This window comes from [Flexibacter] sp. ATCC 35103 (genome assembly GCF_001975985.1).
GTDB lineage: Bacteria > Bacteroidota > Bacteroidia > Flavobacteriales > Flavobacteriaceae > Flavobacterium.
Genome location: NZ_MTQF01000010.1, coordinates 1 through 115,343 on the forward strand (window position 1 = coordinate 1; position 115,343 = coordinate 115,343).

General features: G+C 33.3%; 116 protein-coding genes, 1 tRNA gene and 1 pseudogene (1 of these 118 running past the window's edge). 79 read left to right on the forward strand and 39 right to left on the reverse strand.

Features of this window, described 5'->3' with window-relative positions; all coding sequences use genetic code 11:
- The first annotated feature begins 313 nt into the window (after positions 1-313).
- From BXU01_RS18380 to BXU01_RS18395, 4 genes are all read left to right on the forward strand, one after another.
- Entirely contained in the window at positions 314-1,366 is a 1,053-nt protein-coding gene (locus tag BXU01_RS18380) for a DUF1852 domain-containing protein (protein WP_083694577.1), read from the forward strand.
- 30 nt (positions 1,367-1,396) lie between these two features.
- Entirely contained in the window at positions 1,397-2,428 is a 1,032-nt protein-coding gene (locus BXU01_RS18385) for a methionine synthase (protein WP_083694580.1), read from the forward strand.
- A gap of 58 nt (positions 2,429-2,486) precedes the next feature.
- Positions 2,487-3,479 (forward strand): bile acid:sodium symporter family protein, encoded by a 993-nt coding sequence (locus BXU01_RS18390; protein WP_083694583.1) that lies wholly within the window; start codon positions 2,487-2,489, stop codon positions 3,477-3,479.
- 77 nt (positions 3,480-3,556) lie between these two features.
- Positions 3,557-4,009 carry an Lrp/AsnC family transcriptional regulator gene (locus BXU01_RS18395; protein ID WP_083694586.1) on the forward strand — a complete coding sequence of 151 codons (453 nt, stop codon included), beginning with the start codon at positions 3,557-3,559 and terminating at the stop codon, positions 4,007-4,009.
- 259 nt (positions 4,010-4,268) lie between these two features.
- Here BXU01_RS18395 and BXU01_RS18400 read toward each other — a convergent pair whose 3' ends face one another.
- On the reverse strand, positions 4,269-5,222 hold the full coding sequence (locus tag BXU01_RS18400; RefSeq protein WP_083694589.1) for an alpha/beta fold hydrolase: 954 nt from the start codon (positions 5,220-5,222) through the stop codon (positions 4,269-4,271).
- 89 nt (positions 5,223-5,311) lie between these two features.
- On the opposite strand from BXU01_RS18400, the gene BXU01_RS18405 reads away from it, so the two are divergent.
- Positions 5,312-6,172: a LysR family transcriptional regulator gene (locus BXU01_RS18405; RefSeq protein ID WP_083694592.1), complete on the forward strand. Its 861-nt coding sequence runs from the start codon at positions 5,312-5,314 to the stop codon at positions 6,170-6,172.
- Between the two features lie 112 nt (positions 6,173-6,284).
- On the opposite strand, the gene BXU01_RS18410 is transcribed toward BXU01_RS18405, so the two are convergent.
- Together BXU01_RS18410 and BXU01_RS18415 are read right to left on the reverse strand one after the other, a co-directional pair.
- Positions 6,285-7,076, reverse strand: coding sequence for a glucose 1-dehydrogenase (locus BXU01_RS18410; RefSeq protein ID WP_055092449.1), 792 nt, complete (start codon positions 7,074-7,076; stop codon positions 6,285-6,287).
- A gap of 55 nt (positions 7,077-7,131) precedes the next feature.
- Entirely contained in the window at positions 7,132-7,710 is a 579-nt protein-coding gene (locus tag BXU01_RS18415) for a TetR/AcrR family transcriptional regulator (RefSeq protein WP_083694594.1), read from the reverse strand.
- Positions 7,711-8,025: 315 nt separating this feature from the next.
- Between BXU01_RS18415 and BXU01_RS18420 the strand changes: the two genes are divergently transcribed.
- The 4 genes from BXU01_RS18420 to BXU01_RS18435 all read left to right on the forward strand — a co-directional run bounded on the left by BXU01_RS18420 (position 8,026) and on the right by BXU01_RS18435 (position 10,412).
- Positions 8,026-8,658 (forward strand): NAD(P)H-dependent oxidoreductase, encoded by a 633-nt coding sequence (locus BXU01_RS18420; protein ID WP_083694597.1) that lies wholly within the window; start codon positions 8,026-8,028, stop codon positions 8,656-8,658.
- A gap of 29 nt (positions 8,659-8,687) precedes the next feature.
- Positions 8,688-9,122: a MarR family winged helix-turn-helix transcriptional regulator gene (locus BXU01_RS18425; RefSeq protein ID WP_083694599.1), complete on the forward strand. Its 435-nt coding sequence runs from the start codon at positions 8,688-8,690 to the stop codon at positions 9,120-9,122.
- A gap of 1 nt (position 9,123) precedes the next feature.
- A complete protein-coding gene (locus BXU01_RS18430) occupies positions 9,124-9,546 on the forward strand; it encodes an organic hydroperoxide resistance protein (protein WP_083694602.1) in 423 nt (140 codons plus the stop codon).
- A gap of 173 nt (positions 9,547-9,719) precedes the next feature.
- Positions 9,720-10,412, forward strand: a complete 693-nt coding sequence (locus BXU01_RS18435) for a hypothetical protein (RefSeq protein WP_083694605.1) — start codon at positions 9,720-9,722, stop codon at positions 10,410-10,412.
- 370 nt (positions 10,413-10,782) lie between these two features.
- Here the strand turns inward: BXU01_RS18435 and BXU01_RS18440 are convergent, their stop codons facing one another.
- Both BXU01_RS18440 and BXU01_RS18445 read right to left on the reverse strand, forming a co-directional pair.
- Positions 10,783-11,190, reverse strand: a complete 408-nt coding sequence (locus tag BXU01_RS18440) for a helix-turn-helix transcriptional regulator (RefSeq protein WP_083694607.1) — start codon at positions 11,188-11,190, stop codon at positions 10,783-10,785.
- Between the two features lie 156 nt (positions 11,191-11,346).
- The gene (locus tag BXU01_RS18445; RefSeq protein ID WP_083694610.1) at positions 11,347-12,243 is read right to left on the reverse strand and encodes an AraC family transcriptional regulator; all 897 of its coding nucleotides are present in this window, start codon (positions 12,241-12,243) and stop codon (positions 11,347-11,349) included.
- A gap of 161 nt (positions 12,244-12,404) precedes the next feature.
- On the opposite strand from BXU01_RS18445, the gene BXU01_RS18450 reads away from it, so the two are divergent.
- The 4 genes from BXU01_RS18450 (at position 12,405) to BXU01_RS18465 (ending at position 15,763) form a co-directional block, all read left to right on the forward strand.
- On the forward strand, positions 12,405-13,256 hold the full coding sequence (locus BXU01_RS18450; protein ID WP_083694612.1) for an aldo/keto reductase: 852 nt from the start codon (positions 12,405-12,407) through the stop codon (positions 13,254-13,256).
- Between the two features lie 21 nt (positions 13,257-13,277).
- Entirely contained in the window at positions 13,278-14,420 is a 1,143-nt protein-coding gene (locus tag BXU01_RS18455; protein ID WP_083694615.1) for an aldo/keto reductase, read from the forward strand.
- Between the two features lie 32 nt (positions 14,421-14,452).
- On the forward strand, positions 14,453-14,896 hold the full coding sequence (locus BXU01_RS18460; protein ID WP_083694617.1) for a nuclear transport factor 2 family protein: 444 nt from the start codon (positions 14,453-14,455) through the stop codon (positions 14,894-14,896).
- A gap of 111 nt (positions 14,897-15,007) precedes the next feature.
- The gene (locus tag BXU01_RS18465; RefSeq protein WP_083694620.1) at positions 15,008-15,763 is read left to right on the forward strand and encodes an NUDIX domain-containing protein; all 756 of its coding nucleotides are present in this window, start codon (positions 15,008-15,010) and stop codon (positions 15,761-15,763) included.
- A 408-nt stretch (positions 15,764-16,171) separates the two neighbouring features.
- On the opposite strand, the gene BXU01_RS18470 is transcribed toward BXU01_RS18465, so the two are convergent.
- Positions 16,172-16,963 carry an SDR family NAD(P)-dependent oxidoreductase gene (locus tag BXU01_RS18470; RefSeq protein WP_083694623.1) on the reverse strand — a complete coding sequence of 264 codons (792 nt, stop codon included), beginning with the start codon at positions 16,961-16,963 and terminating at the stop codon, positions 16,172-16,174.
- A 50-nt stretch (positions 16,964-17,013) separates the two neighbouring features.
- Positions 17,014-17,595 carry a TetR/AcrR family transcriptional regulator gene (locus BXU01_RS18475; RefSeq protein WP_083694626.1) on the reverse strand — a complete coding sequence of 194 codons (582 nt, stop codon included), beginning with the start codon at positions 17,593-17,595 and terminating at the stop codon, positions 17,014-17,016.
- A 193-nt stretch (positions 17,596-17,788) separates the two neighbouring features.
- Here BXU01_RS18475 and BXU01_RS23995 point away from each other — a divergent pair, with 193 nt between their 5' ends.
- The 5 genes from BXU01_RS23995 (at position 17,789) to BXU01_RS18500 (ending at position 21,668) form a co-directional block, all read left to right on the forward strand.
- Positions 17,789-18,019 (forward strand): YgjV family protein, encoded by a 231-nt coding sequence (locus tag BXU01_RS23995; RefSeq protein WP_123774113.1) that lies wholly within the window; start codon positions 17,789-17,791, stop codon positions 18,017-18,019.
- A 21-nt stretch (positions 18,020-18,040) separates the two neighbouring features.
- Positions 18,041-18,514 (forward strand): GNAT family N-acetyltransferase, encoded by a 474-nt coding sequence (locus tag BXU01_RS18485; RefSeq protein ID WP_083694631.1) that lies wholly within the window; start codon positions 18,041-18,043, stop codon positions 18,512-18,514.
- A gap of 83 nt (positions 18,515-18,597) precedes the next feature.
- Positions 18,598-20,028: a PLP-dependent aminotransferase family protein gene (locus BXU01_RS18490; protein WP_083694633.1), complete on the forward strand. Its 1,431-nt coding sequence runs from the start codon at positions 18,598-18,600 to the stop codon at positions 20,026-20,028.
- A gap of 65 nt (positions 20,029-20,093) precedes the next feature.
- Positions 20,094-21,020: a ketopantoate reductase family protein gene (locus tag BXU01_RS18495; protein ID WP_083694635.1), complete on the forward strand. Its 927-nt coding sequence runs from the start codon at positions 20,094-20,096 to the stop codon at positions 21,018-21,020.
- Positions 21,021-21,035: 15 nt separating this feature from the next.
- Positions 21,036-21,668, forward strand: a complete 633-nt coding sequence (locus BXU01_RS18500; RefSeq protein ID WP_083694637.1) for a class I SAM-dependent methyltransferase — start codon at positions 21,036-21,038, stop codon at positions 21,666-21,668.
- 654 nt (positions 21,669-22,322) lie between these two features.
- Here the strand turns inward: BXU01_RS18500 and BXU01_RS18505 are convergent.
- A complete protein-coding gene (locus BXU01_RS18505) occupies positions 22,323-22,691 on the reverse strand; it encodes a lipocalin family protein (RefSeq protein WP_083694640.1) in 369 nt (122 codons plus the stop codon).
- Between the two features lie 65 nt (positions 22,692-22,756).
- Positions 22,757-23,761 carry a hypothetical protein gene (locus BXU01_RS18510; RefSeq protein ID WP_083694642.1) on the reverse strand — a complete coding sequence of 335 codons (1,005 nt, stop codon included), beginning with the start codon at positions 23,759-23,761 and terminating at the stop codon, positions 22,757-22,759.
- Between the two features lie 556 nt (positions 23,762-24,317).
- Between BXU01_RS18510 and BXU01_RS18515 the strand changes: the two genes are divergently transcribed.
- The 4 genes from BXU01_RS18515 to BXU01_RS18530 all read left to right on the forward strand — a co-directional run bounded on the left by BXU01_RS18515 (position 24,318) and on the right by BXU01_RS18530 (position 28,495).
- A complete protein-coding gene (locus tag BXU01_RS18515) occupies positions 24,318-25,283 on the forward strand; it encodes a transporter (protein ID WP_165689809.1) in 966 nt (321 codons plus the stop codon).
- Between the two features lie 37 nt (positions 25,284-25,320).
- Entirely contained in the window at positions 25,321-27,246 is a 1,926-nt protein-coding gene (locus tag BXU01_RS18520; RefSeq protein WP_083694647.1) for an alkyl/aryl-sulfatase, read from the forward strand.
- A 193-nt stretch (positions 27,247-27,439) separates the two neighbouring features.
- Complete coding sequence (locus BXU01_RS18525; protein ID WP_083694650.1) at positions 27,440-27,817, forward strand: hypothetical protein; 378 nt, start codon at positions 27,440-27,442, stop codon at positions 27,815-27,817.
- A gap of 84 nt (positions 27,818-27,901) precedes the next feature.
- Positions 27,902-28,495 carry a DUF4136 domain-containing protein gene (locus tag BXU01_RS18530; RefSeq protein WP_083694652.1) on the forward strand — a complete coding sequence of 198 codons (594 nt, stop codon included), beginning with the start codon at positions 27,902-27,904 and terminating at the stop codon, positions 28,493-28,495.
- A gap of 805 nt (positions 28,496-29,300) precedes the next feature.
- Here BXU01_RS18530 and BXU01_RS18535 read toward each other — a convergent pair.
- The gene (locus BXU01_RS18535) at positions 29,301-29,492 is read right to left on the reverse strand and encodes a cold-shock protein (RefSeq protein WP_083694655.1); all 192 of its coding nucleotides are present in this window, start codon (positions 29,490-29,492) and stop codon (positions 29,301-29,303) included.
- Between the two features lie 247 nt (positions 29,493-29,739).
- Here BXU01_RS18535 and BXU01_RS18540 point away from each other — a divergent pair, with 247 nt between their 5' ends.
- The 3 genes and pseudogenes from BXU01_RS18540 (at position 29,740) to BXU01_RS18550 (ending at position 31,376) form a co-directional block, all read left to right on the forward strand.
- On the forward strand, positions 29,740-30,303 hold the full coding sequence (locus BXU01_RS18540) for a Crp/Fnr family transcriptional regulator (protein WP_083694657.1): 564 nt from the start codon (positions 29,740-29,742) through the stop codon (positions 30,301-30,303).
- 128 nt (positions 30,304-30,431) lie between these two features.
- A pseudogene (locus BXU01_RS18545) lies at positions 30,432-30,773 on the forward strand (N-acetyltransferase family protein); the annotation flags it as partial.
- 81 nt (positions 30,774-30,854) lie between these two features.
- Positions 30,855-31,376 carry a GNAT family N-acetyltransferase gene (locus BXU01_RS18550; RefSeq protein WP_083694897.1) on the forward strand — a complete coding sequence of 174 codons (522 nt, stop codon included), beginning with the start codon at positions 30,855-30,857 and terminating at the stop codon, positions 31,374-31,376.
- Positions 31,377-31,757: 381 nt separating this feature from the next.
- Here BXU01_RS18550 and BXU01_RS18555 read toward each other — a convergent pair.
- A tRNA-Arg gene (locus BXU01_RS18555) sits at positions 31,758-31,831 on the reverse strand.
- A 114-nt stretch (positions 31,832-31,945) separates the two neighbouring features.
- Between BXU01_RS18555 and BXU01_RS18560 the strand changes: the two genes are divergently transcribed.
- Entirely contained in the window at positions 31,946-32,458 is a 513-nt protein-coding gene (locus BXU01_RS18560) for an adenine phosphoribosyltransferase (protein WP_083694660.1), read from the forward strand.
- Between the two features lie 50 nt (positions 32,459-32,508).
- Here the strand turns inward: BXU01_RS18560 and BXU01_RS18565 are convergent, their stop codons facing one another.
- From BXU01_RS18565 to BXU01_RS18580, 4 genes are read right to left on the reverse strand one after another with little or no spacing between them, the layout of a single operon-like run.
- The gene (locus tag BXU01_RS18565) at positions 32,509-33,153 is read right to left on the reverse strand and encodes a response regulator transcription factor (protein WP_083694662.1); all 645 of its coding nucleotides are present in this window, start codon (positions 33,151-33,153) and stop codon (positions 32,509-32,511) included.
- The gene (locus BXU01_RS18570; protein ID WP_083694665.1) at positions 33,143-33,928 is read right to left on the reverse strand and encodes a sensor histidine kinase; all 786 of its coding nucleotides are present in this window, start codon (positions 33,926-33,928) and stop codon (positions 33,143-33,145) included. Before BXU01_RS18570 ends, BXU01_RS18565 begins: the two co-directional genes overlap by 11 nt.
- Complete coding sequence (locus tag BXU01_RS18575) at positions 33,901-34,548, reverse strand: hypothetical protein (protein WP_083694667.1); 648 nt, start codon at positions 34,546-34,548, stop codon at positions 33,901-33,903. Before BXU01_RS18575 ends, BXU01_RS18570 begins: the two co-directional genes overlap by 28 nt.
- A 6-nt stretch (positions 34,549-34,554) precedes the next feature.
- Positions 34,555-34,995: a hypothetical protein gene (locus tag BXU01_RS18580; RefSeq protein WP_083694670.1), complete on the reverse strand. Its 441-nt coding sequence runs from the start codon at positions 34,993-34,995 to the stop codon at positions 34,555-34,557.
- Between the two features lie 284 nt (positions 34,996-35,279).
- On the opposite strand from BXU01_RS18580, the gene BXU01_RS18585 reads away from it, so the two are divergent.
- The 6 genes from BXU01_RS18585 (at position 35,280) to BXU01_RS18610 (ending at position 40,792) form a co-directional block, all read left to right on the forward strand.
- The gene (locus tag BXU01_RS18585) at positions 35,280-36,131 is read left to right on the forward strand and encodes a hypothetical protein (RefSeq protein WP_055092405.1); all 852 of its coding nucleotides are present in this window, start codon (positions 35,280-35,282) and stop codon (positions 36,129-36,131) included.
- Positions 36,132-36,151: 20 nt separating this feature from the next.
- Positions 36,152-36,556: a hypothetical protein gene (locus tag BXU01_RS18590; protein WP_083694673.1), complete on the forward strand. Its 405-nt coding sequence runs from the start codon at positions 36,152-36,154 to the stop codon at positions 36,554-36,556.
- 18 nt (positions 36,557-36,574) lie between these two features.
- Entirely contained in the window at positions 36,575-37,297 is a 723-nt protein-coding gene (locus BXU01_RS18595) for a hypothetical protein (RefSeq protein WP_083694675.1), read from the forward strand.
- Positions 37,298-37,362: 65 nt separating this feature from the next.
- Positions 37,363-37,887, forward strand: a complete 525-nt coding sequence (locus BXU01_RS18600; RefSeq protein ID WP_083694678.1) for a hypothetical protein — start codon at positions 37,363-37,365, stop codon at positions 37,885-37,887.
- On the forward strand, positions 37,871-39,541 hold the full coding sequence (locus BXU01_RS18605) for a S8 family serine peptidase (RefSeq protein ID WP_083694680.1): 1,671 nt from the start codon (positions 37,871-37,873) through the stop codon (positions 39,539-39,541). The genes BXU01_RS18600 and BXU01_RS18605 overlap by 17 nt, the downstream gene beginning before the upstream one ends.
- 12 nt (positions 39,542-39,553) lie before the next feature.
- Positions 39,554-40,792: a peptidoglycan-binding domain-containing protein gene (locus BXU01_RS18610; RefSeq protein ID WP_083694682.1), complete on the forward strand. Its 1,239-nt coding sequence runs from the start codon at positions 39,554-39,556 to the stop codon at positions 40,790-40,792.
- 54 nt (positions 40,793-40,846) lie between these two features.
- On the opposite strand, the gene pheT is transcribed toward BXU01_RS18610, so the two are convergent.
- The gene (gene pheT, locus BXU01_RS18615) at positions 40,847-43,267 is read right to left on the reverse strand and encodes a phenylalanine--tRNA ligase subunit beta (RefSeq protein ID WP_083694684.1); all 2,421 of its coding nucleotides are present in this window, start codon (positions 43,265-43,267) and stop codon (positions 40,847-40,849) included.
- A gap of 274 nt (positions 43,268-43,541) precedes the next feature.
- Between pheT and BXU01_RS18620 the strand changes: the two genes are divergently transcribed.
- Both BXU01_RS18620 and BXU01_RS18625 read left to right on the forward strand, forming a co-directional pair.
- A complete protein-coding gene (locus tag BXU01_RS18620) occupies positions 43,542-45,047 on the forward strand; it encodes an aldehyde dehydrogenase family protein (RefSeq protein WP_083694898.1) in 1,506 nt (501 codons plus the stop codon).
- A 76-nt stretch (positions 45,048-45,123) separates the two neighbouring features.
- A complete protein-coding gene (locus BXU01_RS18625; RefSeq protein ID WP_083694686.1) occupies positions 45,124-45,498 on the forward strand; it encodes a DUF779 domain-containing protein in 375 nt (124 codons plus the stop codon).
- Positions 45,499-45,782: 284 nt separating this feature from the next.
- Here BXU01_RS18625 and BXU01_RS18630 read toward each other — a convergent pair whose 3' ends face one another.
- The 5 genes from BXU01_RS18630 to BXU01_RS18650 all read right to left on the reverse strand — a co-directional run bounded on the left by BXU01_RS18630 (position 45,783) and on the right by BXU01_RS18650 (position 53,311).
- On the reverse strand, positions 45,783-46,706 hold the full coding sequence (locus tag BXU01_RS18630; RefSeq protein WP_083694689.1) for an AraC family transcriptional regulator N-terminal domain-containing protein: 924 nt from the start codon (positions 46,704-46,706) through the stop codon (positions 45,783-45,785).
- Positions 46,707-46,778: 72 nt separating this feature from the next.
- Positions 46,779-47,642: a bestrophin family protein gene (locus BXU01_RS18635; RefSeq protein ID WP_083694691.1), complete on the reverse strand. Its 864-nt coding sequence runs from the start codon at positions 47,640-47,642 to the stop codon at positions 46,779-46,781.
- Positions 47,643-47,668: 26 nt separating this feature from the next.
- Positions 47,669-48,979 carry a TolC family protein gene (locus BXU01_RS18640; RefSeq protein ID WP_055092386.1) on the reverse strand — a complete coding sequence of 437 codons (1,311 nt, stop codon included), beginning with the start codon at positions 48,977-48,979 and terminating at the stop codon, positions 47,669-47,671.
- Between the two features lie 74 nt (positions 48,980-49,053).
- Complete coding sequence (locus BXU01_RS18645; protein WP_083694693.1) at positions 49,054-52,152, reverse strand: efflux RND transporter permease subunit; 3,099 nt, start codon at positions 52,150-52,152, stop codon at positions 49,054-49,056.
- A 100-nt stretch (positions 52,153-52,252) separates the two neighbouring features.
- Positions 52,253-53,311, reverse strand: coding sequence for an efflux RND transporter periplasmic adaptor subunit (locus BXU01_RS18650; RefSeq protein ID WP_083694695.1), 1,059 nt, complete (start codon positions 53,309-53,311; stop codon positions 52,253-52,255).
- 550 nt (positions 53,312-53,861) lie between these two features.
- On the opposite strand from BXU01_RS18650, the gene BXU01_RS18655 reads away from it, so the two are divergent.
- The 3 genes from BXU01_RS18655 (at position 53,862) to BXU01_RS18665 (ending at position 56,044) form a co-directional block, all read left to right on the forward strand.
- Positions 53,862-54,458, forward strand: coding sequence for a peroxiredoxin (locus BXU01_RS18655; protein ID WP_083694698.1), 597 nt, complete (start codon positions 53,862-53,864; stop codon positions 54,456-54,458).
- Positions 54,459-54,488: 30 nt separating this feature from the next.
- Positions 54,489-55,349 (forward strand): hypothetical protein, encoded by an 861-nt coding sequence (locus BXU01_RS18660; protein WP_083694700.1) that lies wholly within the window; start codon positions 54,489-54,491, stop codon positions 55,347-55,349.
- 92 nt (positions 55,350-55,441) lie between these two features.
- Positions 55,442-56,044, forward strand: coding sequence for a PAS domain-containing protein (locus tag BXU01_RS18665; protein ID WP_083694702.1), 603 nt, complete (start codon positions 55,442-55,444; stop codon positions 56,042-56,044).
- 213 nt (positions 56,045-56,257) lie between these two features.
- Here BXU01_RS18665 and recG read toward each other — a convergent pair whose 3' ends face one another.
- A complete protein-coding gene (gene recG / locus BXU01_RS18670; protein ID WP_083694703.1) occupies positions 56,258-58,366 on the reverse strand; it encodes an ATP-dependent DNA helicase RecG in 2,109 nt (702 codons plus the stop codon).
- A 282-nt stretch (positions 58,367-58,648) separates the two neighbouring features.
- Here recG and BXU01_RS18675 point away from each other — a divergent pair, with 282 nt between their 5' ends.
- Complete coding sequence (locus BXU01_RS18675; protein ID WP_083694704.1) at positions 58,649-59,062, forward strand: hypothetical protein; 414 nt, start codon at positions 58,649-58,651, stop codon at positions 59,060-59,062.
- A gap of 32 nt (positions 59,063-59,094) precedes the next feature.
- Entirely contained in the window at positions 59,095-59,637 is a 543-nt protein-coding gene (locus BXU01_RS18680; RefSeq protein WP_083694705.1) for a DUF1697 domain-containing protein, read from the forward strand.
- Positions 59,638-59,658: 21 nt separating this feature from the next.
- On the opposite strand, the gene BXU01_RS18685 is transcribed toward BXU01_RS18680, so the two are convergent.
- The 3 genes from BXU01_RS18685 to BXU01_RS18695 are packed head-to-tail and all read right to left on the reverse strand — an operon-like array spanning position 59,659 to position 61,357.
- A complete protein-coding gene (locus BXU01_RS18685; protein WP_083694899.1) occupies positions 59,659-60,162 on the reverse strand; it encodes an MBL fold metallo-hydrolase in 504 nt (167 codons plus the stop codon).
- Between the two features lie 49 nt (positions 60,163-60,211).
- Entirely contained in the window at positions 60,212-60,613 is a 402-nt protein-coding gene (locus BXU01_RS18690; RefSeq protein ID WP_083694706.1) for a hypothetical protein, read from the reverse strand.
- A gap of 6 nt (positions 60,614-60,619) precedes the next feature.
- Positions 60,620-61,357 (reverse strand): diphthine--ammonia ligase, encoded by a 738-nt coding sequence (locus tag BXU01_RS18695; RefSeq protein WP_083694707.1) that lies wholly within the window; start codon positions 61,355-61,357, stop codon positions 60,620-60,622.
- 89 nt (positions 61,358-61,446) lie between these two features.
- Between BXU01_RS18695 and BXU01_RS18700 the strand changes: the two genes are divergently transcribed.
- The 4 genes from BXU01_RS18700 to BXU01_RS18715 all read left to right on the forward strand — a co-directional run bounded on the left by BXU01_RS18700 (position 61,447) and on the right by BXU01_RS18715 (position 66,049).
- The gene (locus BXU01_RS18700; protein WP_083694708.1) at positions 61,447-62,166 is read left to right on the forward strand and encodes a transposase; all 720 of its coding nucleotides are present in this window, start codon (positions 61,447-61,449) and stop codon (positions 62,164-62,166) included.
- Positions 62,167-62,172: 6 nt separating this feature from the next.
- Positions 62,173-64,233, forward strand: coding sequence for a M1 family metallopeptidase (locus tag BXU01_RS18705; RefSeq protein ID WP_083694709.1), 2,061 nt, complete (start codon positions 62,173-62,175; stop codon positions 64,231-64,233).
- A gap of 154 nt (positions 64,234-64,387) precedes the next feature.
- Positions 64,388-65,290 carry a patatin family protein gene (locus BXU01_RS18710; protein ID WP_055092362.1) on the forward strand — a complete coding sequence of 301 codons (903 nt, stop codon included), beginning with the start codon at positions 64,388-64,390 and terminating at the stop codon, positions 65,288-65,290.
- A gap of 24 nt (positions 65,291-65,314) precedes the next feature.
- Entirely contained in the window at positions 65,315-66,049 is a 735-nt protein-coding gene (locus BXU01_RS18715; RefSeq protein ID WP_083694710.1) for a hypothetical protein, read from the forward strand.
- A 64-nt stretch (positions 66,050-66,113) separates the two neighbouring features.
- On the opposite strand, the gene BXU01_RS18720 is transcribed toward BXU01_RS18715, so the two are convergent.
- Positions 66,114-66,635 carry a hypothetical protein gene (locus tag BXU01_RS18720; protein ID WP_055092359.1) on the reverse strand — a complete coding sequence of 174 codons (522 nt, stop codon included), beginning with the start codon at positions 66,633-66,635 and terminating at the stop codon, positions 66,114-66,116.
- A gap of 125 nt (positions 66,636-66,760) precedes the next feature.
- On the opposite strand from BXU01_RS18720, the gene BXU01_RS18725 reads away from it, so the two are divergent.
- The 7 genes from BXU01_RS18725 to BXU01_RS18760 all read left to right on the forward strand — a co-directional run bounded on the left by BXU01_RS18725 (position 66,761) and on the right by BXU01_RS18760 (position 72,651).
- Entirely contained in the window at positions 66,761-67,528 is a 768-nt protein-coding gene (locus BXU01_RS18725; protein ID WP_083694711.1) for a TSUP family transporter, read from the forward strand.
- A 117-nt stretch (positions 67,529-67,645) separates the two neighbouring features.
- Complete coding sequence (locus BXU01_RS18730) at positions 67,646-67,945, forward strand: hypothetical protein (RefSeq protein WP_083694712.1); 300 nt, start codon at positions 67,646-67,648, stop codon at positions 67,943-67,945.
- 582 nt (positions 67,946-68,527) lie between these two features.
- The gene (locus tag BXU01_RS18740) at positions 68,528-70,864 is read left to right on the forward strand and encodes an ATP-dependent helicase (protein ID WP_083694714.1); all 2,337 of its coding nucleotides are present in this window, start codon (positions 68,528-68,530) and stop codon (positions 70,862-70,864) included.
- An 89-nt stretch (positions 70,865-70,953) separates the two neighbouring features.
- Entirely contained in the window at positions 70,954-71,574 is a 621-nt protein-coding gene (locus BXU01_RS18745; RefSeq protein ID WP_083694715.1) for an L-threonylcarbamoyladenylate synthase, read from the forward strand.
- A gap of 147 nt (positions 71,575-71,721) precedes the next feature.
- Positions 71,722-72,138, forward strand: coding sequence for a carboxypeptidase-like regulatory domain-containing protein (locus BXU01_RS18750; protein ID WP_255373805.1), 417 nt, complete (start codon positions 71,722-71,724; stop codon positions 72,136-72,138).
- Positions 72,126-72,362 carry a hypothetical protein gene (locus BXU01_RS18755; RefSeq protein WP_083694717.1) on the forward strand — a complete coding sequence of 79 codons (237 nt, stop codon included), beginning with the start codon at positions 72,126-72,128 and terminating at the stop codon, positions 72,360-72,362. The genes BXU01_RS18750 and BXU01_RS18755 overlap by 13 nt, the downstream gene beginning before the upstream one ends.
- Positions 72,340-72,651 carry a hypothetical protein gene (locus tag BXU01_RS18760; protein WP_083694718.1) on the forward strand — a complete coding sequence of 104 codons (312 nt, stop codon included), beginning with the start codon at positions 72,340-72,342 and terminating at the stop codon, positions 72,649-72,651. The genes BXU01_RS18755 and BXU01_RS18760 overlap by 23 nt, the downstream gene beginning before the upstream one ends.
- Before the next feature lie 282 nt (positions 72,652-72,933).
- On the opposite strand, the gene BXU01_RS18765 is transcribed toward BXU01_RS18760, so the two are convergent.
- The 3 genes from BXU01_RS18765 to BXU01_RS18775 are packed head-to-tail and all read right to left on the reverse strand — an operon-like array spanning position 72,934 to position 75,292.
- A complete protein-coding gene (locus BXU01_RS18765) occupies positions 72,934-73,767 on the reverse strand; it encodes an OmpA family protein (RefSeq protein WP_083694719.1) in 834 nt (277 codons plus the stop codon).
- Between the two features lie 34 nt (positions 73,768-73,801).
- Positions 73,802-74,821: a glycosyltransferase family 2 protein gene (locus tag BXU01_RS18770; protein WP_083694720.1), complete on the reverse strand. Its 1,020-nt coding sequence runs from the start codon at positions 74,819-74,821 to the stop codon at positions 73,802-73,804.
- Between the two features lie 24 nt (positions 74,822-74,845).
- Positions 74,846-75,292, reverse strand: a complete 447-nt coding sequence (locus BXU01_RS18775; RefSeq protein ID WP_083694721.1) for a type I restriction enzyme HsdR N-terminal domain-containing protein — start codon at positions 75,290-75,292, stop codon at positions 74,846-74,848.
- Positions 75,293-75,388: 96 nt separating this feature from the next.
- Between BXU01_RS18775 and holA the strand changes: the two genes are divergently transcribed.
- The 3 genes from holA (at position 75,389) to ettA (ending at position 78,412) form a co-directional block, all read left to right on the forward strand.
- Positions 75,389-76,393: a DNA polymerase III subunit delta gene (holA, locus tag BXU01_RS18780; protein ID WP_083694722.1), complete on the forward strand. Its 1,005-nt coding sequence runs from the start codon at positions 75,389-75,391 to the stop codon at positions 76,391-76,393.
- A 67-nt stretch (positions 76,394-76,460) separates the two neighbouring features.
- On the forward strand, positions 76,461-76,643 hold the full coding sequence (locus BXU01_RS18785; protein ID WP_035680915.1) for a CAL67264 family membrane protein: 183 nt from the start codon (positions 76,461-76,463) through the stop codon (positions 76,641-76,643).
- Between the two features lie 77 nt (positions 76,644-76,720).
- Entirely contained in the window at positions 76,721-78,412 is a 1,692-nt protein-coding gene (gene ettA / locus BXU01_RS18790) for an energy-dependent translational throttle protein EttA (RefSeq protein ID WP_083694723.1), read from the forward strand.
- Between the two features lie 283 nt (positions 78,413-78,695).
- Here ettA and BXU01_RS18795 read toward each other — a convergent pair whose 3' ends face one another.
- The 3 genes from BXU01_RS18795 to BXU01_RS18805 form a co-directional block, all read right to left on the reverse strand.
- Positions 78,696-79,139, reverse strand: a complete 444-nt coding sequence (locus BXU01_RS18795; protein WP_083694724.1) for a thiol-disulfide oxidoreductase DCC family protein — start codon at positions 79,137-79,139, stop codon at positions 78,696-78,698.
- 110 nt (positions 79,140-79,249) lie between these two features.
- Entirely contained in the window at positions 79,250-79,555 is a 306-nt protein-coding gene (locus BXU01_RS18800; protein ID WP_083694725.1) for a GIY-YIG nuclease family protein, read from the reverse strand.
- Positions 79,556-79,910: 355 nt separating this feature from the next.
- Positions 79,911-82,076: a DNA mismatch repair protein MutS gene (locus BXU01_RS18805; RefSeq protein WP_083694726.1), complete on the reverse strand. Its 2,166-nt coding sequence runs from the start codon at positions 82,074-82,076 to the stop codon at positions 79,911-79,913.
- A 133-nt stretch (positions 82,077-82,209) separates the two neighbouring features.
- On the opposite strand from BXU01_RS18805, the gene BXU01_RS18810 reads away from it, so the two are divergent.
- Positions 82,210-82,875, forward strand: a complete 666-nt coding sequence (locus BXU01_RS18810; RefSeq protein WP_083694727.1) for a uracil-DNA glycosylase — start codon at positions 82,210-82,212, stop codon at positions 82,873-82,875.
- Between the two features lie 61 nt (positions 82,876-82,936).
- Here BXU01_RS18810 and BXU01_RS18815 read toward each other — a convergent pair whose 3' ends face one another.
- The 5 genes from BXU01_RS18815 to BXU01_RS18835 form a co-directional block, all read right to left on the reverse strand.
- Positions 82,937-83,311: a DUF4258 domain-containing protein gene (locus tag BXU01_RS18815; RefSeq protein ID WP_083694728.1), complete on the reverse strand. Its 375-nt coding sequence runs from the start codon at positions 83,309-83,311 to the stop codon at positions 82,937-82,939.
- 36 nt (positions 83,312-83,347) lie between these two features.
- The gene (locus tag BXU01_RS18820; protein WP_055092331.1) at positions 83,348-84,547 is read right to left on the reverse strand and encodes an alanine dehydrogenase; all 1,200 of its coding nucleotides are present in this window, start codon (positions 84,545-84,547) and stop codon (positions 83,348-83,350) included.
- 83 nt (positions 84,548-84,630) lie between these two features.
- Positions 84,631-85,104, reverse strand: coding sequence for a GNAT family N-acetyltransferase (locus BXU01_RS18825; RefSeq protein WP_083694729.1), 474 nt, complete (start codon positions 85,102-85,104; stop codon positions 84,631-84,633).
- A 10-nt stretch (positions 85,105-85,114) separates the two neighbouring features.
- Positions 85,115-85,522 carry a tRNA (adenosine(37)-N6)-threonylcarbamoyltransferase complex ATPase subunit type 1 TsaE gene (gene tsaE, locus BXU01_RS18830; RefSeq protein WP_083694730.1) on the reverse strand — a complete coding sequence of 136 codons (408 nt, stop codon included), beginning with the start codon at positions 85,520-85,522 and terminating at the stop codon, positions 85,115-85,117.
- An 87-nt stretch (positions 85,523-85,609) separates the two neighbouring features.
- Positions 85,610-87,163, reverse strand: a complete 1,554-nt coding sequence (locus BXU01_RS18835; RefSeq protein ID WP_055092325.1) for a bifunctional response regulator/alkaline phosphatase family protein — start codon at positions 87,161-87,163, stop codon at positions 85,610-85,612.
- A 222-nt stretch (positions 87,164-87,385) separates the two neighbouring features.
- On the opposite strand from BXU01_RS18835, the gene BXU01_RS18840 reads away from it, so the two are divergent.
- From BXU01_RS18840 to BXU01_RS18905, 14 genes are all read left to right on the forward strand, one after another.
- Positions 87,386-88,615: an HD domain-containing protein gene (locus BXU01_RS18840; protein WP_083694731.1), complete on the forward strand. Its 1,230-nt coding sequence runs from the start codon at positions 87,386-87,388 to the stop codon at positions 88,613-88,615.
- A gap of 39 nt (positions 88,616-88,654) precedes the next feature.
- Positions 88,655-89,698: a UDP-3-O-(3-hydroxymyristoyl)glucosamine N-acyltransferase gene (gene lpxD / locus BXU01_RS18845; protein WP_083694732.1), complete on the forward strand. Its 1,044-nt coding sequence runs from the start codon at positions 88,655-88,657 to the stop codon at positions 89,696-89,698.
- Complete coding sequence (locus tag BXU01_RS18850) at positions 89,691-91,079, forward strand: bifunctional UDP-3-O-[3-hydroxymyristoyl] N-acetylglucosamine deacetylase/3-hydroxyacyl-ACP dehydratase (protein WP_055092924.1); 1,389 nt, start codon at positions 89,691-89,693, stop codon at positions 91,077-91,079. The genes lpxD and BXU01_RS18850 overlap by 8 nt, the downstream gene beginning before the upstream one ends.
- A 74-nt stretch (positions 91,080-91,153) precedes the next feature.
- Positions 91,154-91,939 (forward strand): acyl-ACP--UDP-N-acetylglucosamine O-acyltransferase, encoded by a 786-nt coding sequence (gene lpxA, locus BXU01_RS18855; protein WP_055092319.1) that lies wholly within the window; start codon positions 91,154-91,156, stop codon positions 91,937-91,939.
- 94 nt (positions 91,940-92,033) lie between these two features.
- The gene (efp, locus tag BXU01_RS18860) at positions 92,034-92,600 is read left to right on the forward strand and encodes an elongation factor P (protein ID WP_047775112.1); all 567 of its coding nucleotides are present in this window, start codon (positions 92,034-92,036) and stop codon (positions 92,598-92,600) included.
- Between the two features lie 136 nt (positions 92,601-92,736).
- A complete protein-coding gene (locus BXU01_RS18865; protein ID WP_083694733.1) occupies positions 92,737-93,666 on the forward strand; it encodes a UDP-3-O-(3-hydroxymyristoyl)glucosamine N-acyltransferase in 930 nt (309 codons plus the stop codon).
- A 1-nt stretch (position 93,667) separates the two neighbouring features.
- Complete coding sequence (locus tag BXU01_RS18870) at positions 93,668-94,030, forward strand: hypothetical protein (RefSeq protein WP_055092317.1); 363 nt, start codon at positions 93,668-93,670, stop codon at positions 94,028-94,030.
- Positions 94,031-94,114: 84 nt separating this feature from the next.
- The gene (gene sucD, locus BXU01_RS18875; protein ID WP_055092315.1) at positions 94,115-94,987 is read left to right on the forward strand and encodes a succinate--CoA ligase subunit alpha; all 873 of its coding nucleotides are present in this window, start codon (positions 94,115-94,117) and stop codon (positions 94,985-94,987) included.
- A 142-nt stretch (positions 94,988-95,129) separates the two neighbouring features.
- Entirely contained in the window at positions 95,130-95,555 is a 426-nt protein-coding gene (locus BXU01_RS18880) for a hypothetical protein (protein WP_083694734.1), read from the forward strand.
- A gap of 188 nt (positions 95,556-95,743) precedes the next feature.
- On the forward strand, positions 95,744-96,490 hold the full coding sequence (fabG, locus tag BXU01_RS18885; RefSeq protein ID WP_055092310.1) for a 3-oxoacyl-[acyl-carrier-protein] reductase: 747 nt from the start codon (positions 95,744-95,746) through the stop codon (positions 96,488-96,490).
- A 147-nt stretch (positions 96,491-96,637) separates the two neighbouring features.
- Positions 96,638-98,665: a hypothetical protein gene (locus BXU01_RS18890; protein ID WP_083694735.1), complete on the forward strand. Its 2,028-nt coding sequence runs from the start codon at positions 96,638-96,640 to the stop codon at positions 98,663-98,665.
- Positions 98,666-98,697: 32 nt separating this feature from the next.
- Positions 98,698-99,441, forward strand: a complete 744-nt coding sequence (locus BXU01_RS18895; RefSeq protein WP_083694736.1) for an SH3 domain-containing protein — start codon at positions 98,698-98,700, stop codon at positions 99,439-99,441.
- Between the two features lie 8 nt (positions 99,442-99,449).
- Positions 99,450-100,346: a LysR family transcriptional regulator gene (locus BXU01_RS18900; RefSeq protein ID WP_083694737.1), complete on the forward strand. Its 897-nt coding sequence runs from the start codon at positions 99,450-99,452 to the stop codon at positions 100,344-100,346.
- A gap of 73 nt (positions 100,347-100,419) precedes the next feature.
- The gene (locus BXU01_RS18905; protein ID WP_083694738.1) at positions 100,420-101,397 is read left to right on the forward strand and encodes a YeiH family protein; all 978 of its coding nucleotides are present in this window, start codon (positions 100,420-100,422) and stop codon (positions 101,395-101,397) included.
- 13 nt (positions 101,398-101,410) lie between these two features.
- Here the strand turns inward: BXU01_RS18905 and BXU01_RS18910 are convergent, their stop codons facing one another.
- The gene (locus BXU01_RS18910; RefSeq protein WP_083694739.1) at positions 101,411-102,367 is read right to left on the reverse strand and encodes a hypothetical protein; all 957 of its coding nucleotides are present in this window, start codon (positions 102,365-102,367) and stop codon (positions 101,411-101,413) included.
- 174 nt (positions 102,368-102,541) lie between these two features.
- Between BXU01_RS18910 and BXU01_RS18915 the strand changes: the two genes are divergently transcribed.
- A complete protein-coding gene (locus BXU01_RS18915; protein ID WP_083694740.1) occupies positions 102,542-103,540 on the forward strand; it encodes a zinc dependent phospholipase C family protein in 999 nt (332 codons plus the stop codon).
- Between the two features lie 92 nt (positions 103,541-103,632).
- On the opposite strand, the gene BXU01_RS18920 is transcribed toward BXU01_RS18915, so the two are convergent.
- A complete protein-coding gene (locus BXU01_RS18920; protein WP_083694741.1) occupies positions 103,633-105,723 on the reverse strand; it encodes an alkaline phosphatase family protein in 2,091 nt (696 codons plus the stop codon).
- Between the two features lie 199 nt (positions 105,724-105,922).
- Here BXU01_RS18920 and BXU01_RS18925 point away from each other — a divergent pair, with 199 nt between their 5' ends.
- The 10 genes from BXU01_RS18925 to hisF form a co-directional block, all read left to right on the forward strand.
- A complete protein-coding gene (locus BXU01_RS18925; RefSeq protein ID WP_083694742.1) occupies positions 105,923-106,588 on the forward strand; it encodes a response regulator transcription factor in 666 nt (221 codons plus the stop codon).
- Positions 106,589-107,989 carry a HAMP domain-containing sensor histidine kinase gene (locus tag BXU01_RS18930; RefSeq protein WP_083694743.1) on the forward strand — a complete coding sequence of 467 codons (1,401 nt, stop codon included), beginning with the start codon at positions 106,589-106,591 and terminating at the stop codon, positions 107,987-107,989.
- Between the two features lie 309 nt (positions 107,990-108,298).
- Positions 108,299-109,156 carry an ATP phosphoribosyltransferase gene (hisG, locus tag BXU01_RS18935; protein WP_065450122.1) on the forward strand — a complete coding sequence of 286 codons (858 nt, stop codon included), beginning with the start codon at positions 108,299-108,301 and terminating at the stop codon, positions 109,154-109,156.
- Between the two features lie 103 nt (positions 109,157-109,259).
- Positions 109,260-110,543: a histidinol dehydrogenase gene (gene hisD, locus BXU01_RS18940; RefSeq protein ID WP_083694744.1), complete on the forward strand. Its 1,284-nt coding sequence runs from the start codon at positions 109,260-109,262 to the stop codon at positions 110,541-110,543.
- 172 nt (positions 110,544-110,715) lie between these two features.
- Positions 110,716-111,762, forward strand: coding sequence for a histidinol-phosphate transaminase (hisC, locus tag BXU01_RS18945; protein ID WP_083694745.1), 1,047 nt, complete (start codon positions 110,716-110,718; stop codon positions 111,760-111,762).
- Positions 111,763-111,870: 108 nt separating this feature from the next.
- Positions 111,871-113,007 (forward strand): bifunctional histidinol-phosphatase/imidazoleglycerol-phosphate dehydratase HisB, encoded by a 1,137-nt coding sequence (hisB, locus tag BXU01_RS18950; protein ID WP_083694746.1) that lies wholly within the window; start codon positions 111,871-111,873, stop codon positions 113,005-113,007.
- An 88-nt stretch (positions 113,008-113,095) separates the two neighbouring features.
- The gene (hisH, locus tag BXU01_RS18955; RefSeq protein ID WP_083694900.1) at positions 113,096-113,677 is read left to right on the forward strand and encodes an imidazole glycerol phosphate synthase subunit HisH; all 582 of its coding nucleotides are present in this window, start codon (positions 113,096-113,098) and stop codon (positions 113,675-113,677) included.
- Between the two features lie 53 nt (positions 113,678-113,730).
- Positions 113,731-114,456: a 1-(5-phosphoribosyl)-5-[(5-phosphoribosylamino)methylideneamino]imidazole-4-carboxamide isomerase gene (gene hisA, locus BXU01_RS18960; RefSeq protein WP_083694747.1), complete on the forward strand. Its 726-nt coding sequence runs from the start codon at positions 113,731-113,733 to the stop codon at positions 114,454-114,456.
- Positions 114,457-114,569: 113 nt separating this feature from the next.
- Positions 114,570-114,881 (forward strand): NIPSNAP family protein, encoded by a 312-nt coding sequence (locus tag BXU01_RS18965; protein ID WP_083694748.1) that lies wholly within the window; start codon positions 114,570-114,572, stop codon positions 114,879-114,881.
- 104 nt (positions 114,882-114,985) lie between these two features.
- Positions 114,986-115,343, forward strand: the 5' portion of a protein-coding gene (gene hisF / locus BXU01_RS18970) for an imidazole glycerol phosphate synthase subunit HisF (protein ID WP_083694749.1). 398 nt of this gene lie beyond the right edge of the window; only the first 358 of its 756 coding nucleotides appear in the window; it begins with the start codon at positions 114,986-114,988; its stop codon lies beyond the right edge, outside the window.

Genomic DNA, 115,343 nt, shown 5'->3' on the forward strand with positions numbered 1-115,343 from the left:
AAGCTTTTGTGGCGTAGCGCCATTTTAAATTTTCTATCAAATTCATTGCTATGTCTGTCTTAATTTTTGGCAAATATAAATGATATTGTTTTCTTTTTCGAGTTTTTAAAGCGCTCTGGGAAACTCCAAGTCAATCATCTTCGGTCACAAAAGAATATTTATCTGTTTTCCTGCATTATTATATTTGTTTAAAGATTAATAATCTTTAATAATATAATTTAAAAGAATAATTAACTGAATTTATCTATAAATAAAAATATTTAATCTTTTATATTCAAATTTGCAGGGTAAAAAAACTAAATAGTATCATCAGATGAAAGCGAACATACAAGAAGATAGGGGAATAAACGAAAAGCAGAATATTGAAAATACCCGGAATACAATCCAGAATGATTTTGCATTTACACTAAAGAGCACTTGTTTAGATGAAAACTATCACCCTTCAAGCGAAACGCGTTTGACAACTAATTTTGCAAACCTGGCCAGAGGAGGTAATCGCCAACAAAACTTACGTAATGCATTAAATATGATTAACAATCGATTCAATGCATTGGCTCATGTAGATAATCCAAAAGCTGATCGTTACCTTGTAAAACTTGAAATCATCACAGTAACGATGAGTATTGATGATCAGAATGGTACTAACAATCTGCCGTTGATTGAAGTTTTAAAAACGAATATTTTTGACCGCAAGACTAACCAGCATATCGAAGGTATTGCCGGAAATAATTTTTCGTCTTATGTTCGTGATTATGATTTCAGTATTTTATTGATCGAGCACAATAAAAATAAACCTAATTTTTGTATTCCTGAAGATTTTGGAGATTTGCACGGAAAACTTTATAAGTGTTTTGTGAGTTCAGCCACTTATAAAGAGCACTTTAAGATGTCACCGATCATTTGTCTAAGTGTATCGAGCAACAAAATTTATACTCGTACTGAGTATCAGCATCCGGTTCTGGGTTTTGAGTATCTGCAGGATCAGTATTCTATCACTGATGAATATTTCTCTAAAATGGGCTTAAAAGTTCGTTTTTTCATGCCTCAGAATAGTGTGGCACCGATGGCTTTTTATCATTCCGGAGACCTGCTTGCCGATTATACTGATCTTGGATTAATCAGCTCAATCAGCACGATGGAGACTTTCCAGAAGATTTATCGCCCTGAAATTTACAATGCAAATTCAGTGGCTGGGAAAATCTATCAACCTAGTCTTAAACACGAAGATTATTCACTTACCCGTGTGGATTATGATCGCGAAGAGCGCAGCCGATTGGCTGTTGAACAGGGTAAATATGCAGAAGAGCATTTCATTAAGCCTTACAAAAGTCTCCTGGAACAATGGTCTGCTAATTTTACCCTTTAATTGATTACAACGCATTTAAACTATACTATTATGAAGAAATTATTATTACCTACCTCTATTGTTGGAAGTTTACCGAAACCTGCCTGGCTTGCACCACCCGAAAAACTTTGGTCACCATGGAAATTAGAAGGCGATCAGCTGCTTGAAGGAAAACAAGATGCTTTACGCATTTCGCTGCAGGAACAACAATTGGCAGATCTGGATATTATTTGTGACGGCGAGCAGACACGTCAGCATTTTGTAACGACTTTTATCGAGCATTTAAGCGGTGTAGATTTTGAAAATCGTAAAACAGTAAAAATCCGTAACCGTTACGACGCAAGTGTTCCAGTAGTTGTAGGTGAGGTTGCACGTCAAAAATCAGTTTTTGTTGAAGATGCTAAATTTTTACGTAAACAAACTAATAAGCCTATAAAATGGGCATTACCAGGCCCGCTGACAATGGTAGATACCTTGTACGACGACCATTATAAAAGCCGGGAAAAATTGGCGTGGGAATTTGCGATAGCACTCAACGAAGAAGCAAGAGAACTTCAGGACGCAGGGGTAGATATTATTCAGTTTGATGAACCTGCATTTAATGTGTTCTTTGATGAAGTAAACGATTGGGGAATGGCAGCATTAGAAAGAGCCATTGAGGGTTTACACTGTCAAACTGCGGTTCATATTTGCTATGGTTATGGAATACATGCAAATACTGATTGGAAAAAGACATTAGGTTCAGAGTGGCGACAATACGAAGAAATTTTTCCGAAAATTCAAAAATCTAAAATTGATATAGTGTCTCTAGAATGTCACAACTCCAATGTGCCTTTAAATTTAATGGAACTTGTTCGCGGTAAAAAAGTAATGGTCGGTGCCATTGATGTGGCAGTTAACACTATCGAAACACCAGAAGAAGTAGCTGCTACCCTGCGTAAAGCCCTTGAGTTTGTAGATGCCGAAAATCTTTACCCTTCTACAAACTGCGGTATGGCCCCGCTATCCCGAAACATAGCCAGAGGTAAATTAAGTGCTTTAAGCGCAGGAGCAGAAATTATACGCAAAGAACTAGGGATTTAGTCTCAATATATTAATAATAGAGTCCGTGCCTCTACGGAGAAATAATATTTAAAACACATTGAATAAATTATTACAAGTATTAAAAAAAGCAGGTTTCGACGGTTTCCTGTTAATGATCGCGACCATGATTTTGATGGCTTATTTTTTGCCAAAGCCAGGCATGGTCAAGGAACCTGTTTCGCTGGAGGAGATTGCCAATGCCGGTGTTTCCTTTATTTTCTTGTTTTATGGCATGCGACTGAGTGTTGAGAAACTAAAAGCAGGACTTTCCAACTGGAAAATGCACATTGTCGTTCAGTTGACCACCTTTTTATTTTTTCCGCTCATTGTTTTGGCATTTCGCCCGTTGTTTGTTAATAACGGCTTTGAGCTGCTTTGGCTGGGTGTATTTTTTCTGGCAGCATTACCGTCTACAGTTTCCTCTTCGGTGGTCATGGTTTCCATCGCAAAGGGAAACATTCCCGCAGCCATTTTCAATGCAAGCATTTCCAGTTTGATCGGAGTAGTGGTTACGCCACTCTGGGTTGGGCTGTTTATAGCTTCTGCGACAGGCGATTTTGATGTTACTCAAATCGTCATAAAGCTGATTCTTCAAGTCTTGTTACCTGTCATCATTGGCATAAGCCTCAATTCCCGTTTAGGTGGCATTGCCGAAAAATACAAGAAGCAGCTCAAATATTTCGATCAGGCAGTTATTCTAACGATTATTTACACGTCGTTTTGCAAGTCATTTTCCGAACATCTTTTTGAGAGTTTCACCGCCCTTGAACTTGCCGGACTCGCTGCAGGGATGATGGCGTTGTTTTTTGCCGTATTCTTTTGTGTCGGACTACTAAGCCGCCTGCTTGGTTTTTCTGATGAAGACCGTATTACTGTCTTATTCTGCGGGTCTAAAAAGTCATTGGTACACGGCACCGTTATGTCAAAAGTACTTTTTCAGCACAGTACGATCACCGGCATCGTATTGCTGCCACTCATGCTTTACCATGCCTTGCAATTGATTGCTGCCAGTATCATCGCTCAGGGTATGGCTCGACGAAAAGAAGTATAATAAGATTTTTGTATTGTTTTTGGTTATATTTGAAGAATTTTATTCTGTCTTATAAATAAATTAAATAAAAATATTCTATGGAACAAATAGACGATATTGATCTTCAGTTATTAAATATACTACACGATAATTCTAAATACACTGTAAAAGAGCTTGCTAAAATGGTAAATCTTTCAGCGTCGCCTGTTTTTGAGCGGATTAAAAGATTAGAAAACAGTGGTTATATTAAGAAATATATAGCCTTGTTGGATGCAGAAAAATTAAACAGAGGGTTTATTGTTTTCTGTAATATCAAACTTAAACAGCACGATCGGAATATTGGGAATCAGTTTGTTAGTGATATTATGAAAATAGAAGAAGTTGTAGAATGTTACAATATCTCCGGTGATTACGATTTTTTAATGAAAGTTTCTGCCAAAGACATGAAGCATTATCAGGATTTTGTGTTTAATAAATTGGGATCAGTTGAAAGCATAGGAAGTACCCAAAGTACCTTTGTTATGTCAGAGATAAAAAATATGTATGGATAGTTTCGCGATGGTTTATTTATTTGAAATTGGCAAATTTTGTCAAGGTCCTGCTTTTTCAAATTAAGTAATGTATTGAGGTAGAGTAGAAATAAGTTAAAATTATTTTGCAAATTACTATAATTAGTATCAAAAAATTGCGATAAACCGATAGAGAAAAAAACTATATCCTTAACGGGACTTCAAATCATCGTTCAGCTTCTATTATTTATAAAAAATAGCGGTCTATTAGAACCGCTATTTTAAAAATACTACATACTAATTATTTGGGAAGTTTGGAAAGAAATAATAATATATCAGCGCCAATTTCTTTGTAATGAGTTTCAAGTGCAAAATGACCTGTTTTATAAAATTTTACAGAAGCATTTGGATTATCAAGTTTGTATGCTTCTGCTCCTGCTGGAAGAAAATAAGGATCCTGACTGCCCCAAACAGCTAATGTCATAGGTTTTTGATCTCTAAAATAAGCTTGAAACTTAGGATACAACGCTACATTAGTTCGGTAATCTTTTAGTAAATCAAGCTGTATTTCAATGTTTCCGGGACGATCCAGAAAGTACTGATCTAGTGTATACGTTTCAGGTGCAATAAGCGAAGCATCTGATGCGCCTTCATGGTATTGAAACCAAGTCGATTCTTTAGATACAAAATCTTTAAGAGCATCTCTGTTGGTCTGAGATGGATCTTTCCAGTATTTCTGGATAGGATTCCAGCCCATACTTAATCCTTCTTCGTAGGCATTACCATTTTGCGATATAATTCCGGTAATTTTTTCAGGATTTGCAAGAGCAAGCCTATATCCCGTTGGTGCTCCATAATCGAATACATATATAGCAAAACGTTTTAAACCAAGTATATCAATAAATCCTTGCATGATGTTGGCAAGATTATCAAAAGTGTATTCAAACTTAAGATGATCCGGTGCATCTGAAAAGCCAAAACCAGGAAGATCAGGCGCAATTACATGATAGTTTTTGCTTAGAATAGGAATAAGATTTCTAAACATATGAGAAGAGGTAGGATAGCCATGCAATAATAATAGAGTAGGAGCATTTTTGTCTCCGGCTTCACGGTAGAATATGTTTAGTCCGCTGACTTTTATAGTGTTGTAATGAGTTGCCTGTGTTGCAATGTTTTTTACTTGCGCGTTTACAGCTGTTTGTGGTAGCATAGTCATAGCTAGAATTAGAGTTACTGATTTAATTATAGTTTTCATTTTTTCAATTGTTTAAGACAAAATTACATTCTATATTTGATACCTGAAAACGATTTATAATGATATAATAAATCACTAATTGTGATACTATGAATAGCAATGACCTCAAAATATTTGAAGCTGCCGCAACTCTGGGAAGTTTTACAAAAGCAGCAGAAGCAACTTTTACAGTACAATCTAATGTAACAGCGCGCATCAAAAACCTTGAAGATGAATTTGGTACCGAATTATTCCGGCGGGTTTCCAGAAAAGTGGTCCTTACTGAGGCTGGAGAAACACTTTTGCAATACGCTAAAAAAATAGGACGTTTGCTCGATGATGCCAAAAGCGATATTCAGAGCGCAGACAAAATTGGTGGCACAATACGTATAGGCTGTATTGAGACAACAATGGCTCTTAAAGTACCTGAAATCATCAAAGGTTTTGCAGAACTTTACCCAGATGTAGAACTTGAATTTTATTCTTCGATGTTGCCGGCACTGATACAAGATGTGCTTAGTTATAAACTGGATGCCGCTTTTGTTGCTGCACCTATAAATATTCCGGGTTTGCAGCAGCTTGTTGTGCGTGACGAGCAACTTGTTATAATAGCCGGTGGCGATGTAGACAAGCTTTCAGTATTGTTAAAACAAGATCCTTTAAAAATTGTAGTTTTTGGACAAGGTTGCTTTTTCAGGGCAAGACTCGAAACCTGGCTCGGTTCAAAAGGAATACTTCGCTATAAAAGTACCGTACTCAATTCGATAGAAGGCATTATTAATTTTGTGGAGGCAGGACTTGGTATTAGTATACTTCCTGCAGAAGTGGTAAGTCACTATTACAGCAACAGAAATATAAAAACCTTTCCTGTGACTAAAGAACTTGCCACGATGACCACAGTTTTAATTTATAGAAATGATGAAGCGCCTTCAAAGGCTCTAAATGTGTTTTTAGATCAGTATCGGAATTAAAGTGATGGCATGAATAATTTAAGTTACTGTTTATTTAGCTGGTATTCTACGATATAAAAAAAACGGATCACATCGTATACCATGATCCGTTTTTAAATATAGTATGTTGATTTTATGAATTACCATACAGGTTTGATTCCCCTCCGTCAATTGCAATGGTCTGCCCATTTACATATTGGCATTCATCGCTAAGCAGGAAGGCTACAAGATTACCTACATCTTCAGGTTTACCTAACTTTCGGGTAGGGTTTCTTTGCGCATATGTTGTTTCTGCTGCTTTTGGGTCGGCTGGATTTACCTGTTTAAAAGCTTCTGCCACCATTGGGGTAAGAATTGCCCCAGGCGCGATTGCATTGGTATATATTCCGTCTTTTCCATATTCAATAGCTGCATTTTTTGTCATACCCGAAACAGCATGTTTACTTGCTACATACGGCATCTGATTAATAACACCTCTGATTCCACCTACAGAAGCTACGTTTACAATTTTTCCTCCACCTTGTTTCTGCATTACTGGAATCACATATTTAAGGCCGTAATACACACCCATAAGATTGATGTCAATTACTTTTTTAAATACATTGATGTCATAATCCACTAATGGAGCCTGTTTTCCTTCGATACCTGCGTTATTGTAGAATCCATCGATACCGCCAAACTTTTCAACTGTTTGGTCTACATAATTTTTTACTGCCTGTTCATCTGAAACGTCAGCGACGATCGTTATAATTTTTGCAGTTGGTACAACAGACTGGATTTCTGTTTTTGCTTTTTCGAGTGCTTCGGCATTGTAATCTACAATAGAAAGGTTGGCTCCTTTTAGTGCTACGGCTTTACTTGCTGCGAGTCCTAAACCCATAGCGGCTCCGGTAATGATAATTGTTTTGTCTTTGAATATGCTCATAATATATAGTATTAAAAAGTATTAGTGAAAAATTATTCATTTAAAATTTAAAGTTTTAGCTCATGCCCCTCCATATCATATCAAAGTTGTCATCTATGAGTTGTTGGCTTAATGGAAATAACTTTTGGATAATTCCTGTAGAGCAGGAGCGTACTGCACCATCAAAAAAGCTGATAAGTATAATAGCATCCAGCGCTTTTATGATTTCTTCCTTCTGTCCTTTTTCTAAAAGATTATATAGCGGTTTATTCTGTCTTTCATACTCGGCCAGTTGTTTTGAAAAATTGAGTTGTATGTAGCCCGACTGCTGATACTGGTCGATAAACACGGTTTCGTCATAGTTATTTAGCCTGTAGTTGAGCATGTTGATATAAATCTGCTTAAGCGATTGCTTTATTGGTACATTAATATCAAAGTCGCGGTAAATTGCGCGAGTCATTTTATCCTCTACAGCTGCATAAGCCAACTGTACTACCTCTTCCTTGTTTTTGAAATAGATGTACAAGGTTCCGGCTGCAATTCCGGCTGTTTTACTTATACCCGAAATAGTAACGCTTGCTAATCCCTGTTTACCAGTAAGTACAAGTACCGACTTTAAAATTTTTTCTCTTTTATCAGGATCTAATGGTCTCATGCAGTAAAATTAAATGAAATAATATTCATTTAAACAAAAATATGTAAATTATAACTTTTATTTAAGGAAGTTTGATTTTATAATAAACTGTAAATATTTGTAGCTATTTATCGTATCATATGCAATTGTCTAATTTGAATGACCTGTTTCGTCATGATTTTTCTGTTATAGATTTAATAAATACTATATTGTTGATTTAAAAAACATATTTCTAACAATTAAATTGTGTACAATTTAATTGTTGTGTATATTTGTGCTGTTGTATTATTTAAAAGATTTAACAATCAGATTTTTAATTTATAAAATAAGAAGAAAATGTCGTTAATAGAAGATTTAAACTGGAGACATGCCGTAAAAGCATATGACTCAACAAAGAAAGTATCAGAAGAAGATTTAGATAAAATTTTAGAGGTTGCTAGATTAGCTCCGACTTCATCTGGTTTACAGCCTTTTCGTGTGATTGTGGTAGAAAATCAGGAATTGAAAGAGAAGATGGTAAAAGGCGCCTTAAATCCGGAAGTTATGAGAGATTGTTCTCATGTATTGGTTTTTGCTGCATGGGAGAGTTACTCTAATGAGAAAATCGATAAAGTTTATGATCATCACACTGATGTAAGAGAATTACCAAGAGGTCGTTTCAATAGTTACACAGATCAGATTAAGCAAATCTACGGAGCCCAAACTCCTGAGCAGCATTTTGCACACACAGCAAGACAATCCTATATTGCATTAGGTTTGGCAATGGCTCAGGCTGCTGAACTTAAGATTGATTCTACTCCGGCTGAAGGTTTTAGCAATGAAGTAGTAGATGAGATTTTGAATCTCAAACAATTAGGTTTAAAAAGTGTTACGCTTTTATATCTGGGTTACAGAGACACCGAAAATGACTGGCTTTCTCAAATGAAGAAAGTAAGAATTCCTATGGAGGAATTTATCATCAGAAAATAATTTTTTACTTTACTTTTTGTCAATAGATTATGGAAGATAACCATCCGCTCATATTGGGAAACCAGCTTTGTTTCCCGCTTTACGTTATTTCAAAAGAAGTTATCGGTTTGTACCGGCCATTTCTTGATGAACTTGATATTACCTACCCGCAATATCTTGCAATGATGGTGCTTTGGGAGAAAGATGGATTGACTGTAAATCAGGTTGGTGAAAAACTGTTTCTTGACAGTGGCACCTTAACACCGCTATTGAAAAGACTTGAAGTAAAGGGGTTTATTATCAGAAAAAGAAAAAAAGAAGACGAAAGAGTCGTTGAAATTTTTTTAGCTGATAAAGGAAGAAATTTGCAGCAAAAAGCGTGTGAAATTCCCTTAAAAATGCAGGAAAAACTAAATTTAACAACAGAAGATTTATTCGAACTCAAAGAAACTGTTCAGAAAATTTTAAATAAAATTCAAAAATAAAATGAAAACATTATATACAACAAGCGTTACTGCAAAAGGCGGAAGAAACGGACAGGTAAAAAGCGAAAACGGAATTTTGAACCTTGAGGTAAGAATGCCGAAAGCTTTAGGCGGAGCCAATGATGATTTTACCAATCCCGAAATGCTTTTCGCAGCAGGATACGCAGCGTGCTTTGATAGCGCATTAAATTTGATCATTAGTAAGTCGAAAATTCAAACCGGTGAAACTTCGGTAGCTGCAAAAGTAAGCATCGGGCAGAATGAAGATGGTGGTTTTGGTCTTGCAGCAGAACTCGATGTTAATATTCCGGGAGTTTCTATTGAAGAAGCTCAGGAATTAACAGAAAAAGCCCATCAAATTTGTCCTTATTCAAATGCGACAAGATCCAATATTGAAGTTAAGCTTTCAGTGACCAATAACTAAGATTAATATCTTTAAATTATATAAAATCTGCTTCTTTTGATGCAGATTTTTTTATGTTTCATTTTAAAAGCGACTTTAAGACCTGTTTATCTGACATATTTTTTAGCATTCTCATTCAAAAAGCTAAATTTGCAAGTAAAAAATAATTGGTTAAATTTTAAAGAAATCATTCAATGAAACTTAAAATGGCAGAAAAAAGTAAGGTTCAAAGCATTCCTAAATTTATGATTGAAAAGCTTCGCTTTAATTCTATATTTTTCGTCAGCGGTTTGCTGTTTAATATTACATGGTGCATCTCTTTATTAATTACCCATTCTATAGAGTTTTACATCATTGGGTTTTCTGCTTTTTTACTGATTATAAATGGTGGTTGCGAGATTTTTTTCTCTCTTGCTAATAAAAGAAAATTAGAGGCATGGGGATTGTTCATACAGTCTGGAATATTTACAATAATTACTGGAATTTTAATTTTATTTGATCTTGTGAATATTCTAAATGTAAATGAAGTTTTTTTATCTTACTTTTTTATAGCAGGTTTCTTTAATCTTATCCTGGCAGGTTCACTGGTACAATACGGAATGATAGACTGGAGTCGTTTTACTAATCTAAACTGGATTGTAATTTTATTATCGGCATCAGCCTTATTGATGCTGGTGAGTGATTGGGGAAATACAGATATACTGCTTAGTATTACTTCTGTTTTGTTTGGATGCGGAAGAATGATTTTAACGGCTAATTTTTCAGAATTAAACACTTTTCCGGACAAAGTAAGCAGGGAGATTTATCAAAAAATTGATGGTGTGAAAATAGAATATTTTGAAGCTTTGGAGAAGAACTGGGATGCTGACAGAAATCTATTTCTTTAGGGATGATTTTTAGTATTTCTAATCTCTTTGCATTTTAAATACTTGTTCAAAAATCTCAAATTTTATCTACGCTTCAATCTTATTTGTAAAATCGAAAGGGTATAGTTCTGTACTTTCAAAAATTGAAATTATTGATAATTAGTTTATGTTTCAAAAGAAGTAATTTTTTCCATTAAAACTTTGCTATTAGCTTCCCTCGCTCTTTAAAATGTTCTCATAAAAAGCTGCGCAAATGTCCCTCGCTCTCCAAAGAGTTCTTGTAAAAATCTATGCGAATATATCATAACTTCGCAACCGTAAATAATGTTCTAAAACAAAAAAAGAGACTTCAAAAGTCTCTTTTTAGAATTAATATATCTTCTATGAATAATTATTTATTGATTAACTTTTCAAGCCTTATAATCATTTCATCTTTCTCTTTCAACATACGCTCGTATAACTCAATTTTTTCATCATATAATTGAACAATTTTGTCAACAGGATTGAAAGTACAATTGATATGTCCAGAATTGTTTGCAACTGCTCCTTCATGAAAAGTGTTAGCAATAATATTTATCGCCTGTTCTTCATTAAAGTTCTGAAAAGCTTCAACTGGAATTTTTAATACTGCTGAAATTTGTTTCAACAGATTATCTTCAATTACATCTTTTTGCTCAAGCATAGAAATTTTCTTCTGATTCCAGTCATTTCCGAGATCATAAGCCAATGCTTCCTGCTTTATGTTAAGCATTTCTCTGAAACGTTTTACGTTTTTTCCCTGATGTATTTTCTGTTCCATAACGAATATCGATTTTCTAAAGGCTCAAATATAAAGCCATTTTTTGAATTAAAACTCTGCGTTTCAAAATAAATGTTTTTAGAAAATAAATTTCAAAATTTGTTGAGAACAGCAACATAAATTTTATCATTTGAAGTTTTTATCAACGTCATTTCCTTAATTCATTATCCTATATTCATTTGGAGTACTGCCAACATGCTGCTTAAAAAATCGCGTAAAGTGCTGTGGATATTTAAATCCTAATTCATAAGCCACTTCATTGATTGTCTTTGTAGAATCGAATATTTTGTCTTTCGCAGTTTCAATAATTTTATTCTGAATGTATTCCTGAGCCGATTTTCCTGTTTCTTTTTTAATAAGATCGCCAAAGTAATTAGGAGATAAATTAAGTTCGGCGGCATAGTAAGCAACAGAAGGTAATCCTATAATATTAGGTTTATCAGAAGAAAAATAGTTGTTTAACAGTTCTTCAAATTTTTCAACAATTCCTTTATTGGTGGTATCTCTGGTAATAAATTGCCTGTCGTAAAATCTTTCGCAATAATTCAAAAATAACTCAATATTTGATGCAATAAGCTTTTTACTGTGTTTGTCAATAGATTGTTTTAATTCCACTTCAATTTTAGCAAAGCAGTCAAAGACAAGCTGTTTTTCTTTTTCAGATAAATGAAGCGCTTCGCTAGTATTATAGCTAAAGAAATTATACTCATGGATACTTTTTCCAAGTGAAGTACCACGAATAAGATCAGGATGAAAAACTAGTCCATGGCCAACAGGTTGATAATAGTCTACTTTGTTTTCTACATCAACGACTTGACCAGGCGAAACAAAAACCAATGTCCCTTCCTGATAATCGTAATAATTACGACCGTACTTCAAATCTCCGCAGTTTACTTCTTTTAAAAATACGCAGTAAAGCTCAAAGTTCATTTTAGAGCCTGTTCTTTCCTTTGCTTTTGAAAAATCAATTATACTAACTAAAGGATGTAATGTTTCATGATTATTAAAATCATTATATTCATTAATTGTCTCGAAGTTATATACTTGTCCCATGTCTTTTATTATTGATTGCACAAATTTAACTATTTAAGTATAGCTTAAACAGCAGTTAGATTTCAATCAGTAATCTTGGTAGGAGATTCCGTAATACGTATACCAGTGCCGTCGCATTAAGTTCGGAAATTTGTAATAATAAAATTATAAATCAAATTACAATGTACAATATAAAATTAAATAGTGGTATTGAAATGCCCATTTTAGGATTTGGAGTATTTCAAATGCAGGACATGGCAGAATGCGAACAGGCTGTAGTAGATGCAATTAAAACTGGTTACAGATTAATTGATACGGCTGCTTCTTACATGAATGAAGAAGCTGTTGGAAACGGTATTAAAAGAAGCGGAATTGCAAGAGAAGAATTGTTTATTACCACAAAACTTTGGGTAAGTGATGCGGGTTATGAAAGCACTAAAAAGGCTTTTCAGAAGTCATTAGACCTTCTGCAATTAGATTATCTTGATTTGTATCTGATCCATCAGCCTTATGGCGATATCTACGGCTCCTGGCGCGCCATGCAGGAATTATATAAAGAAGGAAAAGTAAAAGCAATCGGGGTTTCTAACTTTCATCCTGACAGAGTTATGGATTTAATTACCAATACCGGGTTTGTTCCTGCAGTAAACCAGATAGAAACACATCCTTTTCATCAGCAAAATGAAACACAAAAATTCCTTCAGGATAATAATATTCAAATTGAATCGTGGGGGCCTTTTGCTGAAGGAAAAAATGATATTTTCCAAAATGAGATTCTGATAGCAATTGCTCAAAAATATAATAAATCTACTGCGCAGGTTATCTTGAGATGGTTAACGCAAAGAGGCGTTGTTGCTATTCCGAAATCAGTTCGTAAAGAAAGAATGGCAGAAAATATCAACATTTTTGATTTCGAATTATCAAACGAAGATATGACAGCTATCCAGACTTTAGATACTAATGCAAGCCTATTTTTTGACCACAGAGATCCTAACATGGTGAAGTGGTTAAGTGAACGAAAATTAAACAGATAACAAATATCAAAGAACATTTAGATGGATAGAAGATCGATATTAAAAACAGCAGGTTTAGCATTGGCAGGAAGCGCTTTGCTTCCGTTTCGTTCTCTTGCAAATTCGCGCATTGATGAGCTAAATTCAGAAGAAAATAATATATCAATTGCTCCCGGAAAAAGAAAATTAGGGAAACTGGAAGTTTCAAGTATTGGTATTGGCGTTCAGAATATGAGCCGTAACTACCAAACCACGATTCCTTCGAGAACGGAAATGCGCCGAATTATTCGATCGGCGTATGACAATGGAGTTACTTTATTTGATGCTGCCGAAGCTTATGGTCCTTTTGAGGTCGAAAAAATACTGGGCGAGGGAGTTGCTTCTTTTCGTGATAAAATTGTGATTTCTACAAAATTTGGCTGGAATATAGATCAAGAAACAGGAAAACGTTTACCGGGTTTAAATAGCCGTCCTGAACATATTAAAATTGTAGTAGAAAGAATGTTGAAGCGTCTTAAAACCGATAGAATTGATTTGTTATATCAGCATCGTGTTGATCCGCAGGTTCCTATAGAAGATGTAGTCGGCGTTATACAAATTCTGATTAAAGAGGGAAAACTTCTTCATTACGGACTTAGTGAACCTGGTCAGCAAACAGTTAGGCGGGCGCATGCCATTCATCCCGTTACCGCCATTCAAAACGAATATTCTCTTTTATGGAGAGGTCCAGAAAAAACGATTATTCCCCTTTGCGAAGAACTCGGAATTGGTTTTGTTTCATGGAGCCCGCTTGGCGTTGGTTTTCTGACCGGAGCAATTGACGAAATAACAAGGTTTGCTCAGGGAGATATTCGCGGTATTGAATCAAGATTTTCTCCTGAAAACCTTCCAGCAAATATGGCTTTAGTTGAATTAATCCAGAAATGGAGTAAAGAAAAACAAGCTGCACCAGCCCAAATTTCCCTTGCATGGCTGCTTGCGCAAAAATCATGGATTGTGCCTATTCCAGGTACTACGCAAATGGCTCATATGCTAGAGAATACAGGATCTTCTCAAATAAAATTTTCTGCAAATGATTTAAAGGAATTCAATACAGCATTAAATGAAATTAAGATTTTGGGCGAAAGATTGCCTGCAGGAGTTTTAGCTTTCTCTGATGTTGAAGCTCCGGAAAAAAAGAAGTAATTAAAAATATACTAATTAAAATTAACAGCATTATGAAAAAATCACTTTTTGGATTACTTATAATTATTCTAATTGCAAACAAGTCTTTCGCACAAAATACTATCGCCGAAAAGGAAGTAATTCAACTTTCGCAGCAAAAATGGCAATGGATGGCAGATAAGAATGTCGATAAACTTACACCATTGTTTGATGATAAATCTGTTTTTGTTCATATGGGAGGAAGTTGGGGCAAAGTTCAGGAAATCAATGTGATTAAAAGTGGAGGAATTCATTACAAGAAAGCAGACGTTCACGATGTTTCAGTAAATATTATTGGCAGTACGGCGATACTTTTGAGTAAAATTACACTATTAGCAGTAGTGGGAGGAAATGAAGTTACCAATCCATTTATTGTGACAGAGGTTTATATTAAAGACAATAATGGCTGGAAATTAGGTTCATTGTCGTTTACCAAATTAATGACACCTGGTCAATAATTTTTCTCAGGTTGCAATAACAGGAAGAGAAAAAAGGAAAATAATTTGAATGGATCTACTTATTGAAAACGAGTATAATAAATGAAAAAATTAAAAGGTATAGTTATATAAATGGAAAACTCATTAAAAGAACTTGTTTATGAATTTTCCAGAACAGCTTGGAATGAATATTTACCGCATTTATCAATTGACTGTGTTGTATTTGGTTACAATGTTGCAAATATGAAAATATTACTAGTGCAGCTTAAAGATCAGGAAAATTGGTCTTTACCTGGAGGATATATTCGGAAAGAGGAAGATATAAATCAAGCTGCAAAAAGAATACTTACAGACAGAACAGGTGCTCACGATATTTATCTTCAGCAATTTAGCGTTTTTGCAAATGCAAATAGGAGTCAGGATTTCTTTGAAGAATATGAAGATGGACTGTGGAACAAACAGCGTTTTATTTCTTTAGGATTTTACGCTTTGGCTGATTATGAAAAAGTAAATCCTGTTGTAGATATTTTCTCAAGTAATTGTGATTGGATTGATATTAATGAATTGCCCAATATGATGATGGATCATAAATTGATTTTTGATCAGGCATTATTAAACCTTCGTAGGGAACTTAATTATAAGCCCATCGGCTATAACCTTCTTCCTGAAGAATTTACAATGCCGGAATTACAGAGACTCTACGAAATTATCCTTGGTAAAAAACTAAATAGGGGAAATTTTTACAGAAAGATGATAGGTTATGATATTTTAGATAAAATGGATGAACCAAGAATGGAAGGCAAAGCACATAAAGCACCAAACCTTTACAGATTTAATATTCAAAAATATAATATTGCGCTTCAGGACGGACTAAAAGAAGGATGGTAGAAAGAGAATAAAATTAATTTTATAAAAAAAAATCCCATTTCGTTAGAAATGGGATTTTGTGAGGTTGAGTTCACAATTTACAAATCATTTTATGAATGATTTAAAGAAATTAGCCTATTTTCAAGTTAATTTGTAAGATAATTATTTTAAATTTTCATTTTTAATAGGTTTGTATCTATCGCAAGGGTTAAATGTTAAAAATCATTAATTAAACGAAAAAGATGATTTTTATAATAATATTTGGGTGTAATTTTTCTAATAATCTTTGAGCATTTAGAATCAAGTTCTATAAGTAAATTTAAGTTATTATTCTGAAGATATTGACATCAAAATTTATCAATGATAGATTTTGGAATGTAAGAGCCTTGAATTTTTGTGACAAAAAAAGTTATCAGCTCCGGCTATAATTTAAATCGTTTTTAAAGTACCCCCATCTGCTCGAAGGCACGAGCCGTTTGTAGCAATTGATAATGGGCTGGATAAATAAGCGACTAAAGAAGCAATTTCTGCAGGATCTATAAAACGCTGTAATAAAGAATGCGGATTGGTTTGTTGTATAATGGCGCTCTTCATTTGCTCAACTTCTATGTTTTGTAAAGAAGCAATATGTTCGATTGTTGAGGCAACACCGTCAGAATAAGTTGGGCCGCCTAAAATAGTATTTACGGTAACTTCAGTTCCTATGGTTAGTTTAGACAAACCATTGCTCACGGCCATCATAGCTGCTTTTGTCATTCCGTAATGAATCATGTTTCCTGGAATAATCACGCCCGATTCACTGCTGATGAAAATAATTCTGCCTGATTTTTTCTCAAGCATCTGCGGCAAAAATTTCTTAGAAAGTTTGATACTGCTCATTACATTAATCTCAAAGATTTTATACCAGTTTTCCTCTTCGATAATTTCAAAATCTTTTAATTCAAAAACTCCCACATTGTTTATTAAAATATCAATATCGTTTAACTGGTTTAGTAATGCGGTTACTTGTTCTTTACTTCCAAAATCGCAAACTATTCCCGAAACTAAAGCATTAGGAAATTCATTTTTTAGTTTTTGAACAGCCAGATTGATTTTATCTTCATGTCGCCCGTTAATAATAACTTCTGCTTTTTCATTTAATAATTGTTTTGCAATGGCAAAACCAATTCCTTGTGTCGAACCGCTTATAAAAGCTCTTTTTCCTTCTAATTTTAAATTCATTTTTGTTATTTTAATTTTTGTAATGATCGATACATAAATAGTTAAAAAAATTAGCTGATAACAGCTAATTGCATTTCGATTTGATTTTTTAGGACATTTTTATCTGGATACATTCGGCGAAGTGTGTTAAGACCGCACCAAAATGTTATTAAATACCTGCCCAATATTTCGGGATTAATCTGTGTTTTTAAGTTTCCTTTTATTTGTTCATTTTTAATCGCCTGAGTAAACATTTGTTCGACTTCTTTTAAAATCTGAACCGCATTATCTTCCAGATTTGCATCAATAAAAGTCATTTCTACAACTGTATTTGCAATAATACAGCCTTTAAGATGCTCGTTTTCTTTCGCGGAAGCGATACTTCTAAAAAAATCTTTGATCAATTCTAACGGAGAGCCACTTTTACTTAATTCAATTTTAAAAGTGTCAAAAGCCAATCTTCGTTCTTCAATTGCTTTTTGAAAAACCTCTTTTTTACCGCCTTTAAAAGTATTATAAAAACTTCCAGCACCAGCTCCAGTGGCTTTTTGCAAATCACTCAATGAAGTCGCGCTATATCCTTTCTGCCAAAAAACTTCCTGTGCTTTTTTTACAATATTAACATCTTCATAGATGGTGGGTCTTCCTCTCATCTTTATATTTTTTTATTTTGTAATGAATGATACAAAATTATATAAAAATAAGTTTACTGCAAATTTTAAAGACTTTTATTTAAAGTAAACAAATCTGTACCCGTTAAATAATAATTTTTTGTATCTGTAATTATTGGTTTCAGTAAAATAATTTTGTGCAAGGCAATATTATGAAAAGAATATCTTGGTAATTATGGTTCATCTCATTGGTTATATAGCACTGCTTTTAAATACATTTTCGATGACAATGAAAAATGTATTTTATTTAAGGGTTCTCTCTTTAATTGCGAACCTGATTTATATAATTTATGGAATACTACTCAGCGTACCTCCAATGATTATTGGCTGTGCCATGGCTATTATTATCCATTCTTACAGAATTTATAAATTACAAAAAGAAAAAAATGCAGTAATTACGGACTGATCTTCCTTAAGATTTTTAAAAATGGAAAAAAGAATTAAATATCAAATAGCTGAGAGTGAGCAGGATTTTGAAAACTGCAAAGGTATTATTATTGAATATCTGGATACTTTAGGAATTGATCTTTCTTATATGAATCTGGATAATGAATTCGCAGAGATGAAACAGATGTATGGAGGAAGCCAGGGAACTTTTTTATATGCATTAGATGAAGAAGAAGTGATTGGCTGTGTGGGCGTGAGAAGAAATGAAACAGAAATTGCAGAACTTAAGAGGCTTTATGTTAAAGATTCTCACAGAGGTTATAAAATAGGTGTTACACTTCTTGAAAAGGCTCTTGAATCAGCAATAGCTCTGGGTTATAAAAAAATCAGGCTTGATGTAATCCCAACTCTGCAAAAAGCGAAAGAACTTTATATTTCGTTTGGATTTTACGAAATAGAACCTTATTTCAAGAACCCGGTTGAAGGCACAGCTTATATGGAAAAGTGTTTATAAGGCTGGGAACTCTTAAATCACTTTTTTATAAATTGATACAGATTAAAGTTTTGTAACTTTGTTAGTCACAGAAAACAGGTGATATGAAAAAGGAAGTTTTATATCTTAAAATAGCCAGGGTTATTGAGGAACAGATTTTAAGCGGTACATTAACTCTTGGAGAAAAACTTCCATCAATCCGTGCTGTGCAAAAGCTTTATAATGTCAGTATTAATACTGCTAAACAGGCATTTTTAGAATTAGAAAGTAAATCTCTTATTGAACCACGGCCTAAATCAGGCCATTTTGTAAGCAAAACTTCCCAGCGAAAATTTGCACTTCCTTCTGTAAGCACCTTGAATACTGTCCAAAAAGAGCGTTCATCGGAGGAGCTATTAAAGACTGTCTTCGATACATTGAACGATAAGAATATTACTCAGTTTTCTCTTGGAGTTCCAGACCAAACTCTTCTGCCGATTGCCAAATTAAATAAAGGAGTAATTACTGCAATGCGTAATCTAGAAGATGGAGGTACAAATTATGAAACAGCCCAAGGCAATGTCAATCTAAGAAGAACAGTTGCCAAATGGTCTTTGGTTTTAGAAGGTAAATTGACGGAGGATGATTTGGTTACCACAGCAGGGGCAATGAATGCTATTTTTAATTGTCTCAAAGCGGTTACTTCATCAGGAGATACTATAGCAATCGAAAGTCCGGCTTATTTTGGGATTCATCAAATAATAAAATCTTTAGGTTTAAAAGCGATAGAAATCCCGACACATCCTATTACTGGAGTTGACCTAGAAGCGGTAAAAAAGGTTCTTCCTCAGATAAAAGCCTGCTATTTCATTAGTAATTTTAGCAATCCATTGGGAAGTTTAATGCACGATGATCATAAAAAAGAATTGGTAAGGATGCTTACTGAATTCAATATACCTTTAATTGAAGATGATATTTACGGTAATCTTTACTTTGGCGTTTCAAGACCTAAACCCTGTAAAGCTTTTGATGAAGCAGGGATTGTAATGTGGTGTGGTTCTGTATCCAAAACATTAGCACCTGGTTACAGAGTGGGATGGGTTGCACCTGGAAAATTTAAAGAAAAGATTATCAGACAGAAGTTTTCTCAGATGGTTTCCACCCCGACATTGTATCAGGAAGTGATTGCTGATTTTATGGAAAACGGAAGATATGACCATCATTTACGAACATTTAGAAATAAATTATATTCGAACTGTTTACATTTTCAGAGAGCTATAGAAGAGTATTTTCCTGATAGTACCAAAGTATCACAGCCACAGGGAGGTTTTATGTTATGGCTTGAACTGGATAAATCGATTGATACAGCGCAATTATACGATAAGGCAATTCAGCAAAAAATCAGTTTTGCTCCCGGCAGGCTTTTTTCGCAGCACAACCAGTTTAATAATTGCATGCGATTGAATTTTGCACTCGAATGGAGCGACAAATTGGATGATGACCTTAAACGTTTAGGGGAAATTGTAAAAAAAGAACTAAAAACTGGATCCTATTAAAATGCAATAACTGTATCTGTAACCATACCGTTGAGATTTCTAGATTTGCTAAAAAAGATGCTACAATGAATCACAATGAAGATCATATTTACATTATTGGAAACGGCGTAATAGGAAAAGCTCTGGCTGTCGCTTTAACTTTGAATGGAAGAAAAACGACCATTCTTCGAGGAAGTATAGATAATCAGCCTGAGGGTATTGAGAATATACAGGTAGAAATTGAAAATAAAATAATAGGAGCAGAGGTTGTAATTAGTTCGCTTTCTAACTGCGAAAGGCTTGATGGAATTATATTACTCACCAATAAGTCATTTGGAAACAGTGTTCTTGCTGATAAACTGAAAGATAAAACTGGAAAATCGCCAATTGTCTTTCTTCAAAATGGACTGCATATTGAAAATAGTTTTATTGATAAAGGCTTTGATGAACTATACAGATGTGTTTTACTGGCAACAAGCGAATCCTTAGAAAATAATAAAGTTAGATTTAAATTAGTTGCCCCATCTCCAATTGGAATTGTTAAGGGATCGAATGAAATTCTTCAAGAAATTGTTGATGTACTCAACACTGGTCTTTTTTCATTTAGAAATGAAGAGGATATCCAAACGCTTATTTGGAAAAAAGTAATCAGCAACTGTGTATTCAATTCAATCTGTCCTCTGCTGGAAACTGATAACGGAATTTTTCAGCGTAATGATCGAGCACTTCAAATTGCAAAAACAGTTACAGCTGAGTGTTTATTGGTAGCCAAAGAATATGGCATCGATTTAACGATGGAAACTGTTTTAGAAAACGTACTTGCTATTAGTAAAATGTCTGACGGACAAAAAATATCAACCTATCAGGATATATTAAATAAAAGAGAAACAGAAATAGAAACTATGAATTTAGCTATTGCAGAATCAGCCATTCTAAAAGGAAATATTTCTGTACCTGTTACTGAGATGCTTGGTCAATTAGTAAAAATAAAGTCAGAAATATCAAGAAAGTAATATTATCTTAGAATTATGAATAAGAAAGAAAGTAGTCCTTGGAACGAAATACCTTTAGAAGATTATGAAAACCATATGTCTCATAATTCGGTTGGTCAATTGGAGATTCTGAATTTTTTGACCAAAAAATATCTAGATAAAATAAAACCTAAAATTTGTCTCTTTCTTGGTGTTGCGGGCGGAAATGGCTTAGAACATATTGATAATGCAATTACTCAAAATGTAATAGGAATAGATATCAATCAAGACTATCTTAATAAAGCAAAGGAAAGATATATTGGAAAGATTACTTCTCTTGAACTTATCAATTTTGATATCACAACAAATGCAAAGGTATTTTGCAAAGCTGATTTTATATGGGCAGGGTTAGTATTAGAATATACTGGAATTGATAAAAGTCTAGAATTTTCAATAAGTAACCTTCAGGCAGGCGGAAATCTGATTATATCAATACAATCCAATAATGGTGTCCAATCAGTAAGTAAGTCAGGAATTGAGAGTTTACAAAAAGTTAGATCAATTTTCCAGCTGATAGATCCAGATACTCTAGTTAGTAAAGCGATAGAAAAGGGATTAAAACTTATAGAAAATGAAGAGTCCTTTTTTCCAAATGGAAAATCATTAAAGACGTTTCATTTTAAAATATAATATCATTTTTGACTTTAAGTTTTTTCAAATCCTGAAAAAGTTTTTTGCATAGATTTTTAATCGCCTCTAAAATTACCAAAACTCCAAAATCATTTGATTTTGGAGTTTTTTTATTCGATATTCCCACTAGTAGTTTGTAAAATAAATATAAGGGATTCTATTAGCTTCCTATAAACATAGTAGTTAACGATGGTTTGAATACAGAGTAGTCACCCCGACAGGACTCCCAAACCGCTTTAAAAAATAAGTTAAAACTGATTAAATATCGTAAAAAAGCATAAAAAAACGCTAAAACAAATGTTTTAACGTTTTTTTAAGAGTGACGTTGAGTTCACAATTTACAAACCATTTTATGAATGATTTAAAGAAATTAGCTTATTTCCAAGTGAATTTGTAAGATAATAATTTTGTATTTTGAGTCAATAGAGGTTTGTATATATCGTAAGGGTTAAATGTGAAAAAAAACTTTAAACTATTAATTTTAATACAACAAAAAATAGCATTAGAATTAATGCAACGTTTTAAAAAAATAACTTATAACTAGTTATGCTTAGTTTAGTTTTAGGGGGTTAGAGGAGAGTGTTATTAAAAAAGCGGTTGCATTAAAAATATAAAAATCTGCCTAAGCGGATTTTTATCAAGAATATGTGGAATTTATATTTTAGTTAAAGTTACGGTCATCTGTTTAGTGTCTAGCACGAGTTCGTCTTCATTTATTATGCTTTGGCAATTGTAAGGAGTTCCGGTATCTTCTTTGATTACAAGACTTTTTCCTTTTTTTGTCAGGGCAAAAGTTCCGTTATTTATATCCTGAAGAATACGGCCTCTAACAAAGCCGTCATCAGTAAAAGTTAATGAGCCATGAGAGAGTATATCATTTTTGGCGGTTTGTGAAACAGCTGTTTTAGGTTCAACTTTGGTAATCTTCCAGCTTCCAACCAGATTGTCCCTGTTTTTATTAAATGAAAGAAACATTAGTGACAGCAGTGCCAGACTAAACGTATATAAAAATGGTTTTTTCATGATTTTATGAATTAAATTAAAAATATTTTTTAAGTGGAACAGCTTTTTCAAGACTCCAAACAGGTTTACATCTTAGAACGAACAGGTCGCTTCACTGCTGTATGCGGTGCAGTTTTTAATGCAGAAGATCTCTGGGTCTGGCTGTAATTTTTTGCAGGTCTGTTTGCTGACTGGTTATATTTACGCGTCTTCGATGATTCTCCTTTATTGTATTTTGTACTTCTCTGTTCTAAATTTCGTGCCTGCTGTCTGTTGCCGGAGTTTTTAGGAGTACGGTATTTTCCGCTTTCCCTATTAGTGATAACAGTATTAGAGCGGTTTCTGTTTATGTTATAGTTATTATATACATTTTTATTATGAATTATAACCGTACCGCCTCCTCCATAATGACCGCCATGATAGTGATGGTGATGGTGGTAATGGTGATGAGCGTATACTGCTACAGATATAGCCGCAAAAGGTACATAGTAAGGCGGGTAATATCCATAGTAGTAAGGAGGATAATAAGGAACGTAAGCAGGAGAATATATATACTGCACAACAGGCACATTTTCCACAACCACTGCCTGTGCAGCAGGAGTGCTTTTAGCCACTGGATCAGATCCCGTGTAAGCTGGGTTAGCGGTAATTGCCGCCGTGGATGTTGTTTTTGGTTCGATCACATAGTTTTTGCCGTATAAATCTTCATCACCCATAATCTGCAGGTTTACTTTTCCGGATTTATCTCTGTCAACTAAAATAACGGCAACATCTTGTGTTTCAGTTTTGCTTACCGGATCCTGAAGTACAAAAGTGTAATCAGAGCCTTCGTTTTTTGAAGTAACTTTAATGAAATCTACTTTTTTATCCAGATTTAAATCAAGATTGTTTATACCTGAATTTTTATCATTCAGTGATTTTTCAAAATCTTCAATGGTTTTTGATTTTTGAAAAAGATCCAGAACGGCATATAAATCAAGGTTATCTCCCGGAAGACCAAGCGATGGAGCATCATTACTGCTCTGGCTGAAAATAGATTGCCCCAGAAGGCAAACTGCTGCTAACGAAAAAATGAAATTTTTGCTTATCATAACTGTTTTTGGTTTTAAGTTTCTGATTGTTCAATTCAGTAACATTTTAATAAAAATGAATGAAATATGCAGCTGTGTGATGCTTTTAAATCTGTCATGTTTTTATATTATTATTAAAAACTGCATTTTCAATTCTGTTTTACTGCAGAGTAAAAGCAAGAGTTAAAAAAATATTTTCAAACACTATGCCAATAAAATAATGAAATTTGATTTTATGATTAAATTAAGGACTTATTTGGTTGTATTTTTGATTTTTAATTCACTTTATTGTTAAAAATAAATTTTTTATTTATCATTTTAAGAAATCACTATTGCTTGGAATTTTGCTGTCCGAATTAAAAATCAGTCCTACTAAAAAAATCTTAAAACCGTTTAACTATTTATTTCGTAAATGCTAAAAAGTATGTTTTTGTAAATTGTTTTATTGTCAATATTTTAGTTTTCTTGTTGTGTTATTCATTGTGCTGTGAAGGATTAGTGAAATTTTATTTAATTTTTTTTGAAGTACTTTTTATATTTAATAATTTCTTTTTAATTTTAGGAAAAACAAATGCTTATGAAGAAACTATACTCTACTTTATTTTTTCTGATTACAATTCAGATAGCTGTCGGACAAAATGCTACCGAGGCTAAAATTTACCAGAATTATCCTTTAGGAATGCAGATGCTGCAGGGAGGATACCTTTTGCAGACTACAAATTCCACAATCGACGGGGCAATTACAATTCCTAATAGAGATATTGATATTGATGCGCATATAGGGTATGTCCGTTATGCTAATTTTTTTAATGTTGCAGGAAGAACTGCAGGAGTGCAAGTCATGATTCCCTATGTGAATATTGATGCCAATATTTTAGGATACAATGCCAATAAATCTGGAATGGGTGATGTTATGGTTGTTTTGGGCACCAATATTATCGGTGGTGATGCCCTTTCTTTTCCTAAATTTATGCAGACCAAAAAACAGCTGGCTTTAGCATGGTCACTTGCAGTGACAATGCCTACAGGATCTTATTCAGAAACACAGCTGCTTAATCCGGGAGGAAACCGCTGGCAGTTCAGACCTGAGATCGCTTTAACAGTACCGGTTGACAACTGGGATTTTGAAGCCTATGTGAATGCTAAATTTTTCACGCGCAACAATGCCCTGCCTAATCTTCTTCCGTCAGGGAATCCTTCAGTTCTGGACCAGAAAGCATTTTACGGACTAACGCTGCATGCTGTTTATAATTTCAACCAGAAATTCTGGATTTCTGCCGATGCTGCGGGACGCACAGGGGGAGAGACCAAAAAAGACGGCATTGGACAGGATGATGCGCAGTCTGTTACGGGTGTGGGAGGAACTTTTAATTACAGTCCTTCACTGTTTCACCAATTCGGTATTAATTACATCACAGCTGCCGGAGGTAACGAATATGCTCCGAATGGTTCCTTATTCACCGTTAAATATACTTATGTCTTTGGCGGAGGCATGAAAAAAACAATGCAGGCCTTAAAAAATCAGAATCAAAACAACCAATAATTATAGTATGAAAAAAATAATTTTATGCTGTTCTCTTATGCTGGGAACAGCTGGGATAGCCCAGAACCAGCCTTCAAAAAGTAATCCGCCGACTTCATACACTACAGCGGCTAACAAAGCATTGTACAGTTATCTGGATTTTAAGGACCAGACCGACCAGAAAAATGTCAATAAAGGCCTCATTGCGGCTTATCCGCAGGACACAATCGGTAAATCGTATAATTTTAAGCAGTTTGATTTCCTTAAAGGCAACGCGCCTGAAAGCGTGAATCCGAGTTTATGGAGACAGAGCGGGTTTAACGCTACAGCAGGACTGTTTAAAGTCAGCGATGGAATTTATCAGATCAGGGGATTTGATCTGGCAAATATGTCACTGATCAGGGGAAAAACAGGCTGGATTATTGTAGATCCGCTGACAGTGAAAGAAACGGTGCAGGCAGGTATGCGACTGGTTAAAAAATATCTGGAAGACCTTCCTGTTTCTGCCGTGATTGTTACCCACAGTCATATGGATCATTTCGGAGGAATGCGCGGTGTGGTTAATGAAGATGATGTAAAATCAGGCAGAATAAAAATATATGCGCCTGAAGGTTTTCTGGAACACTCAGTAAGCGAAAACCTGATAGCAGGAAATGCCATGACCAGAAGGGCCATGTACATGTACGGTAATTTAATTCCGAAAAGTGCGACAGGTTCATTAGGTTCTGGGCTGGGAACCACCACTGCAGGGGGAACTGCCGGAATCCTGGATGGGACAGATATTATTTCCTCAAAAGAAGGGGAAACCAAAATAATTGACGGAGTTAAATTTGAATTTGTGTACACTCCCGAATCTGAAGCGCCTGCTGAAATGATGTTTTACCTGCCGGATTTTAAGGCTTTCATGCAGGCGGAAGTGGTAAATCATACCCTGCATAATCTGTATACCCTTAGAGGTGCTCAGGTGAGAAACGGGCAGAAATGGAGTATGTATATTGATAAGGCCATTGATAAATGGGGAAAAGATGCGCAGCTTTCTTTTGGGTCACACCACTGGCCAACTTGGGGGAATGCTGAAGTTGTGGATTTTCTGGAAAATCAGAGGGATCTGTTCAGATTCATACACGATCAGACCGTTAGAATGGCTAATGAAGGGATGAATCCTGTGGAAATTGCAAATACTTTAAAACTGCCTAAACAGCTGGATACCCAGTTTTCCAACAGAGGATATTATGGAACCGTAAGCCACAATGCAAGAGCACAGTACCAGCTTTATTTTGGTTTTTTTGATGGTAATCCCGCTAATTTAAATCCGCTGCCTCCTGTAGAAGAAGGACAAAAATATGTAGAGTTAATGGGCGGCAGCGAGAATATCCTGAAAAAAGCCAAAGAGTCTTACGATAAGGGAGAATATCGCTGGGTGGCAGAACTGGTAAATCACGTGGTTTTTGCAGAACCTAAAAACCAAAAAGCGAGAGATCTGCTGGCAGACGCTTACGAGCAGATGGGGTATCAGGCTGAATCGGGTCCTTGGCGTAATTTTTATCTGACAGGGGCTCAGGAGCTTCGCTACGGTAAGAAAATTTATAAAAATTCTTCCGCATCCAACCCGGATATGATTAACGGAATGTCATCAGAATTATTCTTTAACTATCTGGCAATGCGATATAAAGGAACTGAGCAAAATACGGACAAGTTTAATTTTAACATGGAACTTACTGATACAAATGAAAAAGTTGGGCTGGTTGTAAGTAATGGTACAGTAAGTACAAGAGTTGGAAGTCCGATAAAAGATAAAGTTACTGCAACAATTACAGGACCTCGAAAAGCACTTATGGCGCTGACAGCTGACGGCCACGATGTAACTGTAGACCAATTGTTATCAAAGGGTGTACTTAAAATTACGGGTGATAAAGAAGCCTTTAAGAAGTTTATAGGCAACATTGAGAATTTTGATGTCTGGTTTAATCTTATCGAGCCTTAATCTTAGACATTAATAAGATATTAAGAATCAAAACAAAGCTGGGCTGATTAAAACCCAGCTTTTGTATATAGAAAAAAAATAATAAAATGATTATGTTTTAAATGACTGCAGTGTTTTTACACATTAGATATCTATAGTCGTTTAATTGAAATAATCAGACAGGCTTCATTAGAAATTTTAAAAATCAATGATTATGAAAAGTAAATTATTTATCGTTTTCTTATTATTATCCACATTTTCTTATTCGCAGGAACATTATTATGAAACCGCTAAAATTTATGTAAAAAAGGCCGATGGTAGCAGTACTGTAGAAAAACATGATGTAGCAGTAATGCTGAATGAGAGTATAAAGCAGTGTACAGTGAGAATTGATTACAAAGAACCGCAGATTTTTAAAATTGTAAGCGAAAAAAAAGATGTGCAGACAACAGTTAAGACTTATGAACTGGAGCATGCGGACGGCAGAAAAATAACTTTAGCTATTAAGAAAAAAAGAATCACCGTCACGGCACATACTACAGGAAAGAAGTTTGAAACTGATATAACCTATCAAAAATCAGAAAAAGGATAATAATCTTTATCGGAATCTGACAGAATAATTTTTAGAAAGCCAAATCATATATGTAACGAATATTAATCCTTTAAATTCTAAGCCATGACTGCGACAAAAATTAAATTACCAATCATTTTACTGTTATTAATCGGACTTTTTTACAGCTGTTCGCCTTCTTTAAAGGTTACAACAGATTATGACCGTACAACTAACTTTGGAGAATTAAGAAATTATACTATTTATGACTTAAAAGCTGAGGAAGGGCAGGTGAGCCAGCTCAATGTTGACAGGGTGACCAATGCAATCCGCACGGAGATGAATGCGAGAGGTTTTATTGAGACCGCTAAAAATCCTGATGTAAAAGTAAATGCAGTTTCAGTTCTTAAAAATAAGACAGAAGTTGTAGCCAATACAACTGGTTCTGCTTATGTGTACGGAGGGAGATACCGCCCGTACAGATACTGGGGAGGAACGGCCATGGTGTCCGGATCTGCTAATACCACTTATGATACTTATGAGTATGTTGACGGATCTCTTATTATTGATATTGTTTCGGCAAAAACTGATAAACTCATCTGGCAGGGAATTGGTAATACGCAGATAAGCAGCAAACCGGGAAATCCGGACGAACTTGTTGCTGCTGCGATCAAAAAAATGCTGGCAGATTTTCCTCCCGGAGAAGGAAAAAAGAAATAATTTAACAAAAGGCTGTTCTGTTTGAACAGCCTTTTATTTTTTGCTTAACAAATTAGATAATATATTTATATTTGTTAATCCTTAGACTTTTTCTGCAGAAAAAGCAATTATTTTCTTTCTAACAGCGGCATCCAAATAGATAAGAAGAGAACTAAGGTCATTTTCGAATTACTATATTTAATATCAAAAAAATACAATAAACGGAAAGATAAAAAAATCCTATATCCTTAACAGGACTTCGAACCATCGTTCAACTCTGATTAAATCTCAGATAAAGCCACTTTTAGACTGTTTATTTTAAACAAACTAAGGATTCCTTGTGAAAAAATCGAACCGTAAAATGATAAGTGGTGAAGGCTTGAAAAATCTACATATTTGTGAATAAAAAAGGAGACAACTATTTACTAGTTGTCTCCTTAAGTGAGGTTACTGAACAATTTACAAACCATTTTATGAATGATTTAAAGAAATTGGCTTACTTTTAAATGAATTTGTAAGATAATTATTTTAAATTTTAATTCCAGAGCGGTTTGTATGTATCGTAGGGGTTAAATGCCAAAAATGTTAAAATTTAGGGCAGTAATTCAGATATCACAATAAAAGAAAGAATGATGAAAAAGATGCTAATAGCAAACGTGGACTTATGGGTAGAGTATATTGGTATGCTGTGATTCCGTTTAATGGTTTATATTTGAAGGTATGTTTAAAAAGCTGACTTAAGCATTCAGAAAACAGCTATTGAACTTGTATAAATAAAAAAGCACCTGTCTGGACAGGTGCTTATATAAACTAATGCTATAGTATATTATGCTATCACTACGTTTACTGCGTTTGGACCTTTGCGGCCTTCCTGAATATCATATCGAACTGAATCGTTTTCACGAATATTTTCTGATAGACCTGAAACATGAACAAAAACTTCGTTTCCTCCATTATTTGGAGTAATAAATCCGAAACCTTTTTCTTCATTGAAAAATTTTACTGTACCTTCTTGCATTTTAAATATTTAATTTGGCCAAATGTAGTGCATTAAATGATAAGGAGTTAAAAAAGAGTTTTTAATTATGTTTATATTAACTTTATTGAGAATTTGCATGATACCGCAGCCGCTGTTTTTTTGTATTATTATACAGGCTTCAACCAAATTATGCATTGCAGATCCAATCTAAGGTGTCAGACATGTTAAATAAGTCAAGAAGGTATACAGCTAACCCGAACCCAATAACAGAACATTATTATCAAAAATGGAAATTGATCAAATACTCGACAAAATACATCCGCTTTCACCTGCTTCAAAACTGATCCTCAAGAAAAATATTCTGGAAGTAAGCCTACCCAATCATACCCTTATAATACAGGCTGACAAGGTTGAGAAAAATATCTATTTTATCAAAAAGGGCATTGCACGGACTTTTTCCAATGACGGGGAGAGCGAAATTACATTTTCCTTTGGAAAAGAAGGCGATACAATAGCGTCGCTGAAAAGCTATATTTGCAGTGAGAAAGGATATGAAAATATAGAACTGCTGGAAAACAGCGTGCTTTATGAACTAAATACTGAAGCCCTTCAGAATCTTTTCAATGAAAATATTGAAATTGCCAACTGGGGCAGAAAGTTTGCAGAAAATGAACTGCTCAAAGCAGAAGAAAGACTTATTTCCCGACAGCTGGGAACTGCAGCCGACCGCTACATGCAGCTTTTAAAAAATTATCCCGACCTTATACAAAGGGTCCAGCTTGGGCATATCGCTTCCTATTTAGGCATAACACAGGTAAGCTTGAGCCGTATCAGAACAAATATAAAATAGGGTTCATTTTTTATCATTTGTATAATTTTTCCTTGGGACATATTCAGAACTTTGCCTAAAATCTTTAAAAAATGAATATAACCATTAGAAAAGCTGCAGAAAAAGACAGTGAACAAATTTGGAGCTTAATGAAAGAACTTGCTGTTTTTGAAAAATACATTAACAGTTTTGCCATCACAGCTGAAATAGTAAAAGAGAGCGGTTTTAGAAAAGATCCCCCGGATTTCTATTGTATTGTTGCCCAATGCGATGAGAAGATTGCAGGAATTCTGGTATATTATTTCCTGCCTTTTACGGCGCAGAACCGTCCGGCAATTTATATGAAAGAACTGTATGTTGCCGAGGATTTCCGAGGCCAGAGGATAGGTGAGAAATTAATGGACGAACTCAAAGAAGAAGCAATAAAGAAGAACTGCGGACAGATAAAATGGACCGTTGCACCTTGGAATGAGGGAGGCAGGAATTTTTATGAAAGACTGGGAGCCATAGAAAACCAGGAATGGCTTAATTATGAGTGGAATTTAAAAACTAACGGCGAAAACAGTTCTAAGATGAAACCCATAACCATTATAAAAGTTACTATTGCTGATCTGTATGAACTGCAGAGAATCGGCCGTGAGACTTTTCAGGAAACATTTGCAGATTCGAACTCCGAGGAAAACATGAAATCTTATCTTGAAGAAGGTTTCTCAATAAAAAAATTAACTGCAGAGCTTCAAAATGAAAATTCCGAGTTTTATTTTGCCAGGATTGATAATGAAGTTGTAGGCTATCTCAAAATCAATTTTGGAGAATCACAAACCGAATTGAAGGACAGTACATCTCTTGAAATTGAAAGGATTTATGTTTCAAAGGAATTTCACGGGAAAAGTGTCGGGCAGCTGCTTTATGATAAAGCAATCGAAGCTGCCAGACAAAAGGGATCTGAATATGTCTGGCTGGGAGTCTGGGAAGAGAATTTAAGGGCAATCCGGTTTTATGAAAAAAATGGTTTTGCAGCCTTCGACGCACACATATTTAAATTGGGAGATGATCAGCAGACTGACATAATGATGAAATTGAAATTGGATTAATTCACGAATTCTTTATAAAGCCTATAGCTAAACTTTGTAGTAATACTATTGGTCTGCCTGCGCACTATTTTAAAGCTGGCTTATTGATAAGGCGTTTCTATTTTTTCGGAAATTTTTCTTACATTGTATGTTGTCTATTTAGTATCAAAAAATTACGACAAGCCAAAAGAGAAAAAAATCCTATATCCTTAACGGGACTTCGAACCATCGTTCAGCTATGATTAAATCTCAAATAAAGTCACTTTTAGACTGTTTATTTCGACAGACTAAGGATTTCGCGTGAAAAAATCGAACCGTAAAATGATAAGCCGTAAAGGCTTGAAAAATCTACATATTTGTGTATAAAAAAAGAGACAACTATTACATAGTTGTCTCTTTAAGTGACCTCGACTGGATTCAAACCAGTAACCTCTTGAGCCGTAATCAAGTGCGCTATTCAGTTGCGCCACGAGGCCTTTTTGTTATCAATTAGCTAATTTTTCGTAGCTTTGTTGATTGCTTATTGCGGGTGCAAAGATAGGAAGAAATGTGAGATATACAAGAGAAAAATAACATAAAATTAAAAAAAAATGCAGTTAGAAAATTATATACGTGATATTCAGGGTTTTCCAAAAGAAGGAATTTTGTTTAAAGATATAACTCCGCTACTAAATGACCCAATTGCGACAAAAGAATGCCTTAATATTCTAATCGAATCTCTTGACGGACAAAAAATAGACAAGGTAGTAGGAGCAGAAAGTCGTGGTTTTTTCTTCGGGATATTATTAGCGCAGGAATTAAATGCAGGTTTTGTTCCGGTTAGAAAACCAAAAAAGCTTCCTTACGAAATCATTTCAGCTTCATATGATTTAGAATACGGCACAGACAGCTTAGAAATGCATACAGATGCAATAAAAAAAGGAGACAGGGTTTTGATCCACGACGACGTTTTGGCAACAGGAGGAACCGCTAAAGCAGTTTGTGAATTAGTAGAGAAATTAGGTGGCGAAATTGTACAATGCAACTTTCTAATGGAACTAACTTTCCTGAACGGAAGGCAAAAGATTAAAGAGCATCCAATTTTTGCAGCTTTAACATACTAAAAACAGCATTATAAGCATTATATTAGTGAAATAAAATTGTTCTGGTAAATTTATACCAGGACAATTTTATTTTTAATAGCATATAAAACTAAGCCTATTCTGGTTTTAATTTCAAGTTTGTCGAATAAACATTCCCTGTAACCGTCAATTGTTTTGGGACTCAGACACATTTCTGAAGCGATTTCCTTGTATGTTTTTTCAGTACAGGCGTGTTTTATAAAAATGATTTCTTTGTCTTTTAGGTTTATTTTTGCGGTGTCATTGTTGGCTTTTTTCACTAACATGCCAGACACTAATTCAGTAAAATAAAACCCTTTTTCGATCACAGATATAATGCAGTCCTTAAATATTTCCGGCGATGTATCTTTAAGCAAATAGCCTTTGGCACCATTGGTGAGCATTTTTATAATAATTTCTTCATCATCGTTTACAGATAACGCAATAACTTTAAGTTCAGGTCTGTTTTCCTTAATCCATTTCATGGTACTAACGCCATCGAGAACCGGCATATTTACATCTAGTAAAATTAAATCAACATCTGAGTTGGTGTTTTCCTGTAAATACGAAATAAATACTTTCCCGTTTTCAAAGCGGTTGATGACTTCAAAATCTTTAAAACTATTGATCAAAAGCTCCAGTGATTGCGAAAAAAGCAAATGATCGTCTACAATAATAATTTTGTTTTTAGGTTTCATTGGGTTTCGTTAAGGGATATTCTAAAGTTACAGTTGTTCCTGATGCGTCTGATTTCATGATTAATAGTGCGCCAATTAATTTGGCTCTTAACTTCATGTTGGTTAATCCTAATCCGGGATTTATCCTGAGCGGATCATATCCAATCCCGAAATCTTTCATTTCCAGATAAAAAACATCCTTTGTTGTGTTAATATTTACTTCAAATAAATCACTGTGAGAATGTTTTAGGCTATTGTGCATTGCTTCTTGAAAAATGCGGTAAATAAACAAATCATGCTCTTCGTTTATATTGGGTACACCGCCTGTAAAGTTATAATTATATGGAATATTTTTCAACTTTTTTATGCGCTCCAAATCTTGTTTTATTGCTTCTATAAAATTGGTTTGCAATAAGTTGTCTTTGTTTATTATTCTGGATAAAATCCGTATTTCGTCCAGGGATTTGGCAAGGACTGCCTTAAGGTCAGACAGTTCAGGACCATAAACAGGTTTACCGCTATCGATATACATATTGAGCTGCAAAATGCCAACAGATACAATTTGACCAATATTATCATGAAGTTCTTTACTGATTTCGCTTAAAGTCTGATCCTTAATTTCGATTCTAGTTTTTATTAATTCCGATTGAAAATACAATTCCGATTCCATTTTTTCGACCAGATACGTATTCTTTTTCTTTAAGAAATAAAAGAATATGACAAGCAGAATCACCAGTAAAGTAAAAAAAACGATACCTAACGAAATTACTAGTAATTGTATTTCTTTTCGCTCCATAAAAATCCAATAATAAAACAACCGTGCATTAGAAAATTTAATATAAATAACACTAAACTAAACACTGATTCATCTTGTTTGATCAAAAACCATTTTATAGCCAGCATAAACGGCAGAACTGGCACATGAAAGACCAGAATGCCTAATATGTACCAAAAAAATACAGATTTTTTAAAATTTAAAATTTTATCAGAATTAAAAATTTCTATCAAATATAAACAAGATAATATCATAACTATCAGAACACCAATAGCAAAACTGTAAATAAAGGAATGGTTTATATCTTCTTTACAGTATAAAATATTGAGAAGAAATGAAAATACAAACAAAACCAAACATAAAGCCGCCGTTCCTTTATAATTAATTTTTATTAATAAACTCCTGAGAAGCAGAATATAAGAACAAAAAGTAACGAACATGTAAATGTTGAAAACATAATAATTTAATACTCCTGTCCATTCTGTAAAATGGTAGCCAACTATTTCGGTCAGAGCTGAAAACCAAATTAAAACTACTAAAAATTTAGCCCTTTTGCCCGGGAGCTTATGCAGCGATATCAGTCCGGTAATACCCGATAATAAAGCGAGATAAACAATATAAAATCTTAAAATTTCAAACATAGTTTTTTAATATAATAAAGCTGGTGGTCTTCCAATACTGCCATAATTCATAGGTTCTATAGTCGATATGTCTGCATTCTCCTCTTCACGAACCAATGCAAAAGTTTGTACATCATTAGAACTTATAGTATTGATTCTGATCTTTTTGCCTGTTGCTGTCAAAAATAACGTCATCAAACCAGCTTTTTCAGCATATTTTTTTTCTTCAGGATACACTCCAAAATAAAAACGGATTCCGTTTACATTATAACCGGTTTTTTCGCCCTGAGTTTTGATATAATGTATGTAGTTTTCGAGCTCTTCTAATGAAAACCAAATGGCATTTGCATCTTCTTTCTTGATGTATTTCGCAATAATACTGGCTCTGTACTTCATAAAATTTAAGTGTAATTCTTTACCAAATTTTTTAGTAATTAATTGAGTCGGTCTTCCTGGTTCTTTTTTCATAATCTTAAAAATTAAATCATTCAATGGTTAATTGGTTAATTTGTTGTTTTATAGTGTTTTAAATAAAACTTACATGCAAAATTATTTTAAACTTATAAAGTTTGCAAGGGGAAATATACCCTTTTTTTATAGGGTTAATTTATTTAAAAAATAGGGTTAAAGTGCTGTTTTGTAGTAATTTATAAAAAATCAACTTTACATCGTTCATTTTCGTGCACAAAATGGACAGGCGAAATCTGAAAAGCCTGTTAAAAGAGTAAGAGCTAATTGTAATACTAAAAATTATGAGTTTATATCATGAAGTTTTTCAAGGAGAATCATTCAGCGAAGACAATTATTTTGAAGCTGTACGATATGTTTTAGGTCCTGAATATTCAAATCTAAATGAAAACGAATTAGAGGATGTGTTGTTGTCAAGAGTAGATCAAATGTCTGAAAGTGAAGCCGAAGGATTCTGGTCCAGTTTAGGAAATGTTGCCAGCAGTATTGGTTCCGGAGTTTTGCGAGGAGTTTCGGCAGTTGCTCCTATAGCAGGAACAGCGATTGGTACTTATTTTGGAGCTCCGCAAATTGGCGGTGCCGTGGGAGGATTAGTGAGCAATCTGGCCGGATCTGCCAGTACGGCATTAGATAATAATCGCCAGCAGCAAAGACCTGTACAGCCACAACGCAGACCTGCTTATAATAACAGACCGCGACAAAATCCGTCGCCAATTGGGCAGGCATGGAACAATACAACCAGATATCTGGCAGATGCCGGCAGAGCTGCTATTCCGGCTATTCAGCAATATGTACAAAACAATCCCGTACAATTGCGTCCGCAGGCAGCCCAGGATATTGGCAGGGTTCAGGGACTTTATAACCAGCTTGGAGGTGTAATCAACAATCCGCAATTTCAAGCCGGACAAGCACAGCAAAGTTTAGGAACCGCAAGTCCAAATGCACCTATCGAAAGCCATTCATTTGCAGAATTAATCGAAAATGTAAATTACCTCACAGAAAATATTCTATATGAATATTATAACGGAGGATTAATTCCTGCCGAAGATTACTACATCGATCAATACGGTCAGTTTGTGGGCACAAATACCCCAAACCGTATCAACCGACTTGAAAATTCTATTGCCAGTTTATAAAACACTTAAAAGTTATACCAATGGATGCTTATATAGAATATTTGAAAGAACATAATCCTGAAATGGCTAAATATTTTGAATTGATGCAGCCTATGATGGAGAAAAAAGAACCGGAAGAGGAAAAAGAAACTCCTAAAATTGATTTGGAACTCGAAGAAAGAGTCAGAAAACTAAAGAAAATCAATCAGAAACTTTTTACCATTATCGAAGGATTAAAATTTCAATTAGAATTTGAATTGAATCAAAATGATGACTTAGCAAAAGCTATTGGCGCTTGTACAGAATGTTTTGGCGAAAATATAGATTGCCCGGAATGTTTTGGAACAGGAAAACCAGGCAATAGTATTCCGGATTTTATTCTTTTTAATAAATATATCCAACCTGCAATCCAGAAATATAACAAACATTATTTCAATAAAAATTAACCTTTAAAATTTAAAATTATGAGTTATTTCGAAAGTTATTTAGATGAAGATTTATTAAATGAAGACTATTATAATGAAGATTTGCTAAGCGAAGATTTATTAGAAAGCTACGATGAAAGTTATGATGAAGCTGCAAAACGCAGAAGACCTTCAGCAAGAACGATCAGGCCAAATGTAAGTTCTGCAGTCAAGCAAAGATCAAACTTTGGTAAAGCCCTGAGCGGTAGAGCGAATGATTATGCCACTAAAAGTGAGTTGAAAAAATCTTTGGATTCAATTTCAAATCAGGTTAATGAACTTAAAAAGACCTCACTTGCTACCAATAAAGCCTTGGTTTCATTAGATCAAAAACATACAGAGTTTGCAAAAATCGATGCCAGAAAAGGCGAAAACCAAACCAAGGTTTTAAAAAATATGCAAATGATGAGCATGATGGGATCACTTTTGAATCAGCCAAAATTAAAACCTGAAAACCTCGAGATTGTGGCTGATACAAAAGATAAAGACGGGAATGTATTAACTACAAAAATCGTCGAAAAAACAAACACAAGTGCTATTTATGTAGATCAAACCCTGTCGCTATTGTTGCCTATGATGACCACAATGGGAGATTCAGGTTCCGGAAAATCAGATAATAATATGATGTTGCCATTAGTCTTAATTATGTCTCAACAAAATAAAGACACTACAAACAATAACAGCATGTTACCGCTTGCAATGGTCATGATGATGAACAAGTAATATTAAAAAAGGGCAGTTAATACCCAATTGCCCTTTTATTTCTATGAACCTTAAAATATGAAAAGATGAATCCATTTAATTTATTAATCAATTATGTAATAGCAAACAGCAGGGCGAGTTATTATAATGTACCGGGCAATCAGGAAGTCACAAATATGGCGCTTTTGACAGGTATGATTTCAGAAAATCCTTTACTGAGTTATTTAATTATTGATAACAAAGCAAAATCAGAAGGGGAGAATGTCAGCAGTTCATTAACGGTAGTAACTCCTCCTGTAACTCACAGTATACCTGAATTACCAGCGTCAACATCAGGTACTTCGCAAACTACGCCTAAAGATCCTGAAAAAGAAACTACTGTGCCCGGAGAAGAAGCTGTTACTGTAAAAACGCTGGAGACTTTTAAAGATGAAATAACAACCAGTAATAAAGAATTAAAAAATAAAATACTAGAAGAACTGTCAGGTCTAAAGGAAAAACTGGAATCTTTTGATAAAGAAAAAGTTGCAATAAGTGACTCTATTGCAACAATCGAAAAAAGACTGGATGAAATCGTAAAAGCCACACCAAATCATGGATCCCAGGCTTAAAATTATCTTATATGGTAATCCGGACGAGGAGTTGTCGTTGCTTATGCGTTTAGAGAAAGAAAAAGATTATCCTGAAAATTGCAAGATCATTACCGAATTCGGAAAAATTGTAAGCATCACTACAAAGCGGCGTTATTTGCTCTCGATTTACAACAGCAAAAAAGTAAAAAGCCTAAAAGCTCCCACTGTTGTTCCTGCCAATGAAATTATAGAAGAATTTCCTGAAAATCAGATTCTCGATAAAAATAATGTTTCCGGCGATCCTGTTTCGAATGTTATGTTTGGAATTATTGATTTTGGTTTCGATTTTACACATCCTGATTTTATTGTGAACGGTAAAACCCGTTTCGAAAAAATCTGGGTACAATCAGATCGATATGATGGCAATGCATACGGCTACGGAAGAATTATTACCAAAGAGCAGATTAATGACGCTTTGCAAGATGAATTTCCGTTTAAAAAACTGGGTTATCATCCCGGTAAAACAGATTTATTTGGTAACGGAACACATGGTACACACGTACTTGGTATTGCCTGTGGTAACGGCGCCGTTGCAACAAAAAGTTTTGCACCAAACGTTCCTATTACCGCAGTAGACCTGGGATTAAACAATATCAACGGATCTAATTTATCCTTGGGCGATTCTGTAAAAACATCTCACGGATTGCATTTTTGTACCGTTACGGCAAATAAAATGCCGCTTGTAATTAATATGAGTTTAGGAGGTCATGGCGATGCACATACCGGAGAAACTTTGCTGGAGCAAATCATAGATTATATTTTGACCACCAGAAAAGGAACAGCGATTGTTCAGAGTACAGGAAATTATCATCAGGCAAATGTGCATACTTACAGCGATATAAAAGCAAACCAGAAAGTGAAAATCCCGTGGATGTTTAAGAAAAATGACCGTACGCCAAACGAAATGGAAATTTGGTATCACGGCGACGATATATTAAGTGTCAATATTTATGATGATAATCAGAATTTACTGCTTTCTTCGACGCCTTTTAAAGATGAATTAATCATAAAAGATGATGACGAAGTGGGAATTTGCCTTCACAGATGCAACGAGCCAAATACCAATAAAAATCAAATTAATATTCTGATTAATGGTAAATTAAATTCAAAATTCTGGACGATAGAACTGGTTGGCAGAACAGTAAAAAACGGACGATATCATTGCTATATTGAGCGTGACGATGGCGGACAATCTATTTTTTTGCCTGCAATTGCCAACAAAACGCACACAACCAATTCTATTTGTAATTCGAAATACAGTATCGTTGTAGGCGCATACAATCAGACCGATGAGACAAAACCTATTTTGTCTTTTAGCAGTTCCGGACCTACGGCTGACGGAAGGATGAAACCGGAACTTGTTGCGCCTGGTTTTAAGATAAAATCATCGTGTTCGTCTTCAAGTCGCGAAAACAGGGCGTCAAATAAACTTACTTCTAAAAGTGGGAGCAGTATGGCAGCGCCTTATGTTGCTTCTCTGGTAATGAAAATTCTCGAAAAAGAACCTGAACTGGATATTATTGCCATCAGAAAAAAGCTTTTTGCGGCCTGTGATACTGCTTTTTTCAAAGAAAATAATTTCGAAGTTTTCAGATCCGGACACGGTTATATCAATCCTAATAAAATAATATAAATCAGGAATAAAATGGAAAATTTAGTTTCGAATATCCCAGTTATACAAAATAGAAATCCTGTAAACCCACGCAGGATATTAAATAATAGTGTTGGGTTAAATGCTGTTAATAATCCTGCAGATGTTTTGCAAATTCAAAATTATCTCAACGCATTAGGATATCCTGTTCAGACAAATGGCAGTATTGCAAACAGCCAAACGGATAATACGATTATTTCTATCTTAAATTTTCAGGCAAATAACGGAGTTCAGGTTACTGGAATTATTAATCCAAATGACCAAACCTATAATACGTTGAAACAATTAAACGGTGCTAGTGTTTCCTTGTCAGAAGAATTTGATGAATCCCTGCATCAGCCTTTTATTACCAATTCGTTTATTTTTAGGCGAAATGCCGGAAATGCCAATACACTCAATGTTATTTTCGAAGGTGATTCGTGGCTGGATTATCCCGTGCCCAGAATTTTAGATTTGTATGATACGATTACAGATCACAATCAAAGGCTTAACCTGAATTGTCTGCACTTGGCCAAATTTGGAGAAACAACTTCACAGATGTATGCTGATAAAGCAAATTTTGTACAATATATAAGTGGTTATCGTATTGATAGAATTTATTTTAGCGGAGGCGGAAATGATGTTTTTCCTCAACTGGGCAGAATATTAAATCCAGGAGTTACTTTATTTGATGCTTCTTTTTTTACGGATGCAGCAAAACTGAATGAATTAAAAAGCATGTCTTCCGGCGATTCCTTATATCAAAAATGCATTCAGTATAAAAGGTATTTAAATACAACGGCGTTTGATGCAGCTCTTTTTAATACCGTTAATCTCAACGGGATTTTTACTGTTATAATGCGAAATTATCTGGGTTTTGGCAGTATAATAAATGCTCATTCAACACCTAATACGATATTTTACATGCATACTTATGATTATCCGTTGTTTAAACTGGGAGTCAGACCGTCGATTGTAGGTGTAGATTTGCCTTTAGGGCCGTGGATAAAACCTGTTCTTGACCGATTGGGAATTACAGATGAGATTTTGAAAGCCTATATCATTATACGTTTGCTGGACAAGTTTTATGCGCTTTTATTGCAAATTAAAAATCATTTTAATTATTATGGATATCGCTTTCAAAGCAGAATAATTGATTACCGCGGGCTTTTAAATTCTTCTGAATACTGGAGAGATGAGATTCATCCTAATTCTGGCGGAGCGCGAAGATTGTCGACGCGAGTTAATTTTTAAAACAAAAAACCCGACTTTGTAAAGTCGGGTTTTTTATATAATGAGAAACAAGATTTATCTTAAACTTGCTCCAAGCTCCGTCTCAAATGTTTGTTGCAATTTAGACATGATTTTATCGATTTGAGCATCTGTAAGTGTTTTTGTATTGTCCTGAATCGTGAAACTCAACGCATAAGACTTTTTACCTTCCGGAAGTTTTTCGCCTTCATAAACATCAAATAAATTAACGTCTTTTAAAAGCGCTTTTTCAGATTGTTTTGCCAGGTTATAAATACTCTCATAAGTGGTGTTCTTATCGATCAATAACGCTAAATCCCTGCGAACTTCCGGATATTTAGGAATTTCAGAATATTTAATTTTTCCGGTAATGATTTTTAAAATCAAATCCCAGTTAAAATCAGCGAAATAAACATCTTGTTTAATTCCAAAATGTTTTAGTATTGGTTTTTTAATCACACCCATTTCTACCAATGTATCATTGTTGTAGCAAATAGCCGTTCCTTCAGAGAAAATATCCGTCTGAACCGGCGCATTCGAAATTTTTTCAATTCCTAAACGGGCTAAAATTCCTTTTACATATCCTTTAAGTAAAAAGAAATCAGTAGTTTTTTGAGGGTTTGTCCAGCTTTCCTTATTTCTGTTTCCAGAAATCAATAAAGTAAGATGTTTGTGTTCCTCATAACCGTTCAGGTATTTATGGTACGATTTTCCGAATTCGAATAATTTTAAATCAGCATTTTTTCTGTTAATATTATAAGAGATCGCCTCTAAACCTGAAAACAATAACGATTGACGCATCGTAGATAAATCACTACTAAGCGGATTCAGCATTGTAACATTGTGTTCTTCTTTTAAAACGCTCGATAACTTAGCATAAGAAGCCGTTGTTAAAGAGTTTGCCATCATTTCATGAAATCCCTGAGAATTTAATTGAGACGCAATAACGTTTTGTACTTTATAATCTTCTGTTCTTGGCGAATTAGAAACAGTTGCATTGAATTTTTTAGAGAAATTAATGTTGTTATAACCGTAAACTCTCAAAATCTCTTCGATTACATCAATTTCACGCTGCACATCTACGCGATACGCCGGAATTGTTAATCCTAAACCAGAATCAGAAACACTGTTTACTTTAATATCTAAAGAAACAAGGATTTTTTTGATGGTATCTTTTGGAATTTCCTGTCCGATGATTTTCGATACATGGCTGAAATTCAACAAAACCGAAAAATCTTCTACTTTTTTAGGATATACTTCCACAACATCAGAAGTTATTTTTCCGCCTGCAACTTCCTGAATTAAAAGTGCCGCACGTTTCAATGCATATTCTGTAATAGTTGGATCAATACCTCTTTCAAATCTAAAAGAAGCATCTGTATTTAATTGGTGTCTTTTAGCTGTTTTACGAATACTAACAGCATCAAAATAAGCACTTTCTAAGAATATAGTAGTGGTACCATCTGATACGCCTGATTTTTTTCCTCCAAAAACACCTGCAATACAAAGCGGGCCTTTTTCGTCGCAAATCATTAAATCTTCTTTATGTAATGTTCTTTCAACATCATCTAAAGTCACAAATTTTGTACCTTCAGGAAGTGTTTTTACGATTACTTTTCCGTTAATTTTTGCAGCATCAAATGCGTGAAGCGGCTGTCCTAATTCATGCAAAACATAATTAGTAACATCGACAATATTATTTTTTGGAGTTAATCCAATAGCTTTTAAACGATCTTGTAACCATGCAGGAGATTCCTGAACCGAAATTCCTGAAATTGTTACACCACAATATCTTGGAGCTAAAAGAGGTTCCTCGACATTTACATCAATTTTCAAAGTACGCATGTCAACTCTAAAGTTACTCACAGATGGCGTAATTAATTCTACGTTTACACCGCGTTGCAGCATTCCGGCTCTCAAATCACGCGCTGTTCCGTAATGGCTCATGGCATCAGCACGATTTGGCGTTAATCCAATTTCGAAAACTTCGTCATTAGCAATCTGAAAAACTTCTGCAGCCGGTGTTCCCGGAATTAGCGCTTCATCCAGAATCATGATTCCGTCATGTCCTGTACCCAAACCTAATTCATCTTCGGCACAAATCATTCCGTGGCTTTCCTGTCCGCGTATTTTTCCTTTTTTAATGGTAAATTCACCACCATCTTTATCATATAAAATAGTTCCTATAGTAGCTACAGGTACTTTTTGTCCTGCGGCAACATTAGCGGCGCCACAAACAATTTGTATAGGAGCTTCTAAACCAATATTTACCGTTGTAATGTTTAATCTGTCAGCATCAGGGTGCTTTTCGCAAGTAAGTACGTGTCCTACAACAACTCCTTCTAAACCGCCTTTAACTGATTGGTATTTTTCGACAACTTCAACTTCCAGACCCAGATCTGTTAGTAATTCTGAAGTTTGTTCAGATGTCCAGTCTGTTTTAATGAATTGTTTTAACCAGTTGTAAGATATTTTCATGTTAACTTTTTTATTCTTGAATAAGGATACAAATATAAGGATTGCGTGTGGTAGTAAGAAACAATTTATTTGGTTTTTTCGAGCTGTTTTTATTTCATTTAAAACGTGCTGTTATTGAGTAGTTTGCATTTTTAGCGCCAATATTTTATTAATTAAATATTAAAACTAAGTTATAAAAATGAATATGTAATTTTTGTGCTACTAGATGAATGAAAAGTGCTATTCTGTTTCAATTTATGCAGGTAAATTTGAAATGAATCAAAAAAATATAATTATGAGTACTATAGCGCAAAGACCTGAATTTAAGGCAAAATATGAAAATTATATCAATGGTAAATTTACTGCACCGGTAAAAGGAGAATACTTTGATGTTATTTCTCCAATTGATGGAAAAGTATTTACAAAAGCAGCACATTCAGGTAAAGAAGATCTGGAACTGGCAGTAGACGCAGCTTACGAAGCATTCAAAACCTGGGGAAAAACATCAGTAACAGAACGAAGTATTTTACTCAATAAGATTGCACAAAAAATAGAAGACAACCTTGAATATATTGCAACCGTAGAAACTATCGATAACGGAAAACCAATTCGTGAAACCCTTGCAGCAGATATTCCGTTGGCAATTGACCATTTCAGGTATTTTGCAGGCGTAATTCGTGCCGAAGAAAGTTCGATTGCAGAACTGGATTCGCAGACTGTTTCTATTGCTTTAAGTGAACCTTTAGGAGTTGTAGCCCAGATTATTCCCTGGAATTTCCCTATTTTAATGGCAGTCTGGAAAATTGCCCCGGCACTTGCAGCAGGAAACACCATTGTTTTAAAACCGGCAGAAAGTACGCCAATTTCTATTTTAGTTTTAATGGAATTAATAGGCGATATCCTTCCTCCGGGAGTTCTGAATATAGTAAATGGTTTTGGTGCAGAACTTGGTCGTCCGTTAGTTACAAACAAAAAAGTTGCGAAAGCAGCATTTACAGGTTCTACTACTACAGGACGTCTTGTAATGCAATATGCAACAGAAAATATTATTCCGGTTACACTTGAACTTGGTGGTAAATCTCCCAATATTTTTTTCCCTTCAGTAGCAGATTATGATGATGATTTCTTTGATAAAGCGATTGAAGGCGCTGTTTTATTTGCCTTAAACCAAGGTGAAATCTGTACATGTCCGTCGAGATTATTGATTCACGAAGATATATACGAGAAGTTTATTGCAAAAGTAATCGAAAGAACCGAAGCGATTATCGCAGGAAACCCATTAGATAAATCGACAATGATTGGAGCACAAACTTCATTAGTGCAAAAAGAAAAAATCATGTCCTATATAAAACTGGGTAAAGAAGAAGGAGCAGAGTTGCTGACCGGAGGAGACGAAAACAAATTGGGAGGAGATCTTGAAGGAGGTTACTATATCAAGCCTACTTTGTTTAAAGGACATAATAAAATGAGAATTTTCCAGGAAGAAATTTTCGGGCCTGTTCTTGCTGTTACCACTTTTAAAACTACTGAAGAAGCTATCGAGATTGCCAATGATACCATGTACGGTTTAGGCGCAGGAGTATGGACACGTGATGCACACGAAATTTATCAGGTTCCAAGAGCGATACAATCCGGTCGTGTCTGGATCAATCAATACCATTCATATCCTGCCGGAGCACCTTTTGGAGGTTATAAACAATCCGGAATTGGTCGTGAAAATCATAAAATGATGTTGGGACAATACCGTCAGACAAAAAATATGCTGATTTCTTACGATAAAAAGAAACTTGGTTTCTTTTAATTAGTTATTATGTTGGTTCGAAAAGGTAAGTTTCTGACTTACCTTTTTTTTGTAAATTTAATTTAAAAACAATACCATGATAAAGAGACTTGATGCCACAGATGAAGCTATTGAATTAATAAAAATTCTAAAAGAAAAACACGGTGATCTCATGTTTTATCAAGCCGGAGGTTGTTGTGAGGGAACACAGCCACAGTGTTTTGAGAAAGGAGGATATTACCAAAGAATGGGAGATGTTTGCATTGGTACAATCGAAGATACAGAGTTCTGGGTCGATAAGGATTTATTCGAATACTGGAAACATGCACATTTTACACTAAAAGTAATTGATGCTTTTGGAGTAGGAGGTTTTTCATTAGAAACCCCATTAAAGAAAACGTTTCAAATTGAATACCGGATTTTTACCGAAAAAGAAGAGAAAGATTTAGAACCGGTTAGTTTTATTGAATAGGTTGAAAGGTTCAGAGGTGCAAAGCGACAAAGATTGACCGTAGAGATGCACAGCAGTGCGTCTAACATATGATATGGAAATTGGAAATAGTTGCAAAGCGACAAAGATTGACCGTAGAGACGCACAGCGGTACGTCTAACATAAAATATAAATAATTGGAACGTAGACGCACTGCTGTGCGTCTCTACGATAAACGTTGAGAATAAACGTTGTAAAATAAATGTTTTGAAAAAACATCATAAAAAACCTTTGTCCCTTTGCAACTCTAAACCTTTGAACCTCCCTTAGTTAATATACAACAACTGATATTGCTTAGGCGTAATTCCTTCATGTTTTTTGAATAATCTTATAAAGTAATTAGCGTCTTCAAAGCCAGACAAATAACACACTTCGTTAATTTGTATTCCGGGATTTCTGAGTAATTTCTTGGCGTGTTTTATTTTTTCATTTAGAACATACTCAATCGGACTCATGCCTAATTCGCGTTTAAAGAAACGGTAAAAAGAAGCTGTGCTCATACAGGCTTTTTCGCTCAGGCTTTTCATGTTGATATTTTCCTTTAGATTAAGCTTGATAAATTCCGTTACTTCAAAAATTGGATTATTGGTTTGAATCGCAATTCCGTCATCTATAGATTTTACAGTTTGTGTCTGGATGATTCTAATTAGCAATTCCTGCAAAGTCAAATCAGCAAGGGCATCTTTTGTGATGGAAGTGCTCATGCATTCCTTAATGAGTTTATTGACTGTCGTAGCAAGATCTACATTATTATAAAAGAAATAATTTTGATAATTTAATTGCCAATACGCATCGATTCCTTCTTTAGGATAACGTTCATTTAGAAAATTTAAAGTGTCGTTTATTTTAGATTTATCGATTGCCAAGGCAAGGCATTGCGTTGGATTTTCTCTTGATGCTTCCGGAAAATCAATCTTCATTTCTACGTTTGACGGGATAACAACTGTTTCTCCGGGTAAATAATCAAATCCGGGTTCATCAAAAAGATGCATTACTTTTTTGCCTCTCAACATACTGGTTACCACAAAATCATTGAATTTTAGCGGAACAAGTTTAGAAGACTCATACGTTTCAAAAATATTTAATTCACAATGATTTAGCGTATAAACCGTCCTGTTTTCGACTAGTGTTTTTAATGATTTTTCATTCGATAATTGAGGAGGACGGATCAAAGCACGTTGATTATTCATTGCGATCAAATTTTAAGTGGATTCTTTAAAATTAATCAAAAAAGAAATAGCAAGCTGAGATTTAACGTTTTATTAAATTAATTCTTCGACGTGCTTTTTGATGTTTTCAGCGATTTTTTTTGTTGGCAGATCATTTTCATCATCGCCAAACGGATCTTCAATTTCTTCTGCAATAAGCTCGAGACTCGCCAGTACATAAAAAATAAAAACAACGACCGGAGCTACAAAATATCCCAGGCTAATCGAGTAGCCAAATGGCAATGTCATGATGTAAAAGAAAATAAATTTTTTGATAAAAGCGCTGTAAGAGTAGGGAATAGGCGTGTTTTTTATTCTCTCGCAAGCGCCGCATATATCTGTAAAAGATTGCAGTTCTTCGTTTAAAATAATAAGCTGGTCTCCGGTAATTTTTTTAGCATCATATAAATCATTGATTTTATGAAACATCATTCTTTTTACCTGATTGGGTTTGTGTTTATGATGGTCAATTTCTAAATCTACATCTTCAAAAAGCTGTTTGCTGGTTTCAGAATCATGAAGATGTTTGTGCAGAATAGAAGCGTAAGTAGGAATGAATTTTCTAAAGAATTTTCGATCATTTTCATCCTTAAGTATAGCAGAAAGTTTAATAGCCAGATTACGGCTATTATTTACAAGACCTCCCCATAATTTGCGGCCTTCCCACCAGCGGTCATAAGCCGTATTAGTTCGAAAAACAAGCAATAACGAAATTACAAAACCAAGCATTCCGTGCATGATTGGAATGTTATGGATATAATCATTTTTTCCAATCTTGAAATATTCAACTTCAAGATAACCAACTACAGCAGAGTAAATCCCGATGGCAATCATAACCGGAAGCAGCTTTCTAACGGTATCAGATTTATGAAAATGGAAAATAAAAGTAAACCAATCTTTGGTATTATATGAGATCATTAAGTTTGTTTTGAAACAAATTTACTTTAAAAATTAATATTTCCTGCTAATTCTTTTAACGCAATTTCAGATAATTTAGCTTCATATTGAGCATTACTGTAACGTACTTTTGCATTTACATAATTTAACTGTGCAGTTCTGAAATCAATAGTAGTGATGGTTCCTATTCTAAATTTATCGAGTGTAATATCTAAGTTTTGTTTGGCGATAGCTTCGTTATCTTCTTCCAGATCAATTAATTCCAGATTGGTTAAATACGTTTGAAAAGCAGTACTTAATTGTGTGTCTAAAATCATATTTTGCTGTTCGATCGCAATTTGGGTATTCTCAATTTGCAATTTTGCTACTTTTTCATTTCGATGCTGGTTAAAGCCATCAAATATGTTTAGTGTTGCGTTAAAACCATAATTAAAACCCTTTGAAGAAGATTCACTTGTGAAACCTAAACTAGACTGGCTTTCGGCAAAATTATATCCGGATGTTAAGTTTACAACAGGATAACGATCTGCCTTTATTTGTTTAAGCTGTAATTCTGCAATTCGTTTGTTTATTATTTGCGATTCTAAAGCAGGGTTTTGCTTTTTTGCCAATTCCATTAAATCAATCAGAACCAATTTATTGTCGACAGTAACCTGATTAGTAACTGTAAAATTAATTTTTGGGTCGCGGGCTAAATACTGGTTCAGTAAAATTTTAGCATTTGCATACGATTCTTTCTGTCTTAATAAAGCAACCTGATCTGAGTTTAAATCAACCTGAGCATTTAAAACTTCAAGTTTGGATGCTTTTCCTATTGTAAAACGGTTTTGTGCAAGGGTTAAACGCTGTTTCGAAATTACAATTGTAGTATCTAATGCCGATAATTGCTGCTGTTGTTGTACTAAATCATAGTAAGCAGAATTTACCTGACCAATTTTGACTAAAATGGTTCTTTTAAGTTCCGCATCGCCAAGCTTTTGTAACTCTTTTAACTGATCTAATCTGGCGAACATTTTCATACCGTCAAAAACCGTCCAGCCCAAACTTACACCATAATTCAAACTGTTGTTTTTGGCATTGTTTAAAGAAGTTGAAGTTCCATCCTGACGAGTCTGAGATGAATTTGTAACACTGTTATTGTCTGTAATTGAAGCCGTAGCCGTAGGAAGCATTCCTGCGTTTCCAACTGTTACATTGGTTTCGCTAATTTTAGAATTGTTTTTGGCGATCTTAATTTCAAAATTATTTTCTAAAGCTATTTTCATAGCGTCTTCTATAGTTAAGACTTCTTGCGCGTTGCTTTTTGCTATACAAAACAAAAATAAAACGAGGCTTATTACTGTTATTTTAGTTTTCATATGATGAATTGTTAGCTGTGAATTAAACTTTTAAACGAAATTCACAGCTTCTATATTATTTCAAATTTTAGTATCTATTTATGGCTCTCTCTTTCATATTCTTCGATATGATCAAATTCAGGATAATGTTTTCTGGCTTTAGACCACATCAAATAAATAGCAGGAATTACAAAAAGTGTCAGTGCAAGAGAGAAAATAGTTCCTCCCACAATTACAACTCCCATCCCGATTCTACTGGTAGAGGCCGCTCCAAGTGACATTGCAATTGGTAAAGCTCCTAATGCGATGGCTAAACTGGTCATTAAAATAGGACGTAAACGCGCTTCTGATGCTTCAAGAATTGCTTCCAGTTTTGGTTTTCCCTGTTCTCGCAGCTGATTCGCAAATTCTACAATCAAAATACCATTTTTAGTTACCAGACCAATAAGCATTACGGTACCAATCTGGCTGAATATATTCCAGGTCTGATTGAATAACCATAGAGAGAATAAAGCTCCTGCAACAGCCATAGGTACTGTTAATATGATAATAAGCGGATCTATAAAACTTTCAAATTGAGCTGCAAGAATTAAAAATATTAATAATAAGGCCAATCCAAAGGCGAAAGACGTATTTGAACTACTTTCTACGAAATCTCGTGATTCTCCACTTAAATCGGTTGTAAAACTTTGATCGAGAACTTTAGTTTTAATTCGGTCCATTTCTTCAATACCATCGCTGATACTTTTGCCTGGTGCTAAACCTGCAGAAACAGTTGCAGACATATATCGGTTATTATGATACAATTGCGGCGGATTACTTTGTTCTTCGACTTTTACAACATTATCCATCTGGATCAACTGGCCTGATTTGTTTCTCACAAACATAGAAGTTAAATCCAGTGGTTTAGAACGGTCTTTTTGATCAAACTGACCAATTACCTGATATTGTTTTCCGTTTTTAATAAAGTAACCAAAACGCTGACCGCTTAAAGAAAGCTGCAAAGTTTGGGCAATATCCATAATCGAAATTCCTAAACTCTCTGCTTTTGCACGATCAATACTTACGTTGATTTCAGGTTTATTAAATTTTAAATTCACATCTGTAGTCGAGAAAACATCACTTTTACCCACTTCATTCATGAAAACCGGGATTTTTTCTCTTAGTTTTTCAAAAGTCGGCGCCTGGATAATATACTGAATAGGCAAACCTCCACGTCTGTTTACAGAAATTGTAGGCTGCTGAATTACAGATGTTTTAGCATTTGGATATTTTTTAGTCCATTTGGTTAATTTATCAGCAATATCTTTTTGAGATGTAGTTCTTTCATCCGGTTCTTTCAACGAAAGCCTGATAAAACCTGAGTTCGTTGCAGAACCTCCGGAACCTCCAGCCGTAATTACTAAACTTACTTTTTTCTCTGAGATAGAATCATCAACCAATTTTGACATTTCCTGCATAAAACGATTGGTATATTCATAAGATGAACCTTCGGGGGTTGTCATACGCATCGTTACAGAACTACGGTCATCATAAGGGGCAGTTTCTTTGGGAAGTATCGTGAAAAATAAATAAATCAATCCAAAACAAGCAATAAGAATAGGGAATGAGATCCATTTTTTGCCCATAAAACGACCTAACGAAGCTGCATATCCGCTGTTTAACTTTTCGAAAAAAGGTTCGGTTTTAATGTAGAATTTAGATTTCTTTTGTTCTCCGCCTTTCATTAAATAAGCATTTAACATTGGCGTTAAAGTCAGCGATACAAAAGCAGAAATTAATACTGCAGCACCAATTACGACCCCAAATTCCCGAAAGAGTCGGCCTACGAAACCTTCTAAGAAAATTACCGGTAAAAATACCGCGGCAAGTGTTACTGAAATCGAGATCACAGCATAAAAAATTTCGTTTGAACCCTTAATCGCGGCCTCAATTGGCGACATTCCTTCTTCGACTTTTTTGAAGATATTTTCCGTAACTACAATTCCATCATCCACAACTAAACCGGTTGCTAATACAATTGCCAGTAAGGTCAATACATTGATCGAAAAACCGAAAAGCCACATGATAAAAAACGTAGCAATTAACGAAACCGGAATATCAATTAAAGGTCTGAATGCAATTGCCCAGTCTCTAAAAAACAAATAAATAATAATGATTACCAAAATAATCGAAATACCTAAAGTTTCTGCTACTTCAAGTACTGATTTTTTTACGAAAAGCGTATTATCAAGTGCAATATTTAGTTTAATATCCTTAGGAAGATCTTTCTTTAAAGCGTCATATTTTTTATAAAATTCTTTTGAAATATCCAGATAATTAGCACCGGGCATTGGTACAATAGCCAATCCAATCATTGGAAGCCCTGACGAAGTCAAAGAAGTTTCAATATTTTCAGGACCTAGTTCAGCACCGCCAACATCGCTTAAACGAACAATTTTATCTCCGTCTGTTCGAATGATAATATTATTAAATTCTTCTGGTTTAGAAAGGTTTCCAATTGTTTTAACCGTTAGTTCTGTATTGTTTCCGGTTAATTTTCCAGATGGTAATTCTACGTTTTGTGCATTTAAGGCATCTCGAACATCAGAAACCGTACAATTATAGGCATTTAATTTTACCGGATCGATCCACAAACGCATTGCATAACGCTTTTGTCCCCAGATCTGAACACCGCTTACTCCAGGAATCGTTTCTAGACGCTGGGAAATAACATTTTCGGCATAATCACTTAATTCTAAAGAGCTTCTGCTGTCACTTTGAACAGTCATCGAAATAATAGATTCACTATCTGCATCTGCTTTAGAAACTACCGGCGGAGCATCAATATCCTGTGGCAAACTTCTAACAGCCTGCGAAACCTTGTCACGAACATCATTTGCTGCTTCTTCTAAATTTTTATCTAAATTAAATTCGATTGTGATATTGCTGCTTCCCTGATTACTTGATGACGTAATATTTCTGATTCCGTCAATGGCATTTACGGCTTTTTCGAGAGGTTCTGTAATTTGTGATTCAATAATATCAGAATTGGCTCCTGTATAATTGGTTCTGATAGAAACCTGCGCCGGATCAATTGAAGGAAATTCCCGAACACCTAAAAATGTATAACCAATGAAACCGAATAAAATAATCAAAAGATTCAGTACAATAGTTAAAACAGGTCTTCTTATACTTGTAGTTGATAAACTCATGTGAGATTTTAGATTTTAGATTGTTGATTTTAGATTGTTGATTTCTAATATCTATATTAAAGACTTATGACTTTAGGTTTTAAGACTTTCAACTTTATGACTATTTAACTTTAACTTTTATCGGAGACTCATCTTTTAAGGACATCACGCCGCTTGTTATCAAAGTGTCGCCAGCTTTTAATCCTGATAAAATCAAGATTGAAGCGTCTGTTCTTGTTGTTGCATCCACTTTTACTTCTTTGGCTTTGCCCATATTGGCAATGTAGACTTTTTTACCATCTTGTATAGGTACAATTGCTTCAGTAGGAACCACAATAGCATCTTTAATGATGTTTAAAGGCAATTTTACATCAGCAAAAGTTCCCGGAAATAATTTTCCGTCGTGATTATCAGCAATTGCGCGAATTTGTAATGTACGTGTTGCTACAGCCACTTCAGGTTCTATGGCGTATATTTTTGCAGTATATGTTTTATCAGATCCTGAGACGTTGAAATCAATTGAAGAACCGGTTTTTACCTGAGCAGCATATTTTTCAGGGATAGAAAAAGTGATTTTTAATTTGCCTGTGTTAACCAGTTTTGCCACCAAAATTGTTGGTGTAATATAAGTTCCTGGAGAAATAGAACGTAAACCAATTTTACCTGAAAAAGGAGCTTTTACAGATGTTTTGGCAATTTGAGCTTTTATTAATTGGCTTTGTGCCTGAGCAGATGCGTGATCTGCATTGGCAACATCAAATTCTTCCTGGCTAATCGCCTCTTTTTGTAAAAGTAATTTAGCTCGTCTTTGGTTTTCTGCAGTAAGGCTTTCTTTGGTCTGTGCTTGCCTTAATTGTGCTTTTAATTCGATATCATTTACCTTAAAAAGTACCTGACCTTTATTTACGTAACTTCCTTCATTAAAATAAATGCCTTCAACAATTCCTGAAACCTCACTGTGAATTTCTACTTGTTCATTTGCTTCGATAGATCCTGATAACGATAAGTTATTATCAAAAGTAGCTGTTTTAACTACAATTCCGGTTACTGCTGTTGGTTTGTCTTTGTCTCCGAATTTTTTTGAATCTTCGTTTTTCTTTTTATTAGAAACTATTCTGTAGGTTATAAATCCTCCGATACAAATAATCAGCAAGGCATAAATAAGGTTTTTTACTTTCATAAAATTGAGGTAAATGTTTTTTTGGTAATGTGTTTTTAGTAAGCTTACAAATTTAACTTTTTGAAACGAAAACTAAAGATGTTAGGTTTTATTTAACACTTGGATAATATTAATTTTAAACGTCTTTTAACAGTAAAATAAGCCAGCTTTTTGTAATTAGACATGAGTTGCGAAAAAAGGTTTAAATCAAATTTTAATTATTTTAAAATTATTTGTTCTCCATTGTTAAAAGTTTGTATTAAATTCATTTTTAGTAAATATATACTTATAAAAATGCTTTTTAAATGATGTTTTATGTGAGATATTTATTATTTAAAAAATTTTTCGCATTTTGACTGATTTTTTTTGCACTTTATCGATTTTATTCGTAACATTGATAAGCTTAAACAAAATGATCCGTTTTTTGTGAGAATAGTAATGTTTTTGGTGGTTAAGCGATAAGATGTGTAGGTTTTTTATTTGTTTTTAAGTTAAAGTTATTAAATACTAGAATAAATCATTTAACAATCGTTTAATCATTTTCTGTTCTCAATCAAAAACTATCTTTTTTATGCTAAGAAAACTACTTGTTGGCTTATGGATGTTATTATTGTGCATTGCTATTTCTGCTTTGTTCTGGAAGAACGAATTTAAATATAGCTTGCCAACCCCAATTCCTAAAAACTACCATGAGATAGCCATGGGAAGTAAAATTGACTTAAAATGCTGTATTACTGACAGCAGACCTATTTTTATTCATTTTTTTAATCCGGATTGTCCTTGTTCCCGTTTCAATATTCCTCATGTAAGCGGACTGATTAAAAAATATGGCGACAGAATTAATTTTAAAATCGTTGTACTGAATAAAGAAAGAGATTTTTCGATAGAAGAAATCCAGAAAAAATTTGATGCCAAAATTCCGGTATATTTTGATAATGAAATTGCAAAAATCTGTGGCGTTTTCTCAACACCACAGGCAGTTATTATAGATGGTTCAAGAAACTTATATTATCGCGGGAATTATAATAAAACCAGATATTGTACAAACGCAGACAGCAATTATGCGCAAATGGCAATTGATTCTCTGTTAAAACAAACCAAGACCCCTTCGTTTGATGCTTTAGCTCTTAGAGCTTATGGATGTTCGCTACCAAAATGCACTAAATAAATCTATTTCTTAACCTAATTATTTTAATTTATGAAAACAAAAGCCAGTTTAAACGAACGAGATTATCTGCACAATTTTATGTCGACCATGACACAAAAATCAGATACGATTATCAATTATGTTCTTGCAGTTTATTTCCTTCTTGGGATCGCCTTATCTTTTAAGTACGACACATTTGAAATTGGGGTTGGAGTAGGGACTTTGAATCTTCTATTGTATTATTCAGCCAAATTTTTTATCAAAAACTCTACTTTTTATCAATACGTTTTATCAGTAGTTCTTGCAATATTTATGGCGCAATATATTTACCAGATGCACGGTTTATTTGAGATGCATTTTACGGTTTTTATAGCCAGTACAATCTTAATTATTTATCAAAACTGGAAGCTTCAGATTCCGCTTACGCTTTTGGTAGTCTTGCATCACGCCGCTTTGGCTTATATGCAAAACTTTATTTATACTGATCCAAAAGGATTACAGTTGTATTTTTCTCAGGTAAATTTTGATCTCGAAACGCTGATTATCCACGTTGTTCTGGCTGCAGTAGTTTTCTTTATGAATGGTTATTGGGCCTATTATTTTAAAGAACACAGCCAAAAACATATTTCTAAAATTTCTGATGAATATGAATTGGAAAACATCAAACTGGCATCGGCAAAATATAGCTCAATGAGTGCTACAAAAGATTATAACGACTTTATACACAGAACAACTCTTGATTTAAAATTGCCCGTAAACTCAGTTCTTAAGCTTATTGATGTTTCAAAAGGACATACAGATAATGATAAACTATTGAGTTACCTGGAAATGATGAGAGAAAGTGCTAAAAAAATTGACGATCTGGTAAATGATATTCACGTTAAGTCGACTAACACCAGAAGTCAGAGTTAATTTTAAAGAGAAAAGTACTTAATTAAAATAATACTTTACAGGCCTCAATTATACGCAAATGCAATTGCATAGTAATTTTAAATACAAAATTTATGGATACCAGAAATAATCGCCCAACGCCATCAGACAGAGAAGTAGATTGGAATAAAACTAAAGTATTATTAAGTAAAACAGACACTAAAGGAACAATTTTATATGCAAATGAAGCTTTTATCGACGTTTCAGGATATGATGAACATGAACTAATTGGTCAGCCTCATAATGTGGTACGCCATCCTGATATGCCAAAAGTGATTTTTAAATTTTTGTGGGATAGTATTAAGTCCAGTGAAAATATACATGTGGTTATAAAAAACATGTCTAAAACCGGTAGATATTATTGGGTTGTAACCGATTTTAAAATTATTGCTGATGGCGACGGAGAAATTGCCGGTTATTTTGGTACCAGAAAATCTGTTCCTGAAGAAATTATTGTCAAATTTATAGAGCCTTTATATAAAAAACTGCTTCATATCGAGGAAGTAAGCGGTCTTGGCGCCTCTGAAGATTATTTAATTGGTTTTCTTGAAGAACGCAAAAAGACATATATGGAATATATAGATCACCTGATTGCTACAGGAAAAGATGATAAAAATAAAATAAGCAAGGGACTTTTTAGTGGTTTGTTCGACAAGAAAGCACCACCAAAAAAATAAAGAATGCAAACTAAAAATAGCTTCATTGTATCAACTGAATTTCAATCTTAAAATTTGTCCCCCAACAAATCTAAATCACCTTAGAATATGAGATATTGATATTTTTAATACAGTGAAGTGTTTTTTTTTTTTTTAAAGTTGCTGAGTTGCAAAGATTCTAAGCATCTAAGTTTTTTTAAACTCAGAGTCTTAGTAACTTAGAACCTTAGTATCTTAACTAATATAATTCCAAATATTTTTCTTTTTTGTCAATTCTATAAAAACGGCTTTTAGTACAGCATGCTCCGGTTTTTGCAATGGCCCGTCTTCTTTTAATATTTTCATGGCATAGTTTCGTGCCAGGCTTAAAATATCCCGGTCACGAACAATATCAGCAATTTGAAGGTTTAAAACACCACTTTGCTGTGTTCCCATTAAGTCTCCGGGACCACGAAGCTTCAGGTCGACCTCGGCAATTTCGAAACCGTCATTGGTCTGAACCATTGTTTCCATTCTGGTTTTACTGTCAGAACTTAACTTGTGGCTTGTCATTAATATGCAATAACTCTGTTCTGCTCCACGACCTACACGACCACGTAATTGGTGTAGTTGTGATAATCCAAAACGTTCTGCACTTTCGATAATCATAACACTTGCATTTGGTACGTTTACACCAACTTCAATTACGGTTGTTGCCACCATAATATTCGTTTTACCTTCAGAAAAGCGTTTCATTTCAGCATCTTTATCTGCAGGTTTCATTTTACCATGTAAGATAGAAATTGAATATTGCGGTAACGGAAAATCACGTGAAATACTTTCGTAACCATCCATCAAATCCTTGAAATCCATTTTTTCGGATTCCTGAATTAAAGGATAAACAATATAAATTTGTCTGCCCAAAGCGATTTCATCTCTTAGAAATTTCCACACTTTCAAACGATTGCTGTCAAATCTGTGAACGGTTTGAATAGGTTTTCGACCCGGAGGCAATTCGTCAATTACTGAAATGTCCAGATCGCCATACAAACTCATCGCTAATGTTCGCGGAATAGGAGTGGCGGTCATGACTAAAACATGTGGCGGAATTTCGTTTTTTTTCCACAATTTAGACCTTTGTTCTACACCAAAACGATGCTGCTCATCGATTACTGCTAAACCTAAATTCTGAAATTTCACTTTATCTTCTAATAAAGCATGAGTACCTATAAGAATATGTAAACTTCCGTTTTCGAGTTCTTCGTGAATGATTCTTCGTGCTGCAGTTTTTGTAGAGCCTGTCAGTATTTTTATGTTGATATTTAATGTCGCAGCCAACTCTGATAATCCAATAAAATGCTGATTTGCCAGAATTTCTGTTGGAGCCATCAAACAAGCCTGAAAACCATTATCGATTGCCAGAAGCATGCTTAAAAACGCTACAATTGTTTTTCCGGAACCTACATCTCCTTGCAATAATCGGTTCATTTGAGCATTGCTGCCCATATCTGCCCGAATTTCTTTTACGACTCTTTTTTGTGCGTTTGTGAGATCAAATGGCAAATGATTCTGATAAAAATCATTAAAATATTCTCCTACTTTTGTAAATGGATGTCCTTTTATTTTATGTTTCCTGATCAGGTTTTTGGTAATCAGTTGCAATTGGATAAAGAACAATTCTTCAAACTTCAATCTAAATTGGGCTTTCGCCAAAGCGTCTGTGCTTTTAGGAAAATGAATGTTGAATAAAGCAGCTCTTTTTGAAATTAGTTTTAGTTCCTCGATTAAATACGGAGGGAAAGTTTCACTGAACAACGCCTGTGTTTCAATAAACAATTGCTCCATCATTTTGTTGATGGTGCGGTTTGAAATACCTCTGTTGGTTAAAGTTTCTGTCGAAGGATAAACAGGCTGCATGGCTGAACGCAGACTTTTTTCATGCTCACTTAATAATTCAATTTCCGGATGCGCCATACTAAACTGACTTCCGTAAAGAGAACATTTTCCAAAAATAACACAAGGCACATTGAGTTTTAAGCTCTCCCTGACCCATTTATGTCCCTGAAACCAGTTTAGATCAATTTGGCCTGTATCATCGACGAAAGTAGCAACCAGGCGTTTTTTGTTTTTAGCAAACTCAACGGTTTTTATATTGATGATTTTTCCAATAATCTGAACTTCTGTACCCGTATTTTGAAGTTCATTAATCTTATAATATCGGGTTCTGTCAATGTATCTGTTCGGGAAAAAATTAACTAAATCTATATACCTATGAATACCCAACTCCTTACGAAGCAATTGGCCACGATTGGGACCAACGCCTTTTAAGTATTCAATTGGGGTTTCAAGAAGATTGTTAGACATTTATTTAGAAAGTTAATCTTAGACTTTGTTAGATTATAGAAAAAAGAGAATAGATATTATTTTAGTCTGTTTTCTTTAATCGATACTCTTTTATCTTTAGAAAAGCGAAGATAGATTTTAATTGGGAAATTTGAAAGTGTATTGTTTATTATGCTTTTATTAGTTTACGGGGAAGTTTTCATTTTTTTTAATATTAACTTCGTGATAACTTAATTATCTATGACGCAACCATTTTGATAAATCAGAATCTTTATAATAATAACCTTTAAACCATAAAGAAAAATGAAGAATATTGTACTTTTATTTGTGATTGCTCTTACACTCGTTTCTTGTTCTAAAAATGAGACAGAAGATGATGTTGTTGTTTCTGATTATTATGGAAAATGGGATCAATTTGCTGAAGCTCCATATAGTAATGATGCATCTTCGACACAGTTTTCGTATCGGTTTAATAAAGACAATACTTTTACTAAAACACGAAACTATGACAATAAGATTGCAACCTTGTCAGGAACTTTTGAGATAAAAACCAATGAAAATACAACCGTTTTTGTATTAACATATCCGGAACAAAATTTTTTAATATCCAGCTGTACCGGAGGTTTAACTGAGAGTTTTACTTTAGATAAATCAGGACATTTAAATGATAATGCGGGCATGTGTGATCGTTACGGGAAATATAAAAAAGCAAAATAAAAAACGTAAGTTTGCTAAAAAATAACTTATAAATGACAACTCACTTAGCACTTTTACGCGGCATTAATGTTTCCGGTCACAATATGATAAAAATGGAAGCTTTGAAAACGATGTTAGAAAATATTGGTTTTCAGAATGTAAGAACGTATCTGCAATCCGGAAACGTTTTTGTGGATACAGAGGAGGAAAGTGCTTCGAAAGTAGGTTTTATGATCAAACAGGAAATTTTTAAGGTTTTCGGTCATGAAGTTCCTACAATTGTTATTGCTAAAGAAGACTTGGAATTGTGTTTTAAAAACAATCCTTTTCTAAAAGAAAAAGACGTCGACACAAAAAAACTGTATGTATCATTTGTTTCTGTTGCCTTGAAAAGTGAGAACATAAACGATTTAAAAATCAGCCAGTTTAAACCGGATGAAGCAAGTATCGACGGAAACAGAATTTTTATTAAATATGCGGTTGGTGCAGGAAAAACAAGATTTGATCAAAAATATATTGAGAAAAAACTAAATGTTACCGCAACAATTAGAAACTGGAATACCGTTACGAATTTATTGAAGATGTATGCTGAATAATTTAATTAGATAATTTTCTCACTAATCTCTCAGCCATTTTAGCATTTCAGGAAAAGCAGGTTTACCTTCCTGAAGAGCACGATCTTGCGATAAACAAAGTCCCATCCATTCCAGGAAAGGTAAACCAATATAGTTTTTAACACTAAAATTAGAAATAAACCAATCTGATTGGTTTTTATAACCATTGGGATGAAACACAAATTCCAGCGGTAATTTTAAGTGAGTTAACGCGGCAAATGACCACAAAATTGCACCTATTTCTTCGGCTTGAGTGGGCCAATCCGGAGAGATTTCATTAGTTCCTGCTAATTTCCTTTCGGCAGAACTTGTTACAGCTAAATGTCCCGCTTCATGCAGGATATCTCCGGGATATAGTAATTTATCATAATCAATATAAAGACAATTTGGACCTAAACTTAATCCGGGTAAAAAAGTAGTATCTAATTCTTTTTCGATTATATCTAATCCTATTTCTCTTAGAAAGGATATAATTTTCTGTATTTCAGGACTTGCTTTTACAGACATAGTAATAGATTTTGATATGAAATTAATATTTAGATAATCAGGCAGTAACTTATTTGTCAATAGATAGAATAGGTGTTCTTTTTAAAAAGATTGTATCGGCATTATGAATAGTACCTTTTCTGATTCCACCGCCAAACGGGTTGAATAATTCAATGTGTTTTTTATCATAACCTTCTTTGTTAATTAATTCATTTACAAGTAAAGGCGGCGTTTCATAACCAATAAAAGTAAATTGGGAATACCGAAGTTCTTTTAATTGAAAATAACCATTAGCATCTGTTATATTTTCTCCAACTTTACAGTTTTCGATCGGTTTTCTGGAAATAGAATCATAAATATATCCAACAATTTGAGGTCTTCTGCATCTGCTCACCAAACAGCTTTGACAAACAAAAGCAAGCATAATCAATAGGAGAAAGGCGTGTAGTTTTTTAAAACTGAATATTTTCATCTTTTCTTAAATTAAATCGCAGTACCAAAATCCAAAATCAAAGACATCTGTAGCATTTGTATCGCAAGCAGTATTAGAAGAGTTTTGAGTTTTAGGCTGTTTATATTTGCGGTAAACGATTTCGCCAATTTCAAAATTTATGGGTTCAGAAAAAATTGGTCCGTCAAAAGTAAAAGTGTGAAATTCGCCATTTTCTCCACAAACATCAACATTTTCAGGTAAATCATTTATGAAATCCTGATCGATAATTCGGCCCACAAAACTTTTATCAAGATAACGTTCGTTAACGCAAACTACAATCGTTTTGAAATCAAGGGATAAAAATTCCTGTATTAAATCCTGAGTAGGGATTTTCCAAAGCGGAAAAACGCTTTCCATACCAATTTTTTCCAGTTGATTCTCGCGATATTTACGTAAATCTTCCAGAAAAATATCACCAAAAATAGAATGTGTAATATCTTCTTTTTTTAATTCTGTTAGGGTTTCAGTAAGTACATTTTCATAAACTTCCATCGTTGGCATTTCAGGAATCTGCATGATTTTCAATGGTAATCCAATACTTTTTGCTTGTGCTTCAAGTAACTCAACACGAACACCATGCATCGAAATTCGTTGAAATTGCTGATTGACACTCGTTAGTAAATATTCTATTTTAAAATCAGGATTTTGTAGTATTTTGTATAAAGCCAGAGCAGAATCTTTCCCGCTGCTCCAGTTAAATATTGCTTTTTTTGGTGTTGGCACGTTATTATAATTTTCTATGGTAAACTTACAAATTTCATTCGATTTGTTTGTGAAACCTTTGTAACTTTGAATTTCTTACATGCCAAAAAATGACATTATTTAAAGATAAATTTAAAATTGATTCAAATAGATTGAAAAACTGGGATTATTCCAGCGCTGCAATTTATTTTATTACATTGGTTACTCAAAATAGAGAATGTGTTTTTGGTTCTATTAAAGAGGATAAAATGATTTTAAATGAGAATGGTCAAATTATAGAAAATGAATTGTTGAAATCTATAAAAATCCGTAAAAGTTGGTTTTTCCACAATTGGATTGTTATGCCCAATCATATTCATTTATTGATAGAAATTCAGAACAACGAAGTTTCTACAGAAATAAATAATCTATTCAAGGAGATTGATATATCACAAATTGAACGATCGAATATTGAACCATCACAAATTGAACGATCGCATATTGTAGAGACGCACAGCAGTGCGTCTACACCCGGCACATCGACAACAAATATTGTGTCAAACATTGCGGAGACGCACTGCTGTGCGTCTCTACGGAATAACCATGAGATTAACCATGAGAATAATCACGCCAATAAATATGGAACTGTATTATATCGAAAACCCAATTCTATTTCATCATTTGTTGCTATCTTTAAATCGGTAACAACAAAACAAATAAATGGCGTTGATTCTATATGGCAATCAAATTATCACGATCATATTGTTCGCAATCATAAAACTTTCGAAACTATTTATAATTATATAAAAACCAACCCATTATCTTGGGAAACGGATTCTATGAAACTTTAATTATCAATGAAATACATCTTTCTATTTATTACCAGTTTCGTTTTTGCGCAACAAACCCAATTTGTCGATTTTAAATGGGTTAACGGACAATTAAAATTAAATGCTTCAGAAAAATCAGTTTCCGGAGTAGTCGATTATCAATTTGAGGTTTTAAAACCTGTTGATACGATCAAAATAGATGCTAAAAACATGGAATTTTCTAAGGTTCAGATTGATAATAGAGATGTTATTTTTATCAATACGGGTAAGGAGTTGAAAATCCTGAATAATTTTCAGAAAGGCGAAAACCACCTCACTTTTGAATATTCGGTTAAACCGAAACAAGCTTTATATTTTGTTGCTATTGAAAATAATGAAGTCCAAATCTGGACACAAGGACAGGGAAGATATACCAGCAACTGGTTTCCCAGTTTTGATGATGTCAACGAAAAAGTTGTTTTTAGTTTAGGAATAAGCTATGATAAAGAATATCAGGTGATTTCTAACGGAATCTTAAAAGAAAAGAAACCGGATGGAAATTTATTTCATTGGCAATATAAAATGGAAAATCCAATGAGTTCTTATTTATTAATGCTTGCAATTGGCAAATATGATAAAAAAGAGTTCAGGGCAAAATCTAAAATTCCATTAGAATATTATCTTGAAAATAAAGATGCGAGTCGTTTTGAACCTACTTATCGATATTCTAAACGTATTTTCGATTTTCTGGAGAAAGAAATTGGAGTAAAATATCCATGGGAAATTTACAGAGAGATTCCGGTTCGTGATTTCTTATATGCCGGGATGGAAAATACAACTTCGACACTTTTTGCAACACGTTACGTTGTTGATTCAATTGGTTTTACAGATCGAAATTATACAAATGTCGATGCGCACGAATTAGCACACCACTGGTTTGGGGATTTAATAACGGCAGAAAGCAGCACACATCACTGGCTTCAGGAAGGTTTTGCAACTTATTATGCTGCATTGGCAGAAAGAGAAATATATGGTGATGATTTCTTTTATTCTAAATTATACGAAACCGCGCAACAGATAAAATTTGCTTCGCGAACAGATACAATTCCAGTTTTGAATGCTAAAGCAAGTTCTTTGACTTTTTACGAAAAAGGTGCCTGGGCTTTATTTGTTTTGCACGAATCTATTGGTGATAAAGCATTTAAAAAAGCGATAAAAAGCTATCTTAAAAAATATGCTTACCAAACTGTAAACACACAAAACTTCTTTGAGGAGATTAAAAAAGTATCCGACTTTGATTTGGATAAATTTGAGAAAACCTGGCTGGAATCTACTGCTTTTGATACACCAACGGCAAATGCATTATTGAGTAAAAACAAGTCAATTCAGATTCGTTTAGAAGTTGATAAATTAAAGAAAACTCCTTTAGCAGAAAAAGAAGCTTTCTTAAAAAATACTTTAGAATCAGATGTTTACGAGTCTGTGAAAGAAGCAATTGTAAATCAATTAGAGACAGAGAAATACGAAGCTAAAAAAGAACTCTTGAAAATAGCATTAAAAACTAATAATGTTCAAATTCGTCAGGCTGTGGCAGGTTCGTTATCAAAGATCCCTGAAGATTTCAGAACTGAATATGAGATTCTATTAGATGATAAATCCTATCAGACGCAAGAACTCGCGTTATTTTATTTATGGAGGAATTTTCCGGATCACCGTACACAATATTTAGATAAATCTAAAAACTGGATTGGTTTTAGTGATTATAATCTTCGCACTTTGTGGCTTTCCCTGGCTTTATCAACTGCAAATTATACTGAGAATCCAGAGATGTTAGTTTCAGAATTAATTGACTTTTCTTCTACTAAATATGAAGCGACAACACGACAAAATGCATTGGAGAAGTTAATCGCTTTTAAAATTATTAATGATCAGGTTTTGAGTAATTTAGTTAGCGCAACAACACATCATATGTGGCAATTTTCAAAATTTGGAAGAGATACAATTCGATTATTATTAAAAAATTCAGAAATGCGTGCTTCGTTTGAAAGAATTTTGCCTAATTTGACCCCCGATGAACAATTTCAATTAAGCCGTTTGTTGAAAGAGTGAAAAGAAGAGGAAAGAAGCAAGAGGAAAGAAGCAAGAGGAAAGAATATAGAGAATAGAGTATAGAAGAAAGAGTAAAGATTAGGGCAAATAGAAAAATCTTTGCTCTTTATTCTTTTTTCTATTTTCTAAAAACACAAAACCTACATTAATATTTATGAGAGCATTGGTTATTTCTGGTGGAGGAAGTAAAGGCGCATTTGCCGGTGGCGTAGCGCAGTATTTAATAGAAGAAAAAAATCACGAATATGATTTATTTATAGGAACTTCTACAGGTAGTTTGCTTATTCCGCATTTGGCACTTGGTCACATCAAAAAAATTCATTCTGTTTATACCAATGTTACTATGGCGAGTATTTTTAATATTTGTCCTTTCGTTGTTAAAAATAAAGACGGTGTAGATATTGTTACTATAAATCACTTTAATGTTTTGCGCCAATTCTTTAAAGGAAAAAGAACTTTTGGAGAAAGTAAAGGACTAAAGAAATATATTCGAAATAATTTTTCGCTATCAGATTTTAATAACTTAAAGAAGCTGAAAAACGATGTTGTTATAACAGTCACCAATTTTACCAAAAATGAATCGGAATATAAATCTATTAAAGATTGTACGTATGAAGAATTTTGTGATTGGTCTTGGATTTCAAGTAATTATGTTCCTTTTATGAGTTTGGTAGAGAAAAATAATTACGAATATGGTGATGGAGGATTTTCAAGTTTGGTACCTATTCGTGAGGCAATTAACCGAGGTGCAACAGAAATAGACGTTATTATTTTGGAAACTGAGGTTAATATGAACAAAACCGTTATTGGTAAAAATCCATTTTCATTAATGATCGATTTATTCCGAATTGCTTTAGATCAAGTTGAAAAACATGATATTGCTATAGGAAAACTTATGGCAAACAATAAAAACGTTAAGCTTAACTTATATTACACGCCTACAAAACTTACCGATAATGCTCTTATTTTTAATAAAGAAGTTATGAAAGAATGGTGGGAACAAGGTTATGAATATGCTCAGAATAAATCTGAAGTTATGAGTGATAACAGGGTTTAAAGTTGTTGATGTTAAGAGTTTTAAATGAAAAATATAATATTATTTCTTCTTTTCTTTTTTACGCTAAATTTATTCAGCCAGGAAAATTTATGCAGAACTTCTATTTGGGATAACTCAGAGTTATTTCAAAAAAATGAAATCGAAAAGCACACAAATTATAATTTTTCAGCTTTATGGAATCAAACAGAAAATAATCTTATTTATGGAGTTATAGGTGATAATTATGAACGAATATTGATAAAGTTTATTTCAATTAAAAGAAATGAAAAAAATAAAAGCGAATATATTGTTCATGGTAAATCATCAGTAAAATCAAATATCTGCGATTTTACCGGCACGATAACGATCACAAAAATACAGGAACTTAAAAAGCCAAAATTTGGACTTGACGATGAATACAAAACTGCCGGTATAAAAAGTCAGGGTTTATTAGTAGCCAATTACAAGTTTGTCGAAAATAAAGATCAAAAGAATACGGGAGAATTTCACGGAAAATTACAAGCTATATTTTATGTCGATAAATATGGTGGAGTTAAATACAATGATATTGAAAGTTACAGGGATAATTATTTCAATAATGCATTTGTTGGTGTTTGGAAATCTAATAATTCCGGTAAAGAAAAGATATGCAATTGGGGTGATTATCGGGTTCCTAATGTAAATTGTGATTTTGATATTGGAGCAGGAGAATTAAGTATATCTGCAAAATACCTGAAAAATGGCTGGCAAGTTAAACCAAATCAAAAATGGTGGAAATAAAAATAGGCTTACTATAATTTGACAAGATTAATTAGTACAAATCAATCTTGTCAAAATTAAAATTTTACCACAAACCTGCAACTTCATTTTTAATATATCCTAAAGCAGCGTTGCTTGGAGATTGTTTCTCTAATAAATCATTCAAAATCTTTTCACGTAATTTATCCGCGCTGTCAACGCGATCACTCATTGCGGCTTTACGGATGATTTGTATAGTTGAGTTTTTAGCAGTTGTTATAATAGTCCAACATTCATCAGACATATAGATTTGCTGTGTTAGATTGTGCTCAAATTCTTGTTCGATTTGATCAATTACATAATTTTCATAATCGTGCTTTTCGTTTGAAATTGGCGCAATCCTAATTAGTAATTTCGTAAGGTTAATACGTTCTAAAAACAAAGTCATACGCTCGTAAGCCTGTAAACGTATTGGTAAAGATTCTTTATGAGCTTCTCTGTTCAATAAAAAATTTCGCTTTTTATCATTGTTTTTTATATGCAGTTCAAAAAAACTGTAAGCCACGAATCCGGTAACAATGGCTGGTAAAGTATAACTGGCTAATTCTATAATTCTGTTAAAATCCATTTGGTTCAATTTTTCAACAAAAATATAATTTTTAAGGAGAAATCCACTTTAAATTTATTGTAATAAACAAAAAGGAAGACTTACTTTTGCATCTTGCTTTTTTAATTTGCAGAAACACCTTCTTAATGGATTCATATATTATATTTTTTCTTTGTTTAGCTGCTTTTGCAGCAGGATTTATTGATGCAATTGTTGGTGGTGGAGGATTAATTCAGACACCAATGGGACTAATTTTATTGCCAAACTTACCTGTTTCAACGGTTGTGGGAACATTAAAAATTCCAGCTTTTACAGGAACTGCTTTTGCGGCTTTTCAATATCTTAAAAATGTAGTCATTCAATGGAAGTTGCTTTTACTTATGATGTGTTTGGCAGTGCCATCTGCATTTTTAGGTTCTACGATATTAACAATGGTGAGTAATGATTTTATGAAACCTCTTTTGCTTGTGGTTTTATCTTTATTGTTTATTTATACGTATGCGAAGAAAAATTTTGGTCAGCATGTGGCTAAAGATCATTCAGCAACGACACAGATAATCTATGCTGTCGTAATTAGTATTATTGTTGGTTTTTATGACGGATTTATAGGCCCGGGAACCGGAAGTTTTTTTGTAGTTGCATTTATTGCTCTTTTAGGTTTTGATTTTTTACACGCTTCTGCAAATGCCAAAATGGTAAATCTGGCAACAAACTTTGGTTCTATTTGTTTGTTTATTATTAAAGGAAAAATCATTTGGTCGATTGCAATTCCTATGGCAATTAGTAATGGATTTGGCGGATGGCTTGGTGCCAAATTAGCAATTAATAAGGGAAATGGTTTTATTCGGATTTTCTTTTTGATTGTTGTAATTGGTACTTTGATACGATTTGCCTATGATGTGTTTTTTAAATAATAAGATTCTAAGATGTTAAGAATCTGAGTTTTTTAATATAAGTGAATGGTTTTTCATTGTGATTATCAAATTATAGACTATCTTTGTATCAAAATCAACAACTTAAAGTATCATAAAATGATAGAAATAGTAGAGAATTATGAAAATTACATTAATAGCTTACCAGAGTTGATAGGTAAATCTTATTATAAAGCTGAGTTTTTTATGCAAAAATTAGGTTTAAAACACGCTACATATTATAGAAAATTGAAATCTAAAAATTTTACTCATCAAGAGGTAAAATTAATTACAACTTTATTATTTCCAGAAGAAATATTAATGCAGGAGTTGCAAAAAAGTGAAGAAGATATAAAAGCTGGGAGAACTATTAATTTTGAAGATTTTAAACAAAAACTAATAACTAAGTATAATATCTAAATTTATTGGATTTCGTTTGTTATCCCAAAATAAAACTACATAAATTATTTCTTGTTCAATTTTGTAAAATAAATATACTTCATTTGAAACTAAAAACTTCCTATAGGCAGTTTTTTTATACTTTGAACCAACCTGATTATTTTGTTGAATTATTTCCAAAACTGAAATAGACTTTCTAGAAAATGAAACTACTTTAGTTTCGGAGTATTTATTTAATATGTCAAAATAAGTTTTCTCGGCGTTTTCAGTAAGTACTATAGTCATCGTATTTTATAAGATAACAAATATACTACTATTTTATATTTAAGGAATTTTCTTTCAAAATATTCTTCATAATTTTTTAATATAGCTTAAAAATTACCTTTCTAAAAAACACAATTGTTTTAATCAAACCCCGATAGAGACGGTATCCTCACAGTGAAATGGATAGATATAGCCTCTAACGGGAACTATGTTTCTTGAAAAAAAACATTGGTCTGCTTCAAAAAAAATAAAAAAAATTAGCAACTCAGAACCTTAGAATCTTAGTAGCTATTTCAATCATTAATTCTTATTTTTGCAATAATTATGGAGAAGAATTTCATGCAAAAGTACATTGACCAGCTCAATGAGGCGCAAAGACAACCCGTTCTGAAAAAAGACGGGCCAATGATTATTATTGCTGGTGCAGGTTCGGGGAAAACCCGTGTTTTAACTATTAGAATTGCTTATTTAATGGCGCAAGGTGTTGATGCTTTCAATATTTTGTCGCTAACATTTACGAACAAAGCGGCTCGTGAAATGAAGCACAGGATTTCTGATATTGTAGGTGCATCTGAGGCAAAAAATCTTTGGATGGGAACTTTTCACTCGATTTTCGCTCGTATTCTTCGTGCAGAATCGGATCATTTAGGATATCCATCCAATTTTACAATATACGATTCTCAGGACTCGGCGAGATTGATTTCTTCTATTATTAAAGAAATGCAGCTGGATCGTGATGTCTATAAACCAAAGCAAATTTTAGGTAGGATTTCATCTTATAAAAATAGCTTAATTACAGTAAAAGCGTATTTCAATAATCCTGAATTGGTAGAGGCCGATGCAATGGCAAAAAGACCACGTTTAGGAGAAATTTATCAGCAGTACGTGGAGCGCTGTTTTAAAGCAGGTGCGATGGATTTTGATGATTTATTATTGAAAACCAATGAGTTATTGACTCGTTTTCCTGAGGTTTTAGCAAAATATCAGAATCGTTTCAGATATATTCTGGTTGATGAGTACCAGGATACAAATCACTCTCAGTATTTGATTGTAAGGGCTTTATCTGATAAATTTCAGAATATTTGTGTGGTAGGTGATGATGCGCAGAGTATTTATGCTTTCCGTGGAGCAAATATTAATAATATCCTGAATTTCCAGAAAGATTATGAAGGTGTAATAATGTTCCGTTTAGAGCAAAATTACCGTTCAACGAGAAATATTGTTGAAGCGGCAAATACAGTGATGGAACATAATAAGACGAAACTTGATAAAGTAGTCTGGACGGCAAATGATTTTGGACAAAAAATAAAAGTCCATCGTAGTTTGACAGATGCCGAAGAAGGACGTTTTGTAGCAAGTACGATTTTTGAACAAAAAATGCAAAATCAGCTGCATAATGGATCGTTTGCGATTTTGTACCGTACCAACGCGCAATCTCGTGCGATGGAGGATGCATTGAGAAAACGTGACATTCCGTATCGAATTTATGGAGGATTATCATTCTACCAACGTAAGGAAATTAAAGATGTCTTGTGTTATTTACGTTTGGTAATCAATCCAAAAGATGAAGAAGCACTTGTTCGTGTAATTAATTATCCAGCTCGTGGAATTGGCGATACAACTGTTGAAAAACTAACTATTGCTGCGAATCATTACAAACGCTCGATTTGGGAAGTAATGGTAAATATTGATAAAATCGATTTGAAATTAAACTCAGGAACGAAGAATAAAATCAATGATTTTGTTACGATGATTCAGAGTTTTCAGGTAATTGATCAAAATCAGGATGCTTTTTATATTACAGATTATGTAGCTAAAAAAACGGGTCTTGTTCAGGAATTGAAAAAAGATGCAACTCCGGAAGGAATGGCGAAGATTCAGAATATCGAGGAACTTTTAAACGGTTTGAAAGATTTTACTGAAGGCCAAAAAGAGATTGACGGTGCAAGAGGGGCTTTATCTGAGTTTATGGAAGATGTGGCGCTTGCAACTGATTTAGATAAAGATACATCTGATGAAGATCGCGTGGCTTTGATGACGATTCATTTGGCAAAAGGACTTGAATTTCCTCACGTTTTTGTGGTGGGAATGGAAGAAGATTTGTTTCCAAGTGCGATGAGTATGAGTACCAGAAGCGAATTAGAAGAGGAACGTCGTTTATTTTACGTAGCTTTAACTCGTGCAGAACACCAGGCTTATTTGACTTATGCACAATCACGTTATCGCTGGGGTAAATTGACAGATAGTGAGCCATCACGTTTTATTGAAGAAATCGACGGGCAATATCTGGAATATTTAACGCCTGCCGAAAGTAATTACCGTTATAAATCACCAATCGACGGAGATATTTTTGGAGATATTGATAAATCGAAATTGCGTCTGGCAAAACCAATTGGTTCAACGCCGCCAAAACATGTAACGGATAACCAGCCAAAACCGGATTTGAATATTCGTAAATTAAAACCAGTTACAGGAACAAACCCAAATAATGCTGCACCTAATTTATTTGATAATAAGTTAACAATTGGAAATGTTGTAATGCATGAACGTTTCGGTAAAGGTGAAGTAGTCAATTTAGAAGGTGTTGGAGCTGATAAAAAAGCCGAAATAAGATTTGAAGTTGGAGGTCTTAAAAAACTTTTACTTCGTTTTGCTAAATTAGATGTTTTAGGGTAAATAATAGGTTTCAAGTTTCAGGTTAAAAGTTTCAAGTTTCGTTGAAACGTGGAACCTGAAACAAATAAAACTTTAAACAAAAAAGAAAAATGGCAGAGTTCATAAAAATATATCCCGATAAACCTAATGAAGCTGCAATTGCCAAAGTGGTAAAAGTGCTTCAGAATGGAGGTTTAGTAATTTATCCAACAGATACTGTTTACGGTTTAGGTTGCGATATTACTAATTCACGCGCTTTAGAAAAAATCGCAAAAATAAAAGGAGTTAAACTGGAGAAAGCTAATTTCTCCTTTATCTGTCATGATTTGAGTAATTTATCAGATTATGTGCGTCAGATTGATACTTCTACTTTTAAAATTTTAAAAAGAGCATTGCCCGGACCTTACACTTTTATTTTGCCTGGGAATAATAACTTGCCAAAAGAATTTAAAAAGAAAACTACAGTTGGTATTCGTATACCGGACAACAATATTGCACTTGAAATAGTTCGAAAGTTGGGTAATCCAATAGTTTCGACTTCTATTCGTGATGAAGATGATGTAATTGAATATACGACAGATCCTGAGTTGATTTTCGAGAAATGGCAAAATCTTGTTGATCTGGTTATTGACGGTGGTTACGGAGATAATGTTGGTTCGACTATTATTGATCTATCAGATTACGAACCTGTAATTATAAGAGAAGGAAAAGGAGATATCAATATTTTGTAAGAATAAATCTTGATTGTTTAGGATTATAGAAAATGGTTTGGTTAATTAGCGTATAATTTAACTAAACCATTTTTATATTATGAAAAGAATTATTCTTTTGTTATTCTTATTTTCTTTTGTTGCTGCATTCTCATTTTAAAAGGAAAAATTACATCCAAAGATAATATAGCGCTCGAAGGTGTGAATATTTATTTTGACGGAACAACCATTTCAACAGTCTCAGATGTAAATGGAAATTTCACAATAAAATATGAACCAAATGCTAATAACATTTTAGCGATAAGTTTCATGGGATATCAAACGGAATATCTTACAAGTCTGGATGCTTCTAAGCCATTGAATATTGCACTTACAGTTTCAAAAAATGAACTTAAAGAGGTTGTTATTACTACAAACGAATTGTTTACCAGAGAACAGAAACTAAAATTGTTTAGGGAATATTTTTTAGGAAAAACAAATAATGCAAAATCAAGTGTAATAAAAAATGAATCTGATTTACGTTTCAAATACGATAAGGAAAAATTAGTTTTACGGCTTCTTCAGATAAACCTTTGGTTATTATAAATGAATTGTTAGGATATAAAATTGATTTTGAATTGGTGGTTTTTGAAGTTGCTTTTAATAAGCTAAGCATTAATTCTAAAGATGTTATCAAGAATTTTTATTGTGGAGTAAGCAGATTTGAAGATATTGATAATTCGGTTACAGTTTTAGAACGCAGAGAAAAAACATATCAGGGATCTCAAATTCAGTTTTTTAGAAATTTTGCTAAAAAAGACTGGGAATAAAGAAATTTTTTTGCTTAATGATGATAATAGTATTGATCCTCTCAAGCGCTTTAAGATTATTGAGGAGGAAGATTTTGTAAAAGTTGAAGTTTTACCACAGCCAAAGGGAGAAATTCAAAATGAAAATCTAAAAGATATAGTTGCTTCTTATAATATCGCTTTTAACAGGACCGAAGAATCTAAGATTACTTTTCAAACTGATAGCTTTTATATTTATAAGTATGGAAATAACTCAAATATAGAAAGTATACTTTTTTCAGCGAAAATTTCAGAAAAAGAAAGTAGGTGATATGCTGCCTCTTAATTACGGAGTTAAATAAAATTATTCTTGGAGCTTTAGCTGATTTTCAAATAGAAAAACAAATAATATGGCTTATTTGTAAAAAAAAACTGAAATAGTATAATAATTTAAAATAAATAACTAACTTTAGGTTAGTTAAAATTTAGTTAGTTAATTAAAAATAATGCTATTCTTGATTATATTTAATTGGTTATTAAAAAATTAAGAATACATAAAAGCAGGTCGATTGACCTGCTTTTTCTGTATTATAAAGTATGTGAAAACTCTAAATTATTTTTGTTGTTTTTTCATTTCTTTTTCAATCATATCATAGAATTGATCGATTTTTGGCATAACAACAATACGAGTTCTTCTGTTACGGGCTTTATTGTCCGGAGTATCATTTGCAACTAAAGGCACATATGAACTTCTACCAGCTGCAATTAATTTAGCAGGGTTAACTCCAAGGTCGTTAGTTAATACACGCACAATAGATGTAGAACGTTTAACACTTAAATCCCAGTTGTCTAACAAAACTCCGTTGCTTTTGTAAGGAACGTTATCTGTGTGTCCTTCAACCATACATTCAAAATCAGGTTTGTCGTTTACTACTTTTGCAACTTTAGCTAAAACACCTTTTGCTGCGTCAGTTACATCATAGCTACCGCTTTTAAACAATAATTTGTCTGCAATAGAGATAAATACAACACCTTTTTCTACATTGATTTCGATGTCCGGATCGTTGATTCCAACTGCTCCTTTTAAACTTGTAACTAAAGCTAGTGTTACACTGTCTTTTTTAGTTAAAGCATCTTGAAGTCTTGATATTTTTAAATCTTTTTCTTTTAAACTTTCTAATGATTTTTCAAGATTTTCAGCTCCTTTAGTAGTTAGAACAGTTAAGTCTTTAGAAGTGCTTATTAAGTCTTGATTATGTTGTTTATAGCTTTCTGCTGTAGCTGCAAGTCCTGCTTTTTCCTCTAAACAACTATTTAGTTTTACGGTACAGGAGTTTAATAAATCTTGGGTTTCTTTGTTCTTAGCTTCTAATGCTGCATATTGCTTTTTCGATACACACGAAGTTAAGGCCATTAATACTGATAGTGCGATTACTATTTTTCTCATAGGTATTATATTTAATTAAACGTTGATTACAAATTTAGTTTTTAATATTTTGATTACTGTTAAAGATTTCTTTAAATACGGTCAGTTTCTTTATATAATACAAGAAAACGATACTTTTTACAGTATAGTATTGCTGTATCTGAAAATCTTTTCTTTCCCTCAAATATTTTAAAGATATACAATAAAATGAAAAATGTGCCTTCAAAATAGCAAAAGTATGTTGAAATTTTCCTTGTGTAAGAAAACGGATACCTGCAATACCATCTAAAACCATTCTGAAGAAAATAACAAAAAACATCCTTTTTTTAGGAAGATTTTTGACCAGCATCAATAATGAATTTCTAAAATTCAGGTAGGTTTTTTTAGGATTTCCTTGTTGCAAAGTAGCACCTCCAACATGATAAACAGTTGATGCAGAGTTGTATTTAATGATGTGTCCTTCGTTTGCAGCACGCCAGCACAAATCAATTTCTTCCTGATGTGCAAAAAAGCTTTCATCAAAACCTCCTAATTCATGATAAACTTCACTTCTTATAAAAAAGCAAGCTCCTGAAGCCCAGAAAAGTTCACAATTATCATCATATTGACCATTGTCTTTTTCAATAGTATCAAAAATACGTCCGCGGCAAAAAGGAAAACCAAATTTATCAATAAATCCACCAGCACCACCGGCATATTCAAAGTATTCCTTGTTTTTAAAATCCAGAATTTTAGGTTGTATTATTGCAGTTTGTTTTTCAGTATCGAAAGTTTCAAGAATAGGATTCAGCCAATTTGGGGTTACTTCAATATCTGAATTTACAAGGGCATAAATTTCGGCATTAATAGATTGTAAGGCGTCATTATACCCTTTTGCAAAGCCATAATTACCGCTGTTTTCAACTATTTTAATTGTGGGAAAGTTTTGTCTGATAAAGTTAACAGAATCATCTGTTGAAGCATTATCTGCGACATATATTTGAGCTCCTTCTGAAAACTGAACAACAGATGGTAAAAATTGCTCTAACAATTTTACGCCGTTCCAATTTAAAATGACAACTGCTATTTTATCCAAAAGTAAATTTATTTATTTTTAATATTATTCATTATAATCCGGCAAACTTCTCAAAAACTGATATTTTTCGTTTTCAAAATCCATTTGACAATAAAAATGATTCAGACCGTTTGTAACATTCAAAAACCGTGCCTTCATTGTCATGTTGTAGCGGGCAATTTGATCAAAAGTTGCCTGAGATATTTTTACAGCAGGAGCTTTACATTCTACTAATATATGTATAGATCCATCCGGATTAAAGACAACCACATCATATCTTTTGCGTAATCCGTTGACTGTTAAAACTTTTTCGACATTGATTAATGATTTAGGGTATTTTTTTTCGTCTATTAAATAATGAACCACGTGTTGGCGAACCCATTCCTCTGGAGTAAGGATGATAAATTTTTTCCTGATTTCATCAAAAATAGACACTTTATTTTCGCTATTTTTGAATCGGAAAGTATAAGTAGGAAAATTTAATTGCTGCATACTACAAAAATATTAAAATAGTTTAAAGTTTCATGTTTAAAGTTTCAAGTTGTTGAAACCGGCACCTGAAACCTTCAACTTGAAACAAAAGATTGAATGGACGAAGTTGTAAAAATTGTTAATGATATAAAAGCCGGAAATATAAAACCAATTTATTTTTTAATGGGTGAGGAGCCTTATTACATCGATAAATTATCAGAATATATTGAGCAGAATGTACTTTCAGAAGAAGAAAAAGGATTTAATCAAACCGTATTATATGGCAGGGATGTTTCTGTAGAAGATATTGTTTCAACGGCAAAACGCTATCCTATGATGGCAGATCGTCAGGTTGTTATTGTAAAAGAAGCACAGGATTTGTCCAGAACAATAGATAAAATAGAATCCTATGTAAATAATCCTATGGAAACCACAGTTCTTGTTTTTTGTTACAAATACAAAACACTTGATAAGCGTAAAAAGGTTACCAAATTATTGGCTCAAAACGGAATCGTTTACGAAAGTAAAAAGCTCTATGAAAACCAGGTTGGTGATTGGATAAAGCGTGTACTTGCGGGGAAAAAATACACTATTGATCCAAAAGCAAACGCTATGCTGGTAGAGTTTTTAGGTACAGATTTGAGTAAAATTAATAATGAACTGGAGAAATTACAGATTATTTTACCGCAAGGAACTGTGATTACGCCACAACATATAGAAGAAAATATTGGTTTTAGTAAAGATTATAATGTATTCGAACTTCGAAAAGCAATAGGAGAGCGAAACCAACTAAAGGCATATAAAATAGCTGAGAATTTTGCCCATAATCCTAAAGAATATCCATTGGTAATGACTACAGGATTGGTTTTCGGTTTTTTTATTCAGCTTTTAAAATACCACGGACTCAAAGATAAAAATCCAAAGAATGTAGCTGCTGCAATTGGTGTAAATCCTTATTTTTTAAAAGAATACGATCTTGCAATTAAAAATTATCCCATGCGTAAGGTCAGTCAGATTGTTGGAGCGTTGCGTGATGTTGACATCAAAAGTAAAGGTGTTGGCGCCAATGCTTTACCTCAGTCGGATTTATTAAAAGAAATGCTGTACAAAATATTTAATTAAGCCGTGAAAATTCACGATATTTGCATCTCTAAAAAAATTACTACTTTTAAAATAATAATTACGCAATATGGGAATGAATAAAAATACCGTTTTAGGATGGGCTACTTTTATAATGGTACTTATGGGATTGTTACTTATAGGTCTTGGCGCTTTTAGATACAGAGATGTCTCCGGTTGGGGATTTGTAGCTGTTGGCGTTGGTTTTTTTGCTAATGCATGGGTTTTTAATGCTTTAAAAGGAAGAGTATAATTCTATAAAACATCAATTGTAAAAGTCAATTGTAATATAATATCAAAAAATAATTAATTAAAATTAAAAATTAATATATGTCAGACGATAAGAAAGTAATTTTCTCAATGCAAAAATTGAGCAAAACCTATCAGGGAGCAGACAAACCAGTGCTTAAAAATATCTATTTAAGTTTCTTTTACGGAGCTAAAATTGGTATTCTTGGATTAAATGGTTCTGGAAAATCTTCTCTTTTAAAGATTATTGCCGGAGTAGATAAAAATTATCAGGGAGATGTTGTTTTTCAACCAGGTTACACAGTTGGTTATTTAGAGCAAGAACCAATTCTTGATGATTCTAAAACAGTTATCGAAATTGTTCGTGAAGGAGCAGCAGAAACAATGGCAGTTTTAGAAGAATACAATCAAATCAATGATTTATTTGGTCTTGAAGAAAACTACTCAGATCCAGATAAAATGGATAAGTTGATGGATCGTCAGGCAGCATTACAAGATAAAATCGATGCTCTTGGTGCTTGGGAAATCGATACAAAACTTGAAATTGCAATGGATGCTTTACGTACTCCGGAAGGAGATACGCCAATTAAAAACCTTTCAGGAGGTGAGCGTCGTCGTGTAGCTTTATGTCGTTTGTTATTGCAACAGCCAGATGTATTATTGCTTGATGAGCCTACCAACCACCTTGATGCTGAGTCTGTTCTTTGGTTAGAGCAATACTTAGCGCAATATTCCGGAACTGTAATTGCGGTAACGCACGATAGATATTTCCTGGATAATGTTGCGGGTTGGATTCTTGAGTTAGATAGAGGTGAAGGTATTCCATGGAAAGGAAATTATTCTTCGTGGTTAGATCAAAAATCAAACCGTATGGCACAAGAAGAAAAAGTAGCTTCAAAACGTAGAAAAACTTTAGAGCGTGAGCTGGACTGGGTTCGTCAGGGAGCAAAAGGTCGTCAGACAAAACAAAAAGCGCGTTTACAGAATTACGACAAATTATTAAACGAAGATCAAAAACAACTGGATGAAAATCTGGAAATCTATATCCCGAACGGTCCGCGTTTAGGAACAAATGTTATCGAAGCTAAAAATGTTGCAAAAGCCTTTGGAGACAAATTATTGTACGATAATTTAAACTTCACTTTGCCACAAGCCGGAATTGTTGGAATCATTGGACCAAACGGTGCCGGTAAATCTACTATTTTCAAAATGATTATGGGAGAGCAAGCTACGGATAGCGGAGAATTTTCAGTTGGTGAAACGGTGAAAATCGCTTATGTAGATCAATCTCACTCTAATATTGATCCAAATAAATCAATCTGGGAAAATTTCGCAGATGGTCAGGAATTAATTATGATGGGAGGAAAGCAAGTAAATTCTAGGGCTTACTTATCACGCTTTAACTTTGGTGGAGGCGAGCAAAATAAAAAAGTTTCAATGTTATCAGGTGGTGAGCGTAACCGTTTGCACTTAGCTATGACGTTGAAAGAGGAAGGAAACGTACTTTTGCTGGATGAGCCTACGAATGATTTAGATGTAAATACACTTCGTGCACTTGAAGAAGGTTTAGAGAATTTTGCTGGTTGTGCCGTAATTATTTCGCACGACAGATGGTTCTTAGACAGAATTTGTACGCACATTCTAGCTTTTGAAGGAGATTCTGAAGTTTACTATTTTGAAGGTGGTTTCTCTGAATATGAAGAAAATAAAAAGAAACGTTTAGGTGGTGATTTAACTCCAAAACGTTTGAAATACAGAAAATTAATTAGATAATAATTCTGAATAATTTTTAAATTTTAAAATCCCAAATTCAAATTGATAGATTTGAACTTGGGATTTTTTTATATTATAAGGCAAAGCCATTTTTGTCATTTCAACCGAAGGGAGAAATCACACAAAAAGCATCGCAATCAAAATCGCCATTCTTAGTCGAGTTACGCGTGTGATTTCTCGCTCCTCGAAATGACATAAAATGCGAATTTTAAAAAAAAAATAGCAGAGTCTGTGTAAATCCGCTTAATCAGTAAAATCGGTGGGTTATTTTTACGGAAGCAACTTACAAAAACTTAACTTTCAACTCTGGAGTTGGAATCATACAACTTTCTTTCTTCCCATACCAGTTGTAACGATTCTTTGCAATATAATCGTAAATATAGTTTCGAAGTTTTTCCGGTAAAATTTTAAAAATAGAAGTTATACTATAAATTCCTCCTAAATCTTTTCCAATTTCCAAAACCGCTGAAGATTTATAATAATATGCAATGCCAGGATTATATAAAATAATACTATCAATTTTAGTTTGATCAACACCTATATATTTACAAATTTCAATTCCTAATTCTGATTGCAAAGCCACAAACCGAAAGGTATCCTTTTTATCATGTTTGATAATAAACTGAACAGCGCCATTGCATAAATTACAAACGCCATCGAAGAGAATTATTTTTTTGCCAGGGACTGTCTTTGCGAGGAACGAAGCAATCTCACTTTGTGTTTTCATATATGTTAGTTGCTTGTTTTAGTGCGGTTGCTTCGTTCCTCGCAATGACTTTGCGTATGTGTGTCCTTGCGAGGAACGAAGCAATCTCACTCTGTTTTTCTATATAGTATTTACATAATCAGTATATCTTCAATTTCTTCAAATAAATCTTTCCAAGTTGGATTTATTGAGTGAATCAAATCATTTTTGGCTTCTCTAGAACCTGCTTTAATTTGTTTTTCTCTACTTATAGCATCTTCAATCCATTGAAATTGTTCATAGTAAACAAGAATATTCAGATTATATCGAGCCGAAAAAGATTTGGCATATTTTTTATTTTTATGTTCTAAAATTCTTTTCGGAAGATTTGAAGTTACACCCGTGTAAATAACAGTTTGATATTTATTAGTAATTATGTATACGAACCCCAGCTTCATTTTTTATTCTCTTTTTAAGTTTAGTCATTGCGAGGAACGAAGCAATCTCACTATTTTTTTACATACTGCATTTGCTCATGTTTGTGTGGTTGCTTCGTTCCTCGCAATGACAAAACTAAAGAATAAAATTTTTAATATAAGATTTTTATTACTATTGTTTTTGTTTATTAAAATTGTATTTTTGATTATTTTTACAAATCAAATACGGCTTTCATAAATTATTTTTAATCGAGTTTTATAAAATATCCATCTTCTTAATTATCTTTCTAAAAATCTTTGTTTAAATCGCTTTATTTTAATTTTAGATAAAATTTAAGCTTTTTTTAAACTGAAAACTGCCACTGCGACTAAAAACTTATTTCTTACCAGCTTCAACAAATTCTAATTCATCTAGACTTACTTTCGAGGTAAAGATTCCGTAATTTACTGTAGCTTTATTTTTTTCGATTGAATCGATACTTCCAACAGATCTTCCGTCTAACATTCTTACGCGATCACCAACTTTTAAAATTGGTTTTGGTTTTTCGATAACAGGTTTAAGCTTCTTTTCTTTTTTCTCTTTTCGGATTTCTTCCACTTGAACTGAAACTTCTGCAATAACTTCTTTTTTCTTTTCGATTATAGCTTTAGTTTCTTTTGGAGTGGCTTTTTTACGTTTTGAATTTTCAATTTCAATAATTTTCAAAAATTCACCAATTAGTTCTTTTTTATTTTTATTGTTGAAATATTTCTCAGAGATATCTTCAATTTTCTGACCAATGTAAATCGTCTTTTGATTGCTATCATATAATTCCTGATAGCTTTCTAATTTCTGTTTGATTTTTACATTGATGTTTTCCATCTTTTTGCTTTCTTCACGTGCTCGGGTTTCTTCTTCTTTTAGATTAATAGAAGTTTTTTCGAGTTTCGAACGTTCTTTTTGAAGTGTTGCAATAGTTTTGTCAAAACGAACTTTTCCAACTTCGATTTTCTTTTTCGCACGATTTATTAATCCAAACGGGATTCCATTTTTCAATGCAACTTCAAAAGTAAACGAACTTCCTGCCTGACCTAATGCTAATTTGTACATTGGTTCCAATGATTTTTCGTCAAACATCATATTGGCATTTGTAGCATAAGGCAATTCGTTTGCCAAAATTTTCAAATTTGAATAATGCGTTGTTATAATTCCAAAAGCTTCACGATGATAAAACTCTTCCAGGAAAATTTCAGCCAATGCTCCTCCAAGTTCAGGATCTGAACCTGTACCAAACTCATCAATCAAAAACATGGTTTTCTTGTTACATTTCTTCAGGAAATAATTCATGTTTTTTAATCGGTAGCTATAAGTACTTAAATGATTTTCAATAGATTGATTGTCTCCAATATCAGTTAAAATTCTATCGAATAAGAAAGTTTCACTACGCTCGTGAACCGGAATTAACATCCCTGATTGCAGCATTAATTGTAATAAACCAACTGTTTTAAGTGAAATTGTTTTTCCTCCGGCATTTGGTCCGGAAATCACAATGATTCGGTTATCTTGCTTTAGTTCAATAGTTTGAGGATGTGTAACTTCATTCTTTTGCTTATTATTCAAATATAAAATTGGGTGATAAGCTTCTCTGAAAAATAGTCTTCTTTCTTCGGTAATTGTAGGCAGGATTCCGTTGATTCTATTAGCATATTTTGCTTTTCCGGCAACTACATCAATATCGCTCAGAAATTCCTGATACTCAATTAATATTGGTAAAAACGGACGAATATCATTTGATAATTGCTTTAAAATTCGGGTAATTTCTTCTTTTTCCTCGTATTCTAAATTGGCTAGTTCTCTTGAATATTGTAATGTAGCTTCAGGTTCGATGTAAGCTATACTTCCAGTCTTGGAACTTCCTAAAATAGACCCTTTTACTTTACGGCGATACATGGCTAAAACCGCTAAAACACGACGATTTTGGACAAAACTTTCTTTGATATCGTCTAAATAACCAAGGCTATTATTGTGAGTAAGTGCAACTCCAAAACTTTGATTTACTTTGCCGCGAACAATATTCATATTTTGGCGTATGCTTAAAAGGGCGGGAGAAGCATTGTCTTTAATTTCTCCGTATTTATCTACAATTGCATCAATTAGGGTTACAATGTCTTTTGTATATTCAACTCTGGAAGCTCTTTCGTTTAGGTTTGGGTAGTAATCATCAAATTTTTTAAGGAAATTCAATAAAAAATTTGCTGTAGACGAAAGCGTTGCTATTTTTCTAAAACTTCCAACTTCAAGGAAACTATCCTCAATTGCGAGAAATTTGATTTCATGCGTTATGGCGTCAAATCCATGATTTGGAATGGCGTTATTATTTTCAAAAGAAGAAACATATTCTGATGTCTGCATCAATGCCTGCATCAAAGTTTCTTTATCTCTAAATGGAGTTATTTTTAAAGCTTTATCTTTTCCTATATCTGTATTACAGCCAGCCGAAATAGTTTCGAGGACTGTTGGAAATTGTAAATCTTGTAATGTTTTTTCGGTAATGGATATCATTTAATTTCTTTAACAAAGTACACACAAAAGTACGAAAACATAATCATTGAATTCTATAAAGTTCCAGTCTAAATTTATCACTTTCTAAATATGATTTCTATAAAAAAATCCCGAGATTAGCCTTAAAAAAAGTATGGACGTTAAAATGCATGATTCCTGGAAACCAGTTTTAAATGAAGAATTTGAAAAACCTTATTTCCACGAATTAATTGATTTTGTAAAATCTGAATATGCAACTAAGATTTGTTATCCTAAAGGGAATCAGATTTTTTCAGCTTTTGATCATTGCCATTTTGATCAGGTAAAGGTTGTTATTATCGGACAAGATCCCTATCATGGTCCTAATCAGGCTAATGGTTTGTGTTTTTCAGTAAATGACGGAATACCATTTCCACCATCTCTTCAAAATATTTTCAAAGAAATCGAAACTGATTTAAATGTACCAATTCCAAAAACAGGTAATCTGGAACGTTGGGCAGATCAGGGTGTTTTTCTTTTAAATGCTACTTTGACCGTTAGACAATCTGAAGCTGGAAGTCATCAGGGAAAAGGTTGGGAAAAATTTACAGATGCAGTAATTAAGCAAATTTCGGCTCATAGTAAAGATGTTGTTTTTTTATTATGGGGAGGTTTTGCGCAAAAGAAAGCTGCACTAATTGATGCTTCAAAACATCATATTCTAAAATCAGGGCATCCATCGCCATTGAGCGCAAATAGAGGATTTTGGTTTGGGAATAAACATTTTAGTCAAGCAAATACTTTCTTGAAGTCAAAAGGATTGAAAGAAATTGAATGGTGATAACAGACTAAAATAGTATTGTTATAAAAAAAAAGCCAGTTAAAATTTAACTGGCTTTTTTTTATTTTTTTATGATCTCGTCTAAGACTGCTTTATTCTCGTAGTTAATAACTTTTAAGATTACCTCTTGGTTTTTAACTGTTTTTCCTTCAATGATATAAAGTTTTCCTTTTTTGAAAGAAACATTACTTTGATCAAAGTCAACATCTCCAAATTTCAGGGTATTTTTTATGTCAGCTGTATCAATCCATTTTTCATTTAAAGTCTGAATTGCTTTTTCAGAATATTGAAAAGGTTTTGTACGTAGGTTATTTAAAACTCGGGCATTTGGGAAATAGTTGCAGCGAGTATCTTTTCCACTGAAAACAAGGGCTACAAAAAAGCATCCCATAACCAAACCAACTAAATAATAAGCAAAACGATGTGCGAACTTCATGAAATAAAATTTTTGCAAAGGTACATTAAAGTTCCCTTAAAATACAAGTAAATTGATATCGTTATCAGGTAAATCAAACCATTCGCCAATTGCTTTATTGGTTAAAATTCCGTGATACAAATAAATTCCGTTTTTTAAACCTTTATTACATCGTATAGCACTTTCTAAACCACCATCTTCAGCTATTTGAAGTAAGTAAGGAGTAAGGATGTTACTTATTGATAATGAGGCAGTTTTAGAATATCTTGAAGGAATGTTTGGCACACAATAATGTAAAACATTACTTTTTATAAACGTTGGTTTTTCATGAGTCGTCACTTCTGAAGTTTCAAAGCAACCTCCGGTGTCAATGCTTACATCGACAATTACAGCACCTTTTTTCATGTGTTCAACCATGGTTTCTGTAACTATAATCGGACAGCGTTCTTTTCCGCGCATCGCGCCAATAGCAACATCACAACGTCTTAATGCTTTTAATAATGCTTTTTGCTGCACTGTAGAAGTAAAGATTCGCTGGTTTAAATTATTCTGTAAACGTCGTAATTTTGTAATCGAATTATCAAAAACTTTTACGTTTGCACCTAAACCAATTGCGGTTTTTGCAGCAAATTCACCAACAGTTCCTGCGCCTAAAATTACAACTTCAGTAGGAGGAACGCCGGTTATGTTTCCAAATAAAAGTCCTTTTCCAAATTCATCAGTAATCATTAATTCTGCAGCAATAAGTATAGAGGCAGTTCCTGCAATCTCGCTTAATGATTTTACGGCAGGATATGATCCGTCTTCGTCCTTAATATATTCAAAAGCTAATGCTGTAATCTTTTTTTGAGCTAAAGCTTCGAAATAAGTTTTCTTTTTTGTTTTTAACTGAATGGCAGAAATAATAATCGTTTCCGGATTAATCATCTCAATTTCTGCTAATGTGGGTGGTTCAACCTTTAGTAACATTGGGCATCCAAAAACTTTTTTGGTATCTTTTGTTACTTCGGCTCCGGCATCTGAGTACTCTTTGTCAGAATAACTCGAACTTTCTCCTGCTCCGGACTCAATCATAACACGGTGACCTTCATAAGTCAGCGAATTTACAGCATCCGGGGTTAAGCAAATACGACGCTCCTGATAACTTGTTTCTTTAGGAATTCCTATAAAAAGTTCACTTTTGAATCGGCCAATTTCAAGTTTTTCTTCTTGTGGCAACAATTGTTGTTTCGTAAACGGAGTTAATGTGATTGACATGTGTTGTTCGAAAAATTAAGAGTACAAATTACGTAAAAAGTTTTAAATCAATGTAAAAATTCTGCTAATACTATGTGATGAAATTACGGCATAATTTTTTCCATTTTTATGTCGGCTCTTTCATAAATTCCGCCATCTAAAGGAACTTCTGTAAAACCAAATTTCTCATACAAGTGAATCGCCGGAAGTAATTTTCGATTTGAATACAAAAATAATTTTTGAATGTTGTTTTCTTTGGCTATAGCCAGACAATGTACCAGCATTTTATTTCTAATTCCTAAACCTTGCGCCTGGTCAGAAACTGCCATTTTACTCAATTCAAATGTTGAATCATTAACCTTCATTAAGGAAACAGTTCCTACAATCTCATCATTATATTTAGCGTAAAAAATTAATCCTCCTTTATTGATAATTTCTTCCTGAGGATTCGAAAGTACTATTTCGTCTTTTTCTTCAACTCTAAAATATTTTTGAAGCCATTCTTTATTTAAGATTTTTATTGAATCTTTTAAATCGGGTGAGAATGGGATTATTTCGACTGTATTTTGGGAATTCATTTCTTATATTTTAAACTAATTCCAATTTTCTTTTTCCATCAGCTAATAACTCAATATTTATTATTGAATGTTCTTCAGGAATTAGATTAGCAATTTTTTCAGACCATTCGATAAAACACCAATTTCCAGAATATAAATAATCATCTACTCCCATATCAAGAGCTTCAGTTTCTTTATTTAATCTGTAAAAATCAAAATGATAAACGATTTGATTGTTAGAAGTGTAGTATTCGTTAACTAAAGAAAAGGTTGGACTGCTTGTGGCTTCTTCAACTCCAAGATTTTTACAAAGTTGTTTGATTAAAGTAGTTTTGCCAACGCCCATTTCTCCATTAAAAAGAATTATTTTCTTTGGATTCTGAGTTAAAATTTTCTCTGCTGTTTCTTTAATCTGATCTAATGAAAAAACGATATCCATTGTTATTGTTTATTTATTATAGTCTCAGTCGCGGCTTTCAGTTTACAAACTGAGACTAAAAACTGCGACTGAGACTGAAAACTGTTTTTATTTCGGGTTAAAAACCAAAAACGGAATAATCATTTCTTCTAATGAAATTCCTCCGTGTTGATAGGTATTTTTGTAATAACTCACATAATGATTGTAGTTGTTTACATAAGCTAAAAAGAAATCATTTTTAGCGAAAATAAATGAACTGCTCATATTTATTGCCGGCAAACCAATTGTTTTAGGTTCTTTTATGACATACACATCTTTTTGTTCGTATGTTAAACTACGACCGGTTTTATAACGCAAATTTAAACTTGTATTTTTATCTCCAACAACTTTTGATGGGTTTTTTACATTAATTGTTCCATGATCTGTTGTCAGGATTAATTTGAAACCTAAAAGTTGTGCTTGCTGAATAATTTCTAAAAGCGGAGAATTTTTAAACCAGCTTAATGTAAGCGAGCGATATGCTTTATCATCTGATGCAAGTTCTTTTACAACGTCCATTTCAGTTTTTGCATGCGATAACATATCGACAAAATTATATACAACTGTTACCAGATCGTTGCCTTTTAGAGCTTTAAAATTTTCAGCTAATTTTTTTCCACCGGCATAATTGGTGATTTTAAAATAATCTTCTTTAATATTTAAACCCAATCGTTTTAATTGTGCGCTTAAAAATTCAGCTTCATACAGATTTTTTCCGCCATCTTCTACATCATTTTTCCAATATTGCGGAAATTGTTTTTCCATTTCTGTTGGCAATAAACCAGAGAAAATAGCATTTCTGGCATATTGTGTTGCAGTAGGAAGTATCGAGAAATAAGGAACTTCTTTTTCTAATTTATAGTAATTGGCAACGACAGTTTCAAAAGATTTCCATTGGTCATAACGCAAATTATCAATTACTACAAACAAAATAGGCTTGTCTTTCTTTTTGATTTCCGGAACGACTAATTCCTTAAATAAATTATGTGACTGAATTGGTTTATCCGCTTTTGGAGCAAACCAGTCTTCATAATTTCGCTCAATATATTTTCCGAATTGTGAATTAGCTTCAACTTTCTGAGATTCAAGGATTTCAATCATTCCCTGATCGTTGATGTTTTCAAGTTCTAATTCCCAGAAGATTAGTTTTTTATATAGTTCCACCCAGTCTTCATAAGAATTTACCATAGCCATTTCCATCGAAATTTTTCTGAATTCTTTTTGATAATCTAAGGTTGTTTTTTCTGAAATTAATCTGGAATGATCCAGATTTTTCTTTAAACTCAATAAGATTTGATTCGGATTTACCGGTTTTATCAAATAGTCAGCAATTTTAGAACCAATGGCTTCTTCCATTATATATTCTTCTTCGCTTTTTGTAATCATGATCATCGGGATAGCTGATTTTTTTTCTTTCATTTCTGAAAGCGTTTCCAAACCGCTCATTCCGGGCATATTTTCATCTAAAAAAACAATGTCAAAATTATCTTCGTCAAACAATGCAATAGCATCCAAACCGTTATTACAGGTGGTTACAGCATAGTTTTTTTTCTCCAGAAATAATATATGTGGTTTTAAAAGGTCAATCTCATCATCGACCCAAAGTATTTTTATCTTATCCATAAACGTATTTAATTTTTAATGCAATTTAGAAGTATAGAACTTAAAAAGTATTAAAAATAGTATAAATTTCAGAATTATAAAAAGCGTTTTTTTTGTAAAATCTATTTTTTAATTAGTCATGAGGTTGAAAATCACGACAATTTAATGTTGTTTTTTAAATGAAAAACACAAAGTGGTTTATACTTATTTACTTATATTTGTTGACCTAAAAAGAACCAAATAGTGACTCATATCAATAAGTTAAAAATATTCAATGATCCCATCTACGGGTTTATTTCCATTCCGAACGAACTTATTTACGACCTAATTCAGCACCCGTATTTTCAGCGTTTACGCCGTATTTCGCAAATGGGATTATCGTATTTGGTTTATCCAGGTGCTAATCATACGCGTTTTCATCATGCTTTAGGCTGTATGCATTTAATGCAAAAGGCAATAGAAACGCTTCGTTTTAAAGGTGTTGCGATTTCTAATGATGAAGAATGTGCTTTGTTAATTGCTATTTTATTACATGATATTGGACATGGACCATTTTCGCATGCAATGGAAAAAAGTATTGTAGAAGATGTGAATCATGAGGCTATTTCGTTATTATTCATGAATCAGTTAAATGATGAATTTGATGGTAAATTAAGTCTCGCTATTCAGGTTTTTAAAGGAGATTATCATAGGAAATTTATGTTGCAATTGATTTCAAGTCAGTTAGATATGGATCGAATGGATTATTTAAAACGTGATAGCTTTTATACCGGAGTTGCTGAAGGAAATGTGAACTCTGAACGTTTGATCCAGATGATGAATGTGGTTGATGGTGTTCTGGTTATTGAGGAAAAAGGAATTTATTCTGTTGAGAAATTTTTGCTTTCGAGAAGATTAATGTACTGGCAGGCTTATTTGCATAAAACAAGTTTAGTTGCTGAACTCATTTTGATGAATGTTTTAAAAAGAGCGAAAGAATTAACCTTAAAAGGAATTAATTTGCCTTGCAGTGAACCTCTTTTGTATTTTATGCAAAATAAGGTTGCTTTAGAAGATTTTGATGCTGAGAAACTCGATTTATTTTCTCAATTAGATGATTTTGATATTATTAGTGCTTTAAAAGCCTGGCAAAAGCAAGGTGATTTTATACTTTCTACTTTGAGTAAAATGTTGATTAATAGAGATTTACTAAAAATTAAACTAAGCGCAGAAAAAATTCCGGCAGAAGAATCGCAATCATTAAAAGAACAATTTGCTAACGCTCATCATATCACACAATTAGAAGCGGGTTATTTTATTTTTAGAGGAAAAATAAAAAATCAGGCTTATAGTAAAGAGGCCGAACCAATACGAATATTAAAAAAAGATAAAACAATTGAGGATGTTGTAGAAGCTTCTGATCAGCTGAATTTGAAATCGTTATCTAAATTGGTGACAAAATATTACATCTGTTTTCCAAAACAACTTATCTAAAATTAACATTTAAAATCTATTTTTTATATTTTTGTCGCAATGAAATTTACAGCAGAACAAATAGCAGGAATTTTAGAAGGAGAAGTTGTTGGGAATCCCAATGCAGAAGTTTCTCGGCTATCTAAGATTGAAGAAGGCGAGGAAGGGTCGCTTACTTTTTTGGCTAATCCCAAATATATCAATTACATATATACCACAAAAGCATCAGTTACTATTGTTAATGACAGCTTTATACCAGAACAGGAAATTACTACCACTTTAATAAAAGTAGAAGATGCATATGCGTCTTTTTCTAAACTTTTACAATTTTACAATCAGGTAAAATTGAATAAAAACGGAATAGAAACCCATTCATTTATGTCTGAAGGAACTAAATATGGAGACAATTTATATTTAGGAAGCTTTAGTTATATTGGTCAAAATGTAGTTTTAGGAGATAATGTAAAAATTTATCCTAACAGTTTTATTGGTGATAATGTTGTTATTGGCGATAATGTGTATATTTTTGCAGGCGCCAAAATTTATTCTGAAACTATAATTGGTAACAATTGTACGATTCATTCAGGAACTATTATTGGTGCAGATGGTTTTGGTTTTGTACCGGATGAAGAAGGTGTTTATAGTAAGGTTCCTCAAATAGGGAATGTTATTATTGAAGATAATGTAGATATTGGTGCAAATACAACAATAGATCGAGCAACTCTGGGTTCTACGATAATTAGAAAAGGAGTTAAATTAGACAATCAAATTCAGATTGCCCATAATGTAGAAATTGGTAAAAACACTGTTATTGCAGCGCAATCTGGTGTGGCGGGCTCTACAAAAATAGGCGAAAATTGTATGATTGGCGGGCAAGTTGGTATCGCAGGGCATTTAACTATAGGTAATAATGTAAGACTGCAGGCTCAATCAGGAGTTGCAAGAAACATTAAAGATGACGAAATATTGCAGGGAACACCATCTCTTGCATATACGGATTTTAATAAATCGTATGTACATTTCAAGAATCTGCCTAAAATTGTTGCCGAAATTGATGAATTAAAAAAACAAATAATAAACCCAAAAAATGGAAATAATGGTTAAACAGAAGACCATCAAAAATGAAATTTCACTAACAGGCGTTGGATTACACACTGGAAAAGAAGTTACAATGACTTTTAAACCAGCTCCAATTAATAATGGTTTCACTTTTGTAAGAGTAGATTTGCAAGGTCAGCCCGTGATCGAAGCAGATGCTAATTATGTTGTTAATACGCAAAGAGGTACTAATTTAGAAAAATTAGGTGTAAAAATTCAAACTCCTGAACACGTTTTAGCGGCATTGGTTGGTTGCGATTTGGATAACGTTATTATAGAATTGAATGCTTCTGAACTTCCTATTATGGATGGTTCTTCAAAATATTTTGTTGAAGCGATTGAAAAAGCCGGTATCGAAGAACAAGATGCTAAACGTAATGTATATGTGGTAAAAGAAGTTATTTCGTTTACTGATGAAACTACCGGAAGCGAGATCTTAGTGATGCCAAGCGATGATTATCAGGTAACTGCAATGGTAGATTTTGGTACTAAAGTTTTAGGTACTCAAAACGCAACCATGAAAAGTATAGCTGATTTTAAAGATGAAATTGCTAATTCAAGAACTTTTAGTTTCTTGCATGAATTAGAGTCTCTTTTAGAAAACGGACTTATAAAAGGTGGAGATTTAAACAATGCTATTGTATATGTAGATAAAGAAATATCTGAATCTACAATGGAAAATTTAAAGAAAGCTTTTGGTAAAGATAAAATTTCGGTTAAGCCAAACGGAGTTTTAGACAACCTGACTTTACATTATCCAAACGAAGCTGCAAGACACAAATTACTTGATGTTGTTGGAGATTTGTCTTTGATTGGTGTTAGGATTCAGGGAAAAATTATTGCAAATAAACCTGGGCATTATGTAAATACGCAATTTGCTAAAAAATTAGCAAAAATTATTAAAATTGAACAAAGAAATCATGTTCCGGTTTACGATTTAAATCTGGAGCCATTGATGGATATTCATAAAATTATGGCAGTTTTGCCACACAGACCTCCATTTTTATTAATCGACAGAATTATAGAAATGTCTGACAGTCATGTTGTGGGTATGAAAAATGTAACGATGAATGAGAATTTCTTCGTAGGGCATTTTCCTGAAGCTCCAGTAATGCCAGGTGTTTTAATCGTTGAAGCAATGGCACAAACAGGAGGGATCTTGGTACTAAGTACTGTTCCTGATCCTGAAAATTATTTAACGTATTTCATGAAAATTGATAATGTTAAATTCAAGCATAAAGTATTGCCTGGTGATACCTTAATTTTTAAATGCGAATTGATTTCTCCTATCAGAAGAGGGATCTGTCACATGCAGGCAAATGCATACGCAAATGGAAAATTGGTAACAGAGGCAGAATTAATGGCTCAAATTGCAAGAAAACAATAATAATTTAATCGATTTTATTGTTTACGTTTGTTGCCCAAATTAGACTATTTTAATATAAAATATAAAACTCACAGATGAATCAACCATTAGCATATGTTCATCCAGGCGCTAAAATCGCTAAAAATGTTGTAATTGAGCCTTTTACAACAATTCACAATAATGTTATTATTGGTGATGGTACTTGGATTGGTTCAAATGTAACCATCATGGAAGGTGCCCGAATTGGTAAAAATTGTAATATTTTTCCGGGGGCAGTTATTTCTGCGGTACCTCAGGATTTAAAATTTGGTGGCGAAGATTCTTTAGCTATTATAGGAGATAATTGTACTATCAGAGAATGTGTAACCATAAATAGAGGTACAGTTGCTTCAGGACAAACAACCTTGGGTAATAACTGTTTAGTTATGGCTTATGCTCATATTGCACACGATTGCGAGATTGGTAATAATGCTATTATCGTAAATGGTGTTGCATTAGCAGGTCACGTTGTAGTTGGTAATCACGCTGTTATTGGCGGATTGGCGGCTATTCACCAATTTATTCATATTGGAGATCACGCTATGATTTCTGGTGGATCTTTGGTTAGAAAAGATGTTCCACCTTATACAAAAGCAGCAAAAGAGCCTTTGTCTTATGTAGGGATCAATTCTGTTGGTTTAAGAAGAAGAGGATTTAGTACTGAAAAAATTAGAGAAATTCAGGAAATTTACAGAATTTTATACCAAAAGAATTACAATACAACACAAGCTTTAAGTATTATTGAAGCTGAAATGGAAGCTACTCCTGAGAGAGATGAAATTTTAGATTTTATCAGAAATTCATCAAGAGGAATTATGAAAGGTTATTCAGGAAACTATTAAATAAAAGTTTAATCGTTTATTTGTTTATTCGTTACATCGAAAACAGATAGACGATTTAACGATTAAACAAAATATTAAATAAAACAAGAACAAAATGGCATCTACATCAGATATTAGAAACGGATTGTGTATTAAATTCAATCACGATATTTATAAAATAGTCGAATTTCTTCACGTAAAACCTGGAAAAGGTCCAGCTTTCGTAAGAACAAAATTAAGAAGTTTAACTACAGGAAGAGTATTAGATAATACATTTTCTGCAGGACACAAAATAGACGATGTGCGTGTTGAAACGCATAATTATCAGTTTTTATATGCTGAAGGAGATGAATTTCATTTTATGAATACAGAATCTTTTGAGCAAATTTCTTTGAATAAAAATATTCTGGATGCTCCGGGATTATTAAAAGAAGGAACAAGTGTAATGGTTCAGGTAAATACAGAGACTGATTTGCCTTTATCTGTAGATATGCCATCTTCTGTAATTCTTGAAGTTACTTATGCTGAGCCGGGAGTAAAAGGAAATACAGCTACAAATGCTACTAAATCTGCTACGGTAGAAACCGGAGCAAATGTAAACGTTCCGTTGTTCATCAACGAAGGTGATAAAATTAAAATTGATACCGCTTCAGGATCTTACATGGAGCGTGTAAAAGAGTAGTTTTTTAATTAGATAATTTGTCAATGAGTCAATTAGAAAATTAGTGAAGCATCACAATTTTGAGCATTCATTTTCTAATTGACACATTTTCTAATTGGCACATTTTCTAATTGACAAATTTTCTAATTTTAAATATATGAAATTTCCAAAGATTCATTCTTTACAAGAAATTGCAAATTTGCTTCAATGCGAATTTATAGGTGACCAGAACTTTCCGGTTTCAGGCATGAACGAAATACATGTTGTTGAACCTGGAGATATTGTTTTTGTTGATCATCCTAAATACTACGATAAAGCATTACAATCTGCGGCTACTATTGTTTTAATTAATAAAAAAGTAGATTGCCCGGAAGGTAAAGCGCTTTTAATTTCTGATGATCCTTTTAGAGATTTTAATACCTTAACGAAACATTTCAGACCTTTTCAGGCTACAACTGTTTCTATATCACTTTCTGCAACTATTGGAGAAGGAACTGTAATTCAGCCCAATTGTTTTGTTGGAAACAACGTAACAATAGGTAAAAACTGTTTGATACATCCCAATGTTACTATTTACGATAATACCGTAATTGGTGATAATGTAATGATTCATGCAGGAACTATTTTGGGAGCTGATGCTTTTTATTATAAAAAACGTCCGGATGGCTTTGATCAGCTTATTTCAGGAGGAAGAGTAGTGATAGAAAATAATGTTGGTATTGGTGCACTTTGTACGATCGATAAAGGTGTTACGGGCGATACCACTATTGGTGAAGGAACAAAACTGGATAATCAGGTGCATGTTGGGCATGATACTGTAATAGGTAAAAAATGTTTAATTGCTTCACAAACCGGTATTGCGGGATGCGTAATTATTGAAGATGAAGTAACAATTTGGGGACAAGTTGGTACGACAAGCGGTATTACAATAGGAGCCAAGGCTGTTATTATGGGACAAACGGGAGTTACTAAATCGGTTGAAGGCGGAAAATCGTATTTTGGAACCCCAATCGAAGAATCAAGAGAAAAGTTAAAACAATTAGCCAATATCAAAAAGATTCCTGAAATTTTAAATAAATTGAAATAATATGTCTATTAAAGAATTTGTTCAAAAATTTTATAAGTCAGACGCCTTAATTGATAGTGAAGTTATGAAAATCTATTTGCATCCTGATGTAAAGTTAGATTGGAATAGTACCAAAGGATTAATTGAGATGGATTATAATTCGATGTTAGAGATGGCAAATGAACTTAGTCGTGCTTATGTACGATCAAAAGTAAGAATAAGCCACATTCTGGCAGAAGATGACTTAGTTTCGATACGATATTCTCATTTTGTGAAAACGATTGAGAATCCAAGAGAAGAGATGTTATTAGCCCATTTTGCTACAATTTGGCAAATAAAAGATGATAAATTATATCGCGGGTATCAAATGAGTCAATTTTCTTAATTTTTTTGAAGACAAAAAGGTTAAAATACGTTACAAAACCTTACTTTTGCATCACAATTTTAAAAACTACATAAAATATATATCATGAGTGTTTTAGTTAATAAAGATTCCAAAATAATTGTTCAAGGATTTACAGGAAGCGAAGGAACTTTCCACGCTTCTCAAATGATTGAGTACGGTACTAATGTTGTTGGTGGTGTTACTCCGGGAAAAGGAGGAACTAGCCATTTAGATCGTCCGGTTTTTAATACAGTAAAAGATGCTGTTGATCAAGCTGGAGCTGATACATCTATCATTTTCGTACCACCAGCTTTTGCTGCTGATGCAATTATGGAAGCTGCTGATGCTGGAATTAAAGTAATTATTGCTATTACAGAAGGAATTCCTGTAGCAGATATGATTAAAGCAAATAATTATGTTAAAGAAAGAAATTCTAGATTAATCGGACCAAACTGTCCGGGAGTTATTACTCCGGGTGAAGCTAAAGTTGGTATTATGCCAGGTTTCGTTTTCAAAAAAGGAACAGTTGGTATCGTTTCTAAATCAGGAACTTTAACTTACGAAGCTGCTGACCAGGTTGTAAAACAAGGTTTAGGAATTACTACAGCTATTGGTATTGGTGGAGATCCAATTATTGGAACTACAACTAAAGAAGCTGTTGAATTGTTAATGAACGATCCTGAAACTGAACTTATCATTATGATTGGTGAAATTGGTGGTCAATTAGAAGCTGATGCTGCTAAATGGGTAAGAGCTGATGGTAACCGTAAGCCAGTTGTTGGTTTTATCGCTGGAGAAACTGCTCCTGCAGGTAGAACAATGGGTCACGCAGGTGCTATTGTTGGTGGTTCTGATGATACAGCTGCTGCTAAAAAACAAATTATGAGAGACAACGGAATTCACGTTGTTGATTCACCAGCTGAAATTGGTAAAAAAGTAAAAGAAATACTTGGATAATCTCCAATATTAGAAATAAAAATTCCAGAAAAAAGTCTCAATATCGTGTTGAGACTTTTTTCCATTTTTAAAATGACTGGAATATAATTTAAAACTTAGCAACTCAGATTCTAAGAACCTCAGAAGCTTAAAAAAAAGAAATATGTACAAAGAATTAGAAAAGTTTAAAGTAAGCAATAGTTTTACTTTTACCGTTGAAGATAGTTTAGAACAAGCTTGTAATGCATCTGAAGGTGCAGGTGTTTTTGTAGTTTATGCTGTTGAAGGAGATGCAAAAGAATTAATCATGGTTGGTTCTACAGGAACAGTTCAAAATGATGGAACTTTAAAAAGTAAAAATGGTGGTTTATATGATAAAATCGTAAACGGACACCAATTTGCAAAAACAGGAAGAAAATATTCATGGCCTGCACAAATGAAGTTAGAAACTATTGCTGCTCTTGAAGTAGTTTGGTTCGAAACTTTTAATGCAGATGTAAAAGCAATTCCAACAGCTGTTGAAGGACAAGTTTTGCAAAATTTCTTAGATGAAAATGCAAAATTACCAAGATGGAATGTAGCTTTCTAATAAGCTGTTTTTAAATAAATATAAAAAAGCACTTCAGTTTGGAGTGTTTTTTTTGTTTAATCAATTTTAAAACACTTCGCTTACCATAAATATGCAATTGTAGTTTTTTTAAAAAAGGAATTATCATATATTTGACAAGTCATTAATAGCAGAAATAGCTACAAATAATATTAACATTAATTTTGAATATGAAATTACTAGAAGGAAAAGTTGCCATTATTACGGGCGCTAGTCGTGGAATTGGAAGAGGAATTGCTGAAGTTTTTGCTAAACACGGAGCAAACGTTGCTTTTACATATAGCTCATCTGTAGAGTCTGCTCAGGCTCTTGAAGCTGAATTGAATGGTTTAGGAGTTAAAGCAAAAGGATACCAATCGAATGCGGCCGATTTTAATGAAGCGCAAACTTTCGTTGATGCTGTTTTGGCAGATTTTGGAACAGTTGATATTTTAATTAATAATGCCGGAATTACAAAAGATAATTTATTAATGCGTATGTCTGAGGCTGATTTTGATCAGGTTATCGATGTGAATTTAAAATCGGTATTTAATATGACAAAAGCAATTCAGAAAACTTTCCTGAAACAACGCGCAGGTTCTATTATTAATATTAGTTCTGTAGTTGGAGTTTCCGGAAATGCAGGACAAACAAATTATGCAGCCTCTAAAGCAGGTGCAATTGGTTTTACAAAATCAGTAGCATTAGAATTAGGTTCTCGTAATATTCGCTGCAATGCAATTGCTCCTGGTTTTATTGAAACAGAGATGACGGCAAAATTACCGGAAGATGTAGTAAAAGGATGGAGAGACGGAATTCCGTTAAAACGTGGCGGAACTGTTGAAGATGTTGCTAATGCTTGTCTTTTCTTAGCTTCTGACATGAGTGCTTATGTTACCGGACAAGTACTTAATGTGTGTGGAGGAATGCTTACATAAATAGAGCATTAAAGTTCTAAGTTACAAAGGTTCAAAGGTTTTAGTAATCAGTTTTTATCTGACTCTAGAATAGAAGCTGAACAATAGTCATAATTAATTGACTTTTTAATCTGATTACTGTAAACTGATACTGAATACTAAATAATTATGACTACAAACACGATTCTATTATTATTACTTTCTTTAGTAATAGCGGGTGGGTTATCGTATTTTCAATATTTTTTTAAAGCCAAAAACAAATCCAATGTGGTTTGGTTTTTGGCTTTTTTACGTTTTCTGGCCATTTTTGGATTATTGCTATTATTGATAAACCCAATAATGACAAAAAGTGCACTAGAAATCACTAAAACACCTTTAGCAATTGCAGTCGACAATTCGAGTTCAATCACAGCTTTAAAATCAGATAAAAAAACAGAAGAATTATACCAAAAATTAATTTCAAATCCCGCTTTAAAAGAAAAATTTGAAATTCAATCTTATCAATTCGACGCTGATTTTAAGCCATTAGATAAATTTGATTTTAAAGGAAAACAAACCAACCTTGACGAAGTAGCAAAAAATCTAAAAAGTATCAATAAAAATCTGATTTTCCCAACGGTTATTATTACTGACGGAAATCAAACTACAGGAAACGATTATGTATATCGTTTTGATCCTGTTAATAAAGTTTATCCTTTGGTTGTAGGAGATACAACCACTTTTCTTGATTTAAAAATCAATCAGCTTAACGTAAACAAATACGCTTTTCATAAAAATAAATTTCCCGTAGAAGTTTTTCTGCAATATGCGGGAGATAAAAATATAAATGCTGATTTTACAATTTCACAAGGAAATACAATCGTTGCAAAAGAGAAAGTTTCTTTTTCTGCTTCAAAAAAAACAGCGACCTTAAACTTGCTTTTACCTGCTGATAAAGTAGGTTTGCAAATTTTTAAAGCCAGTATTTCATCCGGAACACAAGAAAAAAACGGCTATAATAACATAAAGAATTTTGCTGTAGAAGTTATCGATCAAAAGTCGACAATTGCAATAGTTTCGGCTATAAATCATCCGGATATAGCTGCGCTAAAACGTTCGATCGAAGTTAATGCACAACGTAAAGTAATATTGGTTAAACCAAATGATATAAACCAATTACAAGAAGTATCAGTTTTGGTTTTATATCAGCCAACTCCTGCTTTCAAAGCTATTTTTGATAATAATAAATTAGCAGGAAGAAATACTTTTATTATTACAGGAAACAATACCGATTTTAATTTTCTAAACCAACAGCAAACTAGTCTGGTTTTTAAAATGAGCGGGCAAAGAGAAGATTATCTAACAGAATTTCAATCGCAGTTTAATTTGTTTGCGATCGAAAATATTGGATTTGAAAATTTCCCTCCGCTTCAAAATTTATTTGGTACCATTACAACAAACGGAAATGTATCTGTTTTACTTTCTTCAAAAATTAGAAATGTTGCTACAAATGCACCATTATTGGCTTTCGCCGAAAATCAAGGAAAACGTACTGCCTTTTTATTAGGTGAAAATAGTTGGAAATGGCGTTTGCAAAGTCATATCGACAACCAGTCATTTGAGAAATATGATGTTTTTATAGATAAGATTATTCAGTATCTCGCATCAACAACCTCAAAAAAATCTTTGGTTGTAACTCATGAAAGCTTTTATAATTCAGGTGAAGCAATTGTAATTAACGCGCAATACTTCAATAAAAATTATGAATTCGATGAAAAAGCAAATTTAACGATTACAGTCACAAATGCTCAAACGAAGCAAGCTAAAAACTATGACTTACTAAAAGGAAATAATTCTTTCTCAGCAAATCTGGATGGTTTAGCTGCCGGAAAATATAATTTTACGGTAAAAGAATTAAATACAAACACATCTTATTCAAGTCATTTTGAGATTTTGGATTTTGATATCGAAAAACAATTTGTAAATCCCGATGTTGTAAAACTGAAACAACTGGCATTGCAAACCAACGGGAAAGCTTTTTTTGAAAATCAAGCCGATGATTTGATTCAGCAACTTTTAGAAAATAAAGATTACAAATCAATCGAGAAAAATGTCTCAACTAAAACTCCACTAATTGATTGGGCTTGGTTGTTGATTTTAATTGCTGTTGTATTGACAACGGAATGGTTTGTAAGGAAATATAATGGGTTGTTGTAAAGCCTTTAAACTAAAACCCTGAATAATACAAGATGTTGACCTTTAGACTTATATTAGCTTTAAATCTTTTTTTCGTTAGTGCAATGTCTAATGCACAACTCTCTATTGTATATGATAAAGATGGTTTTGTTAATTTAAGACAAAAGCCAAATGTTAAAGGAAAAATAATTGGAAAAATTATCGAAGGTCATGTATTTTCTATTAGTTCCTTTTATGATGAAAGCACCACAAAGTCAGATTGGGTTAAAGTTTGGCTTCCTATTAATCCAGATTTGAAAGTTAAAGATTTTATCAAATACAAAGATATCAACGAAGATGGATACATTCATAAAAGTAGAATTGTGTCTTTGGATGAGTTGAAAGATTTGAAAATTATAAATGAGAATTCAAAAAAGGTTAGTTTCAAAAACAATAATCTTCAGGTATATATTGAAACTAAAATTTTTGATAAAACACAACATAAGATATCTAAAAGTAAAGAAGCAGAAATTGTTATTGATAATGATTTACATGTCTGGGGATTTCAGAATCAAATTCCTAAAATTGAATTAAAAACAATAAAATTTGTAAAAGACGGTAAAACTTATATATTTCCTAAAGAAGCGATTTTTGGTCTTTATGAATTAGATTTAGAATTAACAAAATTATATCTTGGTCAAAAAGAAGAAATATATTTAGTAATGTCCGGTGCTGATGGTTCAGAATCGTATGAAGCTATTTGGTGCTTAAAAGACAATAAAATATTTTCTTTGACTTTAATGCAAATAATACCTTAAGTATAAAAATGGATTTCAGGCTAAAAGTATTCTACACCGTTGCACTCCGCCTTAACTTTACTAAAGCGGCAACTGAATTATATATTTCGCAGCCAGCGGTTTCTAAACACATTCAGGAACTCGAAGAAACCTATAAAACAAAGCTTTTTGAACGTAATGGTTCTAAAATTGCCTTAACTCCAGCCGGTGAAATTTTACTAAAACATACTAAAAACATCTTCGAAATCTATCGTGAGATCGACTTTGATATGAGTTCCTTTATCAACGAACGCCAGGGATTATTGAGGTTGGGAGCAAGTACAACAATTTCACAATATATTATTTCGCCTGTTTTAGCCCGTTTTCACCAGAAACAAAAAGATATAAAAGTCAATTTGCTCAACGGAAATACAGAACAAATCGAAAACGCCTTAATCAATAAAGAAATCGAAATAGGAATCGTTGAAGGACAATCTAAAAATCAGTCCATTAAATACATTCCATTTTTAAAAGACGAATTGGTTTTGGTTTGTAATACCAAAAATCCTTTACTGAAGCAAAAGGACATTTCATTGGAAGATTTAAAAACAATGAAATTCATCACTCGCGAACGTGGTTCAGGAACACTTGAAGTTATAGAATTTGCTTTAAAACAAATTAATGTAAAAATTACCGATCTTCAAATCGAAATGCAGTTAGGATCTACAGAAAGCATAAAATCTTATTTGTTGAATTCTGATTGTTTCGCTTTTATGTCAATACATGCGGTAGATAAAGAGCTTAAAAATAATGAACTTATAGTTTTAGATGTAGAAGGTTTGTCTGTCGAAAGGTATTTTTATATCATAACATTACTTGGTAAAACAGATTCTTTATCAGAACTCTTTATTCAAAATATCGCGTCTCATTATAACTTAGAGTTATAGCCTATTGCTTTTTACAATTGGTAAATACGATATAAAGGGCAGACCTTTGTAATCAAATATCAAATTTATCATTTTGAAAACAAAGCAACATTCATCAGCCCAATTATTCGAAGTCAACCTTTATATTCAGCAAGCTTTTTTTGCTATAATAATTGTATTGTGTTTATTGTCGATTATTTCACCTCCAATTGCATTATTACTGGGCGTTATTATGGTAAATGTTTTTGGTAATCCTTTTGTCGAATTCAATCATAAAGCTATTACTTATTTATTACAATTTTCAGTTGTAGGATTAGGTTTTGGTATGAACGCTTCAACTGCCGTTTCTGCTGGTAAAGAAGGTTTTTTATTGACGATATTCTCGATTTTCAGCACTCTTATATTAGGAACTTTTTTAGGAAAATGGTTAAAAACCGATAAAAAAACATCTCACTTAATATCATGCGGAACAGCTATTTGCGGCGGAAGTGCCATTGCAGCAATTTCCCCTGTAATCAAATCAAACGAAAATCAGACTTCAATAGCTTTAGGGGTTATTTTTATTCTCAATTCTATCGCGTTATTTGTCTTTCCTTTTATTGGTCACCAACTTGGCTTATCTCAGAAAGATTTTGGCTTATGGTGCGCAATTGCCATTCACGATACCAGTTCAGTTGTAGGCGCAGCCAATAAGTATGGAGCCGAAGCATTGCAAATCGCAACAACAGTTAAACTAGCGAGAGCATTATGGATTATACCAATCTCACTTTTAACCGCAATAGTTTTCAAAAATCAATCGAAAAGTAAAGGAACAAAAATTAAGATTCCTTATTTCATTGGGTTATTTGTTGTGGCAATGCTTCTAAACACTTATTTGCCGGCAACAGCTCTGGTTACGCAAAATATTGTTAGCATTGCTAAAATTGGTTTAACAATAACTTTATTCTTAATAGGTGCAACTTTAAATATCAGTACCTTAAAATCAGTAGGAGTGAAGCCTTTACTACAAGGTATAATTCTCTGGATATTTATTGCTGCTCTAGGTTTGGCTTCAATTTTATATCTTAACTAAAAAACGATATTTCTTATTTTACGTTCGAAAATTTAACAGTCGGTTTACCCACAATGCTGTAATGTTTGCCTTTAAATGAAAAACGTCTTTCGATTACAAAATTAAATTGCTTTTTAGTTTTAGCCAATGTAGCAATTTCAGCTGGTAAATCTACTTCGTAGTCATCCTCAGTACCTTTTGCTTTTTTATACGAACCTGTTGTTGTAATGATAAAATCACGGAAAAACTTTTTACTGTTGTCATTAACTACAGTGTAAGCACTTGACCAATCTGAGCTGCTGCTATTAAAAAGACTGTAATAATTAACTTCCATCAAAGGTTGGTATTTTCCATCAAAACCTACAAGAAGATAAAGATAGCCAGAATACGGAGCTCCGCCGCCGCCATTAGCATGGACAAGAGTTAAAGCGTATTGATCTTCACCAATCTGCACCAATTTAGGTACAGGAGCCTGAGCAAAAGAACCAAAAGCGTGAATTGCTGGCTGAAAAGATTTCATTTCCCAGGTATTGTCATTTTTTACAAATTTAGCGATGCTTAGAAGACCGCCGGTAAACCTGCTCGTTTGCAATCCATCAGCGTCATAAACAGAATGATTAAATACCAAAAATTTAAATTGATTTCCTTTTGAATCAGAGTAATCAATGGTAGTAAGTAATCTTGTAGCGACGCCTTCTGTGTAAGGAAACATTTGATCGCCTTCTTCACCATTTGCATCAATATATGCAACAGGTTTACAGCTTTTACATTTCCAGCTCACAAAAGTATTACGATCTGACATATTGTATAATTTGCCCGGAAACAACTTTTGCATTGTTTTTATAGCATCAAACGGATTCTTAACCTGTAGTTGCCTTTTAGTATTTAAAATAGTATCACTAACATTTTTTAATTGTACAAGATCATCATCCTGAGCAAAGCAAACAGAAGAAAATAAAAAGAAAAGAACACTTAAATAGATAGGGCGCATAAATTTAAAATTTAGAATAAAAAACGAAACGAATTTACAAAGAAACTTTTAATTTAAACTTATATCATTTATAGGCTTTAAAAATTAAAAAGAATTAAATTATCACAATATTCATTGGTATTGTTTTGAATTATGCTTAAATAAAATAAATTTGCACCTCAAACAAAATTACAAATGAAAAACTTTAAAATGAAACCAAGACTGATTGCATTATTTGCATTGGCAATTGGTTTTTTGACATTATCCTGGGGAATTGTTGGTCACGAACGTATTAATAAAGCTGCCGTTATGGCTTTGCCTCAATCGCTACAGGTGTTTTTTTACAATCACATCGATTTTATTACGCAGGAAGCTTCTGTACCAGATATTCGTAAATATGCTTTAAACTATAAAGACGAAAATCCGAGACATTATTTTGATATGGAAAATTTTGGAGCAGTAGACAGTATACCTCAAACTCTGGAAGCAGCAAAGAAAAAATACGACGCTAAATTCCTGAATGATAATGGAATTTTACCTTGGTATATTGAAGATATGATGGTAAAATTAACCAAAGCTTTTAAAGATAAAAACAGAGCCGAAATCTTGTTTCTTGCTGCAGATTTAGGTCATTATGTAGGCGATGCACATATGCCATTGCATACTTCTGCTAATCATGATGGTCAATTAAGCGACCAAAAAGGAATTCATTCACTTTGGGAAAGCAGACTTCCTGAGTTATTTGCTAAAAATTACAAGCTAAATGTTCCGCAAGCGCAATATTATGCAGATGTTCATAAAGCAACCTGGGATATGATTAATGATACACATAGTTTAGCTAAACCATTATTAGACATTGATAAAAAGCTTAGAACTGCAACTCCTGAAGCTAAAGTTTTTAAAATGGATGCTGACGGAAAAGTATTAAAAAGCAAATACAATACAGCAGTTTTCTCTGATGAATATGCTAAAAAACTACACGAAGAGCTAAACGGAATGGTTGAAAGCCAAATGAAAAAAGCGATCACTGCTACAGCAAGTTTTTGGTATACTGCCTGGGTAAACGCCGGAAAACCAGATTTAAGTGACTTAGATGCACCGGCGGTTACACAAAGAAACTACCAGTCTTTGAGAGATGATTTACAATTATTTCAACAAGGAAACTTATTCGGAATGAAAAATCAAAACGACTAGATAGAGTTTTAGTCTCAGTTTAAAGATTTAAATAATAAAAGCCTCAGATTCATTGAATTTGAGGCTTTTTTAGTAACTTATATAGGTAGAGTCTACTTTTGGTATTTCTTATGTTTCAACATATCTGAAGCTGTTTGATAAAAAGAAATTGTTTCATTTACTAAATCAGTTCTTTCCTTTTTCATGCATTTCTCATTATAATCAATCTGATATTCAGGTGCAACGCCTTCTTTTGCTTCTAAGCTCAGTTGAAACTGCCTTACTTGTTGCTTAGGCGATAAAATAGTTAGAACATTATCTTTTATTAAGCCAAGATCCTGATAAGTAGCGATAAAAGCTCTGGGTTTATAATCTGGTTTTAAAATATCCTGACCAAAAAACTTACTTTCGTAACTAAAGTGAAGTAAACCAAAAAGCGTAGGCATAAGATCAATTTGCGACATTAGCTGATTGTGTTTTACAGGTTTTAAATCTGGACTGTAAATAAAAGCAGGAATTCGGTATTTGTCTAGCGGAAGCTGTGTTTTTCCTGCACTTGAAGCGCAATGATCAGCAACAATAACAAAGACAGTATTTTTGAACCACGGTTGTTTACTCGCCATTGCAAAGAATTTTCGCAAAGCATAATCCGTATATTTTACACCGCCATCACGGGATTTAATATCTCCGGGAATATCAATTTTATTGTTAGGATATGTAAAAGGCCTGTGATTACTAACCGTCATAATATGATTAAAAAATGGTTTGTTTTCCTTTGCTTCAGTATTCATTATCTTTATGGCTTTGTTGTACATATCCTCATCACAAACTCCCCAAACGTTTGAGAACGTGATTTCTTCAGGTTTAAAGCTTGATTTGTCTATAATCTCATAGCCATTTCCGGAATAGAAATCCTGCATATTATCAAAAAAAGCATCTCCGCCATACATAAATTTTACATTATAACCTTTATCTTTAAAAATGGCGCCTGTTGAAAATTTATTTTTATTGTCTTCTCTTTTTACCACACTTTCACCTGCAGTTGGGGGCAAACACAAAGTCACCGCTTCAAGCCCGCGAACAGTTCTGTTTCCGGCTGCATAAAGATTAGTAAACTGTGTGCTTTTTTGTGCTAAACTATCCAGAAACGGAGTAATATTCTGTTTGTTTCCATACATCTTCATAAACTCTGCACTGTAACTTTCGATTGTAATTAAAACAACATTTTTATGATCTTCCAGAGAATCACCTGAAATAGTACGATTGGTGTTTTCTCCTGAAATAGCAGGAAATTGCTGTTTTAAAATTGAATACGCTTTTTCAGCAGGCAATGTTTTATAAAACTTAAAATAGTCCAGTTTGTTATTCTGAAAAGCCAGATAGAATTTGTATAATCCATTGGCTTGTAATTCATTGACAAAAACATTTTTAGAGTTTTCAGTTTTTGCAAAAGCTGGTATTGCAACCAGAGAAACTAAAAACAAAACAATATAGATTCCGCTAATTTTTATTTTTTCATTAAAAGTAGGAATCTCATCAATATACTTTTTTGATCCTTTCAGAATAAAATAAGTCACAATTCCTGTTACTAAAAACAAAGCCGAAAATATAGGAATTACAGGATATGACTGCATAATATTTCCAATAACCTCATTCGTATAAATTAAATAGTTTACAGCGATAAAGTTGTATTTAACACCAAACTCATTCCAAAAGAAATATTCGCTTAAACCATTTTGAAGAATCAGTAAAACATACAAGAACATTACAAACGCAAATAACCAGTACCTTATTTCATCTCTTAATTTTGGAAGAAAAAGCAAAAGCGAAAAAAGTATCATTTTAATACCAATAAAAATTAAAACGATTCGCGGCAAAGCACCGCCGTATTCATCTAAAATACTTTTTCCGGAAGCAACGTATAAAAATAAAGCAGCAAGAAATGCCAAAATAATATAGCCGGAAGGTTTGTTGTATTTAGAATTTGAAATAAAAATTAAATACAGCCATAAAAAGACACTCGCAATGATAAAAACAAAAAAGTCTGAAATAAGGCCTATGCTAAAGATTTTCAGACTTTCGAGAATGCTGAATGAACTTTGCGTTATCGGATGAAAAAACAAAACGATTCGCAATAAAAAACTTACAATAAAATAGAATAAAGCAAGATTGTAAAAAGGAGAAAGTTTTTTGTAAAAGACCATGAAGTTATTTTTTCACAAAATTAATTCTGATAAATTAGTTCCGGATGAAGTTATGCTTTTACCTTGCTTAGTGTAAACTTAAAATTTACTTAAGATGATACTCTTTTCGCTATTCTAATGGTTTTAAGCCATTTCTGAAAAGTAAAATATCTATCTTTGAATCATAAAAACAAGATATAATCATAATTAGAAAAGGCAAATGCATATTTTAATAGTTGAAGATGAGTTAGGTATTATTCAGTTTTTGCAACAAGGTTTGCAAGAAGAAGGCTATCAGGTTACAACAGCAAATGACGGATCAAAAGGTTTTGAACTGGTTCAGAATCAGAAATTTGATTTGATTTTATTAGATTGGATGCTGCCAAAAATTAATGGTCTCGATTTATGCAAAGCCATTAGAGTTAAGGATCAGACGACGCCAATTATTTTTTTGACTGCAAAAGATACCGTTCAGGAAACGATAGAAGGTTTAAAGGCCGGCGCGAATGATTATATCAAAAAGCCTTTTAGTTTTGAGGAATTGGTAGAACGAATTAAAATTCATTTCAGAAATCAAAAAGGTTCCGAAGTCCTTACGTTAGGAACTATAAAAATGGATTTATCTAAACATATTGTCCTGAAAAATGAGGAAGAGATAGCACTCACACAACGCGAGTTTGAACTATTGACCTATTTAATAAAAAATAAAGGAAAAGTGTGTACCAGAAATCAGATTTTAAAAGATGTCTGGGAGATTAATTTTGAATACGATACAGGTGTAATTGATGTTTTTATGAATGCCATTCGAAAAAAACTCAATCTAAAAATTGAAGAAGATTATATTAAAACAATTCGCGGTATAGGCTATATCGCTAACGACTTATAAATGTTACAACTTTCTTTTAAAAATAGAATTGCACTCAACTATATTATTACAACCGGTTTACTGATTGCAGCAGTTTTTTCGGTTATATATTCTATTGTAAAACATACCGTTTATAGTCATATCGACGAAAATATCAAGGTCGAAATTCAGAACCATCTCGATGAAATCAAAGAAGTAGGAAACAAAGTAATCCTTATTGACGAAGAAGAATGGAAAGAACGGGAACATAATACAGTAGATGTAAATCCTGTATTTGTTGAATTTCTGGATGTAAACAAGAAAATTATAGAAAAAGCACCCAATCTTAAAACTGAAACACTTGAGTTTAATGATTCAGTAGAAGATTTTGAACTATTTGATACCAAAATGGGTGATCACGCCATCAGGCAAATTCAGGTTCCGCTTCATATTAAAAACAAAAAAATAGGATATGTAATTGTAGCCATGTCCTTGGCAGATTCTAAAATGGTATTAAACAATTTGTTTGATATTATGTGTTTGTCCTTTTTGGGTATTTTGATATTGCTGTTTTTTATAGCCCGTTTTTTTGCAGGAAGAAGTATAAAACCTATAAATGCGATTATTAATACCTCGAAAATTATCACCAAGGATAATTTGAAAACCAGGATTGAGCTGCCCAGAACACGCGACGAATTATACACACTTTCTAAAACCATAAACAATTTATTAAACCGAATTGAAGATGCTATAGAACGTGAAAAACAATTCACATCTGACGCTTCCCATGAATTAAGAACACCACTTACCGTTATTAAAGGAACACTTGAAGTATTGATTCGTAAACCGCGGGATAATAAGGAATATGAAGAAAAAATAAATTATTGTATAAACGAAGTAGATCACTTAAATATGTTAGTAGATCAGCTTCTTTTAATGGCACGTTTTGAAAATCAGAAAAAGAATATTGTTACAGAATCCGTTTACTTAAATGCACTTATTCTGGATGTCTTAAAGTTGAATTCTGATAAAATAAACAATCGCAAAATCAATATTAAATTTGATGCCGAAAAAGACTATTATACAAAATCAGATACCTTTTTAGTCATTACAATTTTACGAAACATTATTTCTAACGCAATTAAATATACAAACGATGACGGAGAGATTGCTATTTTGCTTGCAGAAGAAAACGGAAAAATAATTTGTAAAATTTCAGACACCGGAATCGGAATTGCTAAAGATGATTTGGTTACTATTTTAAATCCCTTTTTTAGATCAAATTCTACAGATCATCCTGAAATTAAAGGAACAGGATTAGGTTTGTCTATCGTAAAGAGAATCACGGAACTGCTTCATATTAAGTTTAAGATTGATAGCGAAATAGGAGTAGGAACAACCGTAATTTTGAGTTTTAACGATAATATGAAATCGTTATCGTAAATACAAAAAATCAAATAAAATAATCTCTTAGACTTTTTTTTAACAATAAACTGTTGTTAAGTTAAATTAAAAATAGCGATTTTATGAAATTAACTATTATATTTGCAACCGAATCAAAGAATTAAAAAACAAACCAAGTCATGATTTCTATTCAATTACATCATCATCATTTTCATTATTGCTCTCAAGCGATGTGTTAATGGTATGCATGTAAATCATCATATTTTAAAACCCGTTTGAGTACATCAAACGGGTTTTTTTATTCCTATTCTTTGTACTCAAACTATTAATCCGACAAAAACTAAAAAAATGAGTACGTTAAAAATTGCAATTCAAAAATCAGGTCGTTTAAACGAAGACAGCATTCAAATTCTAAAAGATTGCGGTATTTCGATTAATAACGGAAACGATCAGTTAAAAGCAGAAGCTTCAAATTTTCCACTGGAAGTTTTATACCTAAGAAATTCAGATATTCCTCAATATTTAATTGACGGAGTTGTAGATCTTGCTATTGTAGGAGATAATCTGTTGGTAGAGAAAGGAAAACATATTGAAGTAATTCAGAAATTAGGATTTTCAAAATGCAAAGTTTCTGTTGCTGTTCCTAAAACATTCGAATACAATTCTATACAAGATCTTGCAGGTTTACGTATTGCAACTTCTTATCCAAATACTGTCAACGAATATTTCAACTCTTTTGGATTAACAGTTGACATTCACCAAATTTCAGGTTCTGTAGAAATTGCTCCAAACATTGGTCTTGCAGATGCAATTGTAGATATTGTTTCCAGCGGAAGCACCTTATTCAAAAATAATTTAAGAGAAGTAGAAGTAATCCTGAAAAGTGAAGCAGTTTTAGCCGTTTCACCAAAAGTTTCGCCGGAAATTCAGAAACACATCGATACCTTAAAATTCAGAATCCAATCGGTTTTAAGAGCAAGAAATTCAAAATATATCCTGATGAATGTGCCAAATGATAAAATTGACGAAATTGGGAAAATTTTACCGGTTTTAAGAAGTTTAACCGTTTTGCCATTAGCACAAGAAGGCTGGAGCAGCGTACACTCTGTAATCGATAAAGATACTTTTTGGGATGTAATTGATAAACTAAAAGAAGCCGGAGCCGAAGGAATTTTAGTTTGTCCAATCGAAAAAATGGTTCTTTAGGGCTTCGCCCGCATTAGGCTTTAGGCAATAAGCTTTAAGCCCAAAAAATGACAAAGTTACTAAAGCTTAAAGCCTATAGCTTATAGCATAAAGCATAAAAAAAATGAATAAAATAGACAATCCAAAACCAGAAACCTGGTCAGAAATATTAAAAAGACCAACCAAAACTATCGATGATATCGAAGTTACGGTAAAAGAAATCTTCAAGGAAGTACAGAAAAAAGGAGATGAAGCAGTTGCTAAATACACTTCGATTTTCGACGGAATTGCTTTAGATAATTATGAAGTTACAACGACAGAAATTGAAGAAGCGGTAAACTCAATTTCCGAAGAATTAAAAGACGCGATTCAATTAGCAAAAGCAAATATTTTAAAATTTCACACCGCTCAAAAAACAGATAAAACCTCTGTTGAAACTATTGAAGGCGTAAATTGCTGGCAGGAAAAAAGACCTATTCAAAAAATCGGATTATATATTCCGGGCGGAACGGCACCTTTATTTTCAACCGTTTTAATGTTGGCTGTTCCGGCAGAAATTGCAGGTTGTAAAGAAATCGTTTTGTGCTCGCCACCCGATAAAACCGGAAAAATAAATCCTGCAATTTTATATGCCGCTAATTTATGTGGCGTAACAAAAATATTAAAAGTGGGTGGAATCCAAGCAATTGCAGGAATGACATTCGGAACAAAATCAATTCCTAAAGTATATAAAATCTTCGGACCTGGAAATCAGTTTGTAACTGTGGCAAAGCAACTGGCAACACAATTTGGAGTAGCGATCGATATGCCGGCAGGACCTTCAGAATTGTTAGTTATAGCAGATGATACAGCAGTTCCGGCTTTTGTAGCTTCAGATTTATTGTCTCAGGCAGAACACGGAACAGATAGTCAGGTTATTTTAGTTTCGACTTCAAAAAAATTGATTGATGCTGTCGAAAAAGAAATTCAGATTCAGGTTGAAGAACTTCCCAGAAAAGACATTGCAAAAAAAGCGATCGAAAATTCAAAACTAATTTATGTCGAAAATGATCAGATTGCATTGGATCTAATCAACGAATACGGACCAGAACACTTTATTATCTGTTCAGAATTTGATGACTTCTATTGTAATGGGGTTTTGAATGCAGGTTCGGTTTTTATTGGGAATTATACACCTGAAAGTGCCGGAGATTATGCATCAGGAACAAACCACACGCTGCCAACAAATGGATATGCCAAGAATTATAGCGGAGTAAATCTGGATAGTTTTATGAAATCTATGACGTTCCAGAAAATCTCAGAGAAAGGAATTCAAAACATTGGCCGCGCTATCGAAATTATGGCAGAAGCCGAAGGTTTACAAGCGCATAAGAATGCTGTGACGTTGAGATTGGATAGTTTGAAATAGAGTATAGAATAGAGAAAAAAAGAAGCAAGAAGCAAGAGAAAAGATTATAGAACATAGAAAAAAGAAGCGAGAGTAAGAAGAAAGAAGAAAGAATCAATGTTAAAGAATTAGATTTAAGTCTATAATCTTTGCTCTTTGTTCTTTGCTCTTTCCTCTCCTTAAAATAAAAAAAATGAAATTCGACATAAATACAATAACACGTGAAAATGTAAAAACATTGAAACCTTATTCGTCAGCAAGAGATGAATTTGAGGATTTTGATACTGCGCAAATGATTTTTTTGGATGCGAATGAAAATCCGTTTCAGAACGGTGTTAATCGTTATCCGGATCCTCAGCAGAATTCGGTTAAGGCGATTTTGGCAAAGAATAATAAGGTAAAATCAAGTCAGATTTTGTTAGGAAACGGAAGCGATGAAGTGTTAGATTTGCTTTTCAGGGCTTTTTGTGAGCCTAAAATCGACAATATTATTTCATTACCGCCAACATACGGAATGTACAGCGTTTTGGCCAATATTAATGCGGTAGAAAATAAGGAAGTTTTACTTTCAACAGATTTTCAGCCACAGGTAGAACAGATTTTAGATGCTGTTGATGAGAACACTAAAATCATCTTTTTGTGTTCGCCAAATAATCCAACAGGTAATTCTTTTTCGGATGAAAGTGTGGTGAAATTGCTTCAGAATTTTAAAGGCTTAATTGTAATCGATGAAGCATATATTGATTTTTCGGATAAGGAAAGCTGGTTGACAGAAATTGACGAATACCCTAATTTAGTGATTACACAAACTTTGTCAAAAGCATATGGCTTGGCAGGAATTCGATTGGGAATTTGTTATGGATCTGAAGCGGTGATTTCGGTTTTAAACAAAATAAAACCTCCGTATAATGTAAATGAATTAACACAGCAAAGAGCAATAATTCGTTTGAATGATTTGGATAAAATAAAAGAAGAAATAGGTTCTATTATTGAGCAAAGAGAAGAGTTGCTTAAAGTTTTACTTGAAGTTAGTTTTGTAGAAAAAGTATATCCTACTGAAGCTAATTTTGTATTAGTTAAAGTTGATGATGCCAATAAAAGATACGATCAATTAATCGCAAAAGGAATTGTAATTCGTAACAGAACAACTCAGCCTTTATGTGAAAACTGTCTTCGTTTTACGATTGGAATTCCGGAGGAAAATGCAGTTTTGATTAAAGAATTGAAGTTGTTAAAATAGAAGAAAGAATATAGAGCAAAGAAGAAAGAAAAAAATGAAAGAGCTTTTTGGATACAATGAAAAGTCTATTTTCTTTACTCTTTTTTCTTTATTCTCAAAAATAAATATATGAAAAAAGTACTTTTTATCGATCGTGACGGAACGATTGTTTTAGAACCTGAAAATTACCAATTAGATGCTTTGGAGAAAGTAGAATTTTACCCAAAAGCGTTTCAATATCTGGCAAAAATTGCCAATGAATTAGATTATGAATTGGCGATGGTAACCAATCAGGACGGATTAGGAACGGATAGTTTTCCGGAAGATACGTTTTGGCCAACGCAAAATTTTATCCTGAGAGCCTTTGAGAACGAAGGAATTTTGTTTGATGATATTTTTATAGACAGATCATTTCCTGCGGATAATGCGCCAACACGCAAGCCAAGAACGGGAATGTTGACAAAATATATTGATAATCCGGAGTATGATTTGGCTAATTCTTTTGTTTTGGGAGATCGTTTAACTGATGTTGAACTGGCTAAAAACCTGGGTGCAAAAGCAATTTTTATCAATGATAATGATGGAATTGGCAGCAATGAAATTTCATCGAAACGTGAAGAATTAGACGAAACCATTATTCTTCAAACGATGAGTTGGAAGGAGATTTATGAGTTTTTGAAATTGGAAGCACGTTCAGCTTCGATTACGCGTAAAACGAATGAAACAGATATTTTTATCGATTTGAACCTTGACGGAACAGGAAAAAGTAAAATCGAAACCGGGATTGCTTTTTTCGATCATATGCTGGATCAAATTGCACGTCATGGTCAAATGGATTTGGAGATTTTGGTAAAAGGCGATCTTGAAGTTGATGAACATCACACGATTGAAGATACTGCAATTGCTTTAGGCGAAGTTTTCGCGAAAGCTTTAGGTAATAAATTAGGAATCGAACGTTACGGTTTTTGTTTACCAATGGACGATTGTTTGGCGCAAGTTGCAATTGATTTTGGCGGAAGAAACTGGCTGGTTTGGGAAACCGAATTCAAACGTGAAATGGTTGGAAAAATGCCAACAGAAATGTTTTATCATTTCTTTAAATCATTCTCAGACGGCGCCAAAGCGAACATCAACATAAAAGCAGAAGGAACAAACGAACACCATAAAATTGAAGCAATCTTTAAGGCATTCGCAAAAGCCATAAAAGTAGCGGTGAAAAGAGATACAGAAAAAATGATTTTACCTTCGACAAAAGGAATGCTTTAAAATTTGTTTCAAGTTTAAAGTTTCAGGTTTCACGTTATGTGGAGCAACTTGAAACTTGAAACTTGAAACAAAAGAAACAAAAAACAAAATGAAAATAGTAATTATAAATTACGGAGCAGGAAATATTCAGAGCATTATGTTTGCTATTGAAAGACTTGGTTTTAAAGCTGTTTTGAGTAATAATCCCGAAGAAATTCAGGCAGCTGACAAAGTGATTTTTCCCGGAGTTGGTGAAGCAAGTTCAGCTATGCTTAAGCTTCGCGAAAGTGGTCTGGATAGTTTGATTCCAACTTTGAAACAACCCGTTTTAGGAATTTGTTTGGGAATGCAATTAATGTGTAAATCATCTGAAGAGGGAAATACGAAAGGTTTGGGGATTTTTGATGTTGATGTGATTAAATTCACCTCAAAAGTAAAAGTGCCACAAATGGGATGGAATCAGATTTATGATTTAAAATCGGATTTATTTAAGGGAATTCCCGAGAATGAATTCATGTATTTGGTTCATAGTTTTTACGCTCCAAATTGTGATGAAAGTATTGCAACAACAAATTATGAACTGGAATATGCATCGGCTTTACAAAAAGATAATTTCTACGGAACACAGTTTCACCCAGAGAAAAGTGGTGCCGTTGGGGAGAAAATATTAGAGAATTTTTTAAAAATGTAAAAAGATTAAAGACTTTCCGACTTTAGACTTTCTAACTTTAAGACTTAAATAAAATGAGAATAATACCAGCCATAGATATCATTGACGGAAAATGCGTTCGTTTATCAAAAGGAGATTATGATACCAAAATAATTTACAATGAAAATCCGCTTGAAGTAGCGAAATCATTCGAAGTACACGGAATCGAATATCTGCATTTAGTAGATCTTGACGGAGCAAAATCAAGCAAAATTGTCAATTATAAAATATTAGAACAAATTGCAACACAAACGGGTTTGAAAATTGATTTTGGAGGGGGTTTAAAATCAGATGAAGATTTGAAGATTGCTTTTGAAAGCGGCGCAAGTCAGATTACAGGCGGAAGTATTGCAGTAAAAAACAGAGCGATTTTCGAGAAATGGATTTCAGAATATGGATCAGATAAAATTATTCTTGGAGCTGATGCTAAAGATGAAAAAGTATCTATTTCGGGTTGGTTAGAAGATTCTAATGAAGATTTGATTCCGTTTATTCAGGATTATCAAAGCAAAGGAATTCAGTATGTTATTTGTACCGATATCGCAAAAGACGGAATGCTTGAAGGGCCAAGTTTTGATTTGTATGAAAAAATATTAAAAGAAGCAATTGGCGTAAAATTAATCGCCTCGGGAGGAATTTCAACTTTTGACGAATTGCCTAAATTAGCTGAATTAGGCTGTGAAGGAACAATCATTGGGAAGGCTATTTACGAAGGAAGAATTACTTTGAAACAATTGGAGAATTATATAATTAGAAAATGAGATAATTAGTCAATTAGATAATTTATGACGTTGCGTTTAAATTATCTAATTGACTAATTATCAAATTTTCTAATTGGCACATTAACTAATTTTCCCATTAATACATTAAAAATATGATAACATGTCATTTAAAATACATCATAGATCCTTATCAATTAGGGGTTTTTGAAGATTATGGTAAAAGATGGATTAAAATCGTAAATCGGTTAGGAGGTCAGCATCATGGTTATTTTATGCCTTCGGAAGGCGCTAATAATATTGCTTATGCACTGTTTTCATTTCCAAGTTTTGCAGATTATGAAATTTACCGAAAAGCAATGTTTTCAAAGGACGATCTGGAGTGTGTTGAAGCTTTTAAAATTGCTGAAGACTCAAGATGTATTATAAGTTATGAAAGAACTTTTTTAAGTCCTGTATTTGAGTAGAAAAAAAATAGATAATTAGTCAATGAGATAATTTTTTACGTTGCGTTAATTATCTAATTATCAAATTTTCTAATTGACACATTAAAAATTGACACATAAAAAAAATGTTAGCAAAAAGAATTATTCCTTGTTTGGATATAAAAAACGGAAGAACCGTAAAAGGCGTAAATTTTGTTGATTTGCGCGATGCGGGAGATCCTGTTGAATTGGCGGAAATTTATTCGGCAGAAGGTGCGGATGAATTGGTTTTTCTCGATATTTCGGCTACCGAAGAACGTCGTAAAACGTTGGTGAATATGGTACGAAGTGTGGCGGAGAAAATTAATATTCCGTTTACTGTTGGCGGTGGAATTTCGTCTGTTGAAGATGTTGAAATTCTGTTGAATAACGGAGCCGATAAAGTTTCGATCAATTCATCGGCAGTAAAAAATCCACAATTAATTAATGATCTGGCTCAGAAAT

Coding starts and splice junctions, on each gene's coding strand:
- BXU01_RS18825 (WP_083694729.1), bottom strand. CDS start 85,104: ATGAATTCCCAAAATACAGTCGAAATAATCCCATTCTCACCCGATTTA.
- lpxD (WP_083694732.1), top strand. CDS start 88,655: ATGAAATTTACAGCAGAACAAATAGCAGGAATTTTAGAAGGAGAAGTT.
- BXU01_RS18900 (WP_083694737.1), top strand. CDS start 99,450: ATGGATTTCAGGCTAAAAGTATTCTACACCGTTGCACTCCGCCTTAAC.
- BXU01_RS18965 (WP_083694748.1), top strand. CDS start 114,570: ATGATAACATGTCATTTAAAATACATCATAGATCCTTATCAATTAGGG.
- hisG (WP_065450122.1), top strand. CDS start 108,299: ATGAGTACGTTAAAAATTGCAATTCAAAAATCAGGTCGTTTAAACGAA.
- BXU01_RS18665 (WP_083694702.1), top strand. CDS start 55,442: ATGGATACCAGAAATAATCGCCCAACGCCATCAGACAGAGAAGTAGAT.
- BXU01_RS18575 (WP_083694667.1), bottom strand. CDS start 34,548: ATGTTTGAAATTTTAAGATTTTATATTGTTTATCTCGCTTTATTATCG.
- BXU01_RS23995 (WP_123774113.1), top strand. CDS start 17,789: ATGGTTCATCTCATTGGTTATATAGCACTGCTTTTAAATACATTTTCG.
- BXU01_RS18890 (WP_083694735.1), top strand. CDS start 96,638: ATGACTACAAACACGATTCTATTATTATTACTTTCTTTAGTAATAGCG.
- BXU01_RS18415 (WP_083694594.1), bottom strand. CDS start 7,710: ATGAGACCATTAGATCCTGATAAAAGAGAAAAAATTTTAAAGTCGGTA.
- BXU01_RS18395 (WP_083694586.1), top strand. CDS start 3,557: ATGGAACAAATAGACGATATTGATCTTCAGTTATTAAATATACTACAC.
- BXU01_RS18660 (WP_083694700.1), top strand. CDS start 54,489: ATGAAAACAAAAGCCAGTTTAAACGAACGAGATTATCTGCACAATTTT.
- BXU01_RS18880 (WP_083694734.1), top strand. CDS start 95,130: ATGTACAAAGAATTAGAAAAGTTTAAAGTAAGCAATAGTTTTACTTTT.
- BXU01_RS18650 (WP_083694695.1), bottom strand. CDS start 53,311: ATGAAAGTAAAAAACCTTATTTATGCCTTGCTGATTATTTGTATCGGA.
- BXU01_RS18490 (WP_083694633.1), top strand. CDS start 18,598: ATGAAAAAGGAAGTTTTATATCTTAAAATAGCCAGGGTTATTGAGGAA.
- BXU01_RS18450 (WP_083694612.1), top strand. CDS start 12,405: ATGTACAATATAAAATTAAATAGTGGTATTGAAATGCCCATTTTAGGA.
- BXU01_RS18550 (WP_083694897.1), top strand. CDS start 30,855: ATGAAACCCATAACCATTATAAAAGTTACTATTGCTGATCTGTATGAA.
- hisH (WP_083694900.1), top strand. CDS start 113,096: ATGAAAATAGTAATTATAAATTACGGAGCAGGAAATATTCAGAGCATT.
- BXU01_RS18530 (WP_083694652.1), top strand. CDS start 27,902: ATGACTGCGACAAAAATTAAATTACCAATCATTTTACTGTTATTAATC.
- BXU01_RS18805 (WP_083694726.1), bottom strand. CDS start 82,076: ATGATATCCATTACCGAAAAAACATTACAAGATTTACAATTTCCAACA.
- BXU01_RS18745 (WP_083694715.1), top strand. CDS start 70,954: ATGGCAGAGTTCATAAAAATATATCCCGATAAACCTAATGAAGCTGCA.
- BXU01_RS18385 (WP_083694580.1), top strand. CDS start 1,397: ATGAAGAAATTATTATTACCTACCTCTATTGTTGGAAGTTTACCGAAA.
- BXU01_RS18420 (WP_083694597.1), top strand. CDS start 8,026: ATGTCGTTAATAGAAGATTTAAACTGGAGACATGCCGTAAAAGCATAT.
- BXU01_RS18740 (WP_083694714.1), top strand. CDS start 68,528: ATGCAAAAGTACATTGACCAGCTCAATGAGGCGCAAAGACAACCCGTT.
- BXU01_RS18640 (WP_055092386.1), bottom strand. CDS start 48,979: ATGAAAACTAAAATAACAGTAATAAGCCTCGTTTTATTTTTGTTTTGT.
- BXU01_RS18610 (WP_083694682.1), top strand. CDS start 39,554: ATGGAAAATTTAGTTTCGAATATCCCAGTTATACAAAATAGAAATCCT.
- BXU01_RS18800 (WP_083694725.1), bottom strand. CDS start 79,555: ATGAAGCTGGGGTTCGTATACATAATTACTAATAAATATCAAACTGTT.
- BXU01_RS18930 (WP_083694743.1), top strand. CDS start 106,589: ATGTTACAACTTTCTTTTAAAAATAGAATTGCACTCAACTATATTATT.
- BXU01_RS18605 (WP_083694680.1), top strand. CDS start 37,871: ATGGATCCCAGGCTTAAAATTATCTTATATGGTAATCCGGACGAGGAG.
- sucD (WP_055092315.1), top strand. CDS start 94,115: ATGAGTGTTTTAGTTAATAAAGATTCCAAAATAATTGTTCAAGGATTT.
- BXU01_RS18430 (WP_083694602.1), top strand. CDS start 9,124: ATGAAAACATTATATACAACAAGCGTTACTGCAAAAGGCGGAAGAAAC.
- BXU01_RS18440 (WP_083694607.1), bottom strand. CDS start 11,190: ATGGAACAGAAAATACATCAGGGAAAAAACGTAAAACGTTTCAGAGAA.
- BXU01_RS18915 (WP_083694740.1), top strand. CDS start 102,542: ATGAAAAACTTTAAAATGAAACCAAGACTGATTGCATTATTTGCATTG.
- BXU01_RS18920 (WP_083694741.1), bottom strand. CDS start 105,723: ATGGTCTTTTACAAAAAACTTTCTCCTTTTTACAATCTTGCTTTATTC.
- BXU01_RS18690 (WP_083694706.1), bottom strand. CDS start 60,613: ATGAAAATATTCAGTTTTAAAAAACTACACGCCTTTCTCCTATTGATT.
- ettA (WP_083694723.1), top strand. CDS start 76,721: ATGTCAGACGATAAGAAAGTAATTTTCTCAATGCAAAAATTGAGCAAA.
- BXU01_RS18715 (WP_083694710.1), top strand. CDS start 65,315: ATGAAAAATATAATATTATTTCTTCTTTTCTTTTTTACGCTAAATTTA.
- BXU01_RS18820 (WP_055092331.1), bottom strand. CDS start 84,547: ATGTCAATCACATTAACTCCGTTTACGAAACAACAATTGTTGCCACAA.
- BXU01_RS18895 (WP_083694736.1), top strand. CDS start 98,698: ATGTTGACCTTTAGACTTATATTAGCTTTAAATCTTTTTTTCGTTAGT.
- hisB (WP_083694746.1), top strand. CDS start 111,871: ATGAAAAAAGTACTTTTTATCGATCGTGACGGAACGATTGTTTTAGAA.
- BXU01_RS18675 (WP_083694704.1), top strand. CDS start 58,649: ATGAAGAATATTGTACTTTTATTTGTGATTGCTCTTACACTCGTTTCT.
- BXU01_RS18765 (WP_083694719.1), bottom strand. CDS start 73,767: ATGAGAAAAATAGTAATCGCACTATCAGTATTAATGGCCTTAACTTCG.
- BXU01_RS18445 (WP_083694610.1), bottom strand. CDS start 12,243: ATGGGACAAGTATATAACTTCGAGACAATTAATGAATATAATGATTTT.
- BXU01_RS18730 (WP_083694712.1), top strand. CDS start 67,646: ATGATAGAAATAGTAGAGAATTATGAAAATTACATTAATAGCTTACCA.
- BXU01_RS18515 (WP_165689809.1), top strand. CDS start 24,318: ATGAAGAAACTATACTCTACTTTATTTTTTCTGATTACAATTCAGATA.
- BXU01_RS18600 (WP_083694678.1), top strand. CDS start 37,363: ATGAATCCATTTAATTTATTAATCAATTATGTAATAGCAAACAGCAGG.
- BXU01_RS18380 (WP_083694577.1), top strand. CDS start 314: ATGAAAGCGAACATACAAGAAGATAGGGGAATAAACGAAAAGCAGAAT.
- efp (WP_047775112.1), top strand. CDS start 92,034: ATGGCATCTACATCAGATATTAGAAACGGATTGTGTATTAAATTCAAT.
- BXU01_RS18435 (WP_083694605.1), top strand. CDS start 9,720: ATGAAACTTAAAATGGCAGAAAAAAGTAAGGTTCAAAGCATTCCTAAA.
- BXU01_RS18635 (WP_083694691.1), bottom strand. CDS start 47,642: ATGATCTCATATAATACCAAAGATTGGTTTACTTTTATTTTCCATTTT.
- BXU01_RS18865 (WP_083694733.1), top strand. CDS start 92,737: ATGAAATTTCCAAAGATTCATTCTTTACAAGAAATTGCAAATTTGCTT.
- BXU01_RS18510 (WP_083694642.1), bottom strand. CDS start 23,761: ATGATAAGCAAAAATTTCATTTTTTCGTTAGCAGCAGTTTGCCTTCTG.
- BXU01_RS18475 (WP_083694626.1), bottom strand. CDS start 17,595: ATGAGAGGAAGACCCACCATCTATGAAGATGTTAATATTGTAAAAAAA.
- BXU01_RS18410 (WP_055092449.1), bottom strand. CDS start 7,076: ATGAGCATATTCAAAGACAAAACAATTATCATTACCGGAGCCGCTATG.
- BXU01_RS18710 (WP_055092362.1), top strand. CDS start 64,388: ATGAGAGCATTGGTTATTTCTGGTGGAGGAAGTAAAGGCGCATTTGCC.
- BXU01_RS18910 (WP_083694739.1), bottom strand. CDS start 102,367: ATGCGCCCTATCTATTTAAGTGTTCTTTTCTTTTTATTTTCTTCTGTT.
- BXU01_RS18540 (WP_083694657.1), top strand. CDS start 29,740: ATGGAAATTGATCAAATACTCGACAAAATACATCCGCTTTCACCTGCT.
- BXU01_RS18520 (WP_083694647.1), top strand. CDS start 25,321: ATGCTGGGAACAGCTGGGATAGCCCAGAACCAGCCTTCAAAAAGTAAT.
- recG (WP_083694703.1), bottom strand. CDS start 58,366: ATGTCTAACAATCTTCTTGAAACCCCAATTGAATACTTAAAAGGCGTT.
- BXU01_RS18590 (WP_083694673.1), top strand. CDS start 36,152: ATGGATGCTTATATAGAATATTTGAAAGAACATAATCCTGAAATGGCT.
- BXU01_RS18425 (WP_083694599.1), top strand. CDS start 8,688: ATGGAAGATAACCATCCGCTCATATTGGGAAACCAGCTTTGTTTCCCG.
- BXU01_RS18925 (WP_083694742.1), top strand. CDS start 105,923: ATGCATATTTTAATAGTTGAAGATGAGTTAGGTATTATTCAGTTTTTG.
- BXU01_RS18620 (WP_083694898.1), top strand. CDS start 43,542: ATGAGTACTATAGCGCAAAGACCTGAATTTAAGGCAAAATATGAAAAT.
- BXU01_RS18705 (WP_083694709.1), top strand. CDS start 62,173: ATGAAATACATCTTTCTATTTATTACCAGTTTCGTTTTTGCGCAACAA.
- BXU01_RS18400 (WP_083694589.1), bottom strand. CDS start 5,222: ATGAAAACTATAATTAAATCAGTAACTCTAATTCTAGCTATGACTATG.
- fabG (WP_055092310.1), top strand. CDS start 95,744: ATGAAATTACTAGAAGGAAAAGTTGCCATTATTACGGGCGCTAGTCGT.
- BXU01_RS18810 (WP_083694727.1), top strand. CDS start 82,210: ATGGACGTTAAAATGCATGATTCCTGGAAACCAGTTTTAAATGAAGAA.
- hisA (WP_083694747.1), top strand. CDS start 113,731: ATGAGAATAATACCAGCCATAGATATCATTGACGGAAAATGCGTTCGT.
- BXU01_RS18625 (WP_083694686.1), top strand. CDS start 45,124: ATGATAAAGAGACTTGATGCCACAGATGAAGCTATTGAATTAATAAAA.
- BXU01_RS18685 (WP_083694899.1), bottom strand. CDS start 60,162: ATGTCTGTAAAAGCAAGTCCTGAAATACAGAAAATTATATCCTTTCTA.
- holA (WP_083694722.1), top strand. CDS start 75,389: ATGGACGAAGTTGTAAAAATTGTTAATGATATAAAAGCCGGAAATATA.
- BXU01_RS18525 (WP_083694650.1), top strand. CDS start 27,440: ATGAAAAGTAAATTATTTATCGTTTTCTTATTATTATCCACATTTTCT.
- BXU01_RS18700 (WP_083694708.1), top strand. CDS start 61,447: ATGACATTATTTAAAGATAAATTTAAAATTGATTCAAATAGATTGAAA.
- BXU01_RS18815 (WP_083694728.1), bottom strand. CDS start 83,311: ATGAAGTTCGCACATCGTTTTGCTTATTATTTAGTTGGTTTGGTTATG.
- BXU01_RS18485 (WP_083694631.1), top strand. CDS start 18,041: ATGGAAAAAAGAATTAAATATCAAATAGCTGAGAGTGAGCAGGATTTT.
- BXU01_RS18505 (WP_083694640.1), bottom strand. CDS start 22,691: ATGAAAAAACCATTTTTATATACGTTTAGTCTGGCACTGCTGTCACTA.
- BXU01_RS18850 (WP_055092924.1), top strand. CDS start 89,691: ATGGTTAAACAGAAGACCATCAAAAATGAAATTTCACTAACAGGCGTT.
- BXU01_RS18495 (WP_083694635.1), top strand. CDS start 20,094: ATGAATCACAATGAAGATCATATTTACATTATTGGAAACGGCGTAATA.
- BXU01_RS18500 (WP_083694637.1), top strand. CDS start 21,036: ATGAATAAGAAAGAAAGTAGTCCTTGGAACGAAATACCTTTAGAAGAT.
- BXU01_RS18580 (WP_083694670.1), bottom strand. CDS start 34,995: ATGAAAAAAGAACCAGGAAGACCGACTCAATTAATTACTAAAAAATTT.
- hisC (WP_083694745.1), top strand. CDS start 110,716: ATGAAATTCGACATAAATACAATAACACGTGAAAATGTAAAAACATTG.
- lpxA (WP_055092319.1), top strand. CDS start 91,154: ATGAATCAACCATTAGCATATGTTCATCCAGGCGCTAAAATCGCTAAA.
- BXU01_RS18835 (WP_055092325.1), bottom strand. CDS start 87,163: ATGGATAAGATAAAAATACTTTGGGTCGATGATGAGATTGACCTTTTA.
- BXU01_RS18565 (WP_083694662.1), bottom strand. CDS start 33,153: ATGAAACCTAAAAACAAAATTATTATTGTAGACGATCATTTGCTTTTT.
- BXU01_RS18460 (WP_083694617.1), top strand. CDS start 14,453: ATGAAAAAATCACTTTTTGGATTACTTATAATTATTCTAATTGCAAAC.
- BXU01_RS18470 (WP_083694623.1), bottom strand. CDS start 16,963: ATGAATTTAAAATTAGAAGGAAAAAGAGCTTTTATAAGCGGTTCGACA.
- BXU01_RS18720 (WP_055092359.1), bottom strand. CDS start 66,635: ATGGATTTTAACAGAATTATAGAATTAGCCAGTTATACTTTACCAGCC.
- hisD (WP_083694744.1), top strand. CDS start 109,260: ATGAATAAAATAGACAATCCAAAACCAGAAACCTGGTCAGAAATATTA.
- tsaE (WP_083694730.1), bottom strand. CDS start 85,522: ATGGATATCGTTTTTTCATTAGATCAGATTAAAGAAACAGCAGAGAAA.
- BXU01_RS18870 (WP_055092317.1), top strand. CDS start 93,668: ATGTCTATTAAAGAATTTGTTCAAAAATTTTATAAGTCAGACGCCTTA.
- BXU01_RS18655 (WP_083694698.1), top strand. CDS start 53,862: ATGCTAAGAAAACTACTTGTTGGCTTATGGATGTTATTATTGTGCATT.
- BXU01_RS18455 (WP_083694615.1), top strand. CDS start 13,278: ATGGATAGAAGATCGATATTAAAAACAGCAGGTTTAGCATTGGCAGGA.
- BXU01_RS18630 (WP_083694689.1), bottom strand. CDS start 46,706: ATGAATAATCAACGTGCTTTGATCCGTCCTCCTCAATTATCGAATGAA.
- BXU01_RS18535 (WP_083694655.1), bottom strand. CDS start 29,492: ATGCAAGAAGGTACAGTAAAATTTTTCAATGAAGAAAAAGGTTTCGGA.
- BXU01_RS18570 (WP_083694665.1), bottom strand. CDS start 33,928: ATGGAGCGAAAAGAAATACAATTACTAGTAATTTCGTTAGGTATCGTT.
- BXU01_RS18645 (WP_083694693.1), bottom strand. CDS start 52,152: ATGAGTTTATCAACTACAAGTATAAGAAGACCTGTTTTAACTATTGTA.
- BXU01_RS18775 (WP_083694721.1), bottom strand. CDS start 75,292: ATGCAGCAATTAAATTTTCCTACTTATACTTTCCGATTCAAAAATAGC.
- BXU01_RS18785 (WP_035680915.1), top strand. CDS start 76,461: ATGGGAATGAATAAAAATACCGTTTTAGGATGGGCTACTTTTATAATG.
- BXU01_RS18795 (WP_083694724.1), bottom strand. CDS start 79,139: ATGAAAACACAAAGTGAGATTGCTTCGTTCCTCGCAAAGACAGTCCCT.
- BXU01_RS18585 (WP_055092405.1), top strand. CDS start 35,280: ATGAGTTTATATCATGAAGTTTTTCAAGGAGAATCATTCAGCGAAGAC.
- BXU01_RS18680 (WP_083694705.1), top strand. CDS start 59,095: ATGACAACTCACTTAGCACTTTTACGCGGCATTAATGTTTCCGGTCAC.
- BXU01_RS18725 (WP_083694711.1), top strand. CDS start 66,761: ATGGATTCATATATTATATTTTTTCTTTGTTTAGCTGCTTTTGCAGCA.
- BXU01_RS18560 (WP_083694660.1), top strand. CDS start 31,946: ATGCAGTTAGAAAATTATATACGTGATATTCAGGGTTTTCCAAAAGAA.
- BXU01_RS18405 (WP_083694592.1), top strand. CDS start 5,312: ATGAATAGCAATGACCTCAAAATATTTGAAGCTGCCGCAACTCTGGGA.
- BXU01_RS18595 (WP_083694675.1), top strand. CDS start 36,575: ATGAGTTATTTCGAAAGTTATTTAGATGAAGATTTATTAAATGAAGAC.
- pheT (WP_083694684.1), bottom strand. CDS start 43,267: ATGAAAATATCTTACAACTGGTTAAAACAATTCATTAAAACAGACTGG.
- BXU01_RS18465 (WP_083694620.1), top strand. CDS start 15,008: ATGGAAAACTCATTAAAAGAACTTGTTTATGAATTTTCCAGAACAGCT.